This is a genomic window from Gordonia sp. ABSL11-1 (assembly GCF_030315685.1).
GTDB lineage: Bacteria > Actinomycetota > Actinomycetes > Mycobacteriales > Mycobacteriaceae > Gordonia.
This window is the reverse complement of the sequence record NZ_JASXSI010000001.1, coordinates 1-115,343: the sequence shown is the minus strand read 5'-3', so window position 1 is coordinate 115,343 and position 115,343 is coordinate 1. Positions and strand designations below refer to the sequence as shown.

Sequence of the window (115,343 nt, the reverse complement as noted above, 5' to 3'; positions counted from 1 at the left end):
GCGTCCATCGGGAGATCGACCAGGACTGCGGCCATACGGCCGACCATGTCGGCACCCTGTCCGCGGGCGGGCAGTTCGGCGAGGTGGGCGAGATCGAGTTCTCCGTTGATGACTGCGGCCGCCTCGCGCGGGTCGGTGCCGGGCATCGACCCGACGCCTGTGCCGACACCGCCGTGCAGCAGTTGCGTGGATGCGATCACGCGTCGTGACCGACCGTGACCGCCTCGGCTCGCACACCGGTCGCGGGATCGGAGTCGGTCGAGCTGATGCGGCCGGAGCCGATCACCAGGTCACCGTGATCGTCGTCGGGCAGGTACAGCACAGCCGCCTGCCCCCGGGCGACGCCGGTGAGCGGTCGGGCGAGGGCGATGTCGATCATGGGCTGACCGTCGCGGATCACCGGCGTGGCGCGGACCGGGGCGAGGCCACCGTGGGCACGCACCTGCACCATCGCGTCGATCGGGCCGGCCGGTGGCTGGCCCGAGGTCCACACGGCACGATGAGCGGTGATCGACCACACGTCCAGGTGTGACGCGGAACCGACTGTCACCGTGCCGGATTCGGGATCGATGTCGGTGACGTAGCGCGGTCGGCCGTCGACGGCCGGAGCGTCGATCCCCAGCCCCTTGCGCTGTCCGATGGTGAATCCGTGGACACCATCGTGTTCGGCAAGTCGGTCGCCGGTGTCGGCGTCGACGACGGCCCCGGGACGGATGCCGATGTGGGCGCCGAGGAACGCGCGGGTATCACCGGTCGGGATGAAGCAGATGTCGTGGGAGTCCGGCTTCTCGGCGACCGCGAGTCCACGACGTGCCGCCTCCGCACGGATCTCGCCCTTCGGGGTGTCACCGACGGGGAACATCGCCCGCCCCAACTGCTCGGCGGTCAGCACCGCGAGGACGTACGACTGGTCCTTGTCCTCGTCGACCGCCCGGCGCAACTCGCCGTCGGCCAACCGGGCGTAGTGACCCGTCGCCAGGGCGTCGAACCCCAGCGCCACCGCCTTCTGCGCCAGCGCCGAGAACTTGATCTTCTCGTTGCAGGTCAGACACGGATTGGGGGTCTGACCGGCCGCGTAGGCATCGACGAACTCGTCGATCACGTCGTCCTTGAAGCGATCGGCGAAGTCCCACACATAGAAGGGGATACCGAGGACGTCGGCCACGCGGCGCGCGTCGGAGGCGTCCTCCTTCGAACAGCAGCCACGCGACCCGGTACGCAACGCCCCGGGCGCGGTGGACAACGCGAGGTGCACACCGACGACCTCGTGCCCGGCATCGACCGCGCGGGCGGCGGCCACCGACGAGTCGACCCCGCCGCTCATCGCTGCGAGTACTCGCATCAGCGTCCCTCCCCCGACGGCGACGACACCAGCCCCGCAGCACGGGCACGGTCGACGACCGCTCCGATGACCTCGGTCACCGCGTCGACGTCCGCGGGCGTCGAGCCCGGAGCGAGCGAGAACCGCAATGAGCCGCGTGCCGTCGGGACGTCGAGGCCCATCGCGAGAAGAACATGACTGGCCTGCGCGACCCCGGCGGTGCAGGCCGAACCGGTGGAGCACTCGACACCGTTGGCGTCGAGGAGCATCAGGAGCGAGTCGCCTTCACAACCGTCGAACGACACGTGCACGTTGCCCGGCAGACGGCGATCGTCGCGCGGGCCGTTCGCAACCGTTCCGGGCAGTGCGAGCAGTGCGTCGAACAGTCGCTCACGCAACGCGGTCACCTCCCGCACGCTCTCGGTCATCCGTTCCACCGAGAGCCGCAGCGCGGTCGCCATTCCGACTGCGCCCGCGACATCCTGTGTGCCGGAACGGACATCGCGTTCGTGACCGCCGCCGTGCAGAAGTGGGACACACTCGACGTCGCGGCGCAACAGCAGCGCACCCACTCCCTGCGGGCCACCGAACTTGTGTGCGGCAAGACTCAGCGCGGACAGACCGCTCGCGCCGAAGTCCACCGGGATGTGTCCCACCGCCTGGATGGCATCGGAATGGACCGGCACCCCGAACTCGGCGCCGAGGGCCGCGATCTCGGTGACCGGCTCGATCGTGCCGACCTCGTTGTTGGCCCACATGATCGAGATCACCGAAGTCTCGTCGGCGTGCGCGGCCAGTTCGTCGCGCAACCACGAGACCGAGGCGAAACCCTCGGCATCGACCGGGGCGATGACCAGTTCGGTGTCGTCGGCCTCGGCGAGCCAGACGGCGGGGTCGAGGATCGCGTGGTGCTCGACGGCCGAGACGATGATGCGTCGCCGTGCCGGATTCTCCCGGCGTCGGGCCCAGTGGATTCCCTTCAACGCGAGATTGTCGGACTCGGTACCGCCGCCTGTGAAGATGACCTCGGAGGGTCGTGCACCCACGGACGCCGCGACCGACTCGCGCGCCTCCTCGAGCCTGCGGCGCGACCAGCGGCCAGAACCGTGCAACGATGACGCGTTCCCGGGCTGGGCGAAGACAGCGGTCATCGCCTCGATCGCTTCGGGGAGCATGGCGGTCGAAGCGGCGTGATCGAGGTAGACGGGTGCTCGGGAGGGCGTGGACATGTCTTTGCAAGGATAAACGCGCGACGACCACCCACCAATTCCTGCACGGGGCGATCAGTCGTCGTCGGGGGTGACCTCAGTCGTCGTCGGGGTGACCTCAGTCGTCGAAGACGGTGACCTCAGTCGTCGAAGACGAGGACCGGCTTGACGGTGCGGCCCGCCAGCGAGTCGGCCGCGGCCCGCTCGATGTCGGCCAACGGATGCTCCTCGATCAGGTCGTCGAGCGGCAGTTCACCGGCCACGTACAGAACGGCGAGCTCGGGGATGATCTCCGCGGGGACAACGTCACCCTCGACGACACCCCGGATGGTCACGCCCTTGCAGAGCACCTGCATGACGCCGAACTCCAGCCGACGCCCGATCCCGACGAGGGTGATGTCGCCGCGGGCTCGGCCGCCGACACGGCGACATCGAGCACGTCCTGTCGAGCGGTCGTGTCGATGGCGTGGCGGCTGCCCCGGCCGTGGAGCGCGGACACCGCACCGGCCACATCGTCGGTCGCCGAGGGGTCGACGGTCCCGATCGCACCGAACTTCTCCGCCGACGCGCGCCGGCCCGGGATGGGGTCGACGGCGACCACGTCGGCTCCGGCGCGGACGGCCGCCATCACCGAGCACAACCCGACGCCGCCCGCCCCGGACACGGTCACCGCCGCACCGGGTTCCGGCCTCACCACGCGGGTCACCGTGCCGTAGCCGGTCTGCACGCCGCATCCGAGCGGAGCCGCAACCGGCCGCCGAGAGGCCGGCGGGCACGAAGACGGTGTTGTCCTCGTGCGCGATCGCGTACGTCGCGAAACTGGACTGGCCGAAGAACCCGCCGTGCACCCGGGGTACCGGCGCGGGTCAGCGTCGGCGATCCGTCGAACCGACCCGCGGTGTTCCAGGCGCCGGTGCAGTAGGCGGGATGCTCCGCCACATGCACGCAGTCCCCGCAGCTGCGGAACGTCAGGCAGATCGTCTGACCGGGGACGACACGGGTCACCCCCCGGGCCCGACCGCCTCGACGATGCCGGCGCCCTCGTGTCCGAAGACCTGCGGCAGCCGTCGCCGCGACCACGTGGCCTTCATCCCGAGATCGGTGTGGCAGATGCCGACCGCGCGTATGCGGACCAACGCCTCACCCTGCCGAGTTCGTCGATGTCGACCGGCTTCACCTCGAAGGGGCCGCCCGGCGTCGAGACGACGGCGGCGTCGATCCGAATCTCAGACGCGTTCGAGGAAGAAGTACAGATGGCGACCGTCGACGACCCCGCCCTTGCCGTTCATGATCCCCATCACAGTCGTGTCGTCGACCTTCTTGAAGTGATCGATGATGGGTTGGCCGTCGTACACCATCGACGCGGTGATCTCGCCGCGGAACTCGACCGCCCACAGACTGGCCTCGCCCTTGCCCAGAGCGGTGTTGGAATACAGCTCACCGTCGGCGTTCCGGCACATCAACGGCTGCACGTCGTTGCGCGAGGTGAAGGTCTTGCCGAACCATCCGGCCTTCTGCAACATCCCGTTGACCGGATGACCGGTGGTGAACTCGCCGCCCTTCCAGGCACCCAGCATCGCCTCGGGACGCAGGGTCTCCAGTCCGGCCCACACGGTATCGAGCTCGGCGTCGTCCACGCGGCCGTCGACCGACCTCAATTCGGTGAATCGTGCCTTCGCCTCGTCGCGGGTCAGTGTGGGTGCGGACGTCATGGCTCGAGCGCCTCCTCGTGTCGGCTGATCGACCGGGCGGTCACCGGTCAATGCCCAAACATATATGAGATATGTGACGTCGTCATCAGCGCCCCGCCCGCCGGACAAGGTCCGTCGGCGATCTGCGGTCAGGCGGCGACGAGTCGTTCGCACCGTTGCGCCAGGGTCCGCCGGTCGGTGCCGGGGAGTTGCATCTCGTGCACCGTGATGTGCAGGGTGAGCCCTCGCGCCGACAGCACCCGCCGCAACGTCTCGGCCACCGAGTCCTCGCCGATGAAACTCGCCACCGAGGTGACCGCGCCGTCGGGGGTGGTGAACCGCAGCCGCACCGGCATGACCGGGACCCCGGCATCGATGGCTGCCTGGAAGAAAGCCGGACGGAACCGTCCCGCCTCGCGGCCGCACCAGGTGGTCCCCTCCGGGAAGACCGCCACCGACCGGTCGCGATGCAGTTCGGTGACCGCCGACTGCACCGCCGACGGCAGATCCCGCAGCGACGCCCGGTCGAGAGTGATGACGCCCAGCCGACGCGCGAGTCCCGAGATCACGGGCATGGACGCGACGTCGGACTTGGCCACGAAGTGCGCCGGGCTGATCACCGCGAGCGCGAGGATGTCGAGATAGGAGATGTGGTTCGCCACGATGAGTCCACGCGCGGACCCGGCGAACGGCCGTCGGTCGTCGATCCGGACCTCGACACCGATCGAGCGGAGGAGTCCCCGCGCGGCCCCGACCAGGTAGCGACGACGGATGAGGCGCGGCATCAGGGCGACGAGCGGTCCGGTCGCCAGCAGGAGCGCCGCGAACGAGACGAGGCACACGAGCCGGGACGCCCTGCACGCACGCCCCGCGATGTCGATGTGATCACCTGACCGACAATGGTTTCCGCACACACTCGCCGGATACCAGGCGTGTGGCGCACGCACGACGGGGGCCGGCATCTCCAGCACCACCGGGGCGAGCACCCGCGATTCGGACATCGTCGGCGTCGGGACCGCCGACGATGCGACCGGCCCGGTCACCACCGTCGCGGCGGCAGCGGTCATGACCGGCTCCCGGCGGCGAGTCGGGTGACCGCGGATCTCATCCGATCGAGGTAGCGCGCGTTGCACTGTTGGCGGTCGATGACGGTGACGAGATCACCGACCTCGAAGACTTCGTCGATCGCGGGTTCGCCGCAGACGCGCGCGCCGAGCCGCAGATATCCGCGCAGCAGCGCGGGCGGGCGCAGGACCGGAGGTGGGTCGATCTCGTCGAGGAAGCGGCCGTCGACGACGGCGCGTGCACGCGGGTAGACCTGCCATGGTGCACGGTGACGGTCGCGGACCTCGTCGCGGACCCCACGCAGCATCGACCCCCGCGGCATCGGACCATCGGGCCCCTTCGTGCCGAGCGGTATCGAGACGCATCCGAGGACATAGCGGCAGTCGACGTCGACGACGTACTGCAGTACGGCCGCCCACATCAATCCGGTGGTCGCGCCGCTACGGTGTCCGGCGGAGACCACCGCACGGCCCATCTCGACCGTCTCCGAACGGATCCCGTCGAGCTCGGTGACGTCGAACTCGGTGCTCGTGTACCACCCGCCCGCGGCGACCGCACGCGCCGGCGGCAGGAGTCGCGCGCAGCCGACGAGCCCGTCGTCGGTGTGTCGCACCACGAGGTGTTCGCAGTGGGCGTCGAACCGGTCGGCATCCAGCCCGGTCGACGCGTCGCCGACACCGTCGCCGAATCCGCATTCGGCGGCGAACACCCGATATCGGAGACCCTGGGCCTCGGCGATGTCACGCGGGTCGTCGGTGATCTCGACCGTGAAAGGGCCCGCGATTAGGACCGGGCGGGCGGTACCGAGGGGTGGGGCGAATGTCGTGACTGTCATGTCCCTGATGACAGCCACGCCGATCGACGCGACGGCCACGACAACGTGTCGTGTCGGTGCTCATGCGGTGAACGTCGACGAGCGGCGACCACCCGCGACCGCGGACGCCTGCGACCGCGGACGCCGAAGACCCCCGGGTCATGCCGGTGTACCGACACGATCCGGGGGTCTGGACGCAGATCAGGCGCAGAGCGCCCGCGTCACTTGCGCTTCTTGACCTCGTCGGTCAGCTGCGGTGCGACGTTGAACAGGTCGCCGACCACACCGTAGTCGGCGATCTCGAAGATCGGCGCCTCTTCATCCTTGTTGACGGCGATGATCGTCTTCGAGGTCTGCATACCGGCGCGGTGCTGGATGGCACCGGAGATGCCGAGCGCGATGTAGAGCTGCGGCGAGACGGTCTTACCCGTCTGACCGACCTGGAACTGACCCGGGTAGTAGCCGGAGTCGACCGCGGCGCGCGAGGCACCGACGGCGGCACCGAGCGAGTCGGCGAGCTCCTCGACCACGGAGAACTTGTCCGCGCTGCCGACACCGCGGCCACCGGAGACGACGATCGACGCCTCGGTGAGCTCCGGACGGTCGCCGCCCACGTTCGGCTCGACCTTGGTGATCTTGACAACGCCCTCGGCCTGGGCCGGGACCTCGACGTCGACCCGCTCACCGGCGCCGGCCTGCGGTGCGGCCTCGACGCCACCCGGACGGACCGAGAAGATCGGGACGTCGCCCTTGGCCACGGCGTCGACGGTGAACGCGCCACCGAAGATCGAGTGGATACCGACGGCACCTTCCTTGACGTCGACGACGTCGGCGAGCACGCCGGAACCGAGACGGACGGCCAGTCGACCGGCGATCTCCTTGCCGTCGGCCGTGGCCGCGACGAGGACGCCGGCCGGCGAGGCCTGCTCGGCGATCGACGACAACACGTCGACCTGCGGGGTGATCAGGTAGGACGCGGCGTCGTCGGACTCGGCGACGTAGACCTTCTCCGCGCCGGCCTCCTTGAGGCCGTCGATGATGCTGTCGGCGGACCCCGGCTTGCCGACGACGACCGCCGACGGGCTGCCGAGCGCACGGGCAGCGGTGATCAGCTCGCTGGTGACCTTCTTCAGGGCGCCTTCGGCGTCCTGCTCCACGAGCACGAGTACTTCAGCCATGATTCTTCTGTCTCCTGAATGTCTGGGTTGTCGCTGGTGATGTCAGTGCCCGTGAGGACTAGATGATCTTCTGCGACACCAGGTACTCGGCGACCTTGGTGCCACCGTCGCCCTCGTCGCTGACACGCTCACCGGCGGTCTTCGGCGGCTTCGGAGCGGAGGCGGTCACCTGGCTGCCGGCGTTCTCCAGGCCCACATCGCCGGCCTCGACATCGATCTCGGCGAGGGTGACGACCTGGACCTCCTTCTTCTTCGCGGCCATGATGCCCTTGAAGGACGGGAACCGCGGCTCGTTGATCTTCTCGTTCACGCTGACGATGGCCGGGAGGTCGGCCTCGATGTGGAAGATGCCGTCGTCGGTCTCACGCTCGCCCTTGAGGGTCTCGCCCTCGACGGTGAGCTTGCGCAGGTGGGTCAGGTGCGGCAGTTCGAGGTACTCGGCGATCATCGCCGGGATGGCACCGACGCGACCGTCGGTGGCCTCGTTGCCGGCGATGACGAGCTCGACGCCCTCGACGGTGCCCAGCGCGCGGGCCAGTACATACGCGGTCTGGACCGCGTCGGAGCCGTGCAACTGGTCGTCCTTGATGTGGATCGCCTTGTCGGCGCCCATCGACAGGGCCTTGCGGATGGCCTCGGTGGCCCGCTCCGGTCCGGCGGTCAGCACGGTGACCTCGCCGCCGTCGGCTTCCTTGATCTTCAGGGCCTCCTCGACCGCGCGCTCGTTGATCTCGTCGAGAACGGCGTCTGCGGCCTCACGGTCCAGGGTGTAGTCGTCATCGGACAACTTGCGCTCGGACCACGTGTCGGGAACCTGCTTGATCAGAACGACAATGTTTGTCATGGGTCTGCGTCGACCTCCTGCGTCGGTTTCGGCATCTTACTGACAAGTAAGTTGCTATCGGTCTCCCCCACTCTAGCGTCTGCCTTCCCGCCGCAAAACATCGACTACCTCACAGAACGCACTCCACACGCAGCGTGGCCCGTCGCGTCGGCGCGACGGGCCACGGTGGGCGACCCCTCCGGTGGGCCGCGATTCGAAGCAGCGTGAAGGGGTCGGTCAGACTCCTACCAGCGCGGTGTTGTCCGAGCGCTCGCTCGCCTCGATCTCCCGGACGAGCGGGAGCACCCGCTCACCGAAGTACTCGATCTCCTCCTGGAAATGCAGGAAGCCGCCGAGAATGAGATCCACACCACGTTTGCGGTAGGCGGCGATGCGCTCGGCGATCTGTTCGGGTGTACCGATCAGCCCGGTACGGAAACCGTCGTTGTACTGCACGAGGTCCTCGAACGAGGAATCCGCCCACATACCGGTCTTCGTCGACGTCGAGTTCCCGGCCTGCTGGACCGCGTCGCGGAATCCCTCGACCGCCGGCCGGTTGGCCTTCTCGACGATCTCGCGGAGGGTGTCGCGGGCCTCCTTCTCGGTGTCGCGGGCGATGATGAAGCCGTTGAGTCCGACCTTCACCTCTCGTCCGGCCTCGCGGGCCGACGCCCGGACGTCGACGATCTGCTCGGTGACACCGTCGAAGTCCTTGCCGTTGGAGAAGTACCAGTCCGAGTACCGGCCGCCGTTGCGGCGTGCGGCCAGCGAGTTTCCGCCCTGGAACAGTTCCGGATTCGGCCGACCCGGGGTGTTCAGTGGCTTCGGCTTGAGGGTGAAATCGTGGATCCGATAGAAGTCGCCGCGGAAGTCCACGTCGTCCTCGGTCCAGATCTTGCGCAGCACCTGCAGGAACTCGGCGCTGCGACGGTAGCGCTCGTCGTGTTCGAGCCACGGCTCACCGAGGTGGGTGAACTCGTCCTTGAACCAGCCGCTCACCACGTTCACGGCGAACCGGCCACCGGAGAGCTGATCGGCGGTGGCGCCCAGTTTGGCCAGGACCGCAGGCTGCCACAGCCCGGGATGCACCGCGGCGATCACCTTCAGACGCTGGGTCGCGAGCAGCAGCGCAAGGCTGAAACTCGTTGATTCGTGCTGGAACTCGGCCCCATAGCTCGCCTCGTAGCGAACCTGTGACAGCGCGTACTCGAATCCGTTGTTCTCCGCCGTCTGGGCCAGCTTGACGTTGTAGTCGTAGTCCCAGCTGGTGCGCTGTTCGATGTCGCTGGTCACCAGCCCGCCGCTGACGTTGGGCACCCAGTAGGCGAATCTGATCTCGTCGGAGACCGCTTCGGTGGTCATGGCGTGGTCAATCCTCCTGAGTGCGGACACGGCGATGCCCACACATGTTGTGTGTCAGTCGAGATGAGGTCACGAGTGAGTACTCGCAGGAGACGCCGGGCCGGCCTCCGACGTCTTGTGCAGACCATGTCAGCATCCGGCTGCCGCGCAGGTCAACGATAGGTTCAGCGTGAGCGTAAGGATGGGCCGGAAACCGATGCCCTAGGCTCATGCGGATGACCGAGTTCCACGAGACCCTCGCGTTGACCGGCGAGCGCACCGTCCCCGGCATCCCCGAGGAGAACTACTGGTTCCGGCGCCATGAGGTGGCCTACACCCATGTGCTCGGGCAGTGCGACGGACGCGACGTACTCGAGGCGGGGTCGGGTGAAGGGTACGGCGCGGCGATGCTGGCCACTGTCGCGCGCTCGGTGACGTGTGTCGACTACGACGAGAGCGCTGTCGAGCACACCCGTCGCCGCTACCCCGGGCTCGTCGTGCACCAGGGGAATCTGATCGATCTCCCGCTCGATGACGCCTCGGTCGACGTGGTGGTCAACTTCCAGGTGATCGAGCACCTCTGGGATCAGCCGGGATTCGTCGCCGAGTGCCGGCGCGTGTTGCGCCCCGGAGGGCTGCTGTTGATCTCGACACCCAATCGCATCACCTTCTCCCCCGGCCGCGACACCCCGCTCAACCCGTTCCACACACGGGAGCTCGACGCTGCGGAGCTGACCGAATTGCTCACCGAGGGTGGATTCGACGTGAGCGCAATGCTCGGCGTTCATCACGGCGACGGCCTCGCGCGGCTCGACACGAAGTGGGGCGGGTCGCTGATCGACGCACAGATCGAACGGGCACTCGCCGGGGAGCCGTGGCCGGCCGACCTGTCCGCCGATATCGCCTCGGTGGGTACCGACGACTTCGACATCCGCGACGCCGCCGGACCGGACGGCGACATCGACGCCAGCCTCGATCTGCTCGCGCTCGCCGCCCGGCGCTGACACCGACGTCACCGTGTCGGACTCGTCGCGCTCTCCCGTTCCCGGGCAGTTCACCGTGGTGCTGCACTCCCACCTGCCGTGGCTCGCCAACCACGGCCGGTGGCCTGTCGGAGAGGAATGGCTCTACCAGTCATGGGCCGGGTCTTATCTGCCGGTCTTCGCCATGCTCCGCCGCCTCGCCGACGACGGCCTGGCCGATCAGCTGTCGCTGGGCATCACCCCGGTGCTCGCGGCCCAACTCGACGACCCGCACTGTGCCGCATCGATGTACGAATGGCTGGCCGACTGGCAGCTGCGTGCGACCGAGGCCGCGACGTCAGCGGATGCGGATCGCCGGACGCTCGGTGCCCGTGAGTACCGGTGCGCCGCCGACGCGATCGCCGAGTTCGAGTCGCAGTGGCGCCACGGCGGCGCCCCGATGATCCGCACCCTCGCGTCGTCGGGGGTCATGGAACTGCTCGGCGGTCCCCTCGCCCATCCGTTCGCCCCCCTGCTCGATCCGCGTCTGCGACGGTTCTCGTTGACCGAGGGGCTGGCCGACGCCCGCGCGCGGTGGGCCGTCGACCCGGCCGGCATCTGGGCACCCGAATGCGCCTTCGCGCCGGGGATGGAGGACGAATACCGATCGGCGGGGGTCGGCCACTTCCTGGTCGACGGCCCGACGTTGAAGGGCGACACCGCTCTCGGCCGCCCGGTGGGCGACTCCGGCGTCATCGCGTTCGGTCGCGATCTCGTCGTCAGCTATCGGGTGTGGTCGCCGAGGTCCGGGTATCCCGGTCACGCCGCCTACCGCGATTTCCACACCTACGACCATGCGAGCGGACTCAAGCCGGCACGTGTGACCGGCCGCACGGTGGAGGCGAAGGACAAGAGGCCCTACGACCCGCAGCGTGCCGACGCGGTCATCGATCGGCACGTCGACGACTTCGTGGATCAGATACGTCGGCGTCTCGTCGACGAGTCTGCCCGCATCGGACGTCCCGCGCTGGTCGTCGCCGCCTTCGACACCGAGTTGTTCGGGCACTGGTGGCATGAGGGACCGGTGTGGCTCGAACGCGTCCTGCGCCGACTGCCGGAGGCCGGCGTCCGGGTCGGCACACTGGCGTCCGCACGACGGAACGGCTTCGTCGGGACACCGGTCGACCTCCCGGCGTCGTCGTGGGGATCGGGCAAGGACTGGCGTGTCTGGAACGGACCACAGGTGCAACACCTCGTGCAGTTGAACACCGAGGTGACCGAGACCGCGGTGAGTGCCGTCGAGAAGGTGCTGGCCACGGGCGGCCCAACCCGCAGCAGGATCGCCGATCAGATCGTGCGGGAGACCCTCCTGACCGTCGCGTCGGACTGGCCGTTCATGGTCTCCAAGGACACCGCGGCCCAGTACGCTGTCGACCGGGCACACAAACATGCGCACGCGACGCGGGAGATCTGCGATGCCGCGCTGTCCGGTCGCGACGAGCAGGCTGCGAGGCTCGCGGCGAACTGGTCGCGCGCCGACAACCTGTTCGCCGGTCTGGATGCGAGACGGTTGCCCACGATCGACGCGCCGGGGAGGGCACGGGGATGACTGCCAGGGGGATGAACGCGACGGGGGATGTCGGATGAGGGTGTTGATCGTCTCGTGGGAGTACCCGCCTGTCGTCGTCGGCGGCCTGGGTCGCCACGTCCACCACCTCGCGACGGAACTCGCCGGTCAGGGGCACGAGATCATCGTGCTGACGCGCCGGCCCACCGGCACCGACGCGCTCAGCCATCCGACCACCGACATGACGGTCGACCGGGTGCGGATCGTCGCGGTCGCCGAGGACCCGGTCGCGTTCGACTTCGGGCGCGACATGATGGCGTGGACCCTCGCCATGGGTCACTCGTTCGTCCGTGCGGGACTCAGAGTTCTTGCCGGCGAACGTCATTCGCCTGATGGAGGCGGCTGGGAGCCGGACGTCGTACACGCCCACGACTGGTTGGTGGCCCATCCCGCGATCGCGCTCGCCGAGTACTTCGACGTCCCGCTCGTGTCCACCGTCCACGCCACCGAGGCCGGACGGCACAGCGGCTGGGTGAGTGGTCCGACCAATCGTCAGGTGCACTCGGTCGAATGGTGGCTCGCCCGCGAATCCGATTCGCTCATCACCTGTTCGGCCTCCATGCGTGACGAGGTGACCCGACTCTTCGGACCGGATATCCCCGATGTCTCGGTGATCCACAACGGGATCGACATCCGCACCTGGCCGTTCGCTGCGCGCGGTCCCGCCGCGGGTCCCCCGGAACTGCTCTTCGCCGGCCGACTCGAGTACGAGAAGGGTGTGCAGGACCTGCTGGCCGCGCTCCCCCGGATTCGGCGGACGCATCCCGGCACCACGCTGACGGTTGCCGGCACCGGTACCCAGGCGGAGTGGCTGGCCGACGAGACCAGGCGACATCGCGTCACCAAGGCGGTGCGATTCCTCGGCGCCGTCGACCACGACGGCCTGGTCGGCCTGATGCACCGGTGCGCGGCCATCGTGCTGCCCAGCCGCTACGAGCCCTTCGGCATCGTCGCGCTGGAGGCTGCCGCCACCGGTGCGCCCCTGGTCGTCTCGACGGCGGGTGGGCTCGGCGAGGCGGTGAGCGACCCGACCACCGGACTCACCTTCCACCCCGGCGATGTCGCGGGCATCGCGTCCGCCGTCCGCGCCACCCTGGCCGATCCGTCGGCCACGGCGGCCCGCGCCGTGGCGGCCCGCGACCGGCTCACCGATGAGTTCTCGTGGGCAGAGGTCGCCGAACGCACCGCGGGGGTGTACCTGGCCTCGAAACGGCGGGTCCGTCATCTGCTCGGCCGACCGCACATCCCGGAACGGCCCCTACCCGAACGGGATCCCGGACAATCGGAGTAGTCCGCGCCGAGAGCCGCGGCAGATACCTGAATGAGCCATCACCGTGCGCAGCCCGATCTTCGACCAGGCCCAACCGCGAGAAGCAGAGCACCACACGCTGGACCATGCAGTCGGACAAGATGCTTCGCGTCGGTTTCGGACCGGAGGCGTTGGCCGCCAAGGGTGCGATGGACGCCTACCAGGGTCAGTTCGACTTCGCCCACGAGGGTGCCGGCAGCATGTCGAATTTCTTGAAGAAGGCAGTCACCAACGAGGGCGGCCAACTCATGCGGGTCCGCGGTCGGCGAGGTGTTCTTCGCACGCCGCAACAGCAACGTCTTCACCATCGACCTCGAGGGTGATGCGATCACCATCAACACGTCCAGTCTGCTGGCCTTCGACGCCTCACTCGAGGAGGCACATCACGTCGGTCGGCAACGCGGGCATGCTCGCCGGCGGCCTGTTCAACCTGACGCTGACGGGCCTGGGACCGTCGGCATCACCAGCGACGGCCCGCCCATGCTGCTCGACTGTTCGCTCCAGCCGACCTTCGTCGATCCGCAGGCGGCCGTCTGCTGGTCGGCCAACCTCGCGCCGATCGTGAAGAACGACTTCACGATCGGCTCACTGATCGGGCGTGGTTCCGGCGAATCGTTCCAACTCGCCTTCCACGGACCGGGTTTCGTCGTCGTCCAGCCCAGTGAAGGCAGGCCGAGCACCCCGGGCTCCCGCTGAGGACGAGCGCACAGCCCGATCACGACTTGCGCGCGGCGGCCGCCTTCTTGCGTTCGATGTCGGCGAGCGCACGCTCGAGTTCGGCGCGTTCCTCCGCGGTCTTGGCCCAGTCGTCCTTGCGGTTCTTCACGACTCGCGCGGGTGCGCCGACGGCGATCGAATAGTCCGGGATGACGCCGCGGACCACCGCGTGCGAGCCGAGGACACACCCACGTCCGACGACGGTGTTGCGCAGGACGGAGACCTTCGCGGCGATCCAGGTGTCGGGTCCGATCCGGACCGGCCCCTTCACGATCCCCTGATCCTTGATGGGGAGCGTGATGTCGTCCATCTTGTGGTCGAAGTCGCAGATGTAGCACCAGTCCGCGACCAGGGTGGATCCACCGATCTCGAGGTCGAGGTACGAGTTGATCACGTTGTTGCAGCCGAAGACGGTCTTGTCACCGATCCTCAGGCTGCCCTCGTGACAGCGGATCGAGTTCCCGTCGCCGATGTGCACCCACCGACCGATCTCCAGCCGGGACATCTGCGGGGTCGCATGGATCTCGACGTTGCGGCCGAGGAACACCATGCCGCGCAGCACGACGTGCGGATTGCCCAGCCGGAAACGCGCCAGTCGGTAGTAGCGGACCAGGTACCACGGCGAGTACGCCTTGTTACGGATGACCCAGCGCAGCGAGTCCCGGGTCAGGAACCGCGCCTGCGCGGGGTCCCGCCGACGACCGGCCCGCCATCGGGACCCGTAGGAGGCGTTCCACATCGTGGTCATGACGACAAACCCTAATCGACCCGAATTCTCGGCACGATAGGCTCTCTGCTGGCACGTCGAACGACGAGGCAGATCGCGACAGAACAGGAGTCAGATGGCTGTGTCAGCCGGTGGGCGCGGGGTCGCCCGTCAGGTGCCGACGACCCTCGCGGCGATCCTGGCGACCGTCATCGCGGTGATCGTGTCCGCCTGCTCCGACGGGCACATCGACGTCCGTTCCGTCGCCGGACCCGGCTGGTCGAGCTACGGCGGCAACGCGGCCAACTCCAACTTCGCCTACCCGGCCGTGCCCGACGACCTCGCGCTGGCCTGGACACGTCCGACGGGTGGTCCGGTCACGGCGCCGATCACCCTGTCCAACCAGTCGAACGTCGGGGTCACCTCGAACACGGCGAGCGGCTGCAACGTCCTCGTCCTCGATCCGAACAGCGGGCGCAAGAATTTCTGCAAGCGCATGCGTACCGGCATCGAGGTGAACGCACTGCTCGTCGATCAGTTCGACCAGCCATACGTCGGAGAGGAGACGACCTTCCTCGCGTTCAACGCCGGTGGCGCCATCCGCTGGCGACTCCCCGTCCTCGGAGTTCCGCTGTCGGCGAAGTTCGCCGCTCCCGGACAGGTCCTGATCGCGACGACACAGGGACAATTGCTGCTCGTGGACACGCAGACCGGCGAACTCGCCGCTCCCGAGGTGCGACTGCGACCGGACGCCGACCCGGCTGACCCGACCTTCGGCTTCGGCGAGTGCGTCACCAACGGCCCGCGCTGCGCGATTCCGTCCCCGCCGGCGGTCGACAACCAGCACGAACGCCTCTTCGTGAACTTCTGGCCACCGGGCGCCATCGCCTCCCAGGTGCGCGGGATGGACTACTCCACCGCCGACGACGGTCGCACCATCCGCGAGCTCTGGCACGCCGACATCCCCGGCGGGGTCGTCGGTACACCGACCCTGTCGGCCGACGGCTCGACCGTCTACGCGTTCAGTCGGCTCGGGCGGATCGTCGCCCTCGACGCGACCTCGGGCAAGACTCGCTGGACCTACGAGAACGGCGGCTACGGTTTCGCGACGATGTCGGTCTCGCCGGACGGACTGATCATCCCCACGGGTGTGCTCGGGGCACCGCTCACACTGCTGCGCGACGCGGGTGACCATGCCGAACAGGTCTGGCAGCGCAAGGATCTCGCCGTCGTGAGCCTTTCCACCCTGACCGATCAGAAGACAGCCTGGACGGTCGTGCGCGACCGGGGCCGGGATTCGTTGTCCCTCACCGAGGTCTCGAGCACCGACGGCACCACCAAGCGGTCGCTGCCGCTCCCCGAGTCGGGCGGATTCGCAACCGGTGTCTCGGTGTCGCCGTCCGGTCAGATCGCGACGGCGACGAACATCGGCAAAGTCTACTTCTTCGACAGCAGAGCCGCGATCGACTGATCGGACGGCCCGATCAGTCCGCGGTGCCCGCCGACCGCTCGGCGTGATTGCCCGCAAACGTCTTCCGGTACGACGACGGCGACATGCCCAGCCACTTGCGGAGATGGTGACGCAGGTTGTCGGCCGTCCCCAGCCCGGATCTCTCGGCGACGAGATCGACGGACAGGTCCGCGGATTCGAGCAGCCGCCGGGCGAGATCGACACGCCGTTCCCGCACCCAGGTGCCACCTGGGTGTTCATCATCTTCTACGGCCTCGACTGGGTCGCGACCGTTCCGCCGACGATCGCGATCTATCACGAGTACTTCGGCGCGGACACCCCGGTCGTGTTCGGCTGGGTGTTCGCCTCCCATCAGCTCGGCGCGGCGGTCGCCGCCTTCGGCGCCGGGTACATCCGTGACGCCCAGGGCAGCTACGACAACGCGTTCCACATCGCGGCCGGGCTCTGCATCCTCGCCGCGACCTGTGCGGACTGATCCGATGCCACCGGTCAGAACCGGACGCCGGGCTCACAGATGAATCCGACACCCTTCCGACCGATCCGGGTCAGTACCAGAGACAGGGATCGTGAGCCCCTCGGCTTCACTCGCTTCCGCAGTGCGTCCGGGTCGACGTCCAGACCGCGCACGAGGATCTCCAGGGTGCCGCAATCCAGCGTCGACAATCTGCGCCGTAGCTCGCGCTCCGCCACGCCCGTGGTCTCGATGACACGAAATCCCCTCTCCCCCTCGGGGACCGAGTCACCCGTCAGATAGGCGATCTGGGCGTCGAGTTGCCAGAGTCCATGGGTCGCGGCGTACTGGCGGACGAGACCCGCCCGCACGACGGCCCCGTCGGGGTCGACGATCCACTCGCCGGCCTCGCCGACCGTGACGTCATCGTCGATGTCATCGGTCACCTCGTAGGAACCCACGGTGGCATTCGGCCGCGTCCGCAGCACCGTCGCACGGCGCCGCGGTTCACCATCCCGCTCGGTCCACAGGCAGGCCTCGCGGACCGCCCCGTCCAGCGAGGTGATCTGGACCTGCCCGGAAAAGCCGTAGCGATCCCGCAGCACCCGATAATCCAGTCCCGGAGCGCATTTCACGACCAGCGGACGACCCGCCCACGTGCTGAGCATGTCGAGCAGCGGCGGGGTGAGCTGATCGAGGCGGAAGACCCGCCCGGAGCCCGAACGCCGTGCGGGATCGGCGATGACGACATCGGCGGTCGAGACCGGGGCCAGGGCGTCGGCGCGCAACAGGGTCGGGACGCGGCCGCCGAGCGACGTGTTGTGTCGCGCCATCGACAACCGAACCGCGTCGATGTCACTGCCGATGACACCCGCCAGGTCCGGGCAGGCGGAGAGTTCGACGAGTTCGGCACCGATCGAACAAGTGAGGTCATGCACCACGGCGCCGGGGAAGCGATCGCCGATCTCCGCGGCACGATGATGCGCCACCGCGGAGGCCGTAGCCTGCTGCAGTGCATCGTCGGTGAACAACATGTCCTGCGCCGCAGCGAGCTTCGTCCGGGCGCGCCGACGACACAGGATCGTCTCGATCAGCGCGCCGTCGTATGGCGGGTACCGGCGACGGAGCTGACCGACGTCGCCGAGCATCGACGACGACGACAGGTCGAGCTCGCCGGCGGTCGAGAGCGCCTTCGAGCCGTGGCGCGACCGCAGGAAGTCGACGTCGTCGAGCGTGAACCGATATCCCATCGCCGACCATCCTTCCCTCCGCGGAAGCGAATTGACGAGTTAGGTAAGCCTAAGGAAAGATTCAGGACCATGACACGGACTGCCACTGCCACACTCATCATCGTCGCTACGTCCGGCGCCGGACTCATCGCCGGTGCGGGACATGCGAACGCCGACGTCGAGGACGGCACCTACAACCTCTGCATCCAGACCCGATACGGAAGTTCGGTCGACGAGAAGTGCGCCGTCTACCGCGTCGAGGGCAGTTCACTGATCGGCCCCAACGGCACCGCGTTGACCCTCGTCGACACCCCCACCGGCGGCTATGCGGAACTGCCGCCGGTCAGCCGCATCACCCTGATCAGGACGGCCGACGGCTACAAGGCGATCAACTCGGTACTCGGGATCCCGGCCGCCACCTCGACATTCCTCCCGGTCGGCGACTGAGCCGACCGGTCCGGCAGGCCGCTACGGCTTGGTCCCGGTGACGATCGCGTTGTAGAAGAACTTCGGCGGCACGATCTTTCGCAGGACCTTCTCGTCCAGCCACGACAGTCGCTTCCAGCCGTTGAACGCGAACATCGCCCAACCCCACCCGAGCTTCTCGGCCGGCACGGCGGCCTCGAACGTCCGTACCGGCCACCCGAGCATCGCAGCGGCGAGCTCTTCGGTGGCCGTCTCGACCCGCACGGCACCAGCATTCCGTGCGAGCCGCTCGAGTTCGGCCGGATCGAATGTGTGGATGTCGACGACCGCCTCGAGGGCCGCGGCACGTGAGGACTCGTCGAGCTCCTCCTGCGGACGACGCCACGATTGCAGGGGTCCGAGTTTGGTGACGGTGGTCGCGGCAGCCCAGGTGGCCCTGCTCATCCACCGGGCGTAGAAGTCGCCGATGGTCGTCGGTTCGCCGGCGAACACGAACCGTCCTCCCGGCTTCAGGACGCGGAGGACCTCGCGCAGGGCCTGCTCGACGTCCGGGATGTGATGCAGCACCGCGTGTCCGACGACGAGATCGAACGTGTTGTCCTCGTACGGGATCTTCTCCGCGTCGGCGACGCGGCCGTCGACGTCGAGGCCGAGGTTCTCCGCGTTGCGCAGCGCGACCTTCACCATCCCGGGCGACAGATCGGTGACCGAACCCTTCGTCGCGACACCGGACTGCATGAGGTTGAGAAGGAAGAATCCTGTGCCACAACCTAGTTCCATCGCCCGCCCGTACGGCAGCGCCGCATCGGCGGCGACGGCGTCGAAACGTCCGCGCGCATAGTCGATGCACCGCTCGTCATAGGAGATCGACCACTTGTCGTCGTAGGTCTCGGCTTCCCAGTCGTGATAGAGCACCTGCGCCAGCTTGGTGTCGCTGAGCGCGGCCTTGACCTGGTCTTCGGTGGCGTGCGGATTCGGTTCGGGATCGGTCCCCGGGGTCACGTTCGTCGTCATCTCTCGGCTACTTCCTCGTCGTCGGGGTTGGTCGCGGTGAGTGGGTCACTTGCCGGTGAACCGGGCCTTGCCCGGTCCGTTCTCGACGAAGGACGCCATTCCGATCGCACGGTCCTCGGTGGCGAACAGCGCGGCGAAGAGTTGCTCCTCGATCTTGAGCCCGGTGGCAAGATCCACGCCCAACCCCTGGTCGACGGACTTCTTGCCGGCCGCCAGCGCAATCGAGGCCGCGTTCGCGAACTGTCCGGCCCACGCGAGGGCGGCGTCGTAGACCTCGTCGGGCGCCACGACCTCGTCGACGAGGCCGATCGCGAGCGCATCCTCGGCACCGACGAACCGCCCGGTGAAGATCAGGTCCTTGGCCTTCGACGGCCCGATCAGGCGTGCCAGCCGCTGCGTGCCGCCGCCACCCGGGATCACACCCAGCAGGACCTCGGGCACACCGAGCTTGGCGTTGTCGCCCGCGATCCGGCGATCGGCGCCGAGGGCGACCTCGAGCCCTCCACCCAGGGCGTAACCGGTGATGGCGGCGACCGTGGGCTTGGGGATCTCGGAGATCGAGCCCAGCGCCGACTGGAGGCGACCGGCGACCTTGCTCATCTCGGCATAGGTCATGTCGTTCATCTCTTTGATGTCGGCGCCCGCAGCCAGGACCTTCGGCCCGCCGTAGACCACGACGGCCTTGATGTCATCGCGCCGGGTGGCCTCGTCGGCTGCCGCGGCGAGCTCGCTCTGCACCTGACGATTCAGGGCGTTCATCGGCGGCCGGTTGAGCAGGATGGTGCCCACGCCCGGGTGATCATCGGATGTCTCGAGGGTGACGAACTCAGCCATGGTCGAAGGCTACCGTCATCCCTCCCCGGCTCGGCCCCCAGGCCATAGAGTTGACGCATGGCGAAGGCCTCGAGCGACGCGGGTGAACCCATCGGGTTGGAGGTCGGCGAGCGGGTGATCCGCCTGTCGAGTCCCGACCGCGTCTATTTCGCCGAGCGCGGCGAGACCAAGCGGGATCTCGCCGACTACTACCTCGCCGTCGGAGAGGGCATCGTCCGCGCGCTGCGGGACCGCCCCTGCATGTTGCACCGGTTCCCCAAGGGCGTCAGCGGCAAGAAGGTCCACCAGAAGCGGATTCCGGCCGGCGCCCCGGACTGGCTGGAGACCGTGGAGCTCTGGTTCCCACGCTTCGGCCGGACCGCCGATGAACTGTGCGTGACCGAGCTCGGGAGTGTGATCTGGGCCGTGCAGATGTCGACCGTCGAGTTCCATCCGTGGAACTCCCGGCGCGACGACCCGGAATCGCCCGACGAGTGGCGCATCGACCTCGATCCGATGCCGGACTGCCCGTTCTCGCGCATCCAGCGCGTCTCCCACGTCGTGGAGGAGGTGCTCGACGAACTCGGCATCCGGGGTTTCCCGAAGACTTCGGGCGGTCGCGGACTGCACATTTACGTGCGGATCGAGCCCGAATGGGGCTTTCCCCAGGTCCGGCGCGCCGCCCTCGCATTCGCGCGCGAGGTCGAACGACGGGCGCCCGACGACGTGACGAGCACGTGGTGGCGCAAGGACCGGGATCCTGCAGCCGTCTTCGTCGACTACAACCAGAACACCCGCGACCACACCATGGCCTCGGCGTACTCGGTGCGGGGCAATCCGCGGGCGACCGTGTCGGCGCCGATCCTGTGGTCGGAGATCGACGATGTCGCACCGGACGATTTCACGATCGCGACGATGCCGGCGCGATTCGCGGAGATCGGGGACCTGCACGCAGAGATCGACGACGTGGCGCATCGCCTCGACACGCTGCTGGAGTGGGCCGACCGCGACGACATCTCCGCCGATGACCTCGACGACGAGGTCATCGACAGGGATCGGTGATCTGCCGCAGAGACACCCGGACGTCTCGCAGGGCCTCGAACCTGCTGTCCCCCAGGTGTTCTCGCCAGTCCTGTTCGACGCTGACGACCTCACGTCCGACCACCTCGCACAGTTCGAGTCCACGCCGAGGCCCCGGTCGGCGACATCCTGATGGTGTTCGCCGGCCGCACCGACGCGGTCGAGGTGCCGGGGACCTCGGCCACGGCCGTGCGGTCGACTACCGCGTGAGGTCGACTACAGCGTGATGTCGGGGGCCTTCTGCTCACCGAGCGTCGCGAAGTAGCGATCAGAGCCCGCGAAACTCAAGCCGGAAAGACCGGCGCCGGGCGTGATCGACGGCTGGATGGGCTCGATCTCATGAGTGGCGGCGAGCAGATCGGCGACTGAATCGTATTCAGCGATCGCGGTCAGTTGCGCCCATGTCGGCGGGAGCAGGAAATGCAGGCCCGCTGCCCACGCATCGAGGGCGTCCTGCGCACCGATCCACCGTGCGACCTCCGCCTCACTCGTCTGATCGTCGGGGTCCTGGCCGTCGGGCAGCGCCGCGACGAAGAACCGGGTGTCGTAGCGTCGCTTCTCGTTGACCGGGGTGATCCAGTGCGCGAACGGCCGTAGCAGGTCCGCACGCAGGGTCAACTGCTGTGCCCCGAAGAAATCCGCGAGCGACAACGACTTGTCGACGAGCTGGGTACGTTGTGCGGCGAACGTCTGCGGTTCCGGGGACGAGCCGTCGGAACCGGTCGCCAGCAGTACCCCGCACTCCTCGAAGGTCTCCCGGACCGCCGCGCAGACCAGCGCCTTCGCGGTGTCGGCGTCGGTGCCGAAGGCATCGGCCCACCACTGCGCGTCCGGGCCCGTCCACCCGAGGTCGACCTCGGCATCCCGGGGATCGACACCGCCTCCCGGGAACACTGTCATGCCGCCGGCAAAGGCCATCTGCTTCACCCTGCGCTGCAGGAACACCTCGATGCCGCTCGCGGTGTCGCGGACCAACACGACGGTCGCCGCATCACGCAGCGGTGCGGGCGCAGGGGACTCCGATGTGGCCATGACGAAACATCTCCTCCTCGACGGGCGATCGCCTCGACATTAGCCTCCGCGGTTCAGTCCGCCGCACGCCGATGGCCGCCGGCCCGACGGGTGCGGCGCGCGAAGTATCGGCCGTCGACCTTGTCGAGGGTGATCTGCTGTCGGAACGCGGTCGAGAGGTTCTTGCCGGTGAGCACATCCTCGAGCAGACCCTGATCGACGATGTCACCCTCGGACAGCAGCAGTGCGTGGGTGAAACCGTCGGGGATCTCCTCCACGTGATGGGTGATGAGGACGATGGCCGGGGCCTCCGGGTCCGAGGCGAGACGGCCGAGCCGGTCGACCAGCTCCTCGCGCCCGCCGAGGTCCAGTCCGGCGGCCGGCTCGTCGAGCAGGAGCAGTTCCGGGTCCGTCATCAACGCCCGGGCGATCAGCACACGCTTGCGTTCGCCTTCGGACAGGGTGCCGAACAGGCGATCCGCCAGATGTTCGGCACCCATCGACTCCAGTGATTCCACCGCCTGCGCGCGGTCGACGTCGTCGTAGCGCTCACGCCAGCGGCCCATCACGGCGTAGCCGGCGGAGATGACCACGTCACTGACTACCTCGCCGGCGGGGACGCGCTCGGCGAGCGCCGCACTCGAGACGCCGATCCGGGTGGACAGTTCGCGCAACTCGACCTTGCCGAGTTCCTCGGTGAGGACGAACGCGGTACCCGACGTGGGGTGCTCCTGAGCAGCCGCCAGACGCATCAGCGACGTCTTCCCGGCACCGTTCGGACCGATCACCACCCAGCGCTCATCGAGCTCGACCTGCCAGGTGACCGGACCGACCAGGGTGTTCCCGCCACGAACGAGGGTCACGTCCCTGAAGTCGACCAGCAGGTCGGGATCGGATTCGTACACGTCGCTGATCGCAGCACTCTCGTCGGTCACTCCCCTATCGTGCACCACCGGTGGTCCGGCCGCGCGAACCCATGCGACACGTGCTCGGCGACAACGGAATACATCGGGACGGAATAAGAGACGACGACATCGCCTTGACCTTCACATGAGTGTTGATCTGTCGATCCTCGACCTCGCCCAAGTCGGTACCGGCGAGAGTGTCGGGAACAGTTTCGCCGCGAGCGTGGACATGGCCCGTCGTGCCGAGGGCTGGGGCTACCGACGCATCTGGTACGCAGAGCACCACAACATGTCCAGCATCGCCTCGGCAGCCCCCGCGGTCCTGATCGCGCACGTCGCGGCGAACACCGAGTCGATCCGACTCGGCGCGGGCGGGGTGATGCTGCCGAACCATTCACCGCTGGCGATCGCGGAACAGTTCGGCACCCTGGCGGAACTGCACCCGGGTCGCATCGATCTCGGCCTCGGTCGCGCGCCCGGTGGCGATCAGCAGACGTTCTCGGCGCTGCGCCGGACGATGGCCTCGGCGGACAGCTTCCCGTCGGATGTCCTCGAGTTGCAGGGCTACCTCCGCGGTCAGTCGCGCGTCGAGGGCGTCGATGCCACTCCCGGTGCCGGTACGAACGTTCCCCTCTACATCCTCGGGTCGTCTCTGTTCGGGGCACAGCTCGCCGCCACCCTCGGCCTCCCGTACGCCTTCGCGTCGCATTTCGCGCCGCAGGCTCTCGAGGAGGCGGTCGCGCTCTACCGGCGCGAGTTCCAGCCCTCGGACCAGCTCGAGGCGCCGTACGTGATCGCGGGGGTCTGCGTGATCGCCGACGACGACGCGTCGGTGGCGCACGAACAACTGCGGCTGGCGAAACGGCATCGCGTCAACGCGCTCTTCGGCCGCAACGGCCGCCGCTTCACCGACGAGGAGGCCGACATGATCCTCGATATGCCACAGGGTCGTCAGATCGACTCGATGATGACCTACGCGGGCGTCGGCACGCCGACGGAGGTGCACCACTACCTCGAGTGGTTCGCCGGGCACGCCGATGCCGACGAGCTCATCGTCGCCTCCATCGCCCCGGACCGGGAGATCTGGCGGAACACGTTGGCGCACATCGCACCGGCGCGGTCGCTGTCACCTGCCGGCGACTGACCCACTGCGGCGGGGATCAGCGGGGTGGCTCGAGCCGGAAGTCCGCGAAGTCGAAGCCCGGCACGACCACGCAACTGACCAGCGCAGGCTCGTCTCCCACCGGACGCGCACGTTGCCAGACCCCCGGTGGGACGACCGTCTGTGGTTGCTGCGCGACCTCGACGTGCGGGCCCACGACGACGCCGTCCGGGACACCCGGTCGATCGTCGTCGCCGCCGAGTTCGAGCAGCACCGCCGACCCCCGATGGTGCATCCAGAGCTCCGCTCCCCGCACGGTGTGCCACGCCGACTGCTCACCCGGCAGCAGCAGGAACAGGATGGCGGTGCCACCCACACGGTCGCCCGGATAACCCTCCGGCAACACGGCCACGGGGATGGTGTCCGCGCTGCGCCACGTCTCCCGGAACCAACCGCCCTCCGGGTGGGGGTTCAATCCCAGGCCGCGCGCCCAGTCCGGCAGCCGTTCGTCGGCGGTCACCCGATCACCTCCGCGATGACCGTCACCGAACCCGGCGCGACCTCGGTGAAGCCTGCATCGCGAACAGCGACAGCTTCACCCCGGCCGTCGGCCTCGAGCAACGCATGCCACCGGTCACCGGTGGCCTCCCGGACCACGAGAGGGCATCCGGCCGATCGCCATTCGCGAGCGGCGGGCAGATCCATCACCGTGACCGCGAGCATCGAGCCGTGACCGACCTGTGCCGCGGCCTTTCCGACCGACATGTCGAGATCAGGATTCATCCACAGACACACGCCGTGTCCGGGCGGATCGCTCGGGAGCGTGCCGTCGACCTCGGTCCCGCCGATCTGCAGACGAGAGATCCGCCGGTCCACGTCGCCGACCCGGCCGGGCACGATCGCACGCGCCTGTCCGCCGCCGTCGGTAGCGGTCAGCCCCCAGACCTCCTGCGCGGCAGCCCATTGCGCCCCGCGAGCTCGGCGGGCGATCTTCCGGATACGAGCATCGCACCACGCCGCCATCGGAGCGGCCCACGGACCGTCACCACCGGCACGGTCGTCGAGGCACAACAGGACGGCGGCCCGAGCGGCCGCGCCGAGCAGGTCGGCGCGGGCCGGCGGTTGCGTCTTCTCGATCCGCACGACCACCTGCATGGCGAGCACATCGGCGGGATCGGCGGGATCATCACCACCACCCACATAGCCGACGAGTCGTCGGTACACGTCATCGAATCGACCGGTGTCGTCACCGTCGGCGTCGGATTCCGTTGCGGCATCGGTCAAGCCGGGTCACCCCCAGTTCTCGGCCCTGGTGAGGCAGAACGGATGTCCGCCCGGATCGAGCAGCACACGCCATGTCTCGCCGGGTTGATCATCTGGCACCGTCGCGCCCAACGCGACACACCGGGCCGCTCCGTCGTCGAGGTCGGCGACCGCGAGGTCGAAGTGGAACTGCTTGCTGCCGTGCTGGTTCGGCCATGCAGGTGGCCGATAGTCGGGAACGGAGCCGAATCCGAGCGCCGGAACGCCCGCCGCCTTCAGCATGGCGTATCCGTCGCCGGAAGCGGTGATCTCCCAACCGAGCACGGCGGACCAGAACTCGGCGGAGACCTGGGCGTCGGCGCAGTCGAGCGTGACCATCGCGAGGTCGGCGATGGGGTCGGTGGTGGTCATCAGGGTGTCCTCTCGTCGTCGGATCGCACACCATGATCATCGCGCCCCCAGGTCGGCAGCCGATAGAAGATTCACGACAGCGTCAGGCAAGTGGTACACGGCGCAGCACACCGTCCGCCGCATCGGCCGCCTCGATCTCGTCGCGCGTGACGCCGAGGATGAACAGCACGGCATCGAGGAACGGATGGCTCAGCGCCGCGTCTGCGACCTCCCGCAACGCGGGCTTCGCGTTGAAGGCGATGCCGAGTCCGGCCACGCTGAGCATGTCGATGTCGTTGGCGCCGTCGCCGACGGCGATCGTCTGTTCCATCGGCACCCCGACCTGATCGGCGAACGCGCGCAACGCTTTCGCCTTGCCCGCCCGGTCGATCACGTCGCCGACGACGCGGCCGGTGAGCTTGCCGTCGACGATCTCGAGGGTGTTGGCGCGGACGAAGTCCAGTTCGAGTTCGTGCGCGAGGCCGTCGATCACCTGTCGGAAGCCGCCCGACACCACGCCGCAGTGGTAACCGAGCCGATGCAGGGTGCGGATGGTGGTCCGTGCACCGGGCGTGAGTTGCAACGAACCGGCCACGTCGTCGATGACCGCGGCGTCGAGGCCGGCGAGAACGGCGACCCGCTGATGCAGCGATTCGGTGAAGTCGAGTTCGCCGCGCATCGCCGCCTCGGTCACCGCAGCGACCTCCGCCTCGCGACCGGCACGTGCGGCGAGCATCTCGATGACCTCACCCTGGATGAGTGTCGAGTCGACGTCGAACACGATCACCCGCTTGGCGCGCCGCGCGAGGCCGCCTCGTTCGATCGCGATGTCGACCCCGTGGCCGGCGGCCACGGCGGCGAGTCCCTTGCGGAGCGCGGAGTCGGCGGCGACGCCGTCACGACCGGTGCTGACCATGAGTTCCAGGCCGGTCAGCGGGTAGTCGGCGACCCCGCGGATCGAGTCGATGTTGGTACCCTGCCCGGCGAGTTCCGCGGCGATGGCACGAAATGCCTTTGCGGTGACCGGACTTCCCAGGACGACGACCGCGTGACTGGCCGGACGACGGCCGGCGCTCGCGGCCCCGACCTCGACAATCACGTCGATGCCGATCGAGGCCATCGCCTGCTCGACGACCTCTTGGAGTCGTTCCGGATCCCCGACCGCCGCGACGAGCACACCCAGGGTGAGTCGTCCTCTGATGACCACCTGCTCGACGTCGAGCAGGCTCACCCGTTCGCCGGCCAGGGCACCCATGAGTACCGAGGTGACCCCGGGCTTGTCCGGCCCGGTGACGGTGATCAGAACGGTGGTGTCGCCTGGTTCTTTCGCCACGTGTTCGCGTTCGCCCGGGGCGTCAGCGCGGATCCGGGTCCCCGGACGCCTCGTGAGTGCCGGTCGTCAGCGGACCACGACGGGTGTCCTCGACGGCCTCGCTCTCGTGGCCGTGACCCGGCCCCACGTGCGCCTCGGCGCGCATCCGCTCGATCATGTGCGGATAGTGCAGCTCGAACGCCGGGCGCTCCGACCGGATACGGGGCAGCTCGGTGAAGTTGTGCCGCGGCGGCGGGCAGCTGGTGGCCCACTCGAGCGAGTTGCCGAAGCCCCACGGGTCGTCGACCGTGACGACCTCGCCGTAGCGGTAGCTGCGGAAGACGTTCCACAGGAACGGCAACGTCGACAGGCCCAGGATGAAGGCGCCCACGGTGGAGATCATGTTGAGCGTCGTGAAGCCATCCGACGGCAGGTAGTCGGCGTACCGGCGCGGCATCCCCTCGTTGCCCAGCCAGTGCTGAACCAGGAACGTGGTGTGGAAGCCGATGAACGTCAGCCAGAAGTGGATCTTGCCGAGCCGTTCGTCGAGCATGCGTCCGGTCATCTTCGGGAACCAGAAGTAGATGCCCGCGTAGGTGGCGAACACGATGGTGCCGAAGAGCACGTAGTGGAAGTGCGCGACCACGAAGTAGCTGTCGGACAGGTGGAAGTCCAGCGGCGGGCTGGCGAGCAACACACCGGTGAGGCCACCGAAGAGGAACGTCACGATGAAGCCCACCGAGAACAGCATCGGAGTCTCGAACGTCATGTTCCCTCGCCACATCGTGCCGATCCAGTTGAAGAACTTCACACCGGTCGGGACCGCGATGAGGAACGTCATGAAGGAGAAGAACGGAAGCAACACAGCGCCCGTCACGTACATGTGGTGTGCCCACACGGCCACCGACAGAGCGGCGATCGACAACGTCGCGTACACCAGGCCGGAGTAACCGAAGATCGGCTTCCGCGCGAACACCGGGAACACCTCGGACACGATGCCGAAGAACGGGAGCGCGATGACGTACACCTCGGGGTGACCGAAGAACCAGAACAGGTGCTGCCACAGGATCACACCGCCGTTGGCGGGGTCATACAGGTGGGCGCCGAACTGGCGATCGACCTCCAGGCCGAGCAGGGCCGCGGTCAGCAGCGGGAACACGAGCAGGATCAGCACGCTGGTGACGAGGATGTTCCAGGTGAAGATCGGCATGCGGAACATGGTCATGCCGGGAGCACGCAGGCAGACGACGGTGGTCACCATGTTCACGCCACCGAGGATGGTGCCCAGACCACTCACACCCAGACCCATGATCCAGAGGTCGGCTCCGACGCCCGGCGAATGGATGGCATCGGTCAGCGGGGTGTACGCGGTCCAACCGAAGTCGGCGGCGCCGCCCGGCGTCAGGAAGCCGGCCAGGGCGATCGACGCGCCGAACACGAACAGCCAGAAGCCGAAAGCGTTGAGTCGCGGGAAAGCGACATCGGGCGAACCGATCTGCAGCGGCAGGACGAAGTTCGCGAATCCGATGACGATCGGCGTCGCATAGAACAGCAGCATCACCGTGCCGTGCATGGTGAACAGTTGGTTGAACTGCTCGGTGGACAGGAACTGCATGCCCGGGTGGGCGAGCTCGCCGCGCATCAGCAGCGCCATCAGACCGCCGATCAGGAAGAACGCAAAGCAGGCGGTGATGTACATCATGCCGATCAGCTTGTGATCGGTGGTGGTGATCAGCTTGTAGATGAACGAACCCTTGGGCTGATAGCGCTCCGGAAAGGGACGCACTGGAGCCACTTGCGTGGTGGGCTGGTCGACCGCGGTCACAGATCCTCCTCGTTGCGCAACCAACGGGGCCGGTCACCTGCCGTTTCCCCTCGGTCGCCACATGAACAAAACGAGCGCTGGTTACTGATCCTAAACCCTCGAAGGGGCGGTGGCCGAACGGGTCCTACGATCCGTCGTATTTCATTCCGGGACGGTGGGAAACACCCAGTTCAGGGTATCTGGGACGGGCGACTCGCGGGGCCTGTGAGCGGGTCTGCCGACCACCCTCCGCGGCACCCGTGTGCGCACAGGAGGTGCACGGTCGCGCCGGTGCTAGCGTGTTCGCGTGCAGCGCAGCGGCGAAACCCCGGTTCACACGGTCCGTCCCACCCGCCGTCTCCGCACGCCTGGGGTCGTCCCCCGGGCGATCGCCGTGACGGCCTGTGCGGTCGCCGTACTCGCCGGCTGCAGCGAGGAGGGACCGCTCACCACACCCGACGGGTCACCCATCTCGACGGTCACCACCCGCGTCGCCGAGGTGAACATCGTCAACGCCGACCGCGACCTGTCGAAGACCTGCCTGGCACCGACCGCCCCCGACGCCGGACAGACCGATGTCACACGCATCGTCGTCACCGACCCGTCGTTGCTCGACGCCGTCTGCGCCCTCGGCCTCGGTCCCGAGGTCGTCGCCGTCACCGCCGGCCCCGGCTCGGTTCCGGCCTACCTCGGGCCCCAACTCACCTCGGTGCCCACGATCGGGAGCACCCCGGATGCCGCAGCGGCGTCGGCGGCGGCGCCCGACGTCGTCCTCACGACACCCCGGACCACCGGCTCCTCGACCGCCTTCCCGGACGCCCGGGTCGTCACTGTCGCACCGTCGGCCGACTGGCAGGCGCGATTCCAGTCCGTCGCCGACGGCCTCGGTCGCCCGGAGACCGGCGCCCGGTTACTCGAGGAGTTCCGGACCGAGGCCCAGAAGACGGGACTGCGCATGGATGCGCAACACAATCAGGTGTCGCTCGTCCGGTTCACCGGCGACTCGGAGATGATCGCCGGTACCGGCTCGTTCGCCGGCGGGATCCTCGCTGACATCGGTGTGCAGCGCCCCGAATCGCAACGGTCGCCGCAGTCGTTCACGGTCACCGACAAGAACTTCACGGACGCGGATGGCGACCTCATCTACGTCAGCTTCCAGGGTGACCGCGGCCTGGAACACGGCAAGGAGGTCCTCGAGAGCGACCGCTGGCTCGACATGGGTGCGCCGACCTGGAAACGGGTTCTCGCAGTCGACGACCAGATCTGGTACGGCGGAGCAGGATTGTCGGCAGCATGGTTGGTACTCAACGACGTGAAGGGCTCCCTCGATGGCAACTCGTGATCTCGCGACCTCGGCACAGGCACTGCTCGATCTGCACCGTCCGGGCGATCCCGGCGTCTTTCCCACCGTGTGGGACGCCTGGTCGGCCGGACTGGCGGTCGAGGGCGGATTCGCCGCGCTGACCATCGGCAGCCATCCGGTGGCGGATTCGATCGGACGCGCGGACAACGAGGGCATGACGTTCGACGAACTGCTCACCCGGGTGCGCCAGATCAGCGGCGCGGTCGACGTCCCGTTGTCCGTCGACATCGAATCGGGGTACGGGGAGACCCCTGAACGCCTCATCGAGGGACTTCTCGACGCCGGTGCCGTCGGACTCAACATCGAGGACACCGTGCACTCCGAGGGCGGGCGGCTTCGCGAGGCCACCGAACACGCCGATCTCGTCGGCGCACTCCGCCAGGCGGCCGACGGCGCCGGAGTGCCGCTGGTCGTCAACGCTCGCACCGACGTGTTCCTCAAGCAGGTCGGCGAGGAGGCCGACCGTGTCGACCTCGCCATCTCGCGACTGCGCCTGTGCGCCGACGCCGGGGCGCGATCGCTGTATCCCGTGGGCTTCCACTCCGACGACGTCCAGCGCCGGCTGACCGCCGAACTGCCGCTGCCGGTGAACGCGATCGGCAATCCCGCGCAGGGCTCCCGCGCTCACTTCGCCGAGCTGGGTGTCGGCCGGGTCAGCTTCGGACCGCTGTGGCAGATGAATCTCGCCGAACGGGCCACCGAACTGCTCACTGACTGGCGCTGACCACACGCACGGGTTTTCCTCACCCTGGGCCCAACCCTCACGCCGGGATGCCCGGACATATAGACATCGACGCATGAGTGTCACGGACGAATACCTGGCCAACAACGCCCAGTACGCGAAGTCGTTCTCCGGTCCCCTTCCGCTTCCCCCGAGTCGACATGTCGCGGTGGTCGCCTGCATGGACGCACGACTCGATGTCTATCGGATCCTGGGACTGAAGGACGGGGAGGCGCACGTGATCCGCAACGCCGGCGGCGTCGTCACCGACGACGAGATCCGGAGTCTCGCCATCAGTCAGCGACTGCTGGGCACCACCGAGATCATCCTCATCCATCACACCGACTGCGGGATGCTGACCTTCACCGACGACGACTTCAAGCGCGACATCCAGACCGAGACCGGACAGAAGCCCGAATGGGCGGCCGAGGCGTTCGGAGATCCCGATGAGGACGTCCGACAGTCGATCACCCGGATCACGAACAGCCCATTCATCACCAAGACGAGCTCGCTGCGCGGATTCGTGTTCGACGTGGCCACCGGTGTGCTGAACGAGGTGACGGTCTGAAAGGTCGCGCCTGAGTGTCGCGCCCGAGAGGGCACGACCGACGGCGGAGCCGAGACCGGGCCGGCGCTGCCGGTTCAGCCGAGGTAGCCGCCCCCGTGCGGGAAGAACCTCTTCCCGTCGTGCTCCACCCCGTCGTCGGTGCGCAGTCGCTCGATCACCAGACCCCGGTTGCGGCCGAGATGGGCGTCCGCACCGGCGACGATCACCATCCCGTCGCCCTCGTGGATGAAGACACGGCCGGGAGTACCGCCGTAGATGCATTGCGACACCGAGGCTTTCGTCACCCGAATCCGCTCCCCCCGGAAATGCGTGTAGGCATTCGGGTACGGATCGGACTGTGCCCGGATCAGCCGGTCGATCTGGTCTGCCGGCCATGTCCAGTCGATGCGCGAGTCGCTGTCGGCACGCTTGTGGAAGAAGGTCCGCGCGGCGAGATCCTGAGGGGTCCACACCGCGGTGCCGGTCTCGATCAACTCCAGCGCCTCGGTGAGCACCTCCGGGATGATGTCGATGGTGGCGCGCACGAGTTCCGTCGCGGTCGACGTCGAGGTGATCGGCACCGACTTCTGCAGCACGATGTCTCCGGTGTCGAGGCCGTCGTCCATCCGGTGCGCGGTCAGACCCACCTCGGACTCCCCACTGATCAGCGCCCAGATGACCGGTGAGAAGCCGGTGAACTTGGGCAGCAGCGAGTCGTGCAGGTTGAGCGTGCCGTGGGGCGGGAGGTCGAAGAGCTCGCTCGGCAGCCACGTCCGCCAGTTGTTGGCCACGATGATGTCGGGTTCGGCGGCCTTGACCCGGGCGATCAGGTCGGCATCCGGCCGCTGGGCCAGATGGACGGGGATGTCGTGCGCGCGGGCCAACTCCTCGACCGAGTCCGACCAGATCGTCTCGTAGGAATGCTCACTCGGCGGATGGGTCACCGACAACACGACGTCGTGTCGCGAGTCGATGAGGGCCTCGAGGGTCTTGTGCCCCCACGTCTGGTAGCCGAAGGTGACGACGCGCATGGATGAACCTCATGTCGGAGAACGGGCGGAGAGTCGATGAGCTCGCGATCGTCGCGGGCCGTGCGATCGATCCACGCCCACCTTTGCCGACCGGGTGAGGATATGCAACCCTGACTTTTGCAAGGTTACGATTACCTGAGGCGCTGGGCCGGGGTAGCGCGTCCGGGACCGCGAGGAAGTACATGACGTCTGGCCGATACGACGGTGTCCCGTCTGACTCCCCTACCGCGACGGTGGGCGAGCCGTTCCCGCTGACCGCCGCCCAACGAGGGATCTGGTTCGCCCAGCATCTGCTGCCCGAGGTCCCGATCGTCATCGCCGACGTCATCGAGTTCACCGGCGGACTCGACGTGGATCTGCTCGACGAGGTGTGCCGGCGCGGCCTGCATGACGTCGGCAGCGGAATGCTCCGGCTCGTCGAGATCGACGGCGAACCGTTCCAGGTGATCGATCACACCCAGTCGGAGGCGTTCGCCCGGATCGACCTCCGCGACCGTGCCGACCCGGTCGCGGCGGCACACGAGTGGATGAGAGCCGACTACACAGCGCCGTTCGACCTACTCGAGGATCGCCTGATCCGTGGCGCCGTACTGCGACTCGGCGACGACCACTGGTTCTGGTACTCGTGCATCCACCACATCGTCGTCGACGGATATGGCGCGATCCGGTTCATCAACCGTGCCGCGGAACTCTATTCCGCGTTGCTGTCCGACGCGGACGACGCGGGCTACTCGGCACCCGAGTTGACCGAATTGCTCACTGCGGAAAGAGATTACCGTGGGTCCCGACGCTTCCGCACCGACCGCGACCACTGGGTGGCGAAGGCTGCGGATCTCCCCGAGCCCATCTCGCTCGCCGACGGAGCCGCCGTGCCCGACATCGTCCCCATCCGGGCGGGTGGCCCCTTCGGGTCGGACCTCGCCGAGCGCCTGGCGGGCGCGGCGGAGCGCCACGGGAGCATCGAAGCCGCCCTGATCGTGGCCGCCGTCGCCACCTATCTGTCCGTGGCCACCGACACCGAGGACGTCGTCCTCAGCCTCCCGGTGACGGCCCGCACCAATGCGGTCCTGCGACGCTCCGCGGGCATGGTCTCCAACGTCGTCCCCATCCGCTTGCGCATCCGCCCCGACACGACGATCGGCGACCTGGTCCGCGCCGTGGCGCTGGAACTGACCGGCGCTCTGCGACATCAGCGCTACCGGAGCGAAGATCTCCTGCGCGAGCTCGGCGGTCAGGGCGACAGCCCGTCACTCGGCGGACTCTACGGGCCGACGATCAACATCATGAACTTCCCGACCGACATCGCCCTGGGCCCGGTGCAGGGCCACTTCTCGGTGCTGTCCACCGGACCGGTGGCGGATCTCACGATCAGCGTCCACCCGGGCGCAGGCGGCGCGATGCAGGTCGACCTGCACGCCAATCATGCTCTGTACGACCAGCAGACCCTCGACGATCACCACCGGCGTCTCGTCCGTGTGCTCGACCACCTGGCCGACGCCGCCGCCGGTGACCGCATCGGCGACATCGACATCCTCACCGGCCCCGAACGCGCCGCGCTCGTCCCCGCGACCGGACGACCCTCGGTCGAACCGATCACGCTCGCGCGCCTCATATCGACTGCGGTGGAGGCGAATCCGGATGGCGACGCAATTGTCCACCCCGACGGCACGCTCTCGTACCGGAAGACGTGGATGCAGGCAGCCCGACTCGCGGATCGCCTGATCGCCGCGGGCGCCGAACCCGAGGAGTTCGTCGCGGTCGTCGTGCCACGATCACCGGGCTCCGTCCGCGCGATGTGGGCGGTCGCGGCAACCGGTGCGGCATTCGTCCCGATCGACCCCGACTACCCCACCGAACGCATCGCGTTCATGCTCGACGACAGCGGCGCGACGGTGGGCGTCACGACCGCGGCACTCCGCGACCGACTCCCCGATCACGTCGACTGGATCGTGCTCGACGACATCGCGGTCGCCGACGTCGTCGGCAAGAATCCGGCCGTTGCCACCCACTCCGACGTCATTACTCCCGTTATTACTCCCGTTCGTCCGCGCACGCCGCTCCGGCTCGAGCAACCGGCGTACCTCATCTACACCTCCGGGTCGACGGGCCGGCCGAAGGGCGTCGTCGTCTCCCACCACGGGATCGCGAACCTCGCCGCCGAGCGCCGGATCGGATATCGGGTCGAGCCCTCGTCGCGGTTCCTGCACAACACGTCGCCCGGTTTCGACATGGCTGTCGGCGAGCAGATCGCGGCGCTGTCCGCGGCAGCCGGACTCGTCGTCGCGCCCCCCGGTCTCACACCCGCCGAACTCGCGGCCCTGATCCGCGACACCGGGGTGACGCACGCCCTGCTCACCCCGACGGTGCTTGCCACACTCGACGTCACCGACCTCGACGGGCTCCGCATGCTCGGCGTCGGCGGCGAGGCGGTCACCACCGATCTCGTCCGCCGGTGGGCGCCCGGGCGCTCGATGCGCAACGGCTACGGCCCGACCGAGGCGACCGACATCTCCACGGTCGCCGAGTTGCACGCCGACCGACCGGTCACGATCGGACGCGGCGTGCACGGCTTCGAACTCCTCGTCCTCGACTCCCGGCTCCGGCCGGTCCTGCCCGGCACGCGGGGGGAACTGTATGTCGCCGGCCCCGGCGTCGCCCGCGGCTATCACCGTCGTCCCGATCTGACCGCCGGCCGGTTCGTGGCGAACCCCTGGCATGCCGGCGGCCGGATGTATCGCACCGGCGACGTCGTCAGCTGGACCGGGAGCGACGGCGCCACAAGCGAACTGCGCTACCACGGACGGTCGGACAACCAGGTCAAGATCCGCGGCCGGCGTATCGAGCTCGGCGAGATCGAGGCCGTCGTCGGCGGCGCCCCGGCTGTCACGCAGAGCGTGGTCACGGTGCGCGACACCGATCTCGGTCCGCGGCTCGTCGCCTATGTCGTGGCCGATGCCACCGCTGATGTGTCGGCTCTGCGACAGCACTGCGAGACCCGACTCCCGACCGGTCTGTCCCCCGATGCCTTCGTGGTGCTCGACGAACTGCCCCGCACGGCGAACGGCAAACTCGATCACGCGCGACTGCCGTTGCCGACATTCTCCGCCGATGTCGCCTACCGTGCGCCGTCCGGGCCGACGGAGCAGACGCTCGCCGAGGTCGTCGGCGAGGTCCTCGGGGTCGCCCGCGTCGGCGCCGACGACTCGTTCTTCGGGCTCGGCGGCGACAGCATCGCCGCCCTGACCCTGGTGTCCCGGGCCCGCGCCGCGGGACTGCACATCACTCCGCGAGATGTGTTCGAACGCAAGACCGTACGCGCGCTGGCCACCATGGCCACGACGGACGACCGACCCCGACTCGCCGAACTCGACGGCGGCGGAGTGGGCTCGCTCCCGACGACACCGATCATGCGCTGGCTGCTCGATCGGCCCGGCGGGATCGACCGCTACGCGCAGCATCTCGTCCTCGAACTCCCGCACGGCATCACCCGCGAAGGCATTCTGGCGACGCTGACAACCGTCATCAACCGGCATGACGCTCTGCGCGCCCGGCTGGCCGACGGGGCCTCCGAACCCCGGTTGGAGATCCCGCCGACCTCTCCCCTGGATCCGGATGCGGTGCTGAGCACACACGACATCGGCGACGGCGACCCGCGCGCGGCGGCCCAGGCCGCGCTGGATTCGGCGCTGACCCGTCTCGATCCCCGGTCGGGCAGGATGGTGCATCTCGTCTGGCTGCGTCGCACCGCACCTCTGCGAGACCTGGCGGTCCTGGCCGTCCATCATCTCGTGGTCGACGGTGTGTCCTGGCGAATCCTGGTGCCCGATCTGATCACCGCGTGGACCGCCGTCGCCGACGGCCGCACGCCGACGCTGCCCGACACCGGTACGTCGCTGCGTCGCTGGGCGCACGCACTCACCGAACGTGCCGATGCGATCGCCGATGCCGAGAGCACTTACTGGACAGAGCATTTCGCCGACATTTCGCGGGTGCCGGACATGGCGCTCGATACCGTGCGCGACGTCATGTCGACCGTCTCGCGGGTCGAGCTCTCCCTCGACGCCGATCTGACCCGCGCGGCGGTCGACGCCGTACCGATCGCCCTGCACGCCACCGCCGAGGAAGTGTTGCTCGGCACACTGATGGTCGCCGTCGCCGATGCGGGGATCAGCGATCCGGTGGTGCAACTCGAAGGCCATGGGCGTGAGGACGATCTGGTGCCCGGCGCCGACCTGTCGAGGACCGTCGGATGGTTCACCGCCGCCTACCCGGTCTCGGTGGATCTCGTCGCCGCAGCGGCCGCACCCGCGGCCGAGCGAGCGATCGCCGCCGTCAAGATCGCGAAGGAGGCGATCCGTCGGGTTCCCACGCGCGGCGCGGGATACGGTGTGGCACGGTATCTCTCGGCCCGCGACATCCCGAGTATCGCGGCGACGGTCGGGTTCAACTATCTGGGGCGGGTGTCGAGCGCACAGCTTCCCGCCGGGGTCGCCGAGATCGGCTGGGTACCCACCGAGACCGTCGGGACTCTCGAACTCCGGCCCGACGGCGACATGCCCGCGGCGGTCCCGTTGGACGTCAACGCGATCGTCATCGGCGCCGCGGAGGAGCCCGCGACCCTGCAGGCCACCCTCGATCATGTCGACCGCCTGATCACGTCGGACGCCGCCGCTCGGATCGCGTCCGGTTGGCGCACCGCTCTGCAGGAAGTCGACGCAGCGGTCCGCGCGGGCGCACACGGATGGACACCGTCGGATGTCGCGCCGGCCCCGGTCGATCAGCCCGATCTGGACCTGCTGGCGCGACGCTTCCCGGGGCTCTCCGATGTGTGGCCGACCGCGCCGCTGCAGAAGGGCTTCGCCTTCCACTCGGCCCTGACCGCCTCGACCGGGCCGGTGCGGGCGGCCGACCGCAGCGACGTCTACGTCTCGCAGGCCGTGGTGACGCTCGAGGGTCCGGTCGACCCCGAGCGGGTGCGTCGCGCCGCCGACGAGGTCGTGGCCCGCCATCCGGCCCTCCGGTCGGCATTCGTTCCCACCGCCCGAGGCGATCTCGTCGCCGTCGTCGTCGAGGGCTGCACCCCGGGCTGGCGGCACGTCGATCTGACCTCGACGGCCGGCGGTGTCGATGTGACCGCGGCCGCCGTCCGCGCCGAGGACTTGTCCCGGCCGTTCACGTTGGATCGCCCGCCGCTGCTGCGGTTCACCCTCGTCCGCCGGGCCGGCGAGCTCCATGACCTCATCGTCACGCTGCACCACATCGTCGTCGACGGCTGGTCGATGCCGCTGCTGCTGCGTGATCTGCTCAGCTGCTACACGGCCGGCCCGTCGGTGGCGGAGCTCCTGGGTCCGGCCCCGTCCTATCGGGCCTTCCTCGAATGGATGTCCCGACAAGATGTCTCGCGGTCGACGGAGGCCTGGCGGCAGGCGTTCGACGACGTATCACTGCCCACTCTTCTCGCGCCGGAACATGATCCCTCGACCGCGCCACCGACTCCCGGGAGAATCGTCGTCGACCTCGACGCCGCACTCTGGGATCGGATGATCGCGCAGGCGACCGCGGCCGAGGTCACCCCGAACACCGTCATCCAGGGCCTCTGGGGACTGCTGCTCGGACGTCTGACCGAGTCCCGCACCGACGATGGCGGCACCGACGTCACCTTCGGCGCCACCGTCTCCGGCCGGCCCGCCGACGTCGAGGGCGTCGCCGACATCGTCGGCCTGTTCATCAACACCCTGCCGGTCCGGGTGCGTGCTCGGCCGGATGACGCCGTGGAGCAGGTCTGGCGACGCCTTCACGACACCCAGGCGTCGATCCTCGATCACCAGTACCTGGGCCTCACCGATATCCACCGGGCCGCCGGGGACGGAGCCCGGTTCGACACCCTGGTCGTGTTCGAGTCCTATCCGATCGATGCCGCCACGATGAGTGCGTCCACGCCGGTCGACGGTGTCCGCGTCGTCGACATCGTGACCGACGAGCTCACCCACTATCCGTTGAGCCTCACGGTGACCCTGCACCCGCAACCGCGGATCACCTTCGGATACCGACAGGACGCGTTGCCGGAGAGGACCGTTCGCGACATCGCGGTGCGCTTCGAGCAGATCCTGCGTGCAGTCGTCGACGACCCCACCATCGCCGCCGGATCGATCCCGGTGCTGACGCAGGAGGAACGACGTGATCTGGTCCCGCTGCGTGGTGCGGATCCCGAATCGCCGCTGACGCTGCGAGAGATCGTCCGACGCGCCGTCGACCGCGCTCCCGAGAACATCGCGATCCGATGGGCCGGAACCTCGTTCACCTATGCCGAAGCAGACAGATGGTCGGATGCGCTCGCCGAGAAGCTGATCACCGCCGGGACGGGGCCCGACACCTTCGTCGCGATCGCGCTGTCGCGCAGCGCCCACTCGGTCCTGTCGACGTGGGCCGTCGCCAAGACCGGTGCGGCCTTCGTGCCGATCGACCCGGCGTATCCGGCCGACCGGATCTCGTTCATGCTCGGCGACTGCCGAGCACGCATCGGCATCACCGATCGCCCGACGCGATCCGGTCTCCCCGATGACGTGGCCTGGATCGTCCTCGACGACGCCGTCCTCGACGACCTCGAGCGGGGACCGGCGTCCGAGCTCCCGGCGACCTCCGACCGTGTCGATGACGGCGCCTACATGATCTACACCTCGGGTTCGACAGGTCGGCCCAAGGGTGTGGTCGTCACCCACCACGGGCTCGCCAACCTCGCGACCGAACGACGACTGCGGTACCTCGTGGAGCCGTCGGCCCGCTACCTGCACAACAGTTCTCCGAGCTTCGACATGTCGATCGGCGAACTCCTCGCCGCGCTCTCCGCATCGGCGACCCTGGTCGTCAGCGATCCCGAACAGGGACCCGACGCACTGCCGGATCTCATCGACCGCGAGCAGGTGACCCACGCCGTCCTGCCGCCCGCGCTGCTGTCGGTGACCGAACCATCGGAGCTCGAACGCCTGCGGGTCCTGGGAACCGGCGGCGAGGCCGTGGGTCCGGAACTGGTGCTGCGATGGGGACCGGGCCGTGCGATGCGCAACGGCTACGGCCCCACCGAGGCCACCGACATCGCGACCGTCGCCGAGCTCGATGCGGCTGCCGTGGGAGCCGGCGAGCCGGTGACCATCGGCCGTCCGGTCATCGGGTTCGCGCTGCTGGTCCTCGACCGGGCACTGCGTCCCGTGGCCCGCGGCGTCGTCGGCGAGCTGTACGTCGCCGGACCCGGGCTGGCCCGCGGATACCACGACCGATTCGGGCTGACTGCGGAGCGATTCGTCGCCGACCCGTTCGGCGCACCCGGTGACCGCATGTATCGCACCGGCGACTTCGTGTCGGTCTCGCACGACGACTCACTCCGGTACCTCGGGCGCGCAGATCGTCAGGTGAAGATCCGCGGCCACCGGATCGAGCTCGGCGAGATCGACGCCGCACTCATGCGGTATCCCGGTGTCCGACATGCGGTCACCGTCGGACGTACCGGCCCGCAGTCCTCCGCCCACCTCGTCGGATATGTCGTCGCCGACGCGGCGGCGGCACCCGGGCACCCACGGCCGGTCGACATCCTGGCCGCGCTGAGGTCCTCGCTCCCCCGATATGCGGTCCCGTCCGCGATCGTGATCGTCGACCGGATCCCGACGACGCCGTCGGGCAAGGTCGACGAGCGCGCCCTGCCCGCACCGGATGTCGTCTCCTCGCGCCCCTTCGAGCCGCCGGCCACCGACTCCGAGCAACTCGTCGCCGACGAGTTCGCCACGGCGCTCGGCGTGGACCGGGTCGGTGTCCACGACGACTTCTTCGCGATGGGCGGGACGTCGCTGTCCGCCTTCGCCCTGGTCGCCCGGCTGCGCGATCGGGTCGGGGTCCCGTTCCCGATCTCCGTTGTCCTCGACGACCCCACCCCTCGCGGACTGGCCCGCCTCCTCGACGATCCCGAACCCGTCGCCCAGGACGCCGCCCTGGGCACCCTCCTGCCGATCCGTGCCAGCGGCTCGGGTGCGCCGCTGTTCTGCATCCACCCGGCGATCGGACTGTCCTGGGGTTACGGCGGTCTCACGCGCCACATCACCGACCGCCCTCTCTACGGCGTCCAAGTGCCGGGTATCACCGGCGACGACCCCGTCACCGACGTCGCGTCGATAGACGACCTGGCCGGCCGGTACGTCGACGAGATCCGGCGGGTCCAGCCGACCGGTCCCTACCATCTGCTCGGCTGGTCGATGGGTGGAGTCATCGCCCACGCCATGGCCTCTCGTCTGATCGCCGACGACGAGACCGTGGCGTCGCTGACCATGCTCGACAGCGTGGCTCCGGCGAGTACGGGCCGTCCGGCGCCGACAGGTCTGCGGATGGACGATCTGCTCGGCGCACTGGGTCTCGACCATCAGTCCCTCGACACCGGCGCGAGCCCGGGTGATCCCGTCTCGGCGGACGCGGTCAACGAGCTGCTCGCGCACATCGAAGACGCTCCCGTCGGCATCCACGGTGACACCGTCACCTATCTGATCGAGGCCGCCGCCCACACCCACGGTCTGCTGACGCAGCACCGACCGGCCGCCGTCGCAGTGGATCTCCTGTACATCGGCGCCGATCCGGACCGCATGCACCTCGCCGCAGACCGCGGCGGCTGGGACGCCCACATCGAGGGTGTGATCGACGCGGACTCGGTCGCGTCGACGCACTGGCAGATGTGCTCCTACGAGACCCTCGCCACGATCGGTCCCCGCATCGATGCACACCTGTCCCGGTCCGACGCCGCCCAATCGTCTGCCGCACACCGAGAGCAACCGTGATGGTGGCCGCCGACCACACCGCACCGGAACCCGCCACCGGCACCCGCCTCCTCCGTGAGGGCGTGCGCATCCACCGCGGGCGTCTCGTCGCGGCGACGGCACTGATGTCGGTCCATCAGCTCTGCGAGGTCGCGGTGCCGGTGCTGATCGGCGTGATGGTCGACCGGGCCATCGCCACGACCGACCCGGTTGCGTTGTCGGCGTGGATCGGCGTGCTCGCCGCAGTGTTCGTCACGTTGACGATCTCCTACCGTCTCGGCGCGCGGGCAGCCATGCAGACCACCCAGGACGAGGCCCATCGACTGCGGATGCGATGTGCGGAGTCGGTCCTGACCCGAGTGTCGCACGACCCTGGCCGCCGATCCGGGGACGTACTGTCCATCGCCAACTCCGACGCCGACGAGACGGGCAATCTGTTGCGGTTCGTCCCGCAGACCGGCTCGGCCGTCGCCGCTCTGGCAGCATGTGCGGTCGCGTTGCTCTCGGTCGACGTCGTGCTCGGTGTGATCGTGCTGATCGGTGTGCCGCTCGCGCTGTCCCTCGTACAGATCGTCACGCCGATCGTGACCCGTCGTGTCGGCACGCAGCAGCACCACATCGGCCGCGCCACCGCGATCGCCACCGACCTGATCACCGGGTTGCGGCCGTTACGGGGTATCCGCGCCGAATCAGTTGCCGCACTCCGCTATCGAGCGGTCAACGACGACGCCCGTACGGCCATGCAGCGGGCTGCGATCGGACACGGCACGTTCTTCGGCACGGCGACCGGCGTGACCGGCGTGCTCGCCGTCGCGGTCGCGACGCTCACCGGATGGTTCGCCCTCACCGACCGCATCAGCGTCGGCGCTCTCATCGCCGTCCTGGGACTCGCCCAGTTCCTCACCGAGCCGCTCGCGCTGCTCGCGATGTTCCCGGGTCGCGTCGCGACGGCCCGCGCGTCGGCCGCACGGGTGGCATCGGTGATCGGCGGCGGTTCCCCGTCGGCTGCCGAGCCGTCGCATGCCGAGCCGTCGCCTGCCCAACGGCTACCTGACCGGCAGTTCTCCGGCCGGCCGCTGCCCGACGCGGTCCCCGATATCCACTCCCCGCACGGCCCGGTCATCGACATCGTCGACGAGGTCGGCGAGGTCCGGGTCGCTGACGGCGAACTCGTCGTCGTGACCGCACCGACCGCACGTTCGGCGCAGCGCGTGGTCGAGCTGCTCGGCGGGGTCCAGAAACCCCACGACGGACGGGCCGCGGTGTCCGGCCGGGCCGCGATGCCGGGCCGGGATGCGAGCGATCTCCCGACCGACGTCCGCCCCGGCGGGTTGCTCGTCGAACCCCACCGTGTCGACCTCTTCACCGGCACCATCGGCGACAATCTCACCCTCGGCCGGGCCGCCATCGACCGGCGCGACGCTCTGGATCTCCTGAGGGCCATGGGGAGTCGGGACATCATCGACGGCGCTCTCCCCGCCGGCGATGCCCTCCCCACCGATGGCTCCCCGGCCACCGACGACGCCGTCACCCGACATGCCGATGCCGATGTGGCGTGGTCGCTTCCGGTCGCCGATCGGGGGCAGTCGCTCTCCGGCGGCCAGCGGCAGCGCCTGGCGTTGAGCCGTGCGCTGCTCACCGACCCGGCCGTGCTCGTCCTCCACGAGCCCACGACCGCGGTCGACTCGGTCACCGAGAGCACGATCGCGCGGGTGGTGCATGCGCGGCGGCACGGTGTCCGCCACGACCGGACGACCGTGGTCGTGACCACGAGCCCCGCGTGGGCGGCGGTCGCCGACCGGGTCGTCGCCACGCGCGACATCCCCGGTGGACCGGACCAGCCGACGGCGCCCGAGAGCGCTCGGTCCCACCGGAGGGCCGACCGATGAGCGACCCGCCCGACCTCGCGGGATCAGCCGATCCGATCGGCGGAACCGTGATCCTGCCGATCGCCACGGCACGCCAGACCCTGCGGCACCTCGCCGAAGGCCTTCGTCGGCGCCCGGTGCGGTCGTCGTCGGTGCTCCTGCTGTGTGTCGTCGCCGCCGTCGCCGGCGTGGTGCCGTTGCTCGCCCTCGGGGTCCTCGTCGATCGCGTCACCGAGCACGCTGCCGTGTCGACGCTGATCCCCATCGCCGCCATCGCCGGAGTGGCCGCACTCATCGGCGGCCTCGCCGCGGGCGCCACCATGCATGCAGTCGCCCACCTCGGCGCCGACCTGCTCGCGGACACGCGGGAGGCGGCCCTGACGAGTGCGCTGCACATGCGCCGAGATCTCATCGAGGACGCCGGCCGCGGCGATCTGCTCTCGCGGGTGAGCAACGACGTGACCGCCGTCAACCGCGCGGTCACCACCGTGTTGCCGACGGTCGTCACCGCTGTCGCATTGGCGGGAGTCACCCTGGTGGCGATGCTCGGCCTCGACTGGCGACTCGGACTCGCCGGCGCATTGGCCGTTCCGTTCTACGTCGTCGCACTGCGGTGGTATCTCCCCCGCTCCGGTCCGGTCTACGCCGCGGAACGCCGCGCTGCCGCCGACCGTGCGCATGCACTCGTGGAGACGATCGGCGGACGCGACACCGTCCGCGCCTACGCCGCCGAGACCTGGGCCCTCGGCGAGGTGGCCCGTACATCCGGCCGCACCCGAGACCTGGCGATGGCGGCGTTCGCTCTCTTCACCCAACTCGTCGGCCGCGTCAACCGGGCCGAGTTCGCCGGTCTGGCAGCGATTCTGGTCGTCGGCTACTGGGCGGTGTCGTCCGGGGCGACAACAGTCGGTGCGACCACGGCGGCCGCACTGATGTTCCACCGACTCTTCAATCCGATCGGCATGATCCTCTACAGCGCCGCCGATCTGCAGCTCGCCGCCGCCGGCCTCGCCCGCCTCATCGGCGTCACCCAGGCCGAGCGGGGAGCTGCGCACCCGACCTCTGCGTCCGACGCGCACGCCCCCGCCGACCTCACCCTCGACGGCGTCGGCTTCTCCTACCGGACCGGACGGCCGGTCCTGCGCGGGATCGACCTGCACGTCCCGGCGGGACGCAGTCTCGCCCTGGTCGGCGCGAGCGGTGCCGGCAAGTCCACGATCGCCGGCATCGTCGGCGGCACGCTCATCCCGGACGCCGGTCGCGTGGTCGTCGGGGGCGACCACAGCGTCTACACCGTCAGCCAGGAGGTGCATGTCTTCGCCGGGCCACTGATCGACGATCTCCGGCTGGCCTCTCCCGACGCGTCGGCCGCCGAGGCCGAGAAGGCGTTGCGCAGGGTCGGCGCCACCGACTGGGTGCACGCGCTGCCGGACGGAGTCGACACCGTCGTCGGAGACGGCGGCTACCGCCTGACCGACGCCCAGGCCCAACAGGTCGCGCTGGCGCGGCTCCTGCTCGCCGACCCCCGGGTCGTCGTCCTCGACGAGGCGACCGCGGAAGCGGGCAGCCACCACGCCGTCGAACTCGAGGAGGCCGCCGACATCGCCATCGCCGGACGAACCGCCGTGATCATCGCCCACCGCCTCAGTCAGATCCGGTCCGCCGATGCGGTCGCGGTCCTCGACGGCGGAAGCGTCATCGAATACGGAACCCCCGACGACCTCATCGCCGCCGGCGGACATCTGACCCGTCTGTGGACGGCGTGGGCGGGGCCCACCGTGTCCGGAGACGCCTCCGCCTCCGACGCCGTACCTCCCCACCCGGATCACCGCCCCCACCACCCGTCCATCCACCCCCACCCATCCAGTCGTCACCCCCACCCGTCCAGTCACCCCCACCCGTCCATCCACCCCCACCAACAGCCTCCCCCGCACGACCATCCCGAGGATCACCGATGAACGACTCAGCCCCCGGCCACCATCAGACACCGACGCTGCACGGCGCATCAGGCACCGACGACCCCGGCCCGGTCGACGTCCTCGGTGTCGGGTTCGGCCCCTCGAACCTCGGACTCGCGATCGCGGCGGCCGAGTACAACGCCGAGCACGCCGGGCCACCGCTGACCCTCGGGTTCGTCGAGCGCCAGCACCGATTCGGCTGGCACACCGGAATGTTGTTGCCCCGCACCACCATGCAGATCTCGTTCCTCAAGGACCTGGTCACCCAACGCAATGTGCACAGCCGGTACTCGTTCCTGAGTTATCTCGCCGCCCAGGGACGGCTGATCGACTTCGTGAATCACCAGACCTTCTTCCCCACTCGACACGAGTTCCACGACTACCTGGAGTGGGCGGCACGCACCGTCGGCGCCGCCGTCACCTATGCGACGACGGCCACCGCCGTCCGCCCGGTCGACGACCACTTCGAGGTCACCCTGGCCGGGGTCGGCGCCGGCGTCGTCCGGGCCCGCAACGTCGTGGTGTCCACCGGCCTCACCGCGCGCCTGCCCGAGGGTGTCACGCCGTCGGTGCGGGTGTTCCACAACCATGATCTCCTCGGTCGGCTCGCCGATCTCCCCACACCCCGTCACGGCCGGTTCGTCGTCCTCGGCGCCGGGCAGAGCGCGGCCGAGACGGTGGAGTATCTCCATTCCACGCATCCGGACGCCGAGGTCCACGCCGTGTTCGCCAAGTACGGGTACAGCCCGGCCGACGACAGCCCGTACGCCAACCGGATCTTCGATCCGAGCGCCGTCGACGACTTCCACTCGTCGACACCCGACTTCCGACGTCGACTGATGTCCTACCACCGCGCCACCAACTACTCGGCGGTCGACCTGCCGCTGATCGAGGAGCTCTACGCCCGCGAATACGCGGAACGTGTGTCCGGCGAGCGGCGGCTCTTCATGCACGGCGCGTCCCGGGCGCTCCGCGTGGACGACCGCGGCGACGGCGTCGTGGTGACGGTGGCGCACGAGCCCACCGGCCTCACCGAGGACCTCGTCTGCGATGCCGTCGTGTGCGCCACCGGCTTCCATCAGATGGATCTGGGTGCGGTCCTCGGCGACCTGGCCGCCGACGTCGTCACCGAGGACGGCGGCCCGGCGGTGACCCGCGACTACCGACTGATCACCCGGACCGCCACCACCGAGGGATCGATCTACCTGCAGGGCGGCACCGAACACACGCACGGCATCTCGTCGTCGCTGCTGTCCAACGTGGCCGTCCGGACCGGTGAGATCGTCCGAGCCGTCGCACGGGACCGGGCCTCATCCGGCCGGACACCGACCGCACGCGCAGCGGCGCACGGCGCCGACGCCGTCGGAGGCTGACACTGTCCGACCGACGGACGGACTCCTGCCTGGGCGGCCGGGCCTGTCCGACGCCGACGCTAGTCTGGTGGACGATTCTCGATGCCACTCGACGCAGCACGACACATGTCGTCCGAACCCGCCCACACCCTGCCGATCCATGCCCTCTGGCGGCCGGGGGTCGGCCTGGCGCTGTGGTGGACCCGGCCGGACGCAGGACCCGCGGATCTACCCCCGGAGATCGCCGCCCAACTGTCACGGCGTCGCTCCCGCCGTGAGATCCCCCTGATCGGGGCGACCGGCCGTCGAGAGTTCCTGAGCACCATCACCCTGGGCATCGGATCGACGGTCACTCTCCTGGACCTCACCCGCCCGCACGCCGTCAGCGGTGAGATCGCCTGGTATCGCTACCTTCTCGACGGAGTTCGGCGCCACGTCGCGGCCGGCGGGGTCGCTCCCGGTGTCGACGAGATCGACGGTGAGCCGATGCTGCGATGGCACCCGGTCCCCACTCCGTCGTGGCGCAGTTGGATTGCGGTCGCGCACACCACCGCCCCCGCAGTGGTGGCCGACAACGGCGGATCCGACTCGATCGCGGATCTCGTCGGCGAACTCGTCGACCACGAGTGCCGCGGGAGGATCGCGGCGAGCGGCCCCATCGTCGCCGACGATCACGCGGGCGGCCGGATCATCCGCGCACTCGCCGCCGACCCACCTGAGACGACCAAGACGCAGCGCGCTCGGTTGCGCCATGCCGCGGGCACCTGGATGCAGTGGAACACCGCTGCCCCACACGATGACTCGATGGTCGTCCTGCGACTTCACGAACCCGAGGTGGACGACCCCGACGCCGCCGGGACGCGGCGCCCGCACGTGGTCTCGGACGAACCGCTGTGGCGTCTGCAGGTCTGTCGGCGACATGCCGACGGACGCATCATCGGTGTCCAACCGCATCGCCTCGACCAGCACGAACTCGACCGTGTCACCAGCGGACTCGCCACCGCGGCCCGCGCCTTCCCGGAGTTGTCGGGAGCCGAACCCGATCCTCACTCGCTCGATTTCCTGCTCACCACGCCGATGGTCGAGAAGCTGTTCGTCGAGGGAGCCGCCGCGCTCACCGAGGCCGGCTGCCCGGTCCTGCTGCCGCGGACCGTCGCCGAGGTCCGCCCGACACTCGGTCTGCGCGCGCGACCGGTGGCCACCAGCACCGGACGTGCCGCGCAGATCGGCGCCACCGAGATCGACGAGTTCGAATGGCGCCTCGCGCTGGGCGACGATCCGGCGGCCATGACGCTGTCCGACGCCGACCTGGCCGACCTGGCCCGACGACAGAGCGACCTGGTGAGGATCCGCGGGATCTGGGTCCGTGCGGAGGGAGCCGCGCTGACCCGTGCCGCCGCCTTCATCGTCGGTCAACGAGCACAGGCCCGTTCGGATCATCCCGCCGACATGGGTGAACTGTTCAACCTCGTCGTCGATACCGTTCCCGTACCGGTGACATCGATCGAGGGCCTGTCATGGCTCGACGACATCGCCTCCGGTGGTCGGCTCCGGCCCGAGCCGATCACCTCACCGTCGACACTGCACGCCGAACTGCGGCCCTATCAGCAGCGCGGCCTGGAATGGCTCGCCTACCTCTCTGATCATCGGATCGGCGGGGTCCTCGCCGACGACATGGGGTTGGGAAAGACCGTGCAGATCATCGCTCTGCTCTGCCATGAGAGGGCAGCGGGTGCCGCGACGCCCGGGTCGGGCACGCCGACGCTCATCGTGTGCCCCATGTCGGTCGTCGGGAACTGGGAGCGTGAGATCGCGCGATTCGCACCGCATCTGCGCGTCGTCGTCCATCACGGCACCTCCCGCGCCGGCCGCGCCACCATCGGGGAGGTCTTGTCGGGGGCCGATGTGGTCCTGACGACGTTCGCGATAGCCACCCGCGATCGTGACCTCCTCGGTGGCCGACACTGGCGACGTGTCGTCGTCGACGAGGCGCAGCATCTGAAGAATGTCGCCACCAAGGCCGCGAAGGCCGTCCGATCGCTGCCCGCCGATCATCGCGTCGCGCTGACCGGCACCCCGGTCGAGAACCGGCTCGAGGATCTGCGCGCGGTGATCGATCTGGTCAATCCGGGTCTGCTGGGATCGGCCTCCCGCTTCCGCGCACGGTTCGCCGAGCCCATCGAACGGGACCGGGACGAGGCAACGATCCGCCGGCTCACCGCGCTCACCCGGCCGTTCATCCTGCGGCGCGAGAAGACGGATCCGACGATCATCTCCGATCTGCCGGAGAAGACCGACATCACTGTCCGCGCCAACCTGACACTCGAGCAGGCCGCGCTGTACCGCGCAGTGATCGACGAACTCATGGAGGCGCTGCGCAGCAAACAACAGCGCACGATTCGTCGACGCAACATCCTCGCCGCGTTGACACGGCTCAAGCAGGTGTGCAACCACCCGGCCCACTATCTGGCGGACGCATCGGACATGATGCGGCGCAACCGACATCGCTCCGGCAAGGTCGAGTTACTCGTCGACATCCTGACCACCGCGGCCGCCGAAGGCGATCGGGCATTGGTGTTCACCCAGTTCGCCGCGTTCGGCGAACTGCTGTCGGAGTGGTTGTCGCCGATACTGGGCGACCCCGTGCCCGTTCTGCACGGCGGGGTCAACCGGACCGACCGCGACGCGATGGTGGCCCGATTCCAGGCGGGCGGTGGGCCGCCGGCCATGATCGCGACGCTCAAGGCCGGCGGAACAGGACTCAACCTGACGGCGGCCAATCATGTTCTGCACGTGGACCGATGGTGGAATCCCGCCGTCGAGGACCAGGCCACCGACCGCGCCTACCGCATCGGCCAGCACCAGCGTGTGCAGGTCCATCGGTTTCTGTGCGTCGGGACATTGGAAGAGCGGATCGACGAGATGATCGCCGCGAAGCGCGAACTCTCCCGGCTCACCGTCAGCGCCGGTGAGAACTGGATGTCCGACCTCGGCGATGACGAACTGTTCGATCTGTTCCGGCTGCGCGACGAGGCGGTCAGCGAATGAGCCCACGCGGCAGCAGCCGGAGCCGGGCACGGGCGTCCGCGACCCGCGGTTACGGCGTGTCCCGCTGGGGCCGGGCGTTTGTCGACGTCGTCGAGGGCGCTCACACCGGCGATGTCGATCGCCGCCGGATCACGCAGGCCCGACGATACTTCCGCGATCACCATGCCGAACGCGTACGGATCGTCGACGGACGGGTGACCGCGTCCGTGCGGGGCAGTCAACTCGATCCGTTCGAGGTCACGCTGACCTCCCGACCGGTCGACCCCGAGACGGTCGTGTCACTCCTCCGTGATCGCGACGCGACGGGCGATCTGATGACACTCGCGCGCGGCGAACAGCCCACGATTCTGGGCGAACTGATCATCCCGACCGAGTCGGCGGACATCGTGGCGGACTGCACGTGCCCGGACGAGTTTCCGCGCTGCATCCACACGCTGTGTGTCGCCTACGAGGTCGCCGCCGAGATCGACCGCAGCCCAGCGACGTTGCTGACAGTGATGGGCACCGACATCGCTGCACTCCTCGCCGCGGCCTCTGATCGTCCACCCGCGGGTGGCGGTGGGGATCACGACGGTGGGGATCACGACGGTGGAGAACATGACACCGGGTCGTCGGCGATGCCGTCGGTGGACTTCTACGGGACGAACGCGGTGCTGCCGCCGCTGCCCACGCCCGCGCGTACGAACCCGATCATGGACCTGGACCCCGACGCACTGCGCAAGGCGCTGCGCGCGTCCGGGGTGCCGCCGGCCGAGATCGGCGAAACCCTCGACCTGCTCGACGATCTCTACGAACGTCTCCGCAATCCGTCGATCTCGTAGGACAACGTCACCTCGCCGACCGGGCCCCGGAATCTCGCCGATCGTGCCCTGGAATCTCGCCGATCGTGCCCTGGATCTCGCCGATCGTGCCCTGCCGGCGACCCGGAGGTGCCGATGACGATCCGAGGCTAGAAGTCCCAGTCCTCGTCTTCGGTGTTGACGGCCTTGCCGATGACGTAGCTGCTGCCGGATCCGGAGAAGAAGTCGTGGTTCTCGTCCGCGTTCGGTGACAGCGCCGAAAGGATGGCCGGGTTCACGTCAGTCTCGTCCTTCGGGAACATCGCCTCGTAGCCGAGGTTCATCAGCGCTTTGTTGGCGTTGTATCGCAGGAACTTCTTGACGTCTTCGGTCAGACCGACCTCGTCGTAGAGCGCTTCGGTGTAGTCACTCTCATTGTCGTAGAGCTCGAACAGCAACTCGAAGGTGTAGTCCTTGAGTTCCTGCCGGCGCTCCGGTGACTGCACCTCGAGCCCGCGCTGGTACTTGTACCCGATGTAGTATCCGTGGACAGCCTCGTCGCGGATGATGAGGCGGATCAGGTCGGCCGTGTTGGTGAGCTTCGCGCGGCTCGACCAGTACATGGGCAGGTAGAAGCCGGAATAGAACAGGAACGACTCGAGGAGCGTCGAGGCGACCTTACGCTTCAGTGGATCGTCGCCACGGTAGTAATCCATGACGATCTGAGCCTTGCGCTGCAGTTGCTCGTTCTCCTCCGACCAGCGGAACGCCTCGTCGATCTCCTTGGTGGAGCACAGCGTCGAGAAGATGGAGCTGTAGCTCTTGGCGTGCACCGACTCCATGAACGCGATGTTGGTCAGCACCGCCTCCTCGTGCGGAGTGGTCGCGTCCGGGATCAGCGACACCGCGCCCACCGTGCCCTGGATGGTGTCCAGGAGCGTGAGCCCGGTGAAGACGCGCATGGTCAGCTGCTTCTCGTACTCGGTGAGCGTGTTCCACGACGGGATGTCGTTGGACACCGGCACCTTCTCCGGCAGCCAGAAGTTGCCGGTCAGGCGATCCCAGACCTCGGCGTCCTTCTCGTCCGGGACACGGTTCCAGTTGATGGCGGAGACGCGGCTCACGAGTTTGATCGGAGCGCCGTCGGCGGGGCTGTGGCTTTCGGTGGAGGTCATGAGATCATCCCTTGGTGAGATCGGAGAAGGGTTGGGTGACAACGGAACTCACAACATGCAGCTGACGCAATTTTCCACCTCAGTCCCCTCGAGAGCGAGCTGACGCAGACGGATGTAATACAGCGTCTTGATCCCCTTGCGCCACGCGTAGATCTGCGCCTTGTTGACGTCGCGGGTGGTTGCGGTGTCCTTGAAGAACAGCGTCAGGCTCAGGCCCTGGTCGACGTGCTGAGTCGCCGCCGCGTAGGTGTCGATCACCTTTTCGTACCCGATCTCGTACGCGTCCTGGTAGTAGTCCAGATTGTCGTTGGTCATGTACGGTGCCGGGTAGTAGACGCGGCCGATCTTGCCTTCCTTGCGGATCTCGATCTTCGCGGCGACCGGGTGGATCGAGCTGGTCGAGTGGTTGATGTAGGAGATCGAACCGGTCGGCGGCACTGCCTGCAGGTTCTGGTTGTAGATGCCGTCGCGCTGCACAGCGGCCTTCAGCTCACGCCAGTCGTCCTGGTTCGGGATGTGAATCCCGGCCTCGCCGAACAGATCCCGGACCTTCTGGGTCTCCGGCTCCCACAGCTTCTCGGTGTACTTGTCGAAGAACTCCCCGCTCGCATACTTCGACTTCTCGAAGCCGGCAAACGCCTGACCGCGCTCCCGGGCGATCCTGTTCGATGCCCGGAGAGCATGGAACAGCACCGTGTAGAAGTAGATGTTCGTGAAGTCGACACCTTCCTCGCTGCCGTAGTAGATCCGCTCCCGTGCGAGGTAGCCGTGCAGGTTCATCTGCCCCAGGCCGATGGCGTGGGAGTCGTTGTTGCCCTTCTCGATCGACGGCACCGAGGTGATCGCCGTCTGATCGCTGACGGCGGTCAGCCCACGGATGGCGGTCTCGATGGTCTGTCCGAAGTCGGGTGAGTCCATGGCCTTCGCGATGTTCAGCGAGCCGAGGTTGCAGGAGATGTCCTTGCCGATGTGCGAGTAGGACAGGTCGTCGTTGAACTCCGACGCCGTCGAGACCTGCAGGATCTCCGAGCACAGGTTGGAGTGGGTGATCTTGCCGTCGATCGGGTTGGCGCGGTTCACCGTGTCCTCGAACATGATGTACGGGTAGCCCGACTCGAACTGCAGCTCGGCCAGGGTCTGGAAGAACTCGCGCGCCTTGATCTTGGTCTTGCGGATGCGCTTGTCCTCGACCATCTCGTGGTACTTGTCCGTGACATTCACGTCGGCGAACGGCACCCCGTAGACGCGTTCTACGTCGTACGGGCTGAACAAGTACATGTCGTCGTTGTCCTTGGCGAGCTGGAAGGTGATGTCGGGGATCACCACGCCGAGCGACAGCGTCTTGATGCGGATCTTCTCGTCCGCGTTCTCCCGCTTGGTGTCGAGGAAGCGGTAGATGTCCGGATGGTGTGCGTGCAGGTAGACGGCACCGGCCCCTTGGCGCGCGCCGAGCTGGTTGGCGTAGGAGAACGAGTCCTCGAGCAGCTTCATGATCGGGATGACGCCCGAACTCTGGTTCTCGATCTTCTTGATCGGCGCGCCGTGCTCGCGGATGTTGGACAGCAGCAGCGCGACGCCGCCGCCACGCTTGGAGAGCTGGAGAGCCGAATTGATCGACCTGCCAATGGATTCCATGTTGTCCTCGATGCGCAAGAGGAAGCAGTTGTGCACCACTGTTCCACGAATCGAGTAGGTGTGCGTCCCTTCGACATGCAGGTTGTACACCTTCTCCGGCGCCTGGTCGGTGCGGGCGACCTCACGAATTCCGTAGACATGGCGGCCATGGACGACCTGATACGTCGTCCGAAGAGCACCCTTGCGACCGACGTAGTTGTGCAGGTTCTTGCCGACGTCGAAGATGAAGTCCTCGTTGGTTCCGGGAAGCCCGGGAACGAAGACCTGGCCGGTGATGTTTCCGGCTCGATTGACGTAGCGGCGGACCGTCGACATGATGCCCAGTCGGCGCACGATCAGCTGAACCTGGTCGATCAGATCTGGATTGACCAGATCAAGCATCATCCCGCCGGTCGCCGAGCACCCGTCCCCACGGAACAGCCCCATGAGGAGACCGAGTTGGAACTCCCGGTCCGCGGTCAGCACGTCCGCCGACAGAACCTTCGTGCCATAACCCGTGCCGGCGAGCGAAAGCATCAGTTCGGCGACGACTTTGCTGTTGCACACCAGCCGTACCGAATGGTCGGGGGTGCTCTCGTAAATATTCAGGTCTGTCGCGAACACGCGCTTGAACGCGTCCTTGAGATCGTTCTGATAGAACACCTCGTGCGCACCCAACGTGAAATGGACGCCGTTCGGAACCGACCGGTCCGTCGAACGCTTCGATACGTGCCCTTCCGACACGTACCACCCCAGGATGAGCCCGAGGTCGTAGGACTCCTCGACGTAGCGATTGACGGAGTTGAAGCTCTGGCTGTGCCGCTGCTTGTTTCGATGCTTCTTGTCCGTGTTCACCTCCTGAAGCAGGCCGTCGACCTCTTCGTACAGACCTGATCCCACATACTTCATCAGGTCATGGCGACGGACGTCACGGACTTCGGACGGCGCCGTGGTGACGATGAAGTCGGCCGGGTCGACGTCTTGGGCGGGCAGCCAGACGAAGCCGTTGAACCCGTCCGCCCCGTCGCCCGCGATGATGGAGTCCACATCACGAGTCGTCCAGACAAGGATGGGATGCTCCGGCGTGCAGAGGATGGGCTCTTTGTGCCCGAAGTGTGAAATCGACACCAGAGCTTGATCATTGGTGTTCTCGATGAGTTGCTCGACCCGCGCGAACGTGCCATCGTGCGAGAGCACTCGGTCGCCCGGGCGTAACGATTCGATTGCCTTGGGACCATTATCGGTGTCGATAGGCGTGCCGGCCGGGAAGCAGCTCACTGGCTCACCACGCTGCTTCTTGCCCGAGTTGAGGAAGGTCGGGGTGGCCGGCTGGAACCGGCCCTCGATGATCTCGTCGACGAGGTTGCGCGCCAGCGCCGTGTCGCCGTCGGCGAGCGTCAGCGCCACCATGCACACTCGATCCTCGAAGCGCTCGAGGAAACGCTTGCCGTCGAATGTCTTCAGTGTGTAGCTGGTGTAGTACTTGAACGCGCCGAGAAATGTCGGGAAGCGGAATTTCTTCGAGAAGGCATGTCCGAAGAGCAGTTTCACGAACTCGCGGTCGTACTTGGCCAGTACCTCGGGCTCGTAGTAGTTCTCCTCGAGCAGATAGTCCAGCTTCTCGTCGAGGTCGTGGAAGAAGACCGTGTTCTGGTTGACGTGCTGCAGGAAGTATTGGTTGGCGGCCTCGCGGTCCTTGTCGAACTGGATGTTGCCGTCCCTGTCGTACAGGTTCAGCATCGCGTTGAGCGCGTGATAGTCCAGCTCACCGGGCTCATGCCCGGACGGGCCGGGATGCACGCCGGACTTGCTGGCCGAGGCGGTGTCCGAGACGGGTGCGACGGTTGGCGACACGAAAGACTCCTGCAGCTAGATGGTGGTATTTCGAAAGGTACTCGCGGGGACCGACAGCTTCAGCCGCGTGACGCGGTGAGCTCGACCCGGTCCGGATGGGTGAACGCGGGGGTCTGCGCGAACTCGGTCAGGCCCTCCCGCACGCGATCCACGTCGTCGGCGGTGCCCATGAGCTCGAACCGGTACAGATACGGCACATGACATTTGCGCGAGACGATGTCGCCGGCGAGGCAGAACTCCTCACCGAAGTTGGTGTTCCCGGCCGCGATGACGGCACGCAGACGTGACCGGTTGTGGACGTTGTTCAGGAACTTGATGACCTGCTTCGGCACGTACCCCGCCCGATCGCCGGTCGCCTTGCCCCCACCGTAGGTGGGCAGGATCAGCACGAACGGTTCGTCGACGGTGAACGACGACGGATCGCCGAGAACCGGGATGCGCCTGGCGCACACGCCCAGCTTCTCGACGAACCGGTGCGTGTTCTCCGAGACCGAGGAGAAGTAGACGATCAACGGCGTCGAGACCGACGTCGGCGAGGTCTGCATGACGATCGACCTCCCGTATTGCTGAGTGGTTGGTGATATCTCGCGATCACGTGCCCGTCACCGCTGTCCCCGACCCGACTTCCCCATCAGGTCGACGATGGGTCGCCTCAGGCGGCGGCGGTCGCGAGGGCCTTGATCCGGTCCGGACGGAAGCCCGACCAGTGATCGTCGCCGACGACCACCACGGGAGCCTGCAGGTATCCCAGTGCCATCACGTAGTCACGCGCCTCGTCGTCCTGGCTGATGTCGACGACCTCGTACTCCAGCCCCTGCTTGTCGAGGGCCTTGTAGGTCGCGTTGCACTGGACGCAGGCGGGCTTGGTGTACACGGTGATGGCCATCGAGGTTCTCCTTGTGCGTTCTGGCTGTCTGCTGGATCAGGCTGGTCTGCTGGTCGGTGTTCGCGGTTCCGGCCCGCGGTCCCGGGTCATCCGAGGGGCGAGGACACCCGCGTCGGAGTCATGTCGAGTTGTCGTCTGTCGTCGTGCACTGCTGTCGCCGGCACCGACCCGGCAGGGCCGTCACCGTTCATCCCGGCGGATGAACCCGTCACCTTCGTGCGTCTGATGACCACGGACGGGTGGACCCGTCCTGTTCAACGCTGTGCGGTGACCAACACTTTCCCAACGTGAAGATGGTGACCCAGATCACCGACTTCCAGGCGTTTCCCGCAGAATCACATCGATGTACGTAACCCGCCCTGTTGGTGTTCAAAACACTACACCTAGTGCCCGACAATTGGCACCACCACTAGAAGTTGTGAATAACATTCGTGAAAGTCGCAGGTCGCAGGCATGTGCGATCGTGAAGCCGGGCGTGTCCGGCGTGTCGTCCACAGGTTGTCCCCCGACCGTCCACAAGGTCTCCGCAGATCGGTCCACAGGCCGCCGACGACAAACGCGCCGCCGCGGCCCGCACGGGCAGCGACGGCGCGTCGGAAACGCTCGATCGAGTCGACTCAGGCGGCGACGGCCACCTCGTCCACGAGCCGATTGACGGCGGCGACGACCTGGCCGACGAGCTCGGGATCCGAGACCCCGTTCTCGCCGAGTGTCGACGTCTGGACACCGACCTCGACGTCCTCGATCACGCGGCCGCCGGCGATACCCACCGACTTCCGGGTGTCCTCCCGCGACCACGTGCCGGCGAACCGGCCGAGGGCGGCGCCGATGACCCCGACAGGCTTGTTCGACACGGCGCCCGCGCCATAGGGCCGGGAGAGCCAATCGATGGCGTTCTTCAGCACGGCGGGGATGGTGCCGTTGTACTCAGGTGTGATCAACAGCACGGCATGAGCGGCACCGACGGACTCGCGCAGCGCTGCGACACCGGCCGGCAGGATCGCGGCGTCATCGGTCGACGGGTCGTGATCCTCGCTGTAGAACGGCAGTTCGCCGAGCCCCTCGACGATGGTCACGTGCGCACCCTGCGGCGCGTTGTCGGCGGCCACCTGGGCCAGTTGACGATTGATCGATCCCTTGCGAAGACTTCCCACCAGGACGGCGATCTCCACGGTTCCTTCGGACACGATGCTCCCTTCGGTCATGATTACGTCGGATCGTCCAACCGGACCACGGTCCGATTAATTCCGGACATCGTCAAGCGTTACGCTCATCACGTGTCGAACGGTCCCGAACGGGGTCTGATCCCCCTCCCGCTCACCGGCGGTCTCTCCGGAGGTCTCCGCATGTCCGAGAGCGGCACCGCCGACGGCGGCGATTCCGAACGCGCCGACGCCGCACGCAACCGCCGCCTGCTGTTGGCCGCCGCGAAAGATCTCATCGACAACCACGGCGCATCCGCGGTCACCATGGACGCGGTCGCCCGGGAGGCAGGGGTCGGCAAGGGCACGGTCTTCCGACGATTCGGCAGCCGCACCGGCCTGATGCTCGCGTTGCTCGATCACTCGGAGTCCGAGATCCAGCGCGCCTACCTGTCCGGCCCGGAACCCCTCGGCCCCGGCGCGCCACCCCTCGATCGCCTCCTCGCCTACGGCCGTGCGCGGCTCAAGCTGACCGTCGATCACCTCGACGTCCTCATCGAGGCGGCCGGCTCCGGCGGCGACTTCCTCAGCCATCCCGTGTGGGCGGCCTCGAACCGTCACGTGCAGATCCTGCTTCACCAGCTCGGCTTCGGCGATCGCCTCGACGTCGTCGCGATCGCGGTGCAGGCGCCGCTGAATGCCGGTGCGGTCAAACACCTCCGTGACGTCGTCGGACTCGATCTCGAGACGATCACCACCCAGTGGGAACACCTGATCCGGACTCTCGTCGCGGGCGTCACCGACCGCTGAGCACCATCGGCGCGGACCATCTCACCGCGCGAGTGCGACCGATCGGTCTTAGCCTTGAGGCGATCGAGTCGGTCGGAAGAACGATCGCGGTCGTTCGGGCCGTAGAAGAAGGGATACACGGGTGAAGGCTGTCATCATCGGCGCCGGCATGGGCGGACTCAGCACGGCGATCGCGCTCACAAGGATCGGCGTCGATGTGGAGGTCTACGAGCAGGTCACCGAGAACAAGCCGGTGGGCGCCGCGATCTCGGTGTGGTCCAACGGCGTCAAGTGCCTCAACCATCTCGGTCTCGAACGCGAGACGGCCGAACTCGGCGGCATCGTCGACTCGATGTCCTACGTCGACGGCCTCACCGGGGACACCATGTGCCGCTTCAGCATGCAGCCCCTCATCGACGAGGTCGGCCAGCGGCCCTACCCGGTCGCGCGGGCCGAGTTGCAGCTGATGCTGATGAAGGCGTACGGGATCGACGACATCCACTTCGGCAAGAAGATGGTCCGCGTGACCGACGGCGAGGATTTCGCGACAGTCGACTTCGCCGACGGCACAACCGCTTCGGCGGATCTCGTGATCGGCGCCGACGGCGCGCGGTCGTCGACCCGCGAGTACGTGCTCTCTCATCCGGTGCAGCGTCGATACGCGGGCTATGTGAACTTCAACGGACTCGTCGGCGTCGACGACGAGATCGGCTCCGCAACCGAGTGGACGACCTATGTGGGAGACGGAAAACGCGTGTCGGTCATGCCGATCGCCGGCAACCGCTTCTACTTCTTCTTCGATGTCCCGATGCCCGAGGGCGTGCCGTACGAACGCGGTACGGCCCGGAAGGTCCTGTCCGAGAGCTTCGCCGGGTGGGCCCCCGGCGTCGCACGACTGATCGAGAAGCTCGATCCGACGACCACCAATCGCGTCGAGATCCTCGACCTCGATCCGTTCCACACCTGGGTCCGGGGTCGGGTCGCGGTGCTCGGCGACGCCGCCCACAACACCACGCCCGACATCGGGCAGGGCGGTTGCTCGGCGATGGAAGACGCTGTGGCACTGCAGTTCGCGTTCACCGAACATCCCGACGATGTCCACGCGGCACTGGCCGCCTACGAGCAGTCCCGCACCGAGCGGGCCGGCGATCTCGTGCTCCGTGCACGCAGACGATGCGACGTCACCCACGCAAAGGATCCGGAGGTCACGGCGGCGTGGTACGACGAACTGCGTTCGGAGGACGGCACACGAATCCTGCGGGGCATCGTGTCGAACATCGTCGGAGGTCCGCTCACGTCCTGATCGGGTACGTCCTGACCGGGTACGCGTTGGTCACTTCTGCGGCTGCGGGAGGACCCGGCCGTCGGTGTCGGGTGCGATCGCGTCGTGGGACACGAGGGCGTCGGTGCGCGACAACGACGGTCCGGCCACGAGCAGCGAGATCACCGGCCACGGGGCCTTGGTGGGTTGCTCACCGAGTCCGAGCACCTGCCCGGTGCCGGCGTCGGCCACACCGAAGCGAACCCCGAAGTCGCTGACGTAATACCGGGATTCGGCACGAGCGCTGTCGGGTTCGGCACCGGTCACCTGGATGTACTCACCGGTTCCGGGGCGCAGATAGACCTGATCCACCCCCGGTCCCCCGCCGTCGGCCGAACTGACCTGGACGGGTTTCGCACCGTCGGGCACCGGAAGTGCTCGCCCTACGAGGAACTGGGTCGCGGCGCTCGGGTCGTCGGCGCCGCGCGACCACGCCCGGCACAGCGTTCCCGCCGACGCCACGTCGACCAGAGTCGGTGCACGGGCGGGGAATTCATTGACGGGTAGACGCGCCGACGTGGGACTCGCGGCGATCTCACCCGGGGCGACGGTGCGGACCGGGGCGCTGCCGTCCCGATCGGCGAGGCGAAGGATATCCGCTGTCACCTCACTGATCTGCTGGACACCGTCGCGCAGGACCACGTAGAAGGTGGTCCGGTCGTCGATGCCGACCGACTTCACCACCGAACCGACCCGGATGTCGTCGTCGGACAGCGGTCCGGGAGAACCCGCACCGTCGATCCGCGGGACGGTCAGCCGGTCGACCTCGGGGAACGTATTGAGCAGTCCGGTGCTCATCGCCCGGGGTTCGACGCCCTCGAGCCGCAGGGCCCGCATCACCGGCACGCTGTCGGTGTCGACCGGTGCGCGGACCGTCGTCGGAACGCCGTCACGGGACACCGTGTAGACCAGGGATGCCGTGTCGCCGTTGGTGACCAGCGCCGCGTCGTCGGCGCCGGCGGGTACGATCGCGTCCCCCAGGCTGGGGCGGTCGCCGATGACCGACAGTGAGATGGTCTCGCGCGACGAGTTCGGTGAGACGGTGGCGCTGTCGCAGACCGTCCAGAACGATCCGCCGCCGTGGGCCGACGACGGCAGAGCCGACGGCGCTCCGGGGATGCCCAGCAACGGACCACGCGGATAGGTCGACAGCTTGCCGTCGGCGACCGACTTCGGCGACTCGCTGCTCCCGGTGATCAGACGTGCCGAGGCCAGGTTGAGCACAGGGTGCAGGGTGCCGTCGACCAGGACGTAGTTTCCGCCGCCGTTCTTGCTCACCACGATCTTCGCGTCACCGACCGAACCCTGCGGCCGCACGAGCCCCCACACGCCGCATCCGCCGAGGACGAGCAACCCCAACACGGTGCCGACCAGGAGCGCCTGCACCTGGGATCGCATCGGGTCGTGCAACATCCGGACGTCACGCCGGACGAGCGCATGCTCCAGACGGCGCAGCAGGAAACGATAACCGTTCACCTGTGCCTTGGTCGTCAACTGCCGAGCCATCGTCCCCCCTTCCGACTGCATGGCAGACGCAGCGTGACCGCCGGTTTCCCTGATCAGGTGATCCCCGACGTTTCGCCGCGTAGTAGCGTAGCCGATACATTTTCCGCGGGTGTCGCGCGTGGCGCCCGTAGAACAGGGGGGACCATGGCGGACAGCGGCGTTTCCGTGCTGCCCATCGGCCGTCGGCGAGGTCAGGGTCACCGCGATCGCCGCCCTCACCGGGGCATCACGCTGTCGACGCTGGTCGTGATCGAGGTCGTGCTGGCCGTAGGACTGGGGGCCTGGGCCGCGTCGGGCAATCCCCTCGGCTGGATCGCCCTCGTCGTCGCCGGGACCGCTTCCCTCACCCTCCTCCCGCTGCGCGGCGGCCGATCCCTCGTCGGGCGCTGGGCACAGCGGTTGGGCTTCGTCTGGGCCCGGGCGCGCCGAGGGTCGGCCGACCTGACACCACCGTCGTTCGACATCCCCGCCGCCCCGTCGCCCGCCGGGAACTCATCGATCCGCAGCAGCGCCGGCAACGACACGATCGGCGCCCGATGGGTCGAGGACACCTTGATCACGGTGCTGCGGGTGGCTCCCGCCGGACCCGCGGTCACCCACCTCACCCCGGGCCGGGCCACGGTGGCCGACCCCGCCGGTCAGGTCGTCCCGCTCGATGCGTTGGCCGAATGCATCAATCCGTTCGACATCCGACTCGACTCGATCGAGGTAATCAGTCACGGCGTACGCAGCTGGGGTGGCGGACCGATCGCGCAGACCTACCATCGGACGCTCGGTCCGCTCGCCGCGACCGCCCATCGGTCGGTCCTCGTCGTCCTGAGGTTGAATCCGCTCGAGTGCGCCGACGCCGTCGCCCGGCGCGGCGGTGGCGCCGTGGGCGCCCTGCGGACGGCGACGATAACCACCCGACGGGTGGCGAAACGTCTGTCGGAGAGCGGATTGCGCGTGTCGGTCCTCAGCGGGGCGGAGATCACCTCGGTCACCGGCCAGCTGGCCGAGGGCGCACCTCTCGACGACATGACCGAGGACTGGACCTCGATCGCCTCGGGGCAGCTTCGATTCCGCAGTGCCGCGATCGATCCCGCCGCCATGGCGTCGGTGCTGGGATCTGTGTGGGTGAACTCCGCACTGTCCACCACCGCGACCATCCGCCTGCGGCATGACGTCGACGGCGTGCTCGAGGTCAGCGGGTTGATCCGATTCGCCGAACTCCCGTCCGCCGGTCGCACCGCCGATCCGCTGCCGGACGGACTGACCGCGCTGGAGGGTCACCAGTTCGACGCTCTCGCCGCGAGTCTGCCGATCGCCGTGCCCGCACGTCTGGACCGGAGGCTGCCGTCGCTGCGCGGTGTCGAGGCCGACCGACTCGTGCGGACGCTGACGTTGCCGGCGAGTGGGTGTGGGCAGCTGGTCGGTGCCGACCACGGCGGCCGGGCGGTCGCGGTCACTCTCGTCGGTCCCGACGTCCGTTCGGTGGCCGTCGCCGCGGGTCCGCAGGTCGTCGCGCAGGTGACCCTGCGGGCTGTTGCGATCGGTGCAGCGGTGACAGTGCACACCGTGCGACCGGACCGGTGGCAACACCTGATCGGTGCGGTCGGCGATCTGCGGCGACTCGCGTTGAGCTCGGACCGCGTCCAGACGCCTGCCGGTCATCGGGTGACGATCTTCGACGGCCTCACCGGCCCACCACCGGAGCCGGACACGACCCACATCACCGTGCTCGCCGCCGGTGATCCGCGGGTGGGTGAGCTGGTCCCCTCCGCCGCCGTCGTCCTGCGCCAGGATCCGCGCGCGCCGCAGGACATCTCGATCACCACGGCGAACGAGCGGGTGGCGGTGACGATGGTGGCGACACCCGACGAGTGGAACTACATCGGGCGCTGATCGGCCCCGGTTGTCACTCCGACGCTACGGGGACGAGAGCGCGGAAGAACACGGCCCGCGACGCCGTCGCGTGCACGACGACATCGGGTTCGTCGGCACCGATCCAGATCGCCTGGCCGGCCCGGACGCTGATCGGCCGCTCACCCGCCGGTCGGACGTCGATCGCGCCCTGCAGCACTGCGAGGATCTGCGGTCCGGGCATGTCGAAGCAGATCGACGACGCGTACAGCAGGCCGGTGCCGTCGAGTTCCACCCGGGAGAGCCGGAACTCGGGTGCCGGGGTGAGGTAGATCCGCTCGGCGCCGACGGTGCGTATCGGCGGCGTGATGTCGCCGACGTCGGCGGGCGTGAAGTCGAGTACCCGCAGCAGCTCCGGCACATCGATGTGTTTGGGTGTCAGACCCCCGCGGAGGACGTTGTCGGAGTTCGCCATGATCTCCACACCCGTTCCGCGCAGGTAGGCGTGCAGGTTACCGGCCGGCAGGTAGAGACCTTCGCCGGGATCGAGGTGGATGCGGTTGAGCAGCAGCGACGCCAGCACCCCCGGATCACGCGGATACACCTCACCGAGTTCGAGCACGGTCCGCAGTTCTGCGGTGAACCGGCCGTCGCCGGCACCGAGCAGGTCGACCGCGCCGGTCAGCACCGCCGGGACCAGGGTCGCGATACTCGCGTCCGGCAGCGTCAGCCAGGTGGTGAACAGCGCCCGCAGTCCTTCTGAATCCGGTTGGCCGGCAAGCATTCCCAGGTAGGGATCGAGTTCGCTGACCTGCAGCTCACGGAGCAGTTCGATGGTGACACGCGGATCACGGAAGCCGGCCAGCGCATCGAACTCCGTCAACGCGACGATCAGTTCCGGTTTGTGCCACGGATCCCGGTAATTGCGATTGGCCGCGTCGATCCGGAGATCCAGGGCGTTCTCGCGGTCGAATCCCTCACGCGCCTGCTCGGAACTCGGATGCGCCTGCAAGGACAGCGGTTCCTCGGCGGCCAGGATCTTCATCAGGAACGGCAGGCGACCGTCGAAGGACGCCACCGTCCGCTCCCCCAGCATCCCGACCTGATCGGCGTCGATCGCGCTGAGCAGATCGGTGTCGGCGTCGCCGTCGGCGCCCACGCAGACCGCCGGGCCCGCCGGATGAGCGCCGAACCACAACTCGGCCTCGGGATGCGGTGACGGCACCGCCTTGCCGCGCAACGACGCGATGGCGGTACGCGATCCCCAGGCGTAGGGCCGCACCACACCCTCGAGAGTTTTCATCACCTCAGGTCCTGATCAGCCGGAGATACCCTGATCAGCCGGAGATACACAGCGGCCATCTCGATGCGCAACGTCAGGAGCATCAACGACGTCAAGTCGACGGGGGCGTCGCCGGACGGGTCCTCGGGGGCCTGGTCCACCGGTGCGCCGACCGGGTCATCGTCCGGCGCGCCGATGAGGACGTCCACGTCACCGATCGCGTCGAAACGGCGCCGGGCGAACAACTCCCGCCGCGGGATGCTGACGACGAAGACCCGCGGCGGGGCCTCGCCCGCGGGACCGTCGATCTCGGGGTCGTGGAAGATCGAGTCGTTCGGCGCCGAACCGGTGCGTTCGGACCATTCGCGCACGATCCGGGCGACATCGCCGATCTCGGCCACGGCGCCGATCGTGCCCGCGACCGCGATCAATGCACGGGCGGCCTGGGCCGCGATCACCGAGGTCCCGGGGGTGTCGCCGACCCAGACGGACGGGCGGTCCTCGAGTCGGGCGGCGAGGGACTTGGCGTGGTTGTGGAAGCTCTCGTTGGCAGGGTGGTTGGCGCCCGCCTCACCGTCCAGTGCGTCGGCGAGATCGGCGACCTCGGGGATGCGGCCGGTGAACCTCACCTGGGTGAGCGACACGAACACGGCCAGCAGCGCGGCGACCAAGCCGGGAAACCGGAATCTCGGATCCACCGACACCCGCGGCGACAGGTCGATCCCGCTGCCGCCCAGGGCATCTCGAAGCGGCCCTTCGATCGGTACCGCCACGACTACCTCGGCGCGCCTGCGGACGGATCGGGCCGCCGCATCGGCGAGCACCCGGTCACCCGCGTCGTCTCCGGCGAGCACGACGACGTCGAGCGGTCCGATCCAACCGGGCAGGGCCGGCGCGCAGACGATTGGCACGTCGATACGTGCGCTGACCGCGGCGGTCACCAGCTGCGCCGCCGACGACGCCGAGCCGGTCGATCCGTAGACGATGACGACGCTGCGTGGACGCAAGTGCGTGAGCGGTTCGAGAACACCTTCGCGACGGGCTTCCGCGACGGACCGGACCTGCGCCCCGGCCAGCGCGACCGACGGGAGCAGCCCGTCGACGTCGGCGGCGATCAGCTCCTCGACATCATCGAGGTCGGGGGCACCGGTTCGCATGGCATCCACCCTAGCCACGCGATCGGGTCCGTGCGCAGACAGCCGTCGCCGTGGTCGGCCACTCAGGGCGTCGGCAGAGTGGACGGACTCGTCGGGCGTCAGTCAATGGGATCGGGCAGAACGCGCAGATGCCCCCGACGACCCGGTCGCGGGCGGGCCGCCGACGACGGCCGCTGGGGCGCATCGTCACCCCGAGACGAGGTCTCGGTGCCCTGGGCGCTGCCACGGGCCGCCCGATGACGTCCTGCCGGGGCGTCGTCGAGGCCGTCGAACAGATCCGGGAATCCGGGGGTCACGTCGACCCGGCCGGCACCGCCGACCTCACGGACCGCCTCCGCGAGCGCCGTCAACTCGTAGTCCTCCGCGACCGGCGCCGAGAATCCGCGCTCACTGCGCAGCATCTCCCAGCCGCGCGGAACCGTGATGCGACGCGCATGGTCCTCGCACAGATCCCAGGAGTGCGGCTCGGCACTGCTCGCCAGAGGACCGATCACCGCCGTCGACTCGGCGTAGACGAAGGTCAGGGTAGCCACCGCGGAACGGGCGCAGCCGGGCCTGCAGCACTGTCGGGGAAGCTTCACGCTGATGAGGTTATCCCCAGCCGCCGGTCTGCATCGTCGGCGACACGCGCGCGCACGCCAAACGCACCTCACACGAGACATCTCGGCGACGACTACCTACACTCTCGTCATGCGTTTTGATCCGCCCCGGCCGTCCCGCGGCCGCGCCGACGACCCGCGAGGTCGCGCGTCGGACCCGCGGGGGCGGGGCGGAGATCAGCGTCTGCCCGAGGGGCGCGGTCGTGGATCCGATCCGCGGGCGGCCACCCTGCGGCGGACGGCACGGCCGGCGCGCCTGCGGGACCGGCGCGGGCGCGGCCTGCGGGCGCCGCTGCTGCCGCAGACCGTTCCGGCGTTCACCAGTCGCGCGGATTCGTTCGATGGTGTCGCACTGGAGGCATTCGCGGAGATCGACGCCCGCTGGCACGATCGGCTCGCCGGACTGGACATCGCCGTCGACGACATCCCGCGCATGCTGCCGAAGGACCCGGAGTCGATCCAGTGGCCCGATGAGGTGACCGCCGACGGCGCGGTGCCGTTGGCGCGGCTGATCCCGGCAGGCGTGGATCTGCACGGACAGCCGACGCGCGCACAGATCATCCTCTTCCGTCGGCCGCTGGAGATCCGCGCGAGGCGAGGTGCCGACCTGTTGGAGCTGGTGCACGAGGTCCTGGTGCAGCAGGTGGCCACCCACCTCGGCGTCGACGAGGACACCATCGACCGCGGACCCGAGTAAGGCCGCGACGCGCACCATCGGACATGGCGAGACGCGAACCACACGACCGGACTCCGACGTTCCGACCGCCTGCGGTCAGCCGAGGCGTCGAACTCAGATGATGCCGCGCTTGAGGCGACGGCGTTCCCGCTCGGAGAGCCCGCCCCAGATCCCGAAGCGCTCGTCGTTGTGCAACGCGTACTCCAGGCACTCCGACTTCACCTCGCAACCCTGGCAGATCCGCTTCGCCTCCCGGGTCGATCCGCCCTTCTCGGGGAAGAACGCCTCAGGATCCGTCTGCGCGCACAGGGCGCGGTCCTGCCATTGCTCTTCGACGGCCTCGAAGAGGTCGTCGAAGTCGTTGGGCACCAACGAAAGATGCCGACCTTGAGTCCACGGGGAATTGCCGACCGATTCGGGAGTGCCGCCGTCCACATTCGGCGTCATCAGTGAATCACCCAACAAGCCAAGGTGATTCGCACCCACATCGGCGCCGGCCAGTTCTTCGGCACGGTCAGTCGAGTCGGCAGAGCTGCGGGCATCGGAAAAGTTGCGTGGTTCAAGGGGATTGCCGATCGGGTTCTCAAAAGCCATCGTCGGCGCCTCCTAGCTCGAGAAGTCTGTCAGTTCCAGTCATCGGTGTCCGCGGCAACTGTGCCGCCCCACCTTTTCTGCCCACACCATCGATCATCACCGTGTGTCCGGGTACCTCACCCAACTGAGTCATTCGAACAAATGATCGAAAGCCTTGCGCTCCATCAGTTCTCGATCTCAAACTCAGAATGACACTGATGTGATTACACACGTGATGGACCACTGCGGTCAAGTTAAAGCGAAAGATTCCTTAATACCATCACTCATCAGAAACACTCGGTCTCGACACGGGCACGGGGTGCGGACATCAGCAAAGTCACAGATCTGCGATCCCCTCCCCCCGAGAGCGCCACCTATGGTAGCCAATCCGCCGGCGTCCTCGCCGCCGCCCGGCATCCCACCTCCGTGACCACCGACAACCGGCAGGACGACCGCGCCCGAGGCCCGCCTCGACTCGATCACTACAGTGAACAAGGTGAAAGTGACGGTCCTCGTCGGTGGCGTCGGTGGCGCCCGCTTCCTGTCCGGTGTCCGGGAATTACTCGGGCCCACGCCCTTTCCCGACCCTGCCGAACGGGGGTCGGACGAGTCGTCGGATCCGGGTGGGATTCATCCGGACGACCGACCCCACGAGATCACGGCCATCGTCAACGTCGGCGACGACGCGTGGATGCACGGCGTCCGCATCTGTCCCGATCTCGACACCTGCATGTACACCCTCGGTGGCGGCATCGACCGCGAGCGGGGATGGGGCCGCGTCGGTGAGACCTGGCATGCCAAAGAGGAATTGGCCGCCTACGGCGCCGATCCCGATTGGTTCGGACTCGGCGACCGCGACCTCGCGACCCATCTCATCCGCACCCAGATGCTCGACGCCGGCTATCGACTCTCCGACGTCACGGCGGCCCTGTGTCGTCGATGGCAACCGGGGGTGAGGTTGATCCCGGCGACCGACGACCGGCATGAGACCCATGTGGTGGTCGCCAAGCCCGATGGGGAGGAGGGCGAACAGGTCGCCATCCACTTCCAGGAGTGGTGGGTCCGCCACCGTGCGCAGATCCCGACCTTCGGTTTCGCCCAGGTCGGCTCGGACGACACCCGCACCGCCCCCGGCGTCGAGGACGCGATCGCCGACGCCGACGTCGTCCTGGTGGCACCCAGCAATCCGGTCGTCAGCATCGGCGCGATCGTGAGTGTGCCCGGAATCCGCAGTGCGCTGCGCACGACCTCGGCTCCGGTGGTGGGCATCTCACCGGTGATCGACAACCGGCCGCTGCGCGGGATGGCCGACGAGTGTCTCTCCGTCATCGGCGTCGAGACGTCCGCCGAGGCCATCGCCGCCCACTACGGCGCCCGGAGCAGCAACGGGATCCTCGACGGGTGGCTCATCGCCGACGGTGACCACGCCGCGGTCGACGGCATCGCAATCGGTTCGGCACCTCTGCTGATGACCGACCCGACGGTCACGGCCCAGATGGTGCGCGACGCGTGCGCACTGGTCGGTGTCGCCACACCGGACCGCAACGTCGGCGCGACCGCCGGACCACCCTCGTGACCGCCGACAAGCAGGCCCCGGCGGAACGGTCCGCGAGCCGATCGGCAGATCACCGCGCGGACGGCGACATCGAGATCCGTCCGGTCACCGGTCTCGGTGAGTTCGATGAGACGTCGGACATCGCCGCCGAACTCCTCGCCGCCGCACCGTGGCTCGCCGACGGCGACGTCGTCGTGGTGACGAGCAAGATCTTCTCCAAGACCGAGGGCCGCATGGTGACCGCGCCGTCGGATCCCGACGAACGCGACGCTCTGCGCCGGTCCCTGGTCGAGCAGGAGTCGGTTCGCGTCCTCGCTCGCAAGAACCGCACCCTCATCACCGAGAACCGCATCGGTCTGGTGCAGGCCGCCGCCGGTGTCGACGGCTCGAACATCGCCTCCGACCAGCTCGCTCTGCTCCCGGTCGACCCGGACGGCAGCGCTGCACGATTGCGCGCGAGGCTGCGCGACGTGGCGGGCCTCGATGTCGCCGTCATCATCACCGACACGATGGGCCGCGCGTGGCGCAACGGTCAGACCGACGTGGCGATCGGGTCCGCCGGGATCGCGGTCTCGCATCCCTATGACGGCTCCGTGGACTCTTACGGCAACCCGCTGATCGTCACCGACATCGCCGTCGCCGACGAGATCGCCGCGGCCGCCGATCTGGTGAAGGGCAAGCTCGCCGGTGTGCCGATCGCGGTCGTCCGCGGGCTACGCCCCGTCGACGACGGTTCACAGGCCGCGGATCTCATCCGGCCGGCCCAGGAGGACCTGTTCCGCCTGGGCAGTGCGGAGGCCGTCGAGCAGGGTCGCCGCGAGGCGCTGCTGACCCGACGGTCGGTCCGCGCGTTCGCCCCGGGGGTCATCGACGAGGACACCATGGCGGCGGCTTTCGCCGACGCCCTGACCGCCCCGGCACCCCATCACACCCATCCGGTCCGTTTCGTCCGCATCCGGTCCGGTGAGCGCCGCGTCCGCCTGCTCGATGCGATGACACAGGCGTGGCGCGCCGACCTGGAGGGTGACGCGAAGACGCCGGAGTCGATCGAGAAGCGGCTGCGCCGCGGCCAGATCCTTTACGACGCACCGGAACTGGTGATCCCGTTCCTCGTCCCCGACGGTGCCCACGACTATCCCGACGCACGCCGAACCGCGGCCGAGCACACGATGTTCACGGTGGCGGCCGGCGGCGCGGTCAACGCGCTGCTCGTCGCGCTCTCGGTGCGGGGGGTGGGCAGTTGCTGGATCGGCTCGACCATCTTCGCAACGGACGTCGTCCGCGAGGTCCTCGATCTCGATGCGCGGTGGGAACCGCTGGGCGCGATCGCGATCGGCCGGCCGGCCGAGGAGACCGCCGGCCTGCGCCCGCCGGCGGCCACCGAGGGGCTGGTGATCGAGCGATGAGCATCGAGTCCCTGCACGCGTCGACCGTGGCGGCGTTGAGTGCGTGGTCGGCGCCCGATGCCGAGCAGGACTCGTTGCGCCACACCTACCTCGCCTTCCTCGACGCAGCGCCGCAGGCTTGCGCACGCGCGAGCGAGCCCGGACACATCACGGCGTCGGCCATCGTCTTCGACGCGTCCCTCGAGCACGTGCTGCTGACCCTGCATCCGCGTGTGGGCAAGTGGATTCAGCTCGGCGGCCACTGTGAGGAGACCGACGAGACGATCGCGGACGCGGCTGTACGCGAGGCGCGGGAGGAGTCGGGCATCCCCGACCTGGTGCTGTCGACCGGTCCGGTCCATCTGCACACTCACCCGATCACATGCTCGCTCGGCGTGCCCACACGGCACCTCGACGTGAGGTTCGCCGTCGTCACCGCACCCACGTCGGATGGTTCACCGCCGACGATCGTGCGCAGTGACGAGTCGGTCGATCTCGCCTGGTGGCCCGTCGACGACCTCCCGGAGAACACCGACCTGGAGAACGTCTCCGCTCTCATCACCCTCGGCGCGGCGGCCAGTCGCGCAGGCGACCTCGGCTGAGCAAGGTCCTACTCCGGTCAGGGGTCGCCGGCGGACCAGGTCACGAGGTGTGCGGTCAGACGCGGATGCCCTTGCCGACACAGACCACTCCGCCACCGCTGATGGAGAAGCGTTCACGGTCGACCTCGGGATCCACCCCGACCTGGACGCCCTCGCCGACGTGGACGTTCTTGTCCAGGATGGCGTGTCGGACGACCGCCCCCTTGGCGACACGGACTCCCGGCATCAGCACGCTCCCGTCGACGATGGCGCCGTCCTCGATCACCACGTTCGCCGACAGCACCGAGTTGCTCACGGTGCCCGACGAGATGATGCTCCCCGCACCGACGACCGAGTCCTCTGCCGTCCCGCCCTGGACGAACTTCGCCGGCGGTAGATTGACGGTCTCGCCACGGATCGGCCAGCGGCGGTTGTACAGGTTGAACACCGGATGCACGGACACCAGGTCCATGTGGGCGTCGTAGAAGGCGTCGAGTGTCCCCACGTCCCGCCAGTAGCCCTTGTCGCGCTCGGTCGCGCCGGGGACCTCGTTGTCCTTGAAGTCGTAGACGAAGGCCGAGTTCCGGTCGACGAACCCGGGGATGATGTCCCCGCCCATGTCGTGGTCGGAGTCAGCGTCGGCAGCGTCTGACCGGATGGCGTCGACGAGCGCCTCGGTGGTGAAGACATAGTTGCCCATCGAGGCGAAGGTGACCTCGGGATCGTCGGGCGTGCCCGGAGGGTCGGCGGGCTTCTCCAGGAACCGGGTGATCCGTCCCGACGCGTCGGAGTCGATGCAGCCGAAGGCGGTCGCCTCCGCGCGCGGCACACGGATGCCGGCGACGGTGACGTCGGCACCGGAGTCGATGTGGGCCTCCACCATCTGGGACGGGTCCATCCGGTACACGTTGTCGGCGCCGAACACCACGATGTACTCGGGTTCCTCGTCGGTGATCAGATTCATCGACTGGAAGATCGCGTCGGCGCTGCCGGTGTACCAGCGCGGACCGAGACGTTGCTGGGCGGGCACCGGAGTGATGTACTCGCCGTGGAATCCGGCCGAGAACCAGGTCTGCGAGATGTGTCGGTCCAGCGAATGCGACTTGTATTGCGTGAGCACACAGATGCGTTCGTATCCGGCGTTGACGAGATTGGACAGCACGAAGTCGACGAGGCGGTAGGAACCGCCGAAGGGGACTGCCGGTTTCGCTCGGTCCATCGTCAGGGGGTAGAGCCGTTTCCCCTCGCCGCCTGCGAGGACGATTCCGAGCACGTGCGGCTGTGATCTCACTCCCCCAACTTAACCGGCATCCATCTCCGCGGCTAGGTGAATGCGCCCTCCGGAGGAGCAAGTTTCCCGGCATCGTTGGCGAACTCGGAGCGATGACGTTAGCGTCGTTCAGCATGAGGGTGGCGATGATGACACGGGAGTATCCACCCGAGGTGTACGGCGGTGCCGGGGTACACGTCACGGAACTGGTGCGGCACCTGCGGGCCCTCACGACCGTCGACGTGCACTGCATGGGTGCCGACCGCGACACCGCTCACGTCTACCAACCCGATCCGGGACTCGCCGGCGCCAACGCGGCGATCACGACGCTGTCCGCCGACCTCCGGATGGCGGTGGGTTCCGACGGGGCGGACCTCGTTCATTCGCACACCTGGTATACGGGTCTGGCGGGCCACCTTGCCGCACAGTTGCACGGCGTCCCCCACGTGCTGACCGCGCACTCACTGGAACCGAGCCGGCCGTGGAAGGCCGAACAGCTCGGCGGCGGCTATCGCGTCTCGAGCTGGGTCGAACGCAATGCGGTGGAATACGCCGATGCCGTCATTGCGGTCAGCGCCGGGATGCGCACCGACGTCTGCAACACCTACCCGCGCGTCGAACCCGAACGTGTTCACGTGGTGCGCAACGGCATCGACACGACCATGTGGTACCCCGTCGACGATGCGTTCGGCGAGGAGTCGACCCTGCGGGCACTCGGCGTCGACCCCGACCGGCCGATCGTCGCGTTCGTCGGGCGCATCACCCGGCAGAAAGGTGTCGCCCATCTCGTCGCAGCCGCACACCGGTTCGCACCGGAGATCCAGCTGGTGCTGTGCGCGGGCGCACCGGACACACCGGAGATCGGTGCCGAGATCGACGCAGCGGTCACCGAGCTGTCGGCCGCCCGTGACGGCGTGTACTGGATCCGGGAGATGCTCCCCCAGCCGCGCATCCGCGAGATCCTCACAGCCGCAACCGTTTTTCTCTGCCCGTCGGTGTACGAGCCACTCGGTATCGTCAATCTCGAGGCGATGGCGTGCGATACCGCGGTCGTGGCATCCGAGGTCGGCGGCATCCCCGAGGTGGTGCGGGATGGCGTCACCGGGCGTCTGGTGCCCTACGACCCGGTCGATCCGCGAGGCTTCGAGGACGGGCTCGCCGAGGCCGTCAACGCCGTGGTCGGCGATCCCGCGGCGGCAGCGGTCATGGGCCGGGCCGGGCGTGAGCGTGCCGAGGCCGAGTTCTCGTGGTCGTCGATCGCCGAGCAGACCCTCGAGGTCTACCGGGCAACACTGCGCTAGGTCGGCGCCGAAATCCCGTCGACTGCCGGTTCTGCCGTGACCCGTGGCCGAAAGATGCTGACACCCACCGACACCGTGACGTCGAGGTGGCCCCCGGACGCCGCGGTGAGAGTGTCGGCGTCGGCCCGGATGTCCTCGGCCGATCGGTGAAAGGCCGACGGCCCCATGGCGACCACGTCGGCCACGAGGGCGGCGTCGAGGCCACGGCTCACCCGGACGTCGGTGTGGTCGACGAGATCGAAATGCGCTGCGGTGGCCGTCCGCAGGCGGGTGTCCTTGTCCGCGCCGACCTCCAACATGCCCATCGGACCGACGATCTCGACGAGGTGGTCGGGCCGCGGCGTCACGACGACGAGCGTTCCGGCGGGATGCAGGACGCGCGCGAACTCGTCGATGTTGCGCGGCGAGAACACCGACAGCACGGCACCGACCGTCCCGGTGCGTATCGGCCAGGGGCGCCAGACGTCGGCGACGAGGGCCGCGGCGCGTGGATGGCACCGCGCGACGGCGCGGGCGCAGTACTTGGAGAGATCGATTCCCAGCCCGCGCAGGCGATCATCACGATCGAGGGCGGTGGCGAGATAGTGACCGGTGCCGGCCCCGACGTCCGCGACGAGGGCCGGCCGGTCGGTCGTGACGGTCTGCTGGACGGCATGTGCGACGGCGGTGGCGACGGGATCGAAGAATCCGCTCGCATGGACGCGGCGGCGCGCGGCGACCATCGGCGCGGTGTCCGAGAGGTGCTGTCCTGGTCGGCCATCGGTGAGGGAGACATAGCCCTGCCGGGCGATGTCGAAGCGATGTGATGAGGCGCAGACGAGCGACCGGTGGTCGGCGGCAACCACGAGATCGTCGGCGCAGACCGGACACCGCAGAACCGATTCGACGGCGGTCAGCGGCCCGGCAGAAGTGTTCTCCCGACTCAGCCGGTGACCCCGCGCAGTTCCTCGCCGAGGGCTGCGGCTTCGTCCGCGGTCAGTTCGACGACGAGCCGTCCACCGCCTTCGATCGGAATCCGGACAACGATTCCACGTCCTTCCTTGGCCGCTTCGAGGGGGCCGTCCCCAGTACGTGGCTTCATTGCCGCCATTCTCGAACTCCTTCCAGAGCGTTCGCCACACCGTGTGGATGACACCCGCGCATCGGTCGGAAATGCGGCAGGCGCCACGACAATGATACGTGTTGCACCCCTTGTGACCGTCGCGCACGTGACGCCGTCGTGTCACGAACGGCCCTGGGTGTCCCCTCCGGCGTCCGCCCGCGACGTCGACATATCCGCCCCCGCGCCGTCCTCGAGGGCCCGGTCCTGGAGATCGCGCACGACGCCGCGCAATTCGTCGAGTTCGCGGGCGAGCTTCTCGACGACCCAGTCGACCTCGCCGGTCGAGTACCCGCGAAAGCTCTGGGTGAAGGTGACCGCGCGCACGTCGTCCCCGGTGATGCCGGCCCGCGGCAGACGCGTCGGGGTGGTGCCCTTCTCGAGCGGCGGCAGGTCCTCGCCGCGCCCGAACACGAACCAGACCACGGCGAACACCACGGCCACCACCACGGCCATGATCAGCAAATACAGCAGCATCGTCTGCATGCGACCCATAGTGGCAGATCGCGCCGGCCGTCAGCGCGAACGGCACCCGGTCAGCGCGGGTCGGTCAGGACGCCATCTCCTCGTCGCCGGATTCCGTTGCCCGGATGGTGTTCATCGGCGGCCGGTCCTCGAGATACACCTCGGTCGTGTGCGGCGTGAACGAGCCGTCGGGTTCGGCGGTGAACTGCGTCAGGCCGACGCCCGAATCGTCGATCCCGCAGCGGCGCATCAGCGTACCGACGATCTGTCGGCTCATCACGCCGAGTTCGATCAGCGGACGGTTGCGGTGCGTCCGGACACCGAGATTGACCTGTCCGATGCCGTCCAGGCCGTACCGGTCGAAGGTGTCGATCAGCAATCCGATCTCCACCCCGTAGCCGGGCGCGAACGGCACCGAGGACAACAGTTCCCGGGTTCCCGCGTACTCGCCGCCGAGCGGTTGCAGCACACCGGTCAGGTCGGGCCGCTGCGACGCCAGCAGCGGGCGTGCGACGAGTTCGGTGACGCGTCCACCGCCGTTGGCGTCGTGCTGTCCGCCCGTCCGCAGCGGACGACGGTAATAGCCCTTCACCAATTGGACGCGCGGGTCGATCAGCAAGGGTCCGAGCATCTTCGGCACGAACATCGGGTCCGGGTCGATGAGGTCGGAGTCGACGAACGCGATGATGTCGCCGGTGGTCACCGCGATCGAGCGCCACAGCACCTCACCCTTGCCCTTGACGGGTTCGAGTTCGGGGACGGCCTGCTCGCGGCTGATGACCGTCGCGCCCGCGGCCTCGGCGCGTTCGGCGGTGGCATCGGTGGACCCGGAGTCGAGGACGATCAGTTCGTCGACGAGGGTGCCGTACAGGGGGCGGATCGTCGCGATGACGTCGGCGACGGTCTCCTCCTCGTTGAGCGCGGGCAGCACGACCGAGACGGTCCGGCCGGCCTTGGCCGCGATGAGTTCCTCGATGGTCCAGTCGGGCTGCTCCCACGTGTTGGTGGCCGCCCACCGCTGCCGGGTGCCGACGGTGTCCGCAGCGGTGGGCCAGATCGTCGTCTTGTCCCGGTTGTTGGAGACGGTGGCCTTGCGCCCCGACGTACGGGCGGTGCGTGCTTGCTGGTGGGTTCGACGTACCTGATCGGTCATGCGAGTCCCCTGACTGTTCGGGCGGGAGGTCGTGTCCCCGCGATGGCAGCAACCATGTCGACCACGCGTCGGGTGGCGGCAACCTCATGAACGCGAAAGATCCGCGCGCCGGCGGCGGCGCTCAGAGCTGTCGCGGCGAGGGTGCCCTCCAGCCGTTCGTCGAGATCCACACCCAGAGTCTCCCCTACGAAGTCCTTGTTGCTCAGCGCCATCAGCACTGGCCAGCCGGTATTAACAAGAACGTTCACCTGGCGTAACAAGGCGAGCCCGTGGTGCGTGTTCTTGCCAAAATCATGTGTCGGGTCGATCACGATCGAGTCACGCGACACGCCCGCTTCGAGCGCTCGGGCGGCCGCCGCCGTCACCGAGTCGACCACGTCGGCGACCACGTCGTCGTAGGCGACCCGATGTGGACGGGTGCGGACGCCTGCGCCGCCGGTGTGCGAGCACACGATCCCGGCCCGCCGCGCCGCTGCGACCTTCACCAGATCCGGATCGGCGCCCGCCCATGTGTCGTTGACGAGGTCCGCGCCCGCAGCGCATGCCCGCTCGGCCACCTCGGACCGCCACGTGTCGACACTGATCAGCACGTCCGGATACCGCTCCCGGATCCAGGCGATCATCGGCACGACCCGATCGCTCTCGGTCGTCGCGTCGACCTCGTCGCCGGGCCCGGCCTTCACACCGCCGATGTCGACGATGTCGGCGCCCTCGGCGACGACTTGATCGATGCGCGCCTGGGCGGCCGTGTCGGCGAAACTCGCACCCCGGTCGTAGAACGAATCAGGGGTCCGGTTGACGATGGCCATGACCAGCGCACGGTCCGTGGCGACCGGTCGGCCGCACAGCGTCGAGAGCATGGCACCCAGCGTAACGAGGTCTCGATACGGCTCCTCGCTGCGCTCGTCGCCACCTCGACCGGCAGAAACCCCGCGGCCCGCCACGCGCGTCGCCGACGCGACCGGTGTGGTTCAGCCTTTCGGCGCCTTCGCGTTCGCCACGTCCGCGGGGTAGTCGTCGTAGTAGTCGACGAATCCCTTGTCGCGTCCGGCGAGAACGTAGACCGCGTCGTCACCCGCGTTCGTGTAGCCCTCATCCCGGAGATCGACCTTGCGGTTCTTGAAGGTCGACGTCTGCTCGAAGTCGTCGACCACGCGGATGAACAGCGGGACGGCATAGGAGGGCAGATGCCCGTACAGGTGGTCGGCGAGCGCCTTCGTGTCGAGGTCCTGGCCGTCGCGGATCTTGATCGCACCCATCCCGGCCTTGCCGTCGGCCTTGTCGATCTCGACGCCGTAGGCGACCGACTGCGCGACCGCCGGGAACGAGTCGAGGGCCGCCTCGACCTCGGTCGTCGCGACGTTCTCGCCCTTCCAGCGGAAGGTGTCGCCGAGTCGGTCGACGAACGCGATGTGCGCGAATCCCTGATCACGGACCAGGTCACCGGAGTTGAAGTACGCGTCGCCGTCCTTGAAGGCATCGCGGATCACCTTCTTCTCGGTGGCTTCGGCGTCGGTGTATCCGTCGAGCGGTACCCGCTCGCTGATCTCGGCGATGAGCAGTCCGGTGCCACCTTTGGCGACCTCGGACAGACGTCCCTGCTCATCCCGGCGCGGCTCGCCGTGGTCGTCGTAGTCGACGATCTTGTAGGGCAACGGGCAGAAGCCGGCGGTGCGCTTGACGCTGAACGCGTTGACGAATGCCAGATTGAGTTCGCTGGCGCCGTAGAACTCGACGATCCGCTCGATGCCGAACCGTTCGGAGAACTCGTCCCAGATCTCGGGACGCATGCCGTTGCCGATGATCACCTTGACCGCATGTTGGCGGTCGGTCGGCTTCTCCGGCTGAGCGAGCAGATAACGGCACAGTTCGCCGATGTAGCAGAAGGCGGTCGCGCGGTTGAGGATGACGTCGTCCCAGAACTTCGACGCCGAGAACGATCGACCGATCGCGATGCACGCGCCGGAGGCGAGGACCGAACCGAGGGACACCGACAGGGCGTTGTTGTGGTACAGCGGCAGCGGCACGTACATGGTGTCGCTGTGCCGCAGCCGGACCGCGAGACCGCCGATGCCGGAGAGGTTCGCGAACCAGCGGTTGTGGCTCATCACGCTCGCCTTGGGCATGCCGGTGGTTCCCGAAGTGAAGATGTAGAACGCCTTCGTCGACGCCGGGAGCGTCGCGGTGACCGACGGATTCTCCTCCGACCGCCCCTCGGCGGCCGCCTCGAGCTCGTCGAAGTCGAAGACGTGCGGCGGACGCGACTCGACCGGGATCGCCTCGAACCCCTCCGCGCAGTCCGGGTCGTGCACGAGCACCTTCGCGTCCAGCAGGGACACGCTGTGCGCCATGACCTTTCCGCGTTGGTTGTAGTTCAGCATGCCGGCGACCGCACCGAGTTTCACGGTCGCGAGCATCATCATCAGATCGGTCGGGTTGTTCTTCGACAGGATCGCCACGACGTCACCGGAGCCGACGCCGTTCTCGCTCAGCAGGGCCGCATACCGGTTGACGCGGCGGTTGACCTCGCCGTACGTCAGCGATCTGCCCTCGAACCGGATGAACGGACGGTCAGGATGGGCACCGGCGTGCTTCTGGAAGATGGAGCCGATGGTCCGCTTGGCCTCCGGCGGCCGGTGGATGAGCCCGGGCGCGTGCTTGATCATGTTCGGCGCATGGGGCGCCATCTTGATCACGCCGCGAATGAGGTCGGTGAGCCCGACGGCCGTGGCTTGCTGGGTGTCGCCCTGGGTGTCACTGCTCGGCATCAGATCTACTCCGCTTCCTTCGTGCTTCCGCTGCTCAAGACCCGTCTGACAACGCGCGTTGGCGCACTGTGCGCCCCCACCTTACCGAGCAGTAGCAAGCTCGATGGCCAGAGGCACCGAATCCGCCACACGCAGCCTGTCGAGGGCACGTTGCGCGACGAAACCCTGACCGCGGAGCTCGTCCAGCCATCGCAGCAGCGGTTCGTAGAAACCGAATGGGTCGAGAAGGACGACCGGTTTGTCATGCATGCCCAGGTAACCGGCCGTCCAGGTCTCGAACAGCTCCTCGAGTGTCCCGATCCCCCCGGGGAGGGTGATGAACCCGTCGGCGCGTTCGTCCATCTGCCGTTTCCGTTCGCGCATCGTCTCCGTGACGACCAACTCGTCGGCGCCGAGATCTGCGACCTCACGTTCCATCAGTGCGCGGGGGATGATCCCGACCGTCGGTCCACCGGCGGCGCGCGCGGATTCGGCGAGCGCACCCATCATGGACACGTTGCCGCCACCGGAGACCACCGTGTGACCGTTCTCGGCGAGTCCGGTGCCGAGTTGCGCGGCCAGGTCGAGGAAGCGCCGATCCACCGGACCGGATGCGCAGTAGATGCAGATCGCGCTCATCGACCACCACGTCCCGCGGCCGCCGCAGCGATGATGTCGACGGCCTCGGACGGCTCGTCGACGACGTGGATCAGATCGAGGTCGTCAGGCGAGATCATCCCCTTTGTCATCAGCACGTCGCGCATCCAGCCGAGCAGTCCGGCCCAGTGATCCCGCCCGATCAGCACGATCGGAAAGCGGACCACCTTCTTGGTCTGCACCAGCGTGAGCGCCTCGAACATCTCGTCGAGCGTGCCGAAGCCGCCCGGCAGACAGACGAACGCCTGCGCGTACTTCACGAACATGGTCTTGCGGACGAAGAAGTATCGGAAGTGCATGCCGACGTCGACCCACTCGTTGAGGTGTTGCTCGAACGGCAGCTCGATGTTCAGACCGATGGACTGCGCGCCGGCGTCCCACGCCCCGCGGTTGGCGGCCTCCATCGCCCCCGGCCCACCGCCGGTGATCACCGCGTACCCGGCCTCGCCCAGCGCCCGTCCGAGGCGCACCGAGAGGTCGTAGTCGGCGCTACCCGGAACAAGGCGGGCCGAGCCGAACACGGTGACCGCCTCGGCGACCTCGCTCATCGCGTCGAATCCCGCGACGAACTCCGACTGAATCCGCAACACGCGCCACGAATCCCGCATCGTGCGTTCCGCGCGCAGATCTTGATCGCGCGGATCGACCCACTCCAGCAGCCGACGGTCGGTCGTCTGGCTCGCCTCCCCGGCCTCGCGACGCACGCGGACCGGACCGACGTAGCAGGTCTCGAGGTCTGATCCGGCGGACGGATCGTCGTCACGCACGGCGCCGGACGGATCGGTCGCGGGGGTATCGCCGGCGAGGTGGCGGCCGGGTTCGTCGTCGGAGGTCGCGGATGACATGGCCATCACGCTAACGGCTATCCGGACAGGAACGCACGCAGCAGGTCGGCGACCTGACCGATCTGGGCCACCGGGACCCGTTCGTCGACACGATGGGCCAGGTTCGGGTCACCCGGCCCGAGGTTGACCGCGGGCACTCCGAGCGCGGAGAAGCGGGAGACATCCGTCCACCCGTACTTCGCGCGGAACTGTCCGTCGGCCGCGGTCACCAAGGCGGCCGCGGCCGGATTCGACAGTCCCGGAAGAGCTCCGGGCGCCGCGTCGGTGACCGTGAAGTCGAGGCCGTCGTCGGCGAGCTGCGCGGCGAACACCTGGCGGACATGGTCGGTGGCCTGCTCGACGCTGCGGTCGGGCGCGAATCGGAAGTTGACGTCGACGTGGGCGGCATCGGGGACGACGTTGCCGGCGACCCCGCCGTCGATCCCCACCGCCGACAGCCCTTCGCGATACTCACACCCGTCGATGTCGACCGTCCGCGGGACGTAGGCGGCCAAGGTCGTGAGGACATCTCCGAGTTTGTGAATCGCGTTGTCCCCCATCCACGATCGCGCCGAATGGGCGCGGACCCCGCGGGTCGACAGACGCACGCGCATCGTTCCCTGGCACCCGGCCTCGATCAGACCGGCGGTCGGTTCGCCGAGGACGGCGACATCCCCGTGCAGCCACTCGGGCAGTTCGCGTTCGATGACACCGAGTCCGTTGTACTTCGCGGCGATCTCCTCGCAGTCGTAGAAGATCAACGTCAGATCGTGGGCCGGCCGGGCCATCGTGGCGGCGAGATGCAGGAAGACCGCGTCACCCGATTTCATGTCGACCGTGCCGCAACCGTGCAGCACATCACCCTCGCCGTCGTCGGTGGTACGCCGGTGCGGCAGATTGCCCGCGACGGGCACCGTGTCGAGGTGGCCGGCGAGGATCACCCGGCTGCCGAGTCCCCGATCGGTGCGCGCGAGGACGCGGTTTCCGTGGCGAACGATCTCGAATCCGCTTGCCTGGGAACGCAACGCACTCTCCACCGCGTCGGCGATCACCGTCTCGTCACGGGATTCGCTCTCGATGTCGACCAGTGCGGCCGTCAGCTCGACGGGATCGGCGTGCAGGTCCAGCGGTGGCGTCGTCACCGTCACACGGTAACCCGCGCCGGTCGGTGATCCCGGAGATGTGCTCCGACACCCGCGACCTGACCATCGGGTGGCGCGTGCCGGCGGGGGGATGCCGCCGATCAGTCCGTGCGGTCGCGGGCTGATAGAGCTGGACCTCGAAACCGCCCGGCACCGCGAAGCAGGTCACCATGCCATACCCGTGGTCCTCCACGGGACGGGTGAACTCGACGCCACGCACGGTCAGCTCCGCGACGGTCTCCTCGAGACGGTCGCAACAGAACGAGATGTCGGCGGTTCCGGACGGAGGCCGATCGTGGTCGGTCGGGTGTACGCCGAGATCTGCCTCGGGAACAGGATCGACGACCCGTTCACGGTACCGCGGGCGGCGCCGGCGCCTGCTCCATCGGCGGGACCCCGACCCAGGACCTCACCGTGATCGCGGCGGTGCCTCGATGTCCGAAACGTCCAAGACGTCACAGCCGGCCGGCATTAGCGTCGAGGTATGAGTTCAGACACCTCTGACACCAGCACTGACGCCACCGGGGGCGGTGCCTCCGGCGACACCGTGGGTCCCGTCCTGAACGCGCTGTCGATCGTTGTACGGGACATGGCCGAGACGATCGCGTTCTACCGCCGGTGCGGCCTCGGATTCGCCGACGGAGCGCAGGAGGCACCGCACGCGGAAGCGACCGTCGGAGGCCTGCGGATCCTGTTCGACACCCGGGAGATCGTCGCATCGTTCACCCCGGACTGGACGGCACCCGGCGGCGGTCACCGGATGGCGCTCGCGTTCGAATGCGCGACTCCCGAGGCCGTCGACGCCCAGCACGCCACGCTCGTCGCGGCCGGATACCGATCACATCGCGAGCCGTTCGACGCGGTGTGGGGCCAGCGGTACGCGGTCATCCTCGATCCCGACGACAACCCGGTCGACTTCTATTGCGCGCTGGGTTGATCCGGCGTCAGCGAGTGCCCGACGGCGAGCGGAAGGATGCCGGTGTGCGTCCGGTCAGCGACACCACCTCGCGATGGAGATGCGACTGATCGGCGTATCCGTGGCCAGAGGCGACCCCCGCGGGATCGCCGCCCGCCGCCAGGCCGTCGAGGGCGGCACGCATCCGCAGGATGCGCTGCAAGACCTTCGGACCGTAACCGAAATAGCGTGACGACTGCCGGTGCAGGGTGCGGGGCGTCATGCTCAGGCGGTCGGCGCACTCGTCGATCCGGTGACCCGCACCGAGTGCGGCCGCGGCAGGCGCCAACCACGTCGGCGCCTCCCACGTCCGAGTGCTCGCCAGCTCGCGCAGGACGACTGCCGGATCGTCCGCCTCGGCCAGGCGATCACCCCAGCGCCGCGCCCGTTCCGGCGTCCAGACGTCGTCGAGGGTCACCCGCCGGTCACGCAGGACTTCGGCCGGGACGCCGAGGACGAGGGGCACCGTGCCGGGCGGGAGTCGCAGGCCGACCAGCGTCTCCGGCCGCTGGGAGCGATGTCGGTACGGGGCCGTGTCGGGTCCGGCGACGAGCACCTCGCGTCCGTTCCAGATGAGGTCCATGCAGCCGTCGGGCAGGATCGTCGACACCCCCGCCGCGCGTCGCGCACGCCAGACGGTACCGGTCTCGGCCCGCGTTCGGCTGGAGATGGTCACGAACTCGAGTATTCCCCCATCCCGGTAGGCTGTGCTCCCGTGACGACGAATGGCGCTTACGCAACCGGAATTGCCACGGTGACCAACGGGGGGTCGGCCGATCCCGGAGTGGTTCTCGACGTGTGGTTCCCGGAACTCGAACTCGACAGTCCCGCCCGGACGGAGACGGTGACCCTCGACGGCGACGATGTGCCCAGCTCACTGCGCGATCTCGTCGGCGCCGACGCTGCCCGCGGGGTGAAGACGGTCGCCATCCGCACCTCGATCTCGGACCTCTCGGAGGCACCCGAGGACGCCTACGATGTGTACCTCCGCCTGCATCTGCTCTCCCACCGACTCGTCGCGCCGCACGGGACGAACCTCGAGGGGATCTTCGGACTGCTCACCAACGTGGTCTGGACCAATCACGGCCCGTGCCCGATCGACGGATTCGAGACGACCCGCGCCCGCCTGCGCGCCCGGGGTCCGGTGACCGTGTACAGCATCGACAAGTTCCCGCGCATGGTGGATTACGTCCTGCCGGGCGGCGTCCGGATCGGTGACGCCGACCGGGTCCGCCTCGGTGCCCACCTCGCTCCGGGCACGACCGTCATGCACGAGGGATTCGTCAACTACAACGCCGGCACATTGGGGTCGTCGATGGTCGAGGGCCGGATCTCGGCAGGTGTCGTCGTCGGCGACGGCTCCGACATCGGCGGCGGCGCCTCCACGATGGGCACGCTGTCCGGTGGCGGCAAGGAGATCATCTCGCTCGGCAAACGCTGTCTGCTCGGCGCGAACTCCGGGTGCGGCATCCCACTCGGCGACGACTGTGTCGTCGAGGCCGGTCTGTATGTGACCGCCGGCACCAAGGTCACCGGTCCGGACGGTTCATCGGTGAAGGCACGTGACCTCGCCGGTCAGTCGAATCTGCTCTTCCGTCGCAACAGTCTCACCGGCGCGGTCGAGGTCGTCCCGTGGAAGGGCGACGGCATCGCACTGAACGAGGCCCTGCACAAGCACAACTGAGATCGGGCAGGAACCCGGCCGGGCCTTCGCGCCCGTACGGGGTCACCCGCCCAGGCGCGCAGCGGCGGTGGCGATCCGCTCGTCCGTGGCGGTCAGTGCCATCCGCACGTGCCGGACGCCGCGCGGACCGTAGAAGTCCCCGGGCGCCGCGAGGATGCCACGGTCGGCCAGCCAATCGAGCGTCGAGCGGCTGTCCTCGTCACGGGTCGCCCAGAGGTAGAGCCCTGCCTCGGAGTCGTCGACGCGGAATCCGGCCGCGGTGACCGCGGCGAGGAGGACCGCACGCCGGGCACGGTAGCGCTCGGCCTGGGCATCGGCGTGGGCGTCATCGTCGAGGGCGGCGACCATCGCCCCCTGGATGGGGAACGGGACGATCATCCCGGAATGTTTGCGGACCGCCAGCAGCTCGGCGATGAGGTCGCGATCGCCGGCGAGGAAACCGGCCCGGTACGACGCCAGATTCGACACCTTGGACAGCGAGTGCACGGCGATCAGCCCCGTGTGGTCGCCGTCGCTGACGCGGGGATCGAGTATCGAGAACGCTTCGGAGTCCCAGGCGAGCCCGAGGTAGCACTCGTCGGAGACGACGACGGTGCCGCGCTCGCGCGCCCACCCGATCACTTTGCGGAGATGATCGATCCCGAGGACCTTGCCCGTGGGATTCGACGGCGAGTTCAGGAACATCAACGCGGGCGCGCTCGGACCCAACTGCACCGTCGAATCGGCGCGTACCGGTGACGCCCCGGCCAGGATGGCGCCGACTTCATAGGTCGGATAAGCGATCTCGGGGATCACCACGGTCTCGCCGGCCCCGATGCCGAGTGTCGACACGATCCCGGCGATGGCCTCCTTCGTGCCGATCACCGGCAGGATTGCGGACGCGTCGAGGGCGGTCACGCCGTACCTGCGGGCCAGTGCGGAGACGGCCGCGGTCCGCAACTCCGTCGTGCCGACCGTCGTCGGGTACCCGGGGAACTCCGACGATGCGGCCAGGGCGTCGCGGATCACCGGGTCGACGGGATCGACCGGGGTACCGACCGAGAGGTCGACGATGCCGCCCGGATGGGAGTTCGCGCGGGCCCGCGCATCACCGATGGTGTCCCACGGGAAGTCGGGCAGGAGCCCGCTGACGCGTCGCCGTGTCGCGAATCCGGACGTGCTCACGGGGTCAGGTCATTCCTCGTCGTTCATGGGCGGCAGACCCTTGATGAAGGCGGGATCGGCATCCGTCTTGCCCACCTTGCTCGCGCCGCCCGGGGAACCGAGGTCGTCGAAGAAGTCGGCGTTCGCGCTGACGTACGGTTCCCAGTCGTCGGGCACATCATCCTCGTAGAAGATCGCCTCGACCGGGCACACCGGCTCACAGGCACCGCAGTCGACGCACTCGTCGGGCTGGATGTAGAGCATCCGTCCGCCCTCGTAGATGCAGTCCACCGGGCATTCCTCGACGCAGGCCTTGTCCAGGACATCGACACAAGGCTCCGCGATGATGTAGGTCACCACACTCTCCTTCGCTGCAAAACTCGCGGGCCGGAGACGATCGCTGTCGCGGGGTCGTCGCCGGGACGGCGCGTGGGCTGGACGCGCCTGATCGCGGACCGGGCGGCGCCCCCGCTCGTCGGGTCGTTCGCACACACGTGTCCGCAGACCAGACTATCGGTCGTGGTCGTCGCTGACCGAATCCTCCCCCTCGGGAAGTCGTGGGGGTAACGCGGATCACACCGGGTCGAGCGTTGCGATCAGCGCGCGTCCAATCCTCGACATCGCACGGCGCCCGCGCGAAAGTGGACCGCGTGACCGAGCGCCAACGAGTCGACGGATGGTCGGGCGAGATGTGTCCGGGTCCCAGGCCCTGACACCCGTCCCCACCCTCACGACTCGGAGATCCCATGACCACCTCTCTGCGCCGCACCGACTCCCGGTTCGAACCCGCCCATGTCCGCTTCGGGCATCTCCCGACCCGACTGCGCCCGGCCGATCTGCTGCGCATCACCGATCAGGGCGTCGCCGACGTCCTCGACGGCACCTATGATCACCTGCTGCCGGGTCGCTGGGACCCGGTCGAGCGGTGGGCGACACGTCTCGAGGCGAACGACGACCTCGATCTGTGGCTGATCAGCTGGACCCCGGACCGGTCGACGGAGCTGCACGATCACGCGGGCTCTCTGGGCGCGCTCACCGTGCTGTCGGGCTCGTTGCGGGAGTACCGGTGGACCGGCAAGGACCTGGCGCTGCGCGTCCTCGATGCCGGCGATCAGGCCGCGTTTCCCCTCGGCTGGGTGCACGATGTGCAGCGCCACGATCTGTCTCCGGTCGGCGCCGACGCCAGGGCGGCCGACACCACCCACACGCCCACGCTCAGTGTGCACGCCTACTCTCCCCCGCTGACCGCGATGTCCTTCTACGACGTGACCGATCACGGTAGATTGCGCCGGACACGCACCGAACTGACCGACGAACCGGAGTGACCTGGATGCCCACGATCGACGACCTCCTGCTCGAGGCACGCGAGCGACTGCACCGGCTCGAGGCCCGTGAGGTCGCCGACGAGCTCACCGCGGGCGGCGTCCTCGTCGACATCCGGCCCGCCGCACAGCGTGCGGTCGAGGGTGAGGCGGAGGGCGCCTTGGTCATCGAACGCAATGTCCTCGAGTGGCGTTGCGATCCGGCCAGCGAGGCCCACGTCCCCGAGGCCGTCGATCACGATGTCCGCTGGATCATCCTGTGCTCGCAGGGATACACATCGAGCCTCGCGGCGGCCGCACTGCAGCAGCTCGGCCTGCACCGGGCGACCGACGTCGTCGGCGGATACGAGGCACTGCGCGCGCTGTAGCGCTGCACCCTCAGGCGACCGCGGGCCAGGGCCGACCGTGCGGGATGACGTCGGCGGCCAGGCCGGTCGACGGATCCGACACGGCCCCCACGTGCTCGGCCAGTGACGGATCGATCCAGTCCTCGCCCGCGAGCACATACGGCGGCTGCGCTGTGATCCGCTCGGTCAGCGTGTGACCCGAGGCGGCGGTGATCTCGGCGAGGACGTCGAGATTGGGCCACGGCCGTTCCGGATTCACGTGGTCGGGGGTCAGCGGCGAGACACCGCCCCAGTCGTCGATCCCGGACGCGATCAGTGCCGCACACTCCTCACCCGACACCAGGTTCGGCGGTGCCTGCACGCGCATCCGCGGACCGAGCACGATCCGTGCCACCGCGACGGCGGCCAGGAACTCCGACATCTCGGCATCCGGGGTACCGCGCATCGCCGTGTCCGGTTTGGCGCGGAAGTTCTGCACGATCACTTCCTGGATGTGCCCGTGGGTGCGGTGTGCGTCGGCGATGGCCAGCAGGGATTCGGCACGCTCGGTGAGTGATTCACCGATCCCCACCAGGATGCCGGTGGTGAACGGGATGCGTTCGGCCCCGGCGTCGTCGAGCACCTGCAGTCGGACGATGGGGTCTTTGTCGGGGCTTCCGTAATGCGGCTGTCCCTTCTCGGTGAACAACCGGCGCGAGGTGGTCTCGAGCATCATGCCCATCGACGGAGCCACCGGGCGCAGCCGTCGCATCTCCTCGGCACTCATGACGCCCGGGTTGAGGTGCGGCAGCAGGCCGGTCTCCTCGAGGACCGCGACCGCGGCGGCACGCACGTAGTCCAGGGTCGAGCTGTACCCGCGGGCGGCCAGCCACTCGCCCGCCTGCGGCCAGCGGTCCTCCGGGCGGTCGCCGAGCGTGAACAGCGCCTCCTTGCACCCGAGCTGGGCGCCGTTGCGGGCGAGGTCGACCACCTCGTCGAGATCGAGGTACATCCCGTGTCCGGCGCGGGCGAGCTTGCCGGGGATCGTCACGAAGGTGCAGTAGTGACAGCGGTCCCGGCAGAGCCTCGTGAGCGGGACGAACACTTTGCGCGAGTAGGTGATCTGACCTGACCTGCCCACCTCGTCTAGGCCGGCGTCACGCATCTCGGCGGCGATGCGCTGCACCTCGACGAGATCGTCGCCGGAGGCCGCCAACAGTGCGCGCGCCGCGGGCAGGTCGATGCCGTCGCCGGCGCGCGCTGCTGCCAGTGCGTCCTCGATGGTCATCGTCTCGGTCATGGAAACGTACCTCCGTCGTCGGCCGGGCGGGATTCGGGGAGATCGGGCTGGGGCTCGATGAGATAGGGCTGGGGCTCGAAGGTCCCGTTGCGGTCCCGGAACGAGAGCGCCGTCCCCGGCCACAGCAACGTGAGCCGCCCGCTTCCGGGGTCCACATACCAACTGTCACACCCGGTGAGCCAGACCGTCGAGGCGCTGCGCTCGTCGATCTCCCGGGTATAGGCCTCTTCGGCCTGCGCGGTCACCTCGAGTGAACGGGTTCCGTTGTGCGCCATGAAGTCCAGCGCACCGAGCACGTAGTCGAGCTGGGTTTCGATCATGTAGATCGCAGAGTTGTGACCGAGCGCGGCATTCGGGCCGTCGAGGACGAACATGTTGGGGAAGCCGCTCACGGTCGTCGACGCATAGGAGACCATGCCGTCCGACCAGTGTTCGGACAGTGCCCGGCCTCCCCGTCCGCGCACCCGGGTGGCGGCGGGCGGTCGGGTCGTCTCGAATCCGGTGGCCATCACCAGGACATCGAGATCGTAGGTCCGGCCACTGGTCGCCCTCGCCTTCGATTCGATGACCGATTCCAGGGCACTCGGTTCGAACACGACGTCGGGGCGGGTGAGCGTCGGATAGAAGTCGTCGCTGAGCAAAATGCGTTTGCACCCGATCTCGTAGTCGGGCGTGAGCATCTCACGCAGAACCGGCGTGTCCACCTGCGCGTGCAGGTGTCCGCGGGCTCGGTCCCGGATGGCGTCGATGTCGGGGCGCAGACCGAGGCGTTGCCGAAAAGCCTTGTCGGCGTCGAGGAGCAGCCGCTCCCGCAGCGCGTTGGCGTTTTCCGGGAGCCGCAACTCGGCGCGCTCGGCGTCGGAGAACCGGCGATCCTCCCGCGGTACCACATAGGGCGGTGTGCGGGAGAACACGACGAGCTCGTCGGCGATCTCGGCCAGGTGCGGGACCACCTGTACCGCTGACGCTCCTGTTCCGACAACGCCGATCCGTTCACCTCCGGTGAGCAGATCGTCACGCCATTCCGCGGTGTGTACGACTGCCCCGCTGAAGGATTCGAGTCCGTCGATGTCGGGGACGTGCGGCTCGGACAACCGGCCGACAGCCATCACGAGCACCCCGGCACGGATCCGGCCGGACCCGGTCTCGAGTTCCCACCGGGCGGCCTCCTCGTCCCACCGGGCGTCACGGAGTGCACAGCCGAGGCGGATGTGGGGGGTGAGGCCTTCGTCGTCGACGGTCTGTTGCAGGTAGCGCCGGATGTCGGCACCCCGTGGATAGAGCGTGGCCCAGTCGGTCGGCGGACGAAAGGAGAACGAGTAGAGATGCGCGGGGATGTCGCAGGCGATGCCCGGATAGGTGTTGTCCCGCCAGGTACCGCCGACTCCGTCCGCCCGTTCGATGACGACAAACGATTCGGTTGCCCGCCTTGCCAATCGGGTGGCCATGCCGATTCCGGCGAATCCGGCTCCGACGATTGCGATGTCGACGTCGAGCGGTGCCGCGGCGCCGGTCACGAACGCACCTCGCCGAAGTCGACGAGTCGATCGGCGGGTGGGACGTCGTAGCCCGTCGTTCGCTGGCGGGGGGCCCGTCCGACGTGGCCGGCGATGGCGACCAGTTCGTCGACGTCGAGCACCCGGCCCTCCTCCTGACCGGCGGCCGGCATGAGCGTGCCGTCGATCAACAGGCCACCGATGTCGTCGGCGCCGCCGGTGAGCAGGAGTTCGGTGGTCTCGCGGTCGTGTTTGGTCCAGGCGACCTGGAGGTGGTCGATAGACCCCAACGTGATCAGACGCGCGACCGCGTGCACGGCTCGCGTCTCGCGTACGGACGCAGTCCTCGTCGCGATGCCGGCGAGATGGGGTGCGGCATTTCCCGGCAACAGCGGCATCAGGATCAATTCACTGAAACCGCCCGTACGGCGCTGGATCTCGGTGAGCAGACGAAGATGCGACACCTGGTGGTGCGGGTTCTCCACATGCCCGTAGAGCATGGTCGCGGTCGAGAACAGGCCCACGTCGTGGGCGGCCTCGATGCTCTCGATCCACTCGCCGACCGGCGGTGCGGTTCCGCCCGCCAGGACGTCGCGCACCTCGTCGTCGAGGATCTGTGCGGCGGTCCCGGGGACCGAGCCGAGCCCCGCCGCCCGCGCGCGGCCGAGGAACTGCGAGATCGACACATCCATCCGGCCGGCCGCGTCGCGGACCTCCGGGGGCCGGAACGCGTGCAGATGTAACTCCGGCGCGGCGCCGTGGATCCGCTCGATCAGCCGTAGGTACTCGTCGGACGGGGCGTCGGCGGGCACCGGCCCCTGCATGCAGATCTCGGTGGCGCCGAGCTCGCGCGCTTCGACGGCCAACTCCTCGACAGACGGGACGTCCTCTCGTCCGGAGGCGACGACGGTGGTGTCGAGATTTCGGTTCACGACAAAGGTCAACGCATCAGCGTCCACAACCTTCCGCCGAGCGGTGTCGGCGAGCGCACAGAGAGTGTCGAGTTCGAGTCCGGATGCGCCGAGCAGGGTCACCCATTCGTCGTCGGTGAGGGTCGCCGGATCGTCGGAGACGTGACGCAGCGCTTCCCGGGCTTCCTCCGCCGCGGCGTGCGCGTCCCGAGCCCACTCCCGCAGGACCATCCCCTCACTCTAACCGCCCGGATGAGTGCGTCGTCGGGGCCACCTGAGGTGGAGATTCGCCGGTCAGTCGTCGTCGGCGGCCGGCAGACGACCCGTCCACGCCAGGATGCCGGGGAGCCCGGCGCCGATCACCAGCAGCGACAGACTCGGGAGCAGCATCGGACCCTCCGGAAGGATCTCGACGTCACCGCCGGGGCCCGGCATTGCCCCGATCACGAGTGCCAGCAGCCACGCCAACAAGGGAAACCACCGCGCCGGCCCGTCGGTGTAGCCGGCCGCCAGCCACAGCAGGACGCAGTTGACGACGCCGGCGAGGACGGCGGCCACCGGGATCGCGACTCCGCCGAAGCGCAGGTAGGCGAACGCCACCGACATCACGCCGACGACGAACCCGTCGACGACGAGGAGCCCGAGCAGCGCGCGGTCCTGTGGTCGCATCACGTCAACCCGTCGAACAGGTCGGTCTCCCGCGGGGTCTCGCCCACCTCTCTGCGCGGTGAGATCCGGATGAAGTGCTCGTGGTCGAAGATCGGCTGCAGGATGTTGTTGGACAGCGCGTACTGCGCGCCGGACCCGGCGACGGTCACCTGGGTCGCGTGGGCGGCCAGTGCGGCGGCCTTGCGGCCACGCTGGGCCACGACGTCGATCTCGGTCGTGATCGCATCGTCGGGGTAGCCGGGCAGCTCGCCCGGTTCGGGCATCCGCCAGCCGGACGGAATGTCCTCGGCCGCGGCCAGACCGGCGAGCAGGGCCGAACGTTCCGTCACCGATTCGTAGACCTTGAGCTCGCGGCCGAGGAGTTCCTGGGCGCGTGGCACGGCGTGCACGGTCGTCTCGTGGACGAGCATGTGGTCGGGATGGCCATAGGTGCCCGCGTCGTCGTAGGTCACGATCACCTGCGGGGCGAACTCGACGATCTCCGCGACCAGGGTGTCCACGAGCAGGTCCACGCTCGCCATCGACAGTGCGCGCGGGTGCGACGCCGACGCGGAACCGGCCATACCGGAGTCCCGCCACCGGCCGGCGCCACCGAGAAATCGTGGTCGTAGCGGCTCCCGACCCTCCGGTGTCAGAGCCGCCAATGCGCGGGTCAGTTCGAGGATCCGGTAGCCGCCGAGCTGATCGGCGCCACCGTCGGCGGCCAGTTGCGCCCACTCGTCGCCGATGACCTCACCCTCTTCACCGAGGGTGAAGGTCAGCACCCGGACGTCGACACCCTCCGCGAGATACCGCGCAATCGTCCCGCCGGTCATGATCGACTCGTCGTCGGGATGGGCGTGCAGCAGCAGCAGCCGGCCGTCACCGGTGGGTATGTCGGGAGTCGTCACCGCATCTCCCAGGCCACGCTGTCACCGAAGATTCCCACCTGGATGGGTCCCGACAACGGCACGTTACGCACCGACCCGGTACGCCCGACCAGCGTGCTGTCCTGGTAGATCGGCTGATAGATCGCCTGCTCGGAGAGCAGCGGTTCGGCCTGCTGCAGCGGCGGGATCGGGTCGACCGCCGACAACGCGTCCCGGGCGAGGGAGATCAGCTCCGGATCGCAGACACCGGAGAGGTTGCTGGCGTAGCTGTCGTCGGCGCCCGCGCCGGTCTGACCCGGTGCGACGCTGGTCGGTGTCGGCGGGGTCGACAACGACGGCGCGGTACCCGGCTTCGGCTGATCGCAGTCCACCTGCGAGGCGAGCGACGCCGCGGGTGGGACGCCGAGTCCGGTCCAGCCGACGACGAGATCGACCCGGGCATTGGTCAGTGCCACGCCGTAGAGCTCGCTGTTGGGCAGGGCGACCACGGCGGCACGAACGCCCTGACCGCGCAGCTGATCGACGATGTTCGACGCCGCCGACGTCGACCTCGGGTCACCGCTGATCGCCCCGACACGAACCGTCAGGTCGTCGCCGTCCTTGCGATAAGGCGCGATCCCGGTCGGCAGCGATGCCACCTCGGCGCCGGAGTCGGCGCCTGTCGATGCGCTCGGCGCGGCGCTCGACGACGGCACCGACGACCCGGACGACCCCGGCTCCGGGCTGTCGGGTACCTCCGACCGGGGGTCTGCACGTTGGTATCCGGCGTCCGCGAGCAGCGCCGTCACCTCACCCGGGCCGGGACGGGGACGGTCGACCGGGGTGTACCCGCGGTCGGTCGGGGCGAACACCGTGTTGGCGTACGGCGTGACGAGGTCGTCGCCCGCTCCTGCCAGGGTGACCAGGTTGGCGTCGATCATGCCGAGGACCGCGCGCCTCACCTGCAACGAGCGCATCGTCGCGGTTCGCGCGTTGACGCTGACCGACAGCGCCCGTGACGTCGGATTGCGCTGGGTGTCCACGCCCGGCACCGCGGCGAGTTCCGCCGTCGTGGCGGGCCCGGTGGCGACGGTGGCGATCGACGAGTCACCCGACCGCACGGACTCGACCATCTGGGACGCCGTACCCGCGCGCCGCAGGACGACCTGGTCCAGTGACGGCGGCTTCATCCAGTAACGGTCGTTGCGGACCAGACGCACCTCGTCGCGGGTCTGGTCGATCGACGCCACCGAGAACGGTCCCGCCGACACCGGTTTGCCACTGTCCATACCGGTCTGGAAGCCGGCGGGCGCACCGCGCAGCACATGGCTCGGCAACAGGTCGGTGAACAGTTCGCGCCACGCCGGGTAGGGCCGCGCGAAGGTCACCTGCACTTCCTTGCCACCGGCCCTGGACTGCACTGAGTCGATCAGCCGATAACCGGCGGGCGCGACGACGTTGGGCTGGCGCGACATCTGCTGCCACAGATACGAGAAATCGTCACCGGTCACCGGCAGGCCGTCGGACCACTGCGCGTCGGTGTGGATCTGATAGGTGACGGTGAACGGCTGGGTGGAGGTGACCTCGGCCGACGTGATCAGCGCCTCCTGGCGCTGCCAGACCACGCCCGCGGGCGTGTCCACCGGACGGAACGCACTCGGCAGGGTCATCGCCGCGATGGCTGTGGTCACCGTGCTCTGATCGGCACCGATGTGCGGATTGAACCCGCCGCCGACGGAGTCCGTGGCGACATAGATCGTCTTCTCCGTCGGATACTCGGCGGGTGTCGCGGGCGGGGCCGTCTCCCGCACCGGCGGAGGCGGATTCGCCGAGCATGCCGACACCAGCACGAGGACTGCGCCCACCAGCACCGCCCAGCGCCCGTGCCGGCGCATCGTCGACACGACTCCCGCCGAGGCGCCCTCTGTGTGCCAACGACTCACCAACAAACCCCCAAGGTCATGTGCGCCCGGCGTCGGATACACCACGGGGCCTCGACGCCGAGCGCGATCCCTCGCTCTAACCGGCCGCCTGATCGCGCGACTTCGCCCGCGAGCGCTCGCGGGCGCGGGTCGACGCATCGAGGTGAACCTTACGCACCCGGACGACCTCCGGGGTGACCTCCACGCACTCGTCGGCGGCGCAGAATTCCATCGCACCCTCGAGGTCGAGCTGCATCGGCTTGGCCAGCGTCTCCATGACGTCGGCGGACGACTGACGCATGTTCGTCAGCTTCTTCTCACGGGTCACGTTGATGTCGAGGTCCTCGGCACGCGGGTTGATCCCGACGACCATGCCCTCGTAGGTGTCGGCGCCCGGCTCCACGAAGAACGTCCCGCGATCGGCGAGTTGGATCATCGCAAACGGCGTGACACTGCCCGTGCGGTCGCTGACGAGCGAACCGGTGTGACGGGCCCGGATCTCGCCCGCCCATACGTCATAGCCGTCGAACACGGCGTTCGCGATGCCGGTGCCACGGGTCTCGGTCAGGAAGTCAGTGCGGAAACCGATGAGGCCGCGCGAGGGCACGATGAACTCCATCCGGACCCAGCCGGTGCCGTGGTTGTTCATCTGTTCCATCCGCCCCTTGCGGGCGGCCAGCAGCTGGGTCACCGCACCGAGATACTCCTCCGGGACGTCGACCGTCAGGTGCTCGAAGGGCTCCTGCACCTTGCCGTCGACCGTGCGGGTGACCACCTGCGGCTTGCCGACGGTGAGTTCGAAGCCCTCACGCCGCATCTGCTCGACCAAGATGGCCAGAGCCAGCTCGCCTCGTCCCTGGACCTCCCAGGCGTCGGGACGGCCGATGTCGAGCACGCGCAGCGACACGTTGCCGACCAGTTCGGAGTCGAGGCGCGACTTGACCATGCGGGCGGTCAGCTTGTGACCCGACACCCGGCCGGCGAGCGGCGACGAGTTGGTGCCGATGGTCACCGAGATCGCCGGCTCGTCGACGGTGATGCGCGGCAGCGGCTGCGGCTCGTCCAGGTCGGCGAGGGTGTCGCCGATCATGATCTCCGGCATTCCGGCGACCGCGACGATGTCACCGGCGGCCGCGGACTCGGCGGGTGCGCGGTCGACGCCGATGGTGGCGAGGAGTTCGGTGATCTTGGCCTTCTCGACGACGGGTTCTCCGTCGACCTCACGGCACCACGAGATCTGCTGGCCCTTGCGCAAGGTGCCGTTGTGGATGCGGACGAGCGCGAGGCGGCCGAGGAAGGCCGATGCGTCGAGGTTGGTGACATGGGCCTGCAGCGGCGCCTCGGGATCACCTTTGGGTGCGGGCACGTGCTCGAGCAGGACGTCGAAGAAGGGGTCGAGGTTCTCCCCCTCGGGCACCTGGCCGTCGGCCGGCTGCTCAGTGCTGGCGATCCCGGCGCGACCGGACGCGTAGAGCACCGGCAGGTCGAGTGCCAGCTCGGCCGCCGCGGCGGCCTCGTCGTCGAGGTCGGAGGCGAGGTCGAGCAGCAGATCCTGGCTCTCGTCGACGACCTCCTGGATGCGCGCGTCCGGGCGGTCGGTCTTGTTGACGACCAGGATCACCGGCAGCGACGCGGCCAGCGCCTTCCGCATGACGAAACGCGTCTGCGGCAGCGGGCCCTCGGAGGCGTCGACGAGCAGCACCACACCGTCGACCATCGACAGGCCGCGCTCGACCTCGCCGCCGAAGTCGGCGTGGCCGGGGGTGTCGATGACGTTGATGACGACCTCGGTGCCGTCGGGCTGGCGGCGGTGGACGGCGGTGTTCTTCGCGAGGATGGTGATCCCCTTCTCGCGTTCGAGGTCACCGGAATCCATCACGCGGTCGACGAGCTCGGCGCGTTCGCCGAATACACCGGACTGACGCAGCATCGCGTCGACCAGCGTGGTCTTGCCGTGGTCGACGTGCGCGACGATCGCGACGTTGCGGAAATTGTGGACAGCGCTCACTGACTCGTCTTTCAGATCGGGTTCTCAGACCGAGATCGGCCCGATCAAGGGTATCCGAGTCCGGGGTGAGACCGCCGTCACGGGACCCTCCGAGTGGCGGATCCGGGGTGAGACGGTCGCTGACGGCCGGGTGAGAGCGCGGATCACGCTCGTGCGGGCACTGCTAGTGTTCACGCCCATGGGCAAGGTGAACCCGGCGACGGTGCGCGATCTGAAGCCCAAGAAGAAATGTTGTCGCAAGTCGACGCGGTGCGTGCGGTGCCCGGTCGTGATCCATCGGATGCGCAAGGTCGACGACGACCAGATGTCGAAGAAACAGCTGCGCAAAGCACTCAAGAAGGCCCGCGCCGCCTGAGGCCGATGCGGGGGCGTCAGGCTCCGATCGCCTCCTGCCCCAGGATGTCCAGGAGCTGAGGAACCCAGACGGCGTCGGCCGGGACGAGCACGCACCGATCGGCGAGTTCGCGCAGTTCGGCGGCATCGAACCAGCGCAGCGCCTCGTGCTCGACGGGGCGTGGCGTGCCGTCGACGATAGTGGCGAGCACGGCGACGAGGACGAGGTCGTCACGGAGTGGCACCTGGTCGTCGAGGGCGGCACCGACGCTCACGTCGACGCCGAGTTCCTCACGCAGCTCGCGGCGCAGGGCCGCCTCGGTGGTCTCTCCCGGTTCGACCTTGCCTCCGGGCAGTTCCCACAGGCCGGCCACCTCCGGTGGATATCGGCGCTGCGCCAGCAGCAACGTCTGCCGCTCGGAATCGATCACGGCGCCGGCCACCACGATTCGACGGGGCACGGCGCTCGCCTCGGCGTCCTCGCCACTCGACGACCCCGTCACGGGCCGATCACCGCCACCCGCTCGGCGACGATGCGCAGAGCGACGTCGTCGCCGATCCCGACCGCCGCCGACGTCACCGCGTCGAATTCCCCCACGGCGGTGCGGACACGAAGTCGCCGACCGGCGGGGAGGTCGGCGACAGCCACGACCACGCCGACGACACCGTCTCCCTCCGTGACGTCTTTTCCTTGTGCACCGCAACGGCTTTCGAGGTCATCGCGGCCTTCGGTGAGGTACGCACGGATTGACTCGGGTCGCAGACCGAGGAGTGCATCACCGTCCGGGAGGTCCACGGCGATCTGTCCCAGGTCCGTGTCGACGCGGGAGTCGCGCACCTGGCCGGGCACCACGGCGGTGACGCCGAGGAAACGTGCCGTCCACTCGTCCACGGGTCGGGCCCAGAGCCGACCCGGCGCAGCGGTCTGCACGATATCCCCGGAGCGCATGACCGAGATGGTGTCCGCCATCAGCGCGGCCTCGGTATGGTCGTGGGTGACCACCAGCGTGGGAGTGTCTGCGGCACGGACGATCTCGGCGATCTCCGTGGCGAGCGCATCGCGGAGCAGGCGGTCGAGCGCGGCCAGCGGTTCGTCGAGGAGCAGCAGTCGCGGCCGGGGCGCGAGTGCACGGGCGAGGGCAACGCGCTGCGCCTGACCACCGGAGAGTTCGTCGACACGGCGCCGACCGAGATCGGGCAGTCGGACGAGATCGAGCATCTCCTCGACACGGGCGGCGATGTCGGCGCGCGACCATCGACGCATCCGCAGGCCGTACGCGACATTCGCGGCGACGGTGCGTCCACTGAACAGCTGACCGTCCTGGAACACGACACCGAAGTCACGTCGATGAGTCGGCACGGCCGCGATGTCCTCGCCGTCGAACCGGATCCTGCCCGCCGCCGACGGCTCGAGCCCGGCGACGGCACGGATGAGCGTCGACTTCCCACAGCCTGACGGCCCGAGCAATGCGGTCACCACCGAACCCGAGGTACCGACGGTCCAGTCGAGACCGTCGAGGACGACGGTCGACCCGTAACAGACCTGCAGGCCGTCGATCTCGAGCATCTAGAACACCGCCCCGGTGCGCGGACGCAGAACCTCGACTCCGACGACGGCCACCGTCGTCACGGCGACCAGCAGAACCGACGCCGCCATCGCGGTCGCCAGATTGTCGGCCCCCGGCCGGTTGAGCGCCGACCCGATGAGAACCGGCAGGGTGGTCGTGTCGGCCCTGGCCAGAAAGCTCGTCGCGCCGAACTCACCGAGCGCCATGACGAAGGCGAATCCGCCTGCGGCGCCCAGCGATCGGCCGATGAGCGGTAGATCGATGGTCAGGAACACCCGGAGCGGGCCGGCCCCGAGGGTGGCCGCGGCCTGCCGCAGCCGTGGGGGGATCGATCGCAGGGCGGGCACCGCGATCCGCACCACGACCGGGATCGCGATCAGTGCCTGCACGCACGGGATCACCAATGGCGACGCGGCGACATCGGCGGGCATCGCCGCGAGAACGATGAGGTAACCGAAACCCAGTGTGACAGCACTGATCCCGAGCGGAATGGTCGCCACTATGTTCCCTGCAGCCGACCAGGCGCCACGCGCGCGGTGCAGCGCAAGGGCCGTCAGCAGCCCGACGATGAGAGCGATCACCATCGCCAACGCCGCCGTACCCAGGGAGTATCGCAGTGTCTCGAGGGGCGTGACGCCGTTCACCGACTCACCGAGCGACCGGTAGCCGTCGAGTGTCCACGTCCCGTCGGCGCCCGGGCGGACCGATCGCACGACCAGGACGAGCAGGGGAGCGACGAGAATCGTGGTCGTCCAGATCAACGCCGCGCCGACCGGCAGCCATTGCCGCCCGCGCGGCCGGAGTCGCGTCTCGGCGGGCCGGGCACCAGCACCCCCCTCGCCCCTCTCGGCGAACAGCCGTGTGAGCACCAGAGCCGCGACCACGACCATGATCTGTACCATCGAGAGCACCACCGCGTCGGGGATGCGGAAGTATCCGATCGCCTGCGTGTAGATCTCGGTCTCGAGGGTGCGGATCTCACCGTTGCCCAGGATGATGATGACGCCGAAGCTGGTGGAGCAGAACAGGAACACCAGTGCCGCGGCGCCGCCGACAGCGGGCAGCAAGCGGGGTGCGACGACCTCGACGAAGGCCCGCACGCGGCCGGCGCCCAGCGTCTGCGCAGCCTCGGCGACCTGCGGGTCCAGCGATCGCCACGCGGCTCCGACGATGCGGGCGATCACCGCGACGTTCAGGAATGCGTGCGCCAACAGGATCGGCCACAGTCCGGAACCGACGCCGGCGAAGGCGAGCGGACCGTCGAGCAGTGCGCGGAACGCAACACCCACGACCACGGTCGGCAGGACGAACGGCACTGTGACGATCACGGTGAGCAGGAACGAGCCCGGGATGTCGACTCGGGCGATGAGCCAGACCATCGGCGCGGCGACCACCAGCGCGAGTGCGGTGGACGCGGCGGCCTGGAAGAGGGTGAACCCCAACAGGTTCAGCGCATGTGTCCGGTCCAGGATGGTGCCGATCCCGACATCCGACCCGACGTCGACGGCTCGTCGTATCAGCGCGGCGATCGGCCACACGAAGAGGATCAGCAGGAACACTGCGGGAACGACCCGCAGGGCGAGTGTCCCCCACCTGCCGGGTGTCACCGTCCGACGGCCTCGCGCCATTGCTCGAGCCAGCTCTCACGATTCTGGGCGATGTACTGCGGCGGCAGGCTGACGGTGTAGGTGGGCACCGGGGCGCGCTGTTGCCAGCCGTCGGGAAGCGGCGTGTCCTTCTGCACGGGGTAGACGTACATCGCCGACGGGAGCGCGGCCTGCACGGTCGGGCTCAGCATGAAGTCGACGAGGTTGCGGGACCCGGTGGGGTTCTTGGCCCCCTTGAGGACTCCGACGTACTCGACCTGCCGGAAACAGCTGTCGAGTATCGCGGAGGTCCCCGCCGTCGCCGCGGGCGAGGAGGCATAGGACAGCACGATCGGCTTGTCGCCCTTGCCCTCCCCGGCGCTGAAGAGCTGGTTGTAGGCGATCTCCCAACCGGACACAACCGTGGCACCGCCGGCGGTCACCGACTTCCAGTAGTCCTGCCAGCCGTTGGGGAACAGCCCTATGGTCGTGAGCAGGAACGCCATTCCGGGCGACGAGGTGCCGGGATCGAGCAGCGCCGCCTGCGACGCGTACTTCGGGTCCCGAAGATCGCGCAGGCTCGTGGGCGGCTGTTGCCGGTTGTCCTCGTACCAGGAGTCGTCGACGTTGAGACAGACGTCGCCTCGATCGACCGCGGTCAGTTCGTTGTCCGATCCCGGGATCGCGAACTCGGCCGCCCCGTTCGCCGCCATCGGCGACGCGTACGGCTCGAGCGCACCTGCCTCGATGGGCCGGGAGGCGAAGGTGTTGTCGATCCCGAAGACGGCGTCCGCCTTCGGCGATCCGGGGGTGAGCGACACCGTGGACGCGAGTTGTCCGGCGTCACCCGACCGGACGACCTTCAGGGTCAGGCCGGTCTCGCGTCGGAAGGTGTCGAACACCGAGTCGGGCAATGCGAACGATTCGTGGGTGAGCAGCGTCACCTCGGCGCCGGGCTCGGCGTCGTCTCCGCACGCCGTGAGCACGGTGGCGATCGAGGCCGCCGCCAGCATCAGTCCGAATCCTCGGGTCACTCTTTTGCGTCGTGTGGCCACGGGTCGATCTAACCAGTTGCCCCGATCGCGCACGACCGCAGATCGTTACGTACCATCAGTAACAATTGAATCAACAATCACAGCAGTCACACAGTGTCGCGTTAGGCTCCCTGGACAGTGCTCGTCGTCGGCGGGTGCATAGAATGACCCGCGACGTCGATCCGGCGTCCGAGTCACTGACAGCGGAGTGTGTGACCCCAGTGGCGCACACCGACGACCGATTGGACCGGAAACAGTGCGTTTGCCTGTACTCCAGAGCCTGCGATCACGACCCAGCCCGGCTTCGCGCCGCATCCACCGCCCCGCGACCCGGACCGTGCGTCGCGTCGGCATCGCGGCGATGAGCATCGCCGCGGCGATGTCGCTGGCCGTACCGGCCGTCGCCGATGCGGCACCCGCCCCCGCCAAGCCGAAGGTCGACCAGCGGACCCTCGACTCGCTGGGCGCGTTCGCTCCGGCGATCATCGGATCGGTCGCCACCAAGGGGCCGGACGGCAAGATCAACAGCCAGCTGCTCGACCAGGCGAAGGGCCTGGCGGCCGCGCCGGGCCTGCCGCCGCAGACCAAGGCCATCTGGCAGTCGGTGATCGATTTCCTCGGCGAACCCGGACGCGCGGCACTCGTCCGCGAGCAGAAGGCTGCCGAGCGCAAGCCCGGCGACCCGGAGATCCCGAAAGGCCCCGGAGCGCCGAAGATCCAGGAATTCCTTTACCCGACCATCGGATTCGGCTGCATGCCGGGCAACGGCAGCCCCAACGGCGGCAACTCCCTCGGGCGAGCACTGCTCACGGCGGGCCCACAGCAGGCACCCGCGCCGGGCCCCAAGCGAGGTGAGGCCGGCTACGTCTACACCAGCCTCGGCACCGGCCCTGCGATCAACAACCCCAACCGCAAACTCTGGGCGACCTGGCTGAACATCGACAACGGGCGATCGGGGCAGGTCCAGCTCAAGCGCAATCCCAAGATCAACGCCACCGACGGACCCGGCACCTTCACGGGAATCGCGAAGACCGGCAAGGGACGCGTCATCTCCACCATCTACGGCGACGTCACCACCAAGAACAAGGGCAAGATCAACACCTGCGGCATCGTGCCGACGATCGGCATCGGCATCATCTGAGCCGCCGACCGCACACCGTCTGCACACCCCCGGGCCGCCCAGCGCCCCGGGGGTGTGGTCGGCTCGGCGCTCGTGTCCACACGATGCCATGACAGGCGTCACTCGCCGCTGACCAGGAACGACGTTTCCCGGCATCGTCGGTCGCCGCTTCATCGCAGCGATGTCACAGCTCGGCTTCGCGACTTGAGTTCCGCGTACACTTCGTGCTCTCTTGTAACTTGAACAACTTCTGTCACATCCGTAACAGAGGAGGGCCGTCCGGGTCTGCACCCGGTCGATGAAGGAGAACCCATGTCCGCCAGCTCGCAGCGTGCACACACCCGCCTCTCGTTCCGCCGTCCCTCATTCAGCCGCCTCTCGTTCCGCGCCCGTGCCGGTGTCGTCGGTATCGCGACCGTGACGGCCGCGGGGCTCGGCGCGCCGGCGATGGCGCCCGCGGCCCCCTTCGTCCCGCCGAACTCGTTGTCCATCCCCGAGATCCCCTACGACGCCGAGCTGGCGGCCGCGGTCCGAATGCTGAAGGACGCCGGCGTCGACCGGATGGCCCTGGAGGCAGCGCAAGCGGTCATGACGAGCGTGGGACAGCTGTCCTCGGATCAGGTGGCCGCGCGGACCCGTCTCATCCCGGAAGCGGCAGCCGCCGGCCGCGCGGTTCCCGTCGCACAGACCGACCCGCTGGCGATCCTGAAGGCCCTGGGCGTGCAACCGCTGAGTCCGTCGGCCGCCCCGTTCTGCACCGATCCCACCGCCGACAACCCGCTCGGGCTCGTGACCGCGGGCGCGGGTGCCGTCGCCGGGCCGTGGCCACTGGCGCAGGAGCCACTGGCCCCTCTGCAGCAGCTGCTCGGCATCACCCTGCCCAAGCTGAACCTCGTCGAGGACGGCCAGACCGCCTATGCGTTCGTCCCGGCGACCGCCGATGGCGTCACCAACGGGAAGATGCAGGTCGCCTGGTTCAACGTCGCAACCCTCAAGGGCGGCTTCGCCGACCTCGTGCCCGTCTCGAACAGCCCGCTCCTGAAGGCACTGCCGCTGCTGTCCGGCGTGCGGCTCGCGCCCGTGCAGACGGGCAAGGGCATCATCCTGTCCGCGGTGTACGGCACGGCCCAGAACGGCGCCCGCACCTGCTACTTCCTCCCCGCGATCGGCATCGTCGAGGCCTAGGCCCGACGACCCGCCGGCACCCCTCGACACGAAAACCTCACATCATGCCCTCGCCACAATCGCGCCGACGGTCTCCTCACCGGTTCGCGGTCCGGTCGGTCCTGCCGATCGCCTTGGCCCTCGTGATGACCGCCGCCGCCGCCGGTGTCGCCCAGCCGGCGCCGACAGCGCCCAGCGGCGGCGCACCCGCCGGCACCGTGTTCACCAATCGTGATCTGCCGAAGAACCGTCTGGCCGCCCACGCCGGATCGGGCAGCGCCTTCACCTACTGGACCACCGGCACCGACCGGCAACGTCGGCTGTCCACCGCGGCGGTCCAGCTCCCGCCCGGCGCCGCACCGAAGGGCGGTTGGCCCGTCGTTGCCTGGGCCCACGGCAGCCGCGGCATCGCCGACGGATGTGCACCGTCGGCGGTGCCGACCTCCGACGACCGGGACGAGATCTCCCGCTGGCTCGACCGCGGCTACGCGGTCGTCATCCCCGACTACGCGGGCCTGGGTACCCAGGGCACACCCGAGTATTTCGACACCCAGACCACGGCGCGTAACATCGTCGACGCCGTCCGCGCCGGCCACGACGTCGCCGACAACCTGGCACGCCGATGGGTGGTCGTCGGTGAGGGCCGGGGCGCCGCCGCCGCGATCGATCTCGCCCGGCAGGGCACGCGCGTGCAGGGCCCGACCCTCGACTACCGCGGATCGGCCGTGTCGTCGATCCCGGTCGAGTTCGACACGCTCATCGGCGGTCTCGGCCCCTCGAGCGGTTCGATGCCCGTCGGTGTCGCCGCCGACATCCTGTTCACGCTCAGCGCGATCCGGAACGCCCGCCCGGAGGTGAAGCTGGACTCGTTCCTCACCGACACCGGGATCACCTGGATGAACCGGGCGGCGCGCCTCTGCGTCGACGACCTCACCGATGCGTTCGCCGGCACACCGATGGGCCCGTTGTTCAGCACACCGCTGTCCGGCAACACCGCACTCATCGACGTCGTGTCGCGGTCGCACACGATCCCTCTCCGCGGCTTCACCCGCCCGGTGATGATGACCCAGAGCCTGTTCGACCAGAATGTCGTCGTGCCGCTGTCGCTGCGCTATCTCAACGATGCCCGGACCGCAGATCGTCGGGTCAGTGCACGTACGTATCTGGCGGTCAACGATCAGCAGTCTGATGCCCTGTCCGACAACGACATCCGGTGGTTCGTCTCCCGACTGGCGAGTCGGTGATCCGGAGGATCCGACGTCGCGGCCTGACCGGTCGTGTCACCGCTCGTCCGGTGGTCGGTCTCGCCTACGCTGCTGCGGCCACTGCTGCCACCGTGACCGGTGCACGACATCGACGAGATCTCGCCGCCGCGACCAAACCGCTGCCGCTGGTCGTGCTGGCGTTCGAGGCCGCACGGGGAGCACGGTCGCGCCGAGGAGTGGACAACGCCCTCCTCGCCGGAGCGGTCGCGTTCTCCGCGGCCGGTGATCGCGCCATGCTCCTCGAGGAATTCGCCCCGGACGGCCCCGGGAAGGACTGCAGCCTGCAGATCGGCGCATCGCTGTTCGCCGGCGCCCAGCTATGTCTGACCGGAGCGATGCTGCGTCGTGGAGCGCGCCCGACGGCATCCGGGATGGCCGTGCGGACACTGATTCTCGCGGAGTCGGCGAGCGTGCTCACCGTGCACCGCCCACGCCTGTTGCCGGTGTTGGGCACCTACGGGAACGCGCTGGGTCTGATGTCGGCGACCGCCCATGCGATGCCGAGTCCCCAGCCTCGGATGCGCTGCGGCGGATGGTTGTTCCTGGCCTCGGATCTCACGATCATCAATCGGCGCCACCTGATCCGGGATCCGCGGCTCGTCGGCGTGGCCGAGGCCTGGGTTCTCGCAAGCTATTTCGCCGCGCAGTGGTTGCTGATCACCGGACTGGCCGAGCAGGACTGACGGGGCACGCCCCCGATCAGTGCGCGTCCTTGGCCGACCGCATCGCCTCGAACTGGGACAGCCGGGTCGCGGCCGCCGCGTCCATGTCCTCGAGCTCCATCCCCTTGGTCTCCTCCACCTTTGCGCGCACGTAGAAGAACGACGCAGCCGCACAGAACGCGAAGAAGCCGTAGATCCAGCCCAGGCCGAGGACCTTGCTCATCTCCGGGAAGAGCATCGAGATCGTGAAGTTGGCCAACCAGTTCGCCGCCGTGCACACGCCCAGCGCGACGCCGCGGATCCGGTTCGGGAACATCTCGCCGAGCATGACCCACATGACCGGACCCCAGGTGGCGGCGAAGAAGACCACGAACATGTTCGCGCCGATGAGAGCGACTGGCCCCCAGCCGCCCGCAAGGGCAAGGCAGTCCTTGGTGGTATTGCCGGGCGTACAAGCTACGTCGCCCACCATCCCTGTTTGTTTGTATGTCGCCTGTGTGAACGCGACACACGCCATGACCAATCCGACGAACATGCCCACCGAACCGATCAGCAGGAGCTTGCGCCGTCCGATCCGGTCGACGAAGAGAATCGCCACGAAGGTCATGCCCACGTTGATCGCGGAGGTGATCACGGACGTGGTGAACGCCTGATCGGTGTCGAAACCGACCGACTTCCACAGGGTCGTCGAATAGTAGAAGATCGCGTTGATGCCGACGAACTGCTGGAAGATGGCCAACCAGATGCCGACCCAGACGAGTGGGTGCAGACCGAACGACGGCCCGCGGATGTCCTTCAACGAGGTGCGTGCCTCGCGCTTGACGGTCAGTCGGATCTCCTTGACCCGTTCCAGCGGATGGGCCTCGCCGGTCACCTCCTGCAGGATTCGTGCCGCCTCCTCGTCTCGGTTGCGACCGACGAGGTATCGCGGCGACTCCGGGATCATCAGCGCGAGCAGGCCGTACACGACCGCGGGCACGACGCCCACGAGGAACATCCAGCGCCAGGCCTCGAGGCCCCACCACAGTTCGTTCTCCGGGCCGTTCGCGGCGTCCTGGAGCAGCGTGTCCGACAGCAGGGCGGCGAAGATGCCGAGTGTGATCGCCAGCTGCTGCATCGATGCCAACGCACCGCGATATCTGGCCGGCGCGATCTCGGAGATGTAGGCGGGTGCGATCACCGATGCGATACCGATGCCGATGCCGCCGAGCACGCGCCACAGGAGGAGGTCCCAGACCGTCTGCGTATATGCGGTCCCGATCGCGGAGATGACGAAAAGGGCTGAGCCCAGCAGCATCACCCGCTTGCGACCCCAGACGTCGGCGAGGCGGCCCGCGAACCAAGCGCCGAGCGCGCAGCCCAACAGGGCGATGGCGACGGCGAATCCGGTGAACAGCTCGGCCAGCCCGAAGGTGTCCTGGATCGAGTCGACGGCGCCGTTGACCACGGAACTGTCGAAGCCGAACAGGAAGCCGCCGACCGCAGCGGCGACGGTGACACCGATGACTTTGGCCGTGTGTTGCTCCGCGATCTCGTTCTGGTGCGCTTCCGACATGGCACGTCCTCATCGTCGAGTCAGCAGGTGGGAGAACCCGCTCGCGTCAGTATCGGCTCTCAGGCTACTCGCCGGGGCCGAAATGTGATGTTCCGCCGTGCTTCTGCGACGGCATCGACGTCACGATTCGACATCGGACACCCGCAGGTGGCACCGGCCGTCAGGCCGTCGCACGCCCCGAACAGGTCGAGTTCTGCGCGGCCACCATCGGCACGAACGCCATCAATCCGACCTTCTGTCGGATCGTGAACGCGACGGGTCCACGGCCCGGATGCAGATCCGCCTGCCAGGTGATCACCCGGGCGCGGCTCGGCACCGTGACCGTCCCGGTCCGGCCGGTGGCGAGATTCCGCCAGGTCACCCGGGTCTCGACGGTGTAGTCGAGGAGCGGGGACGGCTGCGCCCGGCTCGACCCGATGAGCGAGATCGCCGGCCCCGGCAATCCGTCGGCAGGAAAGGGGATCTGGTTGAACACGTCGACGTGGATCGGTATCCGCGGACCTCCCCACGGGTTCGGTGTGTCGCACCGCAGCGTGGTGGCGAGGTTCGGATCGGTGTACTCCGGTACGGCACCGGCCGTGCCGGCGCCGGCCATCACCATGGGCGCGGTCACCGCCGCCAGGGCGAAGCCGACGACCGCCCTCCGACGATTCCGCCCTCGCAACGTCTGCCGCCGAATTCCCGGCCGTCCCCACCGTCGGTTCCCCATGGCGCCATTCTAGGGGTTCTAGGATGAGCCCATGGCGAATCTCCAGATTGCCCAGGACCCGGCCGCAGACGAACTGCTCTCCACCGACGCGTTCGCGTTGCTGACCGGCATGCTGCTGGACCAGCAGTTCCCGATGGAGCGTGCGTTCGCGGGACCGGCGAAGATCCGGGACCGGTTCGGCACGATGGACCCGGCGGCGATCGCGGCGGCCGAACCGGAGGCGTTCGCCGACCTGTGCGCGACCCCACCCGCGATCCACCGGTACGGACGATCGATGGCGGGCCGCGTGCAGGCACTCGCACAGGTCGTCGTCGACGACTACGACGGGAGCGCCGAGCGCATCTGGACCGAGGCGGCCTCCGGTGCCGATCTGTTCGCCCGTGTGCGAGCGCTGCCGGGCTTCGGCGACCAGAAGGCGAAGATCTTCACGGCGCTCGTGGCCAAACAGCTCGGGATCAGACCTCCGGGCTGGACCAAGGTCGTCGGCGACTACGGAAAGGTCGGCTACCGATCGGTCGCCGACGTCATCGACCCCGAGTCGCTGCAGAAGGTGCGGGAGTTCAAGAAGGCCGCGAAGGCCGCCGCGAAGCAGGGCTGACCGCGGGTCTGTTCACCGAGTCAGTCCACCGAATCAGGCGTGCCACTCCCCCTCGATCCTGACATCACCTAATGTCAAGGTCATGGACTCGCACAACGTCGACGCGCGTAGCGTCGTCGAGCTCCCGTTCCGGCTCGGGTTCGCGGTCACCGGGGTCGTGCTGACCGCCGCCGAATCGGCGGTCACCATCGCCCGGCTCACCGCGACCAGCGTCCAGAGCGAGGTCAACCATGCGCTCGGTCTGTCCGGCGACGAACTCAGCAGCGCCCGCACCCCACTCGCGCTGCTCAGTCAGCTCGCCGAACTCCTCGGTCCCGATCGTCCCTTCGGCCGCATCGTCGCCCAGGGCGGTCCGCTGGAGCGTCTGCTCAATCCCGACGGGGTGATCGATCGCCTCACCGCGCCCGGTGGGTTGCTGGAGAAACTGACGGCGTCGGGCGGTCTCCTCGATCAGATGACCGAGGAGGACGGCATCCTCGTCCGCCTGACCGCCAAGGACGGTCCCCTCGACCGGCTGACGCGGCCCGGTGGGGTCGTGGACCAGTTCACCGAGAACGAGGGCATCCTCGAACGTCTGACCTCCGAGGGCGGCATCGTCGACAAGCTCACATCACCTGACGGGGTCCTCGAGAAGGTCACCGTGCCCGGCGGTGTACTCGACCGGATGGCCGAGGACGGCGGCCTCCTCGATCAGCTCGTCGGCGAGAACGGCGCGGTCGAACGCGCGATCGCCCCCGACGGACCATTGGATCGGATCACCGAGCTGACCGAGGTGATCGGCCAACTCGCGCCCAATCTGCTCGCCATGCAGGACACCGTGCACGAGCTCGCCGAGACCGTGGATCTGCTCAACCAGACCGTCGCCCCGCTCGGTGGGCTGGCCGAGCGATTGCCGAAACGCCTGACCCGGGGTGCCCGCAACAGCTCCTCCGGCTCCTCGGGCACACCGTCGATCACCGACGGGTCCGAACGCAACGGCTACTCGCGCCCGGGCGGCCCCGACGAATCCTGAGCACACGCCGCCGCAACCGCGTCGATCGCCGATTCGAGGCGCGCGACGTACTGATCGACGTCGGCCAGGATCGTCGGAGCCGTCGTGACCGAGAGGGCGATGGTCGAGCCGATCCCGTGCACGCCATGGGTGAGGCCCTGTGCCGGCGACAGTGCGGGGAATCCGGCGGTGAAGAGGACCGGGCCACCGTCGAGGTCGAGGTCGGCCGCGCCTCGGTACACCGACGAGACCACGGTGACTCCGGTGACGCGATCGGGGCGGCGGTGCGGATCGAATCGGTCGATACCCCAACGCACCAACGGCGCGGGGACGGCGTCGGTCGCGCGACGCTCGGCGAGACGAGCGGGTTCGTCGTCCGCTTGTCGGGCCCGGTCGATCTCGGCGGCGATCGCGGAGGCACGGGCATCGAGATCGTCGATCTCGGTGTGGAGATCGATGCCGACGTTGCGGAAGTTGTTGCGTGACCGAGACGGTCGCCGGCGCCCCATGGTCAACTCCACTCCCAGACGCTCGGCGTGCGCGTCGAGTTCCGCGTGGAGGGCGACCGAGATCGCCGTCAACGCGCCGACCGTCACCGAGTGCGCCGCGGGGAAGTCGGTGCGCTCGCGGGTCAGGACCCGCAGCAGCCGTTCGGTCCCCGGCGGGCGGTTGAGCCCGGTGACGACGTAACCCGTTCCCTCCGTGGGAGGTCGGGCAAGCACCGTACGGTAGGCATCGAGGCCACGCCACAGCATGCCGGCGATCCGCAGCGGCAGGGTTGCCGCGCCGGACGCGGCGATCACGAGGGCGCGTCTCTCGATCCCCGGTCTACCGTCGCCATCGAATTCACTGTCGATCTTCCTGCCGCGCACATCATCTGACGCGGGAATGCCCGCCGGACCGGAGAACAGTCGGCGAGCGATCGCGGACGCCCGACGTCCGTCGCCGAGCGCGTGACTGACCTGTATCACCACCACGACTCCCGCTCCGCGCGGTGTGTCGGGAACGGCAGGGAACAGATGGATGCGCCATGCCGCGGACGTCGGTGTGAGCTGATCCGCGGTGAGTGCGGCGACACTGTCGAGACAGTCGCGCCACGTCGTCACGGATCGATGGAGGACGATCTGATCTGCACCGACCGGGCGATGGACCCACTGCGGATGGTCCAGGCCGGCCGGGATGTCCAGCACGCGGATCGTCAGATCGGGCACCCCCGCGGCGCGCCGGCAGAGGCCGGCAGCGCGATCATCGATCGAGATGTGATGATCGGCAAAGCAATACAGCAGGAACTGGTCGTTCGGGATCGCCCGCGACATCCAGTACATGCGCGCGTCGGCGGGTTCCATCCGCGTCATACGAGCACGGTAGCGCACGGGAGACGACCGACCGGCGGTCGATCACCTCTGCCGGTTCTCCAGGTTGACGAACGCCTGCACGTGGATGTCGGCGCCGTCGACGGCATCCCGGATGTCCTCCACGGCGTCACCCACCACAGAGGCGATCTCCGCGTAATCGTGGGAGGGCTCCGCCGTGACGGTCAGCCGGACGATCTTGCGCCCCCGGTCGTCGGTGGCGCGGGCCACCACGCGGTCGAGGGCCGGTGCCCGTGCGAGATCCTCCCCGACCGCCGATGCGATCAATTTGGGTGCCACCGTGAGGGTTCCGCTGAGATCGGAGCCGTCGAGGAGGAGGTCGTCGACCTTGCCGGGGCGGACCGTCGTCGCGATGAGTCGCCATCCCCACACCACCGCGACGACCACGACGACCACGAGAAGCACCGGCCACCAGCCGGTGTCCGCCGTCCGGGCCGCCCATCCCTGGTCGATCCGGTTCACCCACTCGTGAACCGGCGCGACGTCGGTACGCCAGAGCACCGCGGACACACCCACGAGCAGGAGCAGGAGTCCGACGAGGCCGACGGTGATGCGATGCCACGCTGCCGGACCGCGGTTCATGAGCGATCACCGCTTCGGTCGCGGACGATCTTCACTCGTGCCCGCAGCGGTGCCTCGATCGCCGACAGCACCCCTCCGACGACACGCTCGACCTCGGCGTCGACCGATGCGCGATCGACCGGTTCCCGGGTGGTGACCGAGACGGTCACCGTTCGTCGTCCGACCACGGTGGAGGCGTGACGGACCCCGGACAGCGTGGAGACGGCGGCGCTGCAGCGTCGTGCGATGTCGCCACGCCGGGTCCACATCACCTCGTAACCGGACAGGCTCAGGTGCGTTCGCCGACGGGGCCGGACCGCGAGCCACAGTAGTCCGACTCCGACGATGATGAACGCGATTGCGGCCGGCCACATCCAGTCCCACCAGCGAATCCCGACCATCCAGTCGGCGGCGGTGCGCGACCATTCGTCACCGGACAGCCAGCCGAGTTCGACCAGCAGATCCCGGATGGCGACGGCGGCAAGACCGAACAGGGCGACTCCGATCAACACTCCAGCGACAGCCGCCGCGGGGTTCGCTGCAGGAGTGAAGACCTTGGCATGGTGGGTGTCTGCGGTCTTTGCGGTGGTTGTCTTGGCGGTGGTCGTCTTGGCGGTGGTCGTCTTGGCGGTGGTCGTCATCGTCGCTCCTCCCCTGTGTCGTCAGCGGCCTCGGGGGGTGCCGGTGGCGCGAGTTCGACGAAACCGGCAGGCACCCCGGTGCCGGAGGGCTGGTCGACGGCGGTGAGCACCGCCGCGACGGTCACGTCGACACGAGATGGCCGAATCCCGGTGAACCGCGCGAGTTCTCGGGTGACGGCGATGCGCACGTTCCAGCAGACCTCGGTGAGCCGGCACGGCCAGGACACCGCGATCGTCATCTGCACCCACGGCGCGGCGGATGACATGTCGACGGTGGCCTGGGGATGGTCGCCAGCGGCGACGGCCCGCCCGGGTGTCGATCCCGACAGCATCGATCCGAGCGTCGTCTGGTGTCGGACGACACCGTCGACGTCGAGAGCGGCACGGACGGCGATCTTCTCGCCGACCCGGTCGGCGATCGTCACAGTGCCGCGGGTCGGAGTCGGATCGCTCCGCGTGGCGGATGCCACCTCGGCGTCGGCCGGAACGGTGGGCGCCTCACCGGAGGCCGTTGCCGTCTCAGCCACGGTTGCGGCTCCGGAGCAAGGCACCCAGGTCGACGGCCCCGTCACGTTGGAGTCCGATCGCGAGTCCGACCGCGCCGAGAACGAGAGCGAGGACAAAACCGCCGAATCCCCCGGTGGTGGCGGCGAGAGCCAGGAGGAGACCGGCGAGGAGGCCGACCGTCGCATTGTTGATCATGTCGTTTCCCTTGTCTTCTGTCAGTTCTCGCCGGCGCCGGCCGGGCTCGCGCTCGAGATGTCTGATCGTGTTCCGTCCGCGACCCCGGTCCCGAGCGACTCGGGTCCGACGGCGATGTCCTCGACGGTGACCGTCGTCGGCAACCCGGTCAGTCGCTGCGCGACGGCTCGGACGTCGGCGGCGACCTGACGGATGTCGTGGTCCACGTCGACGATGATGTGGATGTCGCAGGCGTCGTCGGCGAGCACGACCCCGCTGATCCGTCCGCCCGGCAGGTAGGTGGCGATCTCCCCGAAGACCCCGCCGTAGAGCCCGGTGACCCCGGGCACATCACCGACAGCATCAGCGATGTGCCGGACGGTCGGCGCGTCGTCGTCGGTGGTCACTGGACGCGAGGTGTCTCGTCGGACGGGGCGTCGTCGTCGCCGAAGTGGATGTCGTGGACCGCGACGTTCACCTCGGTCACCTCGAGGCCGGTCATCTGCTCGATGGCGGCGATCACATTGCGGCGGATCGCGGCGGCGAGCTGATGGATGGCGACGCCGTAGTCGGCGACGATGGAGACGTCGACAGCGGCCTGACGCTCACCGACCTCCACGGTGATGCCCTGGGTGGTGCTGGTCGTGGTGCCGGGCAGGACGTCGCGCACCTTGCCGACAACACGTTCGGTGACGCCACCGACGTCGTACACACCGTCGATCTCGCGGGTGGCGATGCCCGCGATCTTGGCGACGACGACATCGGAGATGGAGGTCTTGCCGCGGTCCCCGGCCAGTGCCGACTCGTTCTTGGCGAGGGCGAGGCTGGTGCCGGCGCCGGTCGTGGCGGTCGCGGGATCGGCGGTTGCCTGTTGGCGGGTGGTCGTATCGGACATGCGAACTCCTTCGTTCTCGTGGGCCGCCTGCCTGGTCGGCGGGTGTCGCCCCGTCTACGGGAGCGGCACCCACGGGTTGCGGCCCGTGTATAGAGTCAGTCGCAGTGGACACGGAAAGTGCACGCACGAATTCCGGTGATGCCGGTCACACCGACGATCCGCCGAACGGCGCGGAGACCGCCGGGGTGGGCGGCGCGACGGCCGCTGCGCCGCCCATCGGGAGCATCGCGGCGTTCCCGGGGCCGAATCGTCGAGTTCATGGCGGTTCGTCCGGCCCTCCCGAGGGTTCGGGACTCGTCCTGTCGGAGATGTCCGACGACGAGTTGGCGGCCGCGGCGGCGGTCGGCGACAAGGGGGCCTTCGCCGTCCTCGTCACGAGGGTCTCCCCCGGTCTGCTCGGCTACCTGCGACGGATGGTCGCCGATCCGCAGACGGCCGAGGACCTCGCCCAGGAAACGCTGCTACACGCGTGGAAGAGCCTCCCCGACTTCGGTTTCCGCAGTTCGTTCCGAACCTGGATGTTCTCCATCGCGCATCGTCGGACCATCGACCATCGACGCAGACGACGCGATGTACCCACCGTCGACGACCGCTTCATCGACCTCGCGGACCCGGCACCGCTCCCCGCCGAACGGGCCGAGCAGTCATCGCTCGTCGAGGCGCTGCGTCATGAGCTGGGTTCGCTGCCGGAGACGTCGCGCGCGGCATGGTGGCTCCGCGAGGCGGAAGGCCTGTCGCTCGACGAGATCTCACGGATTCTGCAGATCTCCACCGGCTCGGTGCGTGGCCACCTGCAGCGGAGTCGGCGCTACCTGTCGATACGGCTCGCCCCGTGGCGCCCCGGCGGTCCACCCGGCCCGTCCCGCGGGCGACCGCCTGATCACACCGAGACATCGCACGATGGACCGACCACCCAGGGAGAGGAGCGCAGCCGTGAATGATATCTACGTCGACGACGAGCACTCCGATGAGACCGATGCCTGGCTGGTCGAGGCGAGCCGCCGTCTCGACGAACCCAGCGGCGACGTCAACCGCCTGATCTCCGCGATCTCGGCGAATCTGAGTCGCGTCCGACGGCCCGCGCGGACCTTGTCGACCGACATCGACGGCATCCGGGTGAGTGACCGGATCCTCAAGCAGCTGTTGTCGATCCGCATCCGGTCCGCCGTGGGCCGGCTGGTCGTGTTCGTCGCGGTCGACGGTGAGGGTGACGAGGTGTCGGGCATACGGATCGGGTTGATCGCCCGCTACCAGGATGACCTTCTGACCCGGTCCGAGGAGGTGCGGGACGCCGTCGGGGATGTGCTGGCGACGGCGTTGGGCGAACAGGCGACGGCCACCGCACGGCGGAACATCACCGTGCGGTGGCAGGACGTCTACACGCGGGAGTGGCTGGCCTGATCGAGCGGATCAGCGCGAACCGGCACTCCACGCATAGGGCAGGTCGGAACCATTGAGGACGTGATCGCCGATCGCCTGCAGTTTGTAGATCAGCGGGTTGTGGACCGAGATCGTCCGGGCATTGCGCCAGTGACGGTCCAGGCGCAGCGACTCCGACGTGATCGACGCCCCGCCCACCTCGAACAGCTGCGTGGTCGCCTCGAGCACCGTGTCGATGACCGCTTGTTGAGCACGCGCGACGTCGAACTCCACACGGTCGAGCAATGCCTCGTCCTGCCCGCCCGCATCGAGGAGCTCGTCGAGTTCGGCGGCGATGTCGAGGACCAGTGTGCGTGCCGTGTACGCGGCCGACGACAGTCGTCCGATCACCTGCTGGACCAGCGGGTCGTGACGCGGGAGATCCGCCGCGGCGTGCGTGTACGTACGAGTGCGGTCGCGTACCCAGCCCGCGGTGTCGTCGAGCGCCCGCTGGGCGATACCCGCGAGTACTGCGAGCTGCACGAGCTGGAGGTACGACGTGGCGTAGGTGCGCCCGGCGACCCCGTACCCGGGTCCGAGAATGCGGTCCTCGGCGACGGCGACCCCGGAGAACTCGGTCGTCCCGCTGGCGGTCAGGCGCTGCCCGAAGCCGTCCCAGTCGTCGTGCTGGATGATCCCGTCGGCGTCGGCGTCGACGAGGATCGAGACGCGTTCCCCGTCCTTGTCGGCGGCCACGAGAATGTGGTCGGCGTAGAGGCTGCCCGTGCTGTAGTACTTCGTGCCGTCGAGGCGCCAGCTGTCGCCGGCGGCGGTGAGCCGGGTCTGATAGCGTTCGATCGCGCCGACCCCGGGCTCGGTGATCGCATTGCCGACGAGCGTTCCGCCGGCGACCCTGCGCAGCCACTGCTCCCGTGCCGATGGGTCGTCGGAGAGGAGCTGATCCTCGACGAACGACCAGTGCACCCGCAATGCCTGGGGCAGATTGGATTCCGCGGTCGCGAGGTCGATCAGCAGGCGGAAGAGCTGGCGGACGGATGCGCCGTAGCCGCCGAACTCGACCGGCACACGCAGGGCACCGAAGCGGACCTCGTTGAGCCACGCCACTTCGTCATGGGCCAGTGAACGGTCGACCTCGCGCCGGACGGCGCCGTCGGCGATCCGCGCGAAGACGGGAACGAAGATGTCGTCGAGTTCGGTGTCCGTGTACGAACTCCGGTCGGTGGTGGCGGTCACGGCAGGTCCTTTTCGTCGAAACGGGTGATCGGCGAGCACAGTGTGGTCGCGTCGGCCGGACAGGTGAACCCTTCGAACCGTGCTGAGGAAAAGGTGGGGCTCGGCGCACCTGTCACCCGGCCTCAACCGTTCTTCTCCGAACAGACAGACTCGCGAAAGTGGCTCTGCGCCTCGCATGAACACCCATTGGCTGACACCCGTGGCGACGCTCGATACTGCGCCGAGAAAGCTTCCGGATTCCCTTGCGCGTCGTACATGTGTTCCCTTGAGTTGGGGAGAGCTGTCTAGTACGTAGCTTTGGGGTATCTCACAGAAGGCTTGGT

At 68.4% G+C, this 115,343-nt stretch carries 107 protein-coding genes and 4 pseudogenes (1 of these 111 running past the window's edge); 40 read left to right on the top strand and 71 right to left on the bottom strand.

The window, feature by feature from the left end; all coding sequences use genetic code 11:
- From QSJ19_RS00545 to sfnG, 12 genes are all read right to left on the bottom strand, one after another.
- Positions 1-200: the beginning of a uroporphyrinogen decarboxylase/cobalamine-independent methonine synthase family protein gene (locus QSJ19_RS00545; RefSeq protein ID WP_286317745.1), read on the bottom strand. It extends 823 nt beyond the left edge of the window; 200 of the gene's 1,023 nt are visible here — the first part of the coding sequence; its start codon is at positions 198-200; its stop codon lies beyond the left edge, outside the window.
- Complete coding sequence (mnmA, locus tag QSJ19_RS00540; RefSeq protein ID WP_286317744.1) at positions 197-1,342, bottom strand: tRNA 2-thiouridine(34) synthase MnmA; 1,146 nt, start codon at positions 1,340-1,342, stop codon at positions 197-199. The genes QSJ19_RS00545 and mnmA overlap by 4 nt, the downstream gene beginning before the upstream one ends.
- Positions 1,342-2,550 (bottom strand): cysteine desulfurase family protein, encoded by a 1,209-nt coding sequence (locus QSJ19_RS00535; RefSeq protein WP_286317743.1) that lies wholly within the window; start codon positions 2,548-2,550, stop codon positions 1,342-1,344. The genes mnmA and QSJ19_RS00535 overlap by 1 nt, the downstream gene beginning before the upstream one ends.
- A 119-nt stretch (positions 2,551-2,669) precedes the next feature.
- Positions 2,670-2,864, bottom strand: coding sequence for a hypothetical protein (locus QSJ19_RS00530; protein WP_286317742.1), 195 nt, complete (start codon positions 2,862-2,864; stop codon positions 2,670-2,672).
- Positions 2,861-3,256: a zinc-binding dehydrogenase gene (locus QSJ19_RS00525; RefSeq protein ID WP_286317740.1), complete on the bottom strand. Its 396-nt coding sequence runs from the start codon at positions 3,254-3,256 to the stop codon at positions 2,861-2,863. The genes QSJ19_RS00530 and QSJ19_RS00525 overlap by 4 nt, the downstream gene beginning before the upstream one ends.
- Positions 3,257-3,530: 274 nt before the next feature.
- A complete protein-coding gene (locus QSJ19_RS00520) occupies positions 3,531-3,665 on the bottom strand; it encodes an alcohol dehydrogenase catalytic domain-containing protein (protein WP_286317739.1) in 135 nt (44 codons plus the stop codon).
- A 90-nt stretch (positions 3,666-3,755) separates the two neighbouring features.
- On the bottom strand, positions 3,756-4,241 hold the full coding sequence (locus QSJ19_RS00515; RefSeq protein ID WP_286317738.1) for a DUF4334 domain-containing protein: 486 nt from the start codon (positions 4,239-4,241) through the stop codon (positions 3,756-3,758).
- 128 nt (positions 4,242-4,369) lie between these two features.
- A complete protein-coding gene (locus tag QSJ19_RS00510) occupies positions 4,370-5,287 on the bottom strand; it encodes a lysophospholipid acyltransferase family protein (protein WP_286317737.1) in 918 nt (305 codons plus the stop codon).
- On the bottom strand, positions 5,284-6,120 hold the full coding sequence (locus QSJ19_RS00505) for a GNAT family N-acetyltransferase (protein WP_286317736.1): 837 nt from the start codon (positions 6,118-6,120) through the stop codon (positions 5,284-5,286). Before QSJ19_RS00505 ends, QSJ19_RS00510 begins: the two co-directional genes overlap by 4 nt.
- Positions 6,121-6,320: 200 nt before the next feature.
- A complete protein-coding gene (locus tag QSJ19_RS00500; RefSeq protein WP_286317735.1) occupies positions 6,321-7,277 on the bottom strand; it encodes an electron transfer flavoprotein subunit alpha/FixB family protein in 957 nt (318 codons plus the stop codon).
- A gap of 58 nt (positions 7,278-7,335) precedes the next feature.
- Entirely contained in the window at positions 7,336-8,121 is a 786-nt protein-coding gene (locus QSJ19_RS00495) for an electron transfer flavoprotein subunit beta/FixA family protein (protein ID WP_286317733.1), read from the bottom strand.
- Positions 8,122-8,337: 216 nt separating this feature from the next.
- A complete protein-coding gene (gene sfnG, locus QSJ19_RS00490; RefSeq protein WP_286317732.1) occupies positions 8,338-9,462 on the bottom strand; it encodes a dimethylsulfone monooxygenase SfnG in 1,125 nt (374 codons plus the stop codon).
- Between the two features lie 209 nt (positions 9,463-9,671).
- On the opposite strand from sfnG, the gene QSJ19_RS00485 reads away from it, so the two are divergent.
- The 5 genes from QSJ19_RS00485 to QSJ19_RS00465 all read left to right on the top strand — a co-directional run bounded on the left by QSJ19_RS00485 (position 9,672) and on the right by QSJ19_RS00465 (position 14,035).
- Positions 9,672-10,445, top strand: coding sequence for a class I SAM-dependent methyltransferase (locus tag QSJ19_RS00485; protein WP_502876052.1), 774 nt, complete (start codon positions 9,672-9,674; stop codon positions 10,443-10,445).
- A 13-nt stretch (positions 10,446-10,458) separates the two neighbouring features.
- Entirely contained in the window at positions 10,459-12,012 is a 1,554-nt protein-coding gene (locus tag QSJ19_RS00480) for a 1,4-alpha-glucan branching protein domain-containing protein (RefSeq protein ID WP_286317730.1), read from the top strand.
- A gap of 34 nt (positions 12,013-12,046) precedes the next feature.
- Positions 12,047-13,321 carry a glycosyltransferase family 4 protein gene (locus QSJ19_RS00475; RefSeq protein WP_286317729.1) on the top strand — a complete coding sequence of 425 codons (1,275 nt, stop codon included), beginning with the start codon at positions 12,047-12,049 and terminating at the stop codon, positions 13,319-13,321.
- A 104-nt stretch (positions 13,322-13,425) separates the two neighbouring features.
- Entirely contained in the window at positions 13,426-13,662 is a 237-nt protein-coding gene (locus tag QSJ19_RS00470; protein ID WP_286317727.1) for an AIM24 family protein, read from the top strand.
- Complete coding sequence (locus QSJ19_RS00465) at positions 13,610-14,035, top strand: AIM24 family protein (protein ID WP_286317726.1); 426 nt, start codon at positions 13,610-13,612, stop codon at positions 14,033-14,035. The genes QSJ19_RS00470 and QSJ19_RS00465 overlap by 53 nt, the downstream gene beginning before the upstream one ends.
- Positions 14,036-14,054: 19 nt before the next feature.
- On the opposite strand, the gene QSJ19_RS00460 is transcribed toward QSJ19_RS00465, so the two are convergent.
- Entirely contained in the window at positions 14,055-14,804 is a 750-nt protein-coding gene (locus QSJ19_RS00460) for an acyltransferase (RefSeq protein ID WP_286317725.1), read from the bottom strand.
- 94 nt (positions 14,805-14,898) lie between these two features.
- Here QSJ19_RS00460 and QSJ19_RS00455 point away from each other — a divergent pair, with 94 nt between their 5' ends.
- On the top strand, positions 14,899-16,233 hold the full coding sequence (locus QSJ19_RS00455) for an outer membrane protein assembly factor BamB family protein (protein ID WP_286317724.1): 1,335 nt from the start codon (positions 14,899-14,901) through the stop codon (positions 16,231-16,233).
- A 13-nt stretch (positions 16,234-16,246) separates the two neighbouring features.
- On the opposite strand, the pseudogene QSJ19_RS00450 reads toward QSJ19_RS00455, so the two are convergent.
- Positions 16,247-16,459, bottom strand: a pseudogene (locus QSJ19_RS00450) (helix-turn-helix domain-containing protein); the annotation flags it as partial.
- On the opposite strand from QSJ19_RS00450, the pseudogene QSJ19_RS00445 reads away from it, so the two are divergent.
- Positions 16,436-16,693: pseudogene (locus QSJ19_RS00445) on the top strand (MFS transporter); the annotation flags it as partial. The pseudogenes QSJ19_RS00450 and QSJ19_RS00445 overlap by 24 nt on opposite strands.
- A gap of 29 nt (positions 16,694-16,722) precedes the next feature.
- On the opposite strand, the gene QSJ19_RS00440 reads toward QSJ19_RS00445, so the two are convergent.
- Positions 16,723-17,934: a THUMP-like domain-containing protein gene (locus QSJ19_RS00440; RefSeq protein WP_286317723.1), complete on the bottom strand. Its 1,212-nt coding sequence runs from the start codon at positions 17,932-17,934 to the stop codon at positions 16,723-16,725.
- A gap of 69 nt (positions 17,935-18,003) precedes the next feature.
- Here QSJ19_RS00440 and QSJ19_RS00435 point away from each other — a divergent pair, with 69 nt between their 5' ends.
- Entirely contained in the window at positions 18,004-18,360 is a 357-nt protein-coding gene (locus QSJ19_RS00435) for a hypothetical protein (protein WP_286317722.1), read from the top strand.
- Between the two features lie 21 nt (positions 18,361-18,381).
- Here the strand turns inward: QSJ19_RS00435 and QSJ19_RS00430 are convergent, their stop codons facing one another.
- Entirely contained in the window at positions 18,382-19,353 is a 972-nt protein-coding gene (locus QSJ19_RS00430; RefSeq protein ID WP_286317721.1) for a class I SAM-dependent methyltransferase, read from the bottom strand.
- Positions 19,354-19,398: 45 nt separating this feature from the next.
- Positions 19,399-20,187, bottom strand: a complete 789-nt coding sequence (locus QSJ19_RS00425) for an enoyl-CoA hydratase/isomerase family protein (protein WP_286317720.1) — start codon at positions 20,185-20,187, stop codon at positions 19,399-19,401.
- 57 nt (positions 20,188-20,244) lie between these two features.
- Here QSJ19_RS00425 and ligD point away from each other — a divergent pair, with 57 nt between their 5' ends.
- Entirely contained in the window at positions 20,245-21,228 is a 984-nt protein-coding gene (ligD, locus tag QSJ19_RS00420) for a non-homologous end-joining DNA ligase (protein WP_286317719.1), read from the top strand.
- 234 nt (positions 21,229-21,462) lie between these two features.
- On the opposite strand, the gene QSJ19_RS00415 is transcribed toward ligD, so the two are convergent.
- Positions 21,463-22,278 (bottom strand): NUDIX hydrolase, encoded by an 816-nt coding sequence (locus tag QSJ19_RS00415; RefSeq protein ID WP_286317718.1) that lies wholly within the window; start codon positions 22,276-22,278, stop codon positions 21,463-21,465.
- Between the two features lie 53 nt (positions 22,279-22,331).
- Entirely contained in the window at positions 22,332-23,162 is an 831-nt protein-coding gene (locus QSJ19_RS00410; protein ID WP_286318133.1) for an ABC transporter ATP-binding protein, read from the bottom strand.
- 145 nt (positions 23,163-23,307) lie between these two features.
- Between QSJ19_RS00410 and QSJ19_RS00405 the strand changes: the two genes are divergently transcribed.
- Positions 23,308-24,306, top strand: coding sequence for an LLM class flavin-dependent oxidoreductase (locus QSJ19_RS00405; protein WP_286317717.1), 999 nt, complete (start codon positions 23,308-23,310; stop codon positions 24,304-24,306).
- Between the two features lie 16 nt (positions 24,307-24,322).
- Here QSJ19_RS00405 and QSJ19_RS00400 read toward each other — a convergent pair whose 3' ends face one another.
- From QSJ19_RS00400 to ctaD, 5 genes are all read right to left on the bottom strand, one after another.
- The gene (locus QSJ19_RS00400) at positions 24,323-24,784 is read right to left on the bottom strand and encodes a cupin domain-containing protein (RefSeq protein ID WP_286317716.1); all 462 of its coding nucleotides are present in this window, start codon (positions 24,782-24,784) and stop codon (positions 24,323-24,325) included.
- On the bottom strand, positions 24,781-25,548 hold the full coding sequence (locus QSJ19_RS00395; RefSeq protein WP_286317715.1) for an aminoacyl-tRNA hydrolase: 768 nt from the start codon (positions 25,546-25,548) through the stop codon (positions 24,781-24,783). Before QSJ19_RS00395 ends, QSJ19_RS00400 begins: the two co-directional genes overlap by 4 nt.
- A 6-nt stretch (positions 25,549-25,554) precedes the next feature.
- Complete coding sequence (locus tag QSJ19_RS00390) at positions 25,555-25,938, bottom strand: VOC family protein (RefSeq protein ID WP_286317713.1); 384 nt, start codon at positions 25,936-25,938, stop codon at positions 25,555-25,557.
- A gap of 82 nt (positions 25,939-26,020) precedes the next feature.
- Positions 26,021-27,250, bottom strand: coding sequence for a phosphoserine phosphatase SerB (serB, locus tag QSJ19_RS00385; RefSeq protein WP_286317711.1), 1,230 nt, complete (start codon positions 27,248-27,250; stop codon positions 26,021-26,023).
- Between the two features lie 22 nt (positions 27,251-27,272).
- A complete protein-coding gene (ctaD, locus tag QSJ19_RS00380) occupies positions 27,273-29,054 on the bottom strand; it encodes an aa3-type cytochrome oxidase subunit I (protein ID WP_187583450.1) in 1,782 nt (593 codons plus the stop codon).
- Positions 29,055-29,421: 367 nt separating this feature from the next.
- Here ctaD and QSJ19_RS00375 point away from each other — a divergent pair, with 367 nt between their 5' ends.
- The 3 genes from QSJ19_RS00375 to QSJ19_RS00365 all read left to right on the top strand — a co-directional run bounded on the left by QSJ19_RS00375 (position 29,422) and on the right by QSJ19_RS00365 (position 31,685).
- Positions 29,422-30,375: an ABC transporter substrate-binding protein gene (locus QSJ19_RS00375; RefSeq protein WP_286318132.1), complete on the top strand. Its 954-nt coding sequence runs from the start codon at positions 29,422-29,424 to the stop codon at positions 30,373-30,375.
- The gene (locus QSJ19_RS00370) at positions 30,362-31,120 is read left to right on the top strand and encodes an isocitrate lyase/PEP mutase family protein (RefSeq protein ID WP_286317710.1); all 759 of its coding nucleotides are present in this window, start codon (positions 30,362-30,364) and stop codon (positions 31,118-31,120) included. Before QSJ19_RS00375 ends, QSJ19_RS00370 begins: the two co-directional genes overlap by 14 nt.
- Positions 31,121-31,193: 73 nt before the next feature.
- The gene (locus QSJ19_RS00365) at positions 31,194-31,685 is read left to right on the top strand and encodes a beta-class carbonic anhydrase (protein ID WP_286317709.1); all 492 of its coding nucleotides are present in this window, start codon (positions 31,194-31,196) and stop codon (positions 31,683-31,685) included.
- A 74-nt stretch (positions 31,686-31,759) separates the two neighbouring features.
- Here QSJ19_RS00365 and QSJ19_RS00360 read toward each other — a convergent pair whose 3' ends face one another.
- A complete protein-coding gene (locus tag QSJ19_RS00360) occupies positions 31,760-32,695 on the bottom strand; it encodes a methionyl-tRNA formyltransferase (protein WP_286317708.1) in 936 nt (311 codons plus the stop codon).
- 182 nt (positions 32,696-32,877) lie between these two features.
- Here QSJ19_RS00360 and QSJ19_RS00355 point away from each other — a divergent pair, with 182 nt between their 5' ends.
- From QSJ19_RS00355 to QSJ19_RS00330, 6 genes are all read left to right on the top strand, one after another.
- Positions 32,878-41,508 carry a non-ribosomal peptide synthetase gene (locus QSJ19_RS00355; protein WP_286317707.1) on the top strand — a complete coding sequence of 2,877 codons (8,631 nt, stop codon included), beginning with the start codon at positions 32,878-32,880 and terminating at the stop codon, positions 41,506-41,508.
- Positions 41,508-43,376: an ABC transporter transmembrane domain-containing protein gene (locus QSJ19_RS00350; RefSeq protein ID WP_286317706.1), complete on the top strand. Its 1,869-nt coding sequence runs from the start codon at positions 41,508-41,510 to the stop codon at positions 43,374-43,376. Before QSJ19_RS00355 ends, QSJ19_RS00350 begins: the two co-directional genes overlap by 1 nt.
- Positions 43,373-45,313, top strand: coding sequence for an ABC transporter ATP-binding protein (locus QSJ19_RS00345; RefSeq protein ID WP_286317705.1), 1,941 nt, complete (start codon positions 43,373-43,375; stop codon positions 45,311-45,313). Before QSJ19_RS00350 ends, QSJ19_RS00345 begins: the two co-directional genes overlap by 4 nt.
- A complete protein-coding gene (locus QSJ19_RS00340) occupies positions 45,310-46,686 on the top strand; it encodes a lysine N(6)-hydroxylase/L-ornithine N(5)-oxygenase family protein (protein ID WP_286317704.1) in 1,377 nt (458 codons plus the stop codon). The genes QSJ19_RS00345 and QSJ19_RS00340 overlap by 4 nt, the downstream gene beginning before the upstream one ends.
- Positions 46,687-46,767: 81 nt before the next feature.
- Complete coding sequence (locus QSJ19_RS00335; protein WP_286317703.1) at positions 46,768-49,713, top strand: DEAD/DEAH box helicase; 2,946 nt, start codon at positions 46,768-46,770, stop codon at positions 49,711-49,713.
- Entirely contained in the window at positions 49,710-50,534 is an 825-nt protein-coding gene (locus QSJ19_RS00330) for a hypothetical protein (RefSeq protein WP_286317702.1), read from the top strand. Before QSJ19_RS00335 ends, QSJ19_RS00330 begins: the two co-directional genes overlap by 4 nt.
- A gap of 128 nt (positions 50,535-50,662) precedes the next feature.
- Here QSJ19_RS00330 and nrdF read toward each other — a convergent pair whose 3' ends face one another.
- From nrdF to QSJ19_RS00305, 7 genes and pseudogenes are all read right to left on the bottom strand, one after another.
- The gene (nrdF, locus tag QSJ19_RS00325) at positions 50,663-51,667 is read right to left on the bottom strand and encodes a class 1b ribonucleoside-diphosphate reductase subunit beta (protein WP_286317701.1); all 1,005 of its coding nucleotides are present in this window, start codon (positions 51,665-51,667) and stop codon (positions 50,663-50,665) included.
- Between the two features lie 48 nt (positions 51,668-51,715).
- The gene (gene nrdE / locus QSJ19_RS26710; protein ID WP_502876074.1) at positions 51,716-53,617 is read right to left on the bottom strand and encodes a class 1b ribonucleoside-diphosphate reductase subunit alpha; all 1,902 of its coding nucleotides are present in this window, start codon (positions 53,615-53,617) and stop codon (positions 51,716-51,718) included.
- Positions 53,600-54,559 (bottom strand): annotated as a pseudogene (locus tag QSJ19_RS26705) (Hint domain-containing protein); the annotation flags it as partial. The gene nrdE and the pseudogene QSJ19_RS26705, both read right to left, overlap by 18 nt.
- Positions 54,548-55,135, bottom strand: a pseudogene (locus QSJ19_RS26700) (ribonucleotide reductase N-terminal alpha domain-containing protein); the annotation flags it as partial. The pseudogenes QSJ19_RS26700 and QSJ19_RS26705, both read right to left, overlap by 12 nt.
- 59 nt (positions 55,136-55,194) lie before the next feature.
- Positions 55,195-55,680, bottom strand: coding sequence for a class Ib ribonucleoside-diphosphate reductase assembly flavoprotein NrdI (gene nrdI / locus QSJ19_RS00315; RefSeq protein WP_286317698.1), 486 nt, complete (start codon positions 55,678-55,680; stop codon positions 55,195-55,197).
- Positions 55,681-55,787: 107 nt separating this feature from the next.
- Positions 55,788-56,021, bottom strand: coding sequence for a redoxin NrdH (locus QSJ19_RS00310; RefSeq protein ID WP_187583472.1), 234 nt, complete (start codon positions 56,019-56,021; stop codon positions 55,788-55,790).
- Positions 56,022-56,638: 617 nt separating this feature from the next.
- Entirely contained in the window at positions 56,639-57,208 is a 570-nt protein-coding gene (locus QSJ19_RS00305) for an NAD(P)H-dependent oxidoreductase (RefSeq protein ID WP_286317696.1), read from the bottom strand.
- A 90-nt stretch (positions 57,209-57,298) separates the two neighbouring features.
- On the opposite strand from QSJ19_RS00305, the gene QSJ19_RS00300 reads away from it, so the two are divergent.
- Positions 57,299-57,973: a TetR/AcrR family transcriptional regulator gene (locus QSJ19_RS00300; protein ID WP_502876050.1), complete on the top strand. Its 675-nt coding sequence runs from the start codon at positions 57,299-57,301 to the stop codon at positions 57,971-57,973.
- 121 nt (positions 57,974-58,094) lie between these two features.
- A complete protein-coding gene (gene hpxO, locus QSJ19_RS00295; protein ID WP_286317695.1) occupies positions 58,095-59,255 on the top strand; it encodes an FAD-dependent urate hydroxylase HpxO in 1,161 nt (386 codons plus the stop codon).
- Positions 59,256-59,285: 30 nt separating this feature from the next.
- Here the strand turns inward: hpxO and eccB are convergent, their stop codons facing one another.
- A complete protein-coding gene (gene eccB, locus QSJ19_RS00290; protein ID WP_286317694.1) occupies positions 59,286-60,779 on the bottom strand; it encodes a type VII secretion protein EccB in 1,494 nt (497 codons plus the stop codon).
- A gap of 144 nt (positions 60,780-60,923) precedes the next feature.
- Here eccB and eccE point away from each other — a divergent pair, with 144 nt between their 5' ends.
- Complete coding sequence (gene eccE / locus QSJ19_RS00285; protein ID WP_286317693.1) at positions 60,924-62,663, top strand: type VII secretion protein EccE; 1,740 nt, start codon at positions 60,924-60,926, stop codon at positions 62,661-62,663.
- A 13-nt stretch (positions 62,664-62,676) separates the two neighbouring features.
- On the opposite strand, the gene manA is transcribed toward eccE, so the two are convergent.
- From manA to QSJ19_RS00270, 3 genes are all read right to left on the bottom strand, one after another.
- Positions 62,677-63,924: a mannose-6-phosphate isomerase, class I gene (gene manA / locus QSJ19_RS00280; RefSeq protein WP_286317692.1), complete on the bottom strand. Its 1,248-nt coding sequence runs from the start codon at positions 63,922-63,924 to the stop codon at positions 62,677-62,679.
- Positions 63,924-65,060, bottom strand: coding sequence for a hypothetical protein (locus tag QSJ19_RS00275; RefSeq protein ID WP_286317691.1), 1,137 nt, complete (start codon positions 65,058-65,060; stop codon positions 63,924-63,926). The genes manA and QSJ19_RS00275 overlap by 1 nt, the downstream gene beginning before the upstream one ends.
- Positions 65,061-65,158: 98 nt before the next feature.
- Positions 65,159-65,593, bottom strand: a complete 435-nt coding sequence (locus QSJ19_RS00270) for a DUF3499 domain-containing protein (protein ID WP_502876049.1) — start codon at positions 65,591-65,593, stop codon at positions 65,159-65,161.
- 157 nt (positions 65,594-65,750) lie between these two features.
- On the opposite strand from QSJ19_RS00270, the gene QSJ19_RS00265 reads away from it, so the two are divergent.
- A complete protein-coding gene (locus tag QSJ19_RS00265) occupies positions 65,751-66,356 on the top strand; it encodes a metallopeptidase family protein (RefSeq protein WP_286317689.1) in 606 nt (201 codons plus the stop codon).
- 93 nt (positions 66,357-66,449) lie between these two features.
- On the opposite strand, the gene QSJ19_RS00260 is transcribed toward QSJ19_RS00265, so the two are convergent.
- On the bottom strand, positions 66,450-66,707 hold the full coding sequence (locus QSJ19_RS00260) for a WhiB family transcriptional regulator (RefSeq protein WP_187583490.1): 258 nt from the start codon (positions 66,705-66,707) through the stop codon (positions 66,450-66,452).
- Between the two features lie 697 nt (positions 66,708-67,404).
- Here QSJ19_RS00260 and cofD point away from each other — a divergent pair.
- From cofD to QSJ19_RS00245, 3 genes are read left to right on the top strand one after another with little or no spacing between them, the layout of a single operon-like run.
- Positions 67,405-68,484, top strand: coding sequence for a 2-phospho-L-lactate transferase (gene cofD / locus QSJ19_RS00255; protein ID WP_286317688.1), 1,080 nt, complete (start codon positions 67,405-67,407; stop codon positions 68,482-68,484).
- Positions 68,481-69,869, top strand: a complete 1,389-nt coding sequence (locus tag QSJ19_RS00250; RefSeq protein WP_286317686.1) for a coenzyme F420-0:L-glutamate ligase — start codon at positions 68,481-68,483, stop codon at positions 69,867-69,869. Before cofD ends, QSJ19_RS00250 begins: the two co-directional genes overlap by 4 nt.
- Positions 69,866-70,450 (top strand): NUDIX hydrolase, encoded by a 585-nt coding sequence (locus QSJ19_RS00245; RefSeq protein ID WP_286317685.1) that lies wholly within the window; start codon positions 69,866-69,868, stop codon positions 70,448-70,450. Before QSJ19_RS00250 ends, QSJ19_RS00245 begins: the two co-directional genes overlap by 4 nt.
- 55 nt (positions 70,451-70,505) lie before the next feature.
- Here QSJ19_RS00245 and glgC read toward each other — a convergent pair whose 3' ends face one another.
- The gene (gene glgC, locus QSJ19_RS00240) at positions 70,506-71,720 is read right to left on the bottom strand and encodes a glucose-1-phosphate adenylyltransferase (RefSeq protein WP_286317684.1); all 1,215 of its coding nucleotides are present in this window, start codon (positions 71,718-71,720) and stop codon (positions 70,506-70,508) included.
- Positions 71,721-71,833: 113 nt separating this feature from the next.
- On the opposite strand from glgC, the gene glgA reads away from it, so the two are divergent.
- On the top strand, positions 71,834-73,000 hold the full coding sequence (glgA, locus tag QSJ19_RS00235) for a glycogen synthase (RefSeq protein ID WP_286317683.1): 1,167 nt from the start codon (positions 71,834-71,836) through the stop codon (positions 72,998-73,000).
- Here glgA and QSJ19_RS00230 read toward each other — a convergent pair.
- From QSJ19_RS00230 to dapE, 9 genes are all read right to left on the bottom strand, one after another.
- Positions 72,997-73,875 carry a putative RNA methyltransferase gene (locus QSJ19_RS00230; RefSeq protein WP_353507112.1) on the bottom strand — a complete coding sequence of 293 codons (879 nt, stop codon included), beginning with the start codon at positions 73,873-73,875 and terminating at the stop codon, positions 72,997-72,999. The genes glgA and QSJ19_RS00230 overlap by 4 nt on opposite strands.
- Before the next feature lie 47 nt (positions 73,876-73,922).
- Entirely contained in the window at positions 73,923-74,090 is a 168-nt protein-coding gene (locus tag QSJ19_RS00225; protein WP_004019232.1) for a DUF3117 domain-containing protein, read from the bottom strand.
- Positions 74,091-74,222: 132 nt separating this feature from the next.
- Complete coding sequence (locus QSJ19_RS00220) at positions 74,223-74,585, bottom strand: DivIVA domain-containing protein (protein WP_286317680.1); 363 nt, start codon at positions 74,583-74,585, stop codon at positions 74,223-74,225.
- A gap of 64 nt (positions 74,586-74,649) precedes the next feature.
- Entirely contained in the window at positions 74,650-75,717 is a 1,068-nt protein-coding gene (locus QSJ19_RS00215; protein WP_286317679.1) for a glucosyl-3-phosphoglycerate synthase, read from the bottom strand.
- Entirely contained in the window at positions 75,714-76,577 is an 864-nt protein-coding gene (folP, locus tag QSJ19_RS00210) for a dihydropteroate synthase (protein ID WP_286317678.1), read from the bottom strand. Before folP ends, QSJ19_RS00215 begins: the two co-directional genes overlap by 4 nt.
- A gap of 111 nt (positions 76,578-76,688) precedes the next feature.
- Positions 76,689-78,485: a long-chain-acyl-CoA synthetase gene (locus QSJ19_RS00205; RefSeq protein ID WP_286317677.1), complete on the bottom strand. Its 1,797-nt coding sequence runs from the start codon at positions 78,483-78,485 to the stop codon at positions 76,689-76,691.
- A gap of 81 nt (positions 78,486-78,566) precedes the next feature.
- Positions 78,567-79,103, bottom strand: a complete 537-nt coding sequence (locus QSJ19_RS00200) for an LOG family protein (RefSeq protein ID WP_286317676.1) — start codon at positions 79,101-79,103, stop codon at positions 78,567-78,569.
- Positions 79,100-79,966, bottom strand: coding sequence for an LOG family protein (locus tag QSJ19_RS00195; protein ID WP_286317675.1), 867 nt, complete (start codon positions 79,964-79,966; stop codon positions 79,100-79,102). The genes QSJ19_RS00200 and QSJ19_RS00195 overlap by 4 nt, the downstream gene beginning before the upstream one ends.
- Before the next feature lie 17 nt (positions 79,967-79,983).
- The gene (gene dapE / locus QSJ19_RS00190) at positions 79,984-81,087 is read right to left on the bottom strand and encodes a succinyl-diaminopimelate desuccinylase (RefSeq protein WP_286317673.1); all 1,104 of its coding nucleotides are present in this window, start codon (positions 81,085-81,087) and stop codon (positions 79,984-79,986) included.
- A 484-nt stretch (positions 81,088-81,571) separates the two neighbouring features.
- On the opposite strand from dapE, the gene QSJ19_RS00185 reads away from it, so the two are divergent.
- Entirely contained in the window at positions 81,572-82,024 is a 453-nt protein-coding gene (locus QSJ19_RS00185) for a VOC family protein (RefSeq protein WP_286317672.1), read from the top strand.
- A 7-nt stretch (positions 82,025-82,031) separates the two neighbouring features.
- Here QSJ19_RS00185 and QSJ19_RS00180 read toward each other — a convergent pair whose 3' ends face one another.
- Positions 82,032-82,718 carry a helix-turn-helix transcriptional regulator gene (locus QSJ19_RS00180; RefSeq protein WP_286317671.1) on the bottom strand — a complete coding sequence of 229 codons (687 nt, stop codon included), beginning with the start codon at positions 82,716-82,718 and terminating at the stop codon, positions 82,032-82,034.
- Positions 82,719-82,757: 39 nt separating this feature from the next.
- On the opposite strand from QSJ19_RS00180, the gene dapD reads away from it, so the two are divergent.
- Positions 82,758-83,726 carry a 2,3,4,5-tetrahydropyridine-2,6-dicarboxylate N-succinyltransferase gene (gene dapD, locus QSJ19_RS00175; protein ID WP_286317670.1) on the top strand — a complete coding sequence of 323 codons (969 nt, stop codon included), beginning with the start codon at positions 82,758-82,760 and terminating at the stop codon, positions 83,724-83,726.
- Between the two features lie 42 nt (positions 83,727-83,768).
- On the opposite strand, the gene dapC is transcribed toward dapD, so the two are convergent.
- Positions 83,769-84,890, bottom strand: a complete 1,122-nt coding sequence (dapC, locus tag QSJ19_RS00170) for a succinyldiaminopimelate transaminase (protein WP_286317669.1) — start codon at positions 84,888-84,890, stop codon at positions 83,769-83,771.
- Between the two features lie 9 nt (positions 84,891-84,899).
- Positions 84,900-85,229 (bottom strand): ferredoxin, encoded by a 330-nt coding sequence (fdxA, locus tag QSJ19_RS00165; RefSeq protein ID WP_187583524.1) that lies wholly within the window; start codon positions 85,227-85,229, stop codon positions 84,900-84,902.
- 386 nt (positions 85,230-85,615) lie between these two features.
- On the opposite strand from fdxA, the gene QSJ19_RS00160 reads away from it, so the two are divergent.
- Together QSJ19_RS00160 and QSJ19_RS00155 are read left to right on the top strand one after the other, a co-directional pair.
- Positions 85,616-86,194, top strand: coding sequence for a cupin domain-containing protein (locus QSJ19_RS00160; protein WP_286317667.1), 579 nt, complete (start codon positions 85,616-85,618; stop codon positions 86,192-86,194).
- Positions 86,195-86,199: 5 nt separating this feature from the next.
- A complete protein-coding gene (locus tag QSJ19_RS00155; RefSeq protein ID WP_286317666.1) occupies positions 86,200-86,559 on the top strand; it encodes a rhodanese-like domain-containing protein in 360 nt (119 codons plus the stop codon).
- A 10-nt stretch (positions 86,560-86,569) separates the two neighbouring features.
- Here QSJ19_RS00155 and cofG read toward each other — a convergent pair whose 3' ends face one another.
- The 7 genes from cofG to typA all read right to left on the bottom strand — a co-directional run bounded on the left by cofG (position 86,570) and on the right by typA (position 95,671).
- Positions 86,570-87,817 carry a 7,8-didemethyl-8-hydroxy-5-deazariboflavin synthase CofG gene (gene cofG, locus QSJ19_RS00150; RefSeq protein ID WP_286317665.1) on the bottom strand — a complete coding sequence of 416 codons (1,248 nt, stop codon included), beginning with the start codon at positions 87,815-87,817 and terminating at the stop codon, positions 86,570-86,572.
- Positions 87,814-89,334, bottom strand: coding sequence for a flavin-containing monooxygenase (locus tag QSJ19_RS00145; RefSeq protein ID WP_286317663.1), 1,521 nt, complete (start codon positions 89,332-89,334; stop codon positions 87,814-87,816). Before QSJ19_RS00145 ends, cofG begins: the two co-directional genes overlap by 4 nt.
- Positions 89,331-90,455 (bottom strand): FO synthase, encoded by a 1,125-nt coding sequence (locus QSJ19_RS00140; RefSeq protein ID WP_286317662.1) that lies wholly within the window; start codon positions 90,453-90,455, stop codon positions 89,331-89,333. The genes QSJ19_RS00145 and QSJ19_RS00140 overlap by 4 nt, the downstream gene beginning before the upstream one ends.
- 63 nt (positions 90,456-90,518) lie before the next feature.
- A complete protein-coding gene (locus QSJ19_RS00135) occupies positions 90,519-90,893 on the bottom strand; it encodes a facilitated glucose transporter (protein ID WP_286317660.1) in 375 nt (124 codons plus the stop codon).
- Positions 90,893-91,783 (bottom strand): N-acetyl-1-D-myo-inositol-2-amino-2-deoxy-alpha-D-glucopyranoside deacetylase, encoded by an 891-nt coding sequence (gene mshB / locus QSJ19_RS00130; RefSeq protein WP_286317659.1) that lies wholly within the window; start codon positions 91,781-91,783, stop codon positions 90,893-90,895. Before mshB ends, QSJ19_RS00135 begins: the two co-directional genes overlap by 1 nt.
- Entirely contained in the window at positions 91,780-93,636 is a 1,857-nt protein-coding gene (locus tag QSJ19_RS00125; protein ID WP_286318130.1) for an ABC transporter family substrate-binding protein, read from the bottom strand. The genes mshB and QSJ19_RS00125 overlap by 4 nt, the downstream gene beginning before the upstream one ends.
- 124 nt (positions 93,637-93,760) lie before the next feature.
- Positions 93,761-95,671 carry a translational GTPase TypA gene (typA, locus tag QSJ19_RS00120; protein WP_286317658.1) on the bottom strand — a complete coding sequence of 637 codons (1,911 nt, stop codon included), beginning with the start codon at positions 95,669-95,671 and terminating at the stop codon, positions 93,761-93,763.
- A 151-nt stretch (positions 95,672-95,822) separates the two neighbouring features.
- Between typA and QSJ19_RS00115 the strand changes: the two genes are divergently transcribed.
- Positions 95,823-96,026, top strand: a complete 204-nt coding sequence (locus QSJ19_RS00115; RefSeq protein ID WP_286318169.1) for a hypothetical protein — start codon at positions 95,823-95,825, stop codon at positions 96,024-96,026.
- A 16-nt stretch (positions 96,027-96,042) separates the two neighbouring features.
- Here QSJ19_RS00115 and QSJ19_RS00110 read toward each other — a convergent pair whose 3' ends face one another.
- From QSJ19_RS00110 to QSJ19_RS00095, 4 genes are read right to left on the bottom strand one after another with little or no spacing between them, the layout of a single operon-like run.
- The gene (locus QSJ19_RS00110) at positions 96,043-96,507 is read right to left on the bottom strand and encodes a (deoxy)nucleoside triphosphate pyrophosphohydrolase (protein WP_286317657.1); all 465 of its coding nucleotides are present in this window, start codon (positions 96,505-96,507) and stop codon (positions 96,043-96,045) included.
- Positions 96,504-97,571, bottom strand: coding sequence for an ABC transporter ATP-binding protein (locus tag QSJ19_RS00105; protein WP_286317656.1), 1,068 nt, complete (start codon positions 97,569-97,571; stop codon positions 96,504-96,506). Before QSJ19_RS00105 ends, QSJ19_RS00110 begins: the two co-directional genes overlap by 4 nt.
- Positions 97,572-99,200: an ABC transporter permease gene (locus tag QSJ19_RS00100; RefSeq protein WP_286317654.1), complete on the bottom strand. Its 1,629-nt coding sequence runs from the start codon at positions 99,198-99,200 to the stop codon at positions 97,572-97,574.
- Entirely contained in the window at positions 99,176-100,171 is a 996-nt protein-coding gene (locus tag QSJ19_RS00095) for a thiamine ABC transporter substrate-binding protein (protein WP_286317653.1), read from the bottom strand. The genes QSJ19_RS00100 and QSJ19_RS00095 overlap by 25 nt, the downstream gene beginning before the upstream one ends.
- Positions 100,172-100,553: 382 nt before the next feature.
- Here QSJ19_RS00095 and QSJ19_RS00090 point away from each other — a divergent pair, with 382 nt between their 5' ends.
- From QSJ19_RS00090 to QSJ19_RS00075, 4 genes are all read left to right on the top strand, one after another.
- Positions 100,554-101,333 (top strand): Rv1157c family protein, encoded by a 780-nt coding sequence (locus tag QSJ19_RS00090; RefSeq protein ID WP_286317652.1) that lies wholly within the window; start codon positions 100,554-100,556, stop codon positions 101,331-101,333.
- 291 nt (positions 101,334-101,624) lie between these two features.
- Entirely contained in the window at positions 101,625-102,497 is an 873-nt protein-coding gene (locus tag QSJ19_RS00085) for a hypothetical protein (RefSeq protein WP_286317650.1), read from the top strand.
- A gap of 44 nt (positions 102,498-102,541) precedes the next feature.
- A complete protein-coding gene (locus tag QSJ19_RS00080; protein ID WP_286317649.1) occupies positions 102,542-103,720 on the top strand; it encodes a lipase family protein in 1,179 nt (392 codons plus the stop codon).
- Positions 103,720-104,424: a lysoplasmalogenase gene (locus QSJ19_RS00075; RefSeq protein WP_286318129.1), complete on the top strand. Its 705-nt coding sequence runs from the start codon at positions 103,720-103,722 to the stop codon at positions 104,422-104,424. Before QSJ19_RS00080 ends, QSJ19_RS00075 begins: the two co-directional genes overlap by 1 nt.
- Positions 104,425-104,440: 16 nt before the next feature.
- On the opposite strand, the gene QSJ19_RS00070 is transcribed toward QSJ19_RS00075, so the two are convergent.
- Positions 104,441-105,958: a sugar porter family MFS transporter gene (locus tag QSJ19_RS00070; RefSeq protein WP_286317648.1), complete on the bottom strand. Its 1,518-nt coding sequence runs from the start codon at positions 105,956-105,958 to the stop codon at positions 104,441-104,443.
- Positions 105,959-106,118: 160 nt separating this feature from the next.
- Entirely contained in the window at positions 106,119-106,559 is a 441-nt protein-coding gene (locus QSJ19_RS00065) for a hypothetical protein (RefSeq protein ID WP_286318128.1), read from the bottom strand.
- A gap of 139 nt (positions 106,560-106,698) precedes the next feature.
- Between QSJ19_RS00065 and QSJ19_RS00060 the strand changes: the two genes are divergently transcribed.
- Together QSJ19_RS00060 and QSJ19_RS00055 are read left to right on the top strand one after the other, a co-directional pair.
- Positions 106,699-107,265, top strand: a complete 567-nt coding sequence (locus QSJ19_RS00060; RefSeq protein ID WP_286317647.1) for an HhH-GPD-type base excision DNA repair protein — start codon at positions 106,699-106,701, stop codon at positions 107,263-107,265.
- An 82-nt stretch (positions 107,266-107,347) separates the two neighbouring features.
- Positions 107,348-108,277, top strand: coding sequence for a hypothetical protein (locus QSJ19_RS00055; protein ID WP_286317646.1), 930 nt, complete (start codon positions 107,348-107,350; stop codon positions 108,275-108,277).
- Here the strand turns inward: QSJ19_RS00055 and QSJ19_RS00050 are convergent.
- The 7 genes from QSJ19_RS00050 to QSJ19_RS00020 are packed head-to-tail and all read right to left on the bottom strand — an operon-like array spanning position 108,244 to position 112,407.
- On the bottom strand, positions 108,244-109,611 hold the full coding sequence (locus QSJ19_RS00050) for a WS/DGAT domain-containing protein (RefSeq protein ID WP_286317645.1): 1,368 nt from the start codon (positions 109,609-109,611) through the stop codon (positions 108,244-108,246). The genes QSJ19_RS00055 and QSJ19_RS00050 overlap by 34 nt on opposite strands.
- A 42-nt stretch (positions 109,612-109,653) precedes the next feature.
- Positions 109,654-110,211 (bottom strand): hypothetical protein, encoded by a 558-nt coding sequence (locus QSJ19_RS00045; protein ID WP_286317643.1) that lies wholly within the window; start codon positions 110,209-110,211, stop codon positions 109,654-109,656.
- Positions 110,208-110,831, bottom strand: a complete 624-nt coding sequence (locus QSJ19_RS00040) for a DUF6286 domain-containing protein (protein ID WP_286317641.1) — start codon at positions 110,829-110,831, stop codon at positions 110,208-110,210. Before QSJ19_RS00040 ends, QSJ19_RS00045 begins: the two co-directional genes overlap by 4 nt.
- Positions 110,828-111,358 carry an Asp23/Gls24 family envelope stress response protein gene (locus QSJ19_RS00035; RefSeq protein ID WP_286317639.1) on the bottom strand — a complete coding sequence of 177 codons (531 nt, stop codon included), beginning with the start codon at positions 111,356-111,358 and terminating at the stop codon, positions 110,828-110,830. The genes QSJ19_RS00040 and QSJ19_RS00035 overlap by 4 nt, the downstream gene beginning before the upstream one ends.
- Entirely contained in the window at positions 111,351-111,533 is a 183-nt protein-coding gene (locus tag QSJ19_RS00030; RefSeq protein ID WP_286317637.1) for a DUF2273 domain-containing protein, read from the bottom strand. The genes QSJ19_RS00035 and QSJ19_RS00030 overlap by 8 nt, the downstream gene beginning before the upstream one ends.
- A gap of 20 nt (positions 111,534-111,553) precedes the next feature.
- A complete protein-coding gene (locus tag QSJ19_RS00025; protein ID WP_286317636.1) occupies positions 111,554-111,919 on the bottom strand; it encodes an Asp23/Gls24 family envelope stress response protein in 366 nt (121 codons plus the stop codon).
- Positions 111,916-112,407 (bottom strand): Asp23/Gls24 family envelope stress response protein, encoded by a 492-nt coding sequence (locus QSJ19_RS00020; RefSeq protein ID WP_286317635.1) that lies wholly within the window; start codon positions 112,405-112,407, stop codon positions 111,916-111,918. Before QSJ19_RS00020 ends, QSJ19_RS00025 begins: the two co-directional genes overlap by 4 nt.
- A 308-nt stretch (positions 112,408-112,715) precedes the next feature.
- On the opposite strand from QSJ19_RS00020, the gene QSJ19_RS00015 reads away from it, so the two are divergent.
- Positions 112,716-113,348 carry an RNA polymerase sigma factor gene (locus tag QSJ19_RS00015; RefSeq protein ID WP_286318127.1) on the top strand — a complete coding sequence of 211 codons (633 nt, stop codon included), beginning with the start codon at positions 112,716-112,718 and terminating at the stop codon, positions 113,346-113,348.
- Positions 113,341-113,808, top strand: coding sequence for a hypothetical protein (locus tag QSJ19_RS00010; RefSeq protein WP_286317634.1), 468 nt, complete (start codon positions 113,341-113,343; stop codon positions 113,806-113,808). The genes QSJ19_RS00015 and QSJ19_RS00010 overlap by 8 nt, the downstream gene beginning before the upstream one ends.
- Positions 113,809-113,817: 9 nt before the next feature.
- Here the strand turns inward: QSJ19_RS00010 and QSJ19_RS00005 are convergent, their stop codons facing one another.
- The gene (locus QSJ19_RS00005) at positions 113,818-115,020 is read right to left on the bottom strand and encodes an acyl-CoA dehydrogenase family protein (RefSeq protein ID WP_286317633.1); all 1,203 of its coding nucleotides are present in this window, start codon (positions 115,018-115,020) and stop codon (positions 113,818-113,820) included.
- Positions 115,021-115,343: the final 323 nt, after the last annotated feature.

What these genes read in the sequence shown, in the direction of transcription:
- glgA (WP_286317683.1), top strand. Translation starts at nt 71,834, where the DNA reads ATGAGGGTGGCGATGATGACACGGGAGTATCCACCCGAGGTGTACGGC.
- QSJ19_RS00330 (WP_286317702.1), top strand. Translation starts at nt 49,710, where the DNA reads ATGAGCCCACGCGGCAGCAGCCGGAGCCGGGCACGGGCGTCCGCGACC.
- QSJ19_RS00155 (WP_286317666.1), top strand. Translation starts at nt 86,200, where the DNA reads ATGCCCACGATCGACGACCTCCTGCTCGAGGCACGCGAGCGACTGCAC.
- QSJ19_RS00245 (WP_286317685.1), top strand. Translation starts at nt 69,866, where the DNA reads ATGAGCATCGAGTCCCTGCACGCGTCGACCGTGGCGGCGTTGAGTGCG.
- QSJ19_RS00015 (WP_286318127.1), top strand. Translation starts at nt 112,716, where the DNA reads ATGTCCGACGACGAGTTGGCGGCCGCGGCGGCGGTCGGCGACAAGGGG.
- QSJ19_RS00460 (WP_286317725.1), bottom strand. Translation starts at nt 14,804, where the DNA reads ATGACCACGATGTGGAACGCCTCCTACGGGTCCCGATGGCGGGCCGGT.
- QSJ19_RS00100 (WP_286317654.1), bottom strand. Translation starts at nt 99,200, where the DNA reads ATGGCGCGAGGCCGTCGGACGGTGACACCCGGCAGGTGGGGGACACTC.
- QSJ19_RS00220 (WP_286317680.1), bottom strand. Translation starts at nt 74,585, where the DNA reads ATGCAGACGATGCTGCTGTATTTGCTGATCATGGCCGTGGTGGTGGCC.
- QSJ19_RS00415 (WP_286317718.1), bottom strand. Translation starts at nt 22,278, where the DNA reads ATGGCCACATCGGAGTCCCCTGCGCCCGCACCGCTGCGTGATGCGGCG.
- cofG (WP_286317665.1), bottom strand. Translation starts at nt 87,817, where the DNA reads ATGACCGAGACGATGACCATCGAGGACGCACTGGCAGCAGCGCGCGCC.
- QSJ19_RS00125 (WP_286318130.1), bottom strand. Translation starts at nt 93,636, where the DNA reads ATGCGCCGGCACGGGCGCTGGGCGGTGCTGGTGGGCGCAGTCCTCGTG.
- QSJ19_RS00350 (WP_286317706.1), top strand. Translation starts at nt 41,508, where the DNA reads ATGGTGGCCGCCGACCACACCGCACCGGAACCCGCCACCGGCACCCGC.
- QSJ19_RS00020 (WP_286317635.1), bottom strand. Translation starts at nt 112,407, where the DNA reads ATGTCCGATACGACCACCCGCCAACAGGCAACCGCCGATCCCGCGACC.
- QSJ19_RS00365 (WP_286317709.1), top strand. Translation starts at nt 31,194, where the DNA reads ATGAGTGTCACGGACGAATACCTGGCCAACAACGCCCAGTACGCGAAG.
- QSJ19_RS00205 (WP_286317677.1), bottom strand. Translation starts at nt 78,485, where the DNA reads ATGCCGAGCAGTGACACCCAGGGCGACACCCAGCAAGCCACGGCCGTC.
- QSJ19_RS00485 (WP_502876052.1), top strand. Translation starts at nt 9,672, where the DNA reads ATGCGGATGACCGAGTTCCACGAGACCCTCGCGTTGACCGGCGAGCGC.
- QSJ19_RS00215 (WP_286317679.1), bottom strand. Translation starts at nt 75,717, where the DNA reads ATGACCGATCAGGTACGTCGAACCCACCAGCAAGCACGCACCGCCCGT.
- QSJ19_RS00345 (WP_286317705.1), top strand. Translation starts at nt 43,373, where the DNA reads ATGAGCGACCCGCCCGACCTCGCGGGATCAGCCGATCCGATCGGCGGA.
- QSJ19_RS00495 (WP_286317733.1), bottom strand. Translation starts at nt 8,121, where the DNA reads ATGACAAACATTGTCGTTCTGATCAAGCAGGTTCCCGACACGTGGTCC.
- QSJ19_RS00440 (WP_286317723.1), bottom strand. Translation starts at nt 17,934, where the DNA reads ATGGGATATCGGTTCACGCTCGACGACGTCGACTTCCTGCGGTCGCGC.
- QSJ19_RS00265 (WP_286317689.1), top strand. Translation starts at nt 65,751, where the DNA reads ATGCGTTTTGATCCGCCCCGGCCGTCCCGCGGCCGCGCCGACGACCCG.
- QSJ19_RS00405 (WP_286317717.1), top strand. Translation starts at nt 23,308, where the DNA reads ATGAGTGTTGATCTGTCGATCCTCGACCTCGCCCAAGTCGGTACCGGC.
- QSJ19_RS00060 (WP_286317647.1), top strand. Translation starts at nt 106,699, where the DNA reads ATGGCGAATCTCCAGATTGCCCAGGACCCGGCCGCAGACGAACTGCTC.
- nrdI (WP_286317698.1), bottom strand. Translation starts at nt 55,680, where the DNA reads ATGCAGACCTCGCCGACGTCGGTCTCGACGCCGTTGATCGTCTACTTC.
- QSJ19_RS00040 (WP_286317641.1), bottom strand. Translation starts at nt 110,831, where the DNA reads ATGACGACCACCGCCAAGACGACCACCGCCAAGACGACCACCGCCAAG.
- QSJ19_RS00070 (WP_286317648.1), bottom strand. Translation starts at nt 105,958, where the DNA reads ATGTCGGAAGCGCACCAGAACGAGATCGCGGAGCAACACACGGCCAAA.
- QSJ19_RS00515 (WP_286317738.1), bottom strand. Translation starts at nt 4,241, where the DNA reads ATGACGTCCGCACCCACACTGACCCGCGACGAGGCGAAGGCACGATTC.
- QSJ19_RS00050 (WP_286317645.1), bottom strand. Translation starts at nt 109,611, where the DNA reads ATGACGCGGATGGAACCCGCCGACGCGCGCATGTACTGGATGTCGCGG.
- QSJ19_RS00135 (WP_286317660.1), bottom strand. Translation starts at nt 90,893, where the DNA reads ATGCGACCACAGGACCGCGCGCTGCTCGGGCTCCTCGTCGTCGACGGG.
- ligD (WP_286317719.1), top strand. Translation starts at nt 20,245, where the DNA reads ATGGCGAAGGCCTCGAGCGACGCGGGTGAACCCATCGGGTTGGAGGTC.
- QSJ19_RS00510 (WP_286317737.1), bottom strand. Translation starts at nt 5,287, where the DNA reads ATGACCGCTGCCGCCGCGACGGTGGTGACCGGGCCGGTCGCATCGTCG.
- QSJ19_RS00370 (WP_286317710.1), top strand. Translation starts at nt 30,362, where the DNA reads ATGGCAACTCGTGATCTCGCGACCTCGGCACAGGCACTGCTCGATCTG.
- QSJ19_RS00275 (WP_286317691.1), bottom strand. Translation starts at nt 65,060, where the DNA reads ATGCGAACCGGTGCCCCCGACCTCGATGATGTCGAGGAGCTGATCGCC.
- QSJ19_RS00200 (WP_286317676.1), bottom strand. Translation starts at nt 79,103, where the DNA reads ATGAGCGCGATCTGCATCTACTGCGCATCCGGTCCGGTGGATCGGCGC.
- QSJ19_RS00390 (WP_286317713.1), bottom strand. Translation starts at nt 25,938, where the DNA reads ATGACCACCACCGACCCCATCGCCGACCTCGCGATGGTCACGCTCGAC.
- eccE (WP_286317693.1), top strand. Translation starts at nt 60,924, where the DNA reads ATGGCGGACAGCGGCGTTTCCGTGCTGCCCATCGGCCGTCGGCGAGGT.
- QSJ19_RS00335 (WP_286317703.1), top strand. Translation starts at nt 46,768, where the DNA reads ATGCCACTCGACGCAGCACGACACATGTCGTCCGAACCCGCCCACACC.
- sfnG (WP_286317732.1), bottom strand. Translation starts at nt 9,462, where the DNA reads ATGACCACCGAAGCGGTCTCCGACGAGATCAGATTCGCCTACTGGGTG.
- QSJ19_RS00055 (WP_286317646.1), top strand. Translation starts at nt 107,348, where the DNA reads ATGGACTCGCACAACGTCGACGCGCGTAGCGTCGTCGAGCTCCCGTTC.
- QSJ19_RS00455 (WP_286317724.1), top strand. Translation starts at nt 14,899, where the DNA reads ATGGCTGTGTCAGCCGGTGGGCGCGGGGTCGCCCGTCAGGTGCCGACG.
- QSJ19_RS00195 (WP_286317675.1), bottom strand. Translation starts at nt 79,966, where the DNA reads ATGTCATCCGCGACCTCCGACGACGAACCCGGCCGCCACCTCGCCGGC.
- nrdF (WP_286317701.1), bottom strand. Translation starts at nt 51,667, where the DNA reads ATGACCTCCACCGAAAGCCACAGCCCCGCCGACGGCGCTCCGATCAAA.
- QSJ19_RS00310 (WP_187583472.1), bottom strand. Translation starts at nt 56,021, where the DNA reads ATGGCCATCACCGTGTACACCAAGCCCGCCTGCGTCCAGTGCAACGCG.
- QSJ19_RS00090 (WP_286317652.1), top strand. Translation starts at nt 100,554, where the DNA reads ATGAGCATCGCCGCGGCGATGTCGCTGGCCGTACCGGCCGTCGCCGAT.
- QSJ19_RS00030 (WP_286317637.1), bottom strand. Translation starts at nt 111,533, where the DNA reads ATGATCAACAATGCGACGGTCGGCCTCCTCGCCGGTCTCCTCCTGGCT.
- folP (WP_286317678.1), bottom strand. Translation starts at nt 76,577, where the DNA reads ATGCTCTCGACGCTGTGCGGCCGACCGGTCGCCACGGACCGTGCGCTG.
- QSJ19_RS00425 (WP_286317720.1), bottom strand. Translation starts at nt 20,187, where the DNA reads ATGGCTGAGTTCGTCACCCTCGAGACATCCGATGATCACCCGGGCGTG.
- QSJ19_RS00095 (WP_286317653.1), bottom strand. Translation starts at nt 100,171, where the DNA reads ATGCTGGCGGCGGCCTCGATCGCCACCGTGCTCACGGCGTGCGGAGAC.
- QSJ19_RS00435 (WP_286317722.1), top strand. Translation starts at nt 18,004, where the DNA reads ATGACACGGACTGCCACTGCCACACTCATCATCGTCGCTACGTCCGGC.
- QSJ19_RS00430 (WP_286317721.1), bottom strand. Translation starts at nt 19,353, where the DNA reads ATGACGACGAACGTGACCCCGGGGACCGATCCCGAACCGAATCCGCAC.
- QSJ19_RS00360 (WP_286317708.1), bottom strand. Translation starts at nt 32,695, where the DNA reads ATGCGCGTCGTCACCTTCGGCTACCAGACGTGGGGGCACAAGACCCTC.
- QSJ19_RS00470 (WP_286317727.1), top strand. Translation starts at nt 13,426, where the DNA reads ATGCAGTCGGACAAGATGCTTCGCGTCGGTTTCGGACCGGAGGCGTTG.
- QSJ19_RS00355 (WP_286317707.1), top strand. Translation starts at nt 32,878, where the DNA reads ATGACGTCTGGCCGATACGACGGTGTCCCGTCTGACTCCCCTACCGCG.
- nrdE (WP_502876074.1), bottom strand. Translation starts at nt 53,617, where the DNA reads ATGTCGACGGTCCGCCGCTACGTCAATCGAGCCGGAAACATCACCGGC.
- QSJ19_RS00500 (WP_286317735.1), bottom strand. Translation starts at nt 7,277, where the DNA reads ATGGCTGAAGTACTCGTGCTCGTGGAGCAGGACGCCGAAGGCGCCCTG.
- QSJ19_RS00340 (WP_286317704.1), top strand. Translation starts at nt 45,310, where the DNA reads ATGAACGACTCAGCCCCCGGCCACCATCAGACACCGACGCTGCACGGC.
- QSJ19_RS00535 (WP_286317743.1), bottom strand. Translation starts at nt 2,550, where the DNA reads ATGTCCACGCCCTCCCGAGCACCCGTCTACCTCGATCACGCCGCTTCG.
- QSJ19_RS00475 (WP_286317729.1), top strand. Translation starts at nt 12,047, where the DNA reads ATGAGGGTGTTGATCGTCTCGTGGGAGTACCCGCCTGTCGTCGTCGGC.
- QSJ19_RS00225 (WP_004019232.1), bottom strand. Translation starts at nt 74,090, where the DNA reads ATGGCGGCAATGAAGCCACGTACTGGGGACGGCCCCCTCGAAGCGGCC.
- QSJ19_RS00505 (WP_286317736.1), bottom strand. Translation starts at nt 6,120, where the DNA reads ATGACAGTCACGACATTCGCCCCACCCCTCGGTACCGCCCGCCCGGTC.
- eccB (WP_286317694.1), bottom strand. Translation starts at nt 60,779, where the DNA reads ATGGCTCGGCAGTTGACGACCAAGGCACAGGTGAACGGTTATCGTTTC.
- QSJ19_RS00080 (WP_286317649.1), top strand. Translation starts at nt 102,542, where the DNA reads ATGCCCTCGCCACAATCGCGCCGACGGTCTCCTCACCGGTTCGCGGTC.
- QSJ19_RS00185 (WP_286317672.1), top strand. Translation starts at nt 81,572, where the DNA reads ATGAGTTCAGACACCTCTGACACCAGCACTGACGCCACCGGGGGCGGT.
- QSJ19_RS00085 (WP_286317650.1), top strand. Translation starts at nt 101,625, where the DNA reads ATGTCCGCCAGCTCGCAGCGTGCACACACCCGCCTCTCGTTCCGCCGT.
- QSJ19_RS00140 (WP_286317662.1), bottom strand. Translation starts at nt 90,455, where the DNA reads ATGGTCCTGCGGGAGTGGGCTCGGGACGCGCACGCCGCGGCGGAGGAA.
- QSJ19_RS00105 (WP_286317656.1), bottom strand. Translation starts at nt 97,571, where the DNA reads ATGCTCGAGATCGACGGCCTGCAGGTCTGTTACGGGTCGACCGTCGTC.
- manA (WP_286317692.1), bottom strand. Translation starts at nt 63,924, where the DNA reads ATGAAAACTCTCGAGGGTGTGGTGCGGCCCTACGCCTGGGGATCGCGT.
- mnmA (WP_286317744.1), bottom strand. Translation starts at nt 1,342, where the DNA reads ATGCGAGTACTCGCAGCGATGAGCGGCGGGGTCGACTCGTCGGTGGCC.
- QSJ19_RS00160 (WP_286317667.1), top strand. Translation starts at nt 85,616, where the DNA reads ATGACCACCTCTCTGCGCCGCACCGACTCCCGGTTCGAACCCGCCCAT.
- QSJ19_RS00065 (WP_286318128.1), bottom strand. Translation starts at nt 106,559, where the DNA reads ATGGTGATGGCCGGCGCCGGCACGGCCGGTGCCGTACCGGAGTACACC.
- QSJ19_RS00045 (WP_286317643.1), bottom strand. Translation starts at nt 110,211, where the DNA reads ATGAACCGCGGTCCGGCAGCGTGGCATCGCATCACCGTCGGCCTCGTC.